This window comes from Streptomyces sp. NPDC001822, assembly GCF_042892135.1.
In the GTDB taxonomy this organism is placed as follows: Bacteria; Actinomycetota; Actinomycetes; order Streptomycetales; family Streptomycetaceae; genus Streptomyces.
In genome coordinates, this window is the sequence record NZ_JBIATW010000003.1 from 340,614 (window position 1) to 455,956 (window position 115,343).

92 protein-coding genes and 2 pseudogenes (2 of these 94 cut by a window edge) are annotated in these 115,343 nt (G+C 71.0%); 40 read left to right on the forward strand and 54 right to left on the reverse strand.

Annotated elements, in window-relative coordinates:
* Positions 1-831, reverse strand: partial view of an enoyl-CoA hydratase/isomerase family protein gene (locus tag ACFYY2_RS09545; protein ID WP_388740048.1) — the 5' portion only. It extends 18 nt beyond the left edge of the window; only the first 831 of its 849 coding nucleotides appear in the window; its start codon is at positions 829-831; the stop codon falls past the left edge of the window.
* A 276-nt stretch (positions 832-1,107) separates the two neighbouring features.
* A pseudogene (locus ACFYY2_RS09550) lies at positions 1,108-1,329 on the reverse strand (GNAT family N-acetyltransferase); the annotation flags it as partial.
* A gap of 189 nt (positions 1,330-1,518) precedes the next feature.
* Between ACFYY2_RS09550 and ACFYY2_RS09555 the strand changes: the two are divergent.
* Positions 1,519-3,519 carry an NAD-binding lipoprotein gene (locus ACFYY2_RS09555; RefSeq protein ID WP_388739385.1) on the forward strand — a complete coding sequence of 667 codons (2,001 nt, stop codon included), beginning with the start codon at positions 1,519-1,521 and terminating at the stop codon, positions 3,517-3,519.
* A gap of 117 nt (positions 3,520-3,636) precedes the next feature.
* Positions 3,637-4,875 carry a SpoIIE family protein phosphatase gene (locus ACFYY2_RS09560; RefSeq protein ID WP_388739388.1) on the forward strand — a complete coding sequence of 413 codons (1,239 nt, stop codon included), beginning with the start codon at positions 3,637-3,639 and terminating at the stop codon, positions 4,873-4,875.
* 44 nt (positions 4,876-4,919) lie between these two features.
* Here the strand turns inward: ACFYY2_RS09560 and ACFYY2_RS09565 are convergent, their stop codons facing one another.
* Positions 4,920-6,131 (reverse strand): galactosyldiacylglycerol synthase, encoded by a 1,212-nt coding sequence (locus ACFYY2_RS09565; protein ID WP_388739391.1) that lies wholly within the window; start codon positions 6,129-6,131, stop codon positions 4,920-4,922.
* A gap of 181 nt (positions 6,132-6,312) precedes the next feature.
* On the opposite strand from ACFYY2_RS09565, the gene ACFYY2_RS09570 reads away from it, so the two are divergent.
* From ACFYY2_RS09570 to ACFYY2_RS09580, 3 genes are read left to right on the forward strand one after another with little or no spacing between them, the layout of a single operon-like run.
* Positions 6,313-7,137: an SDR family NAD(P)-dependent oxidoreductase gene (locus tag ACFYY2_RS09570; RefSeq protein WP_388739393.1), complete on the forward strand. Its 825-nt coding sequence runs from the start codon at positions 6,313-6,315 to the stop codon at positions 7,135-7,137.
* A 39-nt stretch (positions 7,138-7,176) separates the two neighbouring features.
* The gene (locus tag ACFYY2_RS09575) at positions 7,177-8,043 is read left to right on the forward strand and encodes a DMT family transporter (RefSeq protein ID WP_388739396.1); all 867 of its coding nucleotides are present in this window, start codon (positions 7,177-7,179) and stop codon (positions 8,041-8,043) included.
* The gene (locus tag ACFYY2_RS09580; RefSeq protein WP_388739399.1) at positions 8,037-8,810 is read left to right on the forward strand and encodes a polysaccharide deacetylase family protein; all 774 of its coding nucleotides are present in this window, start codon (positions 8,037-8,039) and stop codon (positions 8,808-8,810) included. Before ACFYY2_RS09575 ends, ACFYY2_RS09580 begins: the two co-directional genes overlap by 7 nt.
* A gap of 224 nt (positions 8,811-9,034) precedes the next feature.
* On the opposite strand, the gene ACFYY2_RS09585 is transcribed toward ACFYY2_RS09580, so the two are convergent.
* The 3 genes from ACFYY2_RS09585 to ACFYY2_RS09595 form a co-directional block, all read right to left on the reverse strand.
* Complete coding sequence (locus ACFYY2_RS09585; RefSeq protein WP_388739402.1) at positions 9,035-10,042, reverse strand: NEW3 domain-containing protein; 1,008 nt, start codon at positions 10,040-10,042, stop codon at positions 9,035-9,037.
* Positions 10,043-10,125: 83 nt separating this feature from the next.
* Positions 10,126-11,568 carry a Gfo/Idh/MocA family protein gene (locus ACFYY2_RS09590; RefSeq protein ID WP_388739405.1) on the reverse strand — a complete coding sequence of 481 codons (1,443 nt, stop codon included), beginning with the start codon at positions 11,566-11,568 and terminating at the stop codon, positions 10,126-10,128.
* Between the two features lie 208 nt (positions 11,569-11,776).
* Positions 11,777-12,448 (reverse strand): hypothetical protein, encoded by a 672-nt coding sequence (locus ACFYY2_RS09595; protein ID WP_388739408.1) that lies wholly within the window; start codon positions 12,446-12,448, stop codon positions 11,777-11,779.
* Between the two features lie 171 nt (positions 12,449-12,619).
* Here ACFYY2_RS09595 and ACFYY2_RS09600 point away from each other — a divergent pair, with 171 nt between their 5' ends.
* From ACFYY2_RS09600 to ACFYY2_RS09625, 6 genes are all read left to right on the forward strand, one after another.
* The gene (locus ACFYY2_RS09600; RefSeq protein WP_388739410.1) at positions 12,620-13,831 is read left to right on the forward strand and encodes a HupE/UreJ family protein; all 1,212 of its coding nucleotides are present in this window, start codon (positions 12,620-12,622) and stop codon (positions 13,829-13,831) included.
* A gap of 149 nt (positions 13,832-13,980) precedes the next feature.
* Positions 13,981-15,957 (forward strand): fibronectin type III domain-containing protein, encoded by a 1,977-nt coding sequence (locus ACFYY2_RS09605; RefSeq protein ID WP_388739412.1) that lies wholly within the window; start codon positions 13,981-13,983, stop codon positions 15,955-15,957.
* A 72-nt stretch (positions 15,958-16,029) separates the two neighbouring features.
* Positions 16,030-17,109 carry a DUF916 domain-containing protein gene (locus ACFYY2_RS09610; protein WP_388739415.1) on the forward strand — a complete coding sequence of 360 codons (1,080 nt, stop codon included), beginning with the start codon at positions 16,030-16,032 and terminating at the stop codon, positions 17,107-17,109.
* A 325-nt stretch (positions 17,110-17,434) separates the two neighbouring features.
* The gene (locus tag ACFYY2_RS09615) at positions 17,435-19,210 is read left to right on the forward strand and encodes an MOSC domain-containing protein (protein ID WP_388739418.1); all 1,776 of its coding nucleotides are present in this window, start codon (positions 17,435-17,437) and stop codon (positions 19,208-19,210) included.
* A gap of 70 nt (positions 19,211-19,280) precedes the next feature.
* Entirely contained in the window at positions 19,281-19,553 is a 273-nt protein-coding gene (locus ACFYY2_RS09620) for a DUF3253 domain-containing protein (protein WP_388739421.1), read from the forward strand.
* Between the two features lie 343 nt (positions 19,554-19,896).
* On the forward strand, positions 19,897-20,721 hold the full coding sequence (locus tag ACFYY2_RS09625) for an enoyl-CoA hydratase/isomerase family protein (RefSeq protein WP_388739424.1): 825 nt from the start codon (positions 19,897-19,899) through the stop codon (positions 20,719-20,721).
* A gap of 150 nt (positions 20,722-20,871) precedes the next feature.
* On the opposite strand, the gene ACFYY2_RS09630 is transcribed toward ACFYY2_RS09625, so the two are convergent.
* A complete protein-coding gene (locus ACFYY2_RS09630) occupies positions 20,872-22,635 on the reverse strand; it encodes a ThuA domain-containing protein (protein WP_388739426.1) in 1,764 nt (587 codons plus the stop codon).
* Entirely contained in the window at positions 22,632-25,454 is a 2,823-nt protein-coding gene (locus ACFYY2_RS09635) for a PQQ-dependent sugar dehydrogenase (protein WP_388739429.1), read from the reverse strand. The genes ACFYY2_RS09630 and ACFYY2_RS09635 overlap by 4 nt, the downstream gene beginning before the upstream one ends.
* Positions 25,455-25,912: 458 nt before the next feature.
* On the opposite strand from ACFYY2_RS09635, the gene ACFYY2_RS09640 reads away from it, so the two are divergent.
* Positions 25,913-27,493, forward strand: coding sequence for a purple acid phosphatase family protein (locus ACFYY2_RS09640; protein WP_388739431.1), 1,581 nt, complete (start codon positions 25,913-25,915; stop codon positions 27,491-27,493).
* Positions 27,494-27,556: 63 nt separating this feature from the next.
* Here ACFYY2_RS09640 and ACFYY2_RS09645 read toward each other — a convergent pair whose 3' ends face one another.
* The 7 genes from ACFYY2_RS09645 to ACFYY2_RS09675 all read right to left on the reverse strand — a co-directional run bounded on the left by ACFYY2_RS09645 (position 27,557) and on the right by ACFYY2_RS09675 (position 34,517).
* Positions 27,557-28,546: an NAD(P)H-dependent flavin oxidoreductase gene (locus ACFYY2_RS09645; protein ID WP_388739434.1), complete on the reverse strand. Its 990-nt coding sequence runs from the start codon at positions 28,544-28,546 to the stop codon at positions 27,557-27,559.
* Positions 28,543-30,162, reverse strand: a complete 1,620-nt coding sequence (locus ACFYY2_RS09650) for an AMP-binding protein (RefSeq protein ID WP_388739436.1) — start codon at positions 30,160-30,162, stop codon at positions 28,543-28,545. The genes ACFYY2_RS09645 and ACFYY2_RS09650 overlap by 4 nt, the downstream gene beginning before the upstream one ends.
* A complete protein-coding gene (locus tag ACFYY2_RS09655; RefSeq protein ID WP_388739439.1) occupies positions 30,159-31,037 on the reverse strand; it encodes an enoyl-CoA hydratase/isomerase family protein in 879 nt (292 codons plus the stop codon). Before ACFYY2_RS09655 ends, ACFYY2_RS09650 begins: the two co-directional genes overlap by 4 nt.
* Position 31,038: 1 nt before the next feature.
* A complete protein-coding gene (locus ACFYY2_RS09660) occupies positions 31,039-32,244 on the reverse strand; it encodes a CaiB/BaiF CoA transferase family protein (RefSeq protein WP_388739441.1) in 1,206 nt (401 codons plus the stop codon).
* Positions 32,241-33,011, reverse strand: a complete 771-nt coding sequence (locus ACFYY2_RS09665) for an enoyl-CoA hydratase/isomerase family protein (protein WP_388739444.1) — start codon at positions 33,009-33,011, stop codon at positions 32,241-32,243. The genes ACFYY2_RS09660 and ACFYY2_RS09665 overlap by 4 nt, the downstream gene beginning before the upstream one ends.
* A gap of 28 nt (positions 33,012-33,039) precedes the next feature.
* Positions 33,040-33,969, reverse strand: coding sequence for a hydroxymethylglutaryl-CoA lyase (locus ACFYY2_RS09670; protein ID WP_388739447.1), 930 nt, complete (start codon positions 33,967-33,969; stop codon positions 33,040-33,042).
* A gap of 62 nt (positions 33,970-34,031) precedes the next feature.
* Entirely contained in the window at positions 34,032-34,517 is a 486-nt protein-coding gene (locus tag ACFYY2_RS09675) for a MarR family winged helix-turn-helix transcriptional regulator (protein ID WP_388739449.1), read from the reverse strand.
* 109 nt (positions 34,518-34,626) lie between these two features.
* Between ACFYY2_RS09675 and ACFYY2_RS09680 the strand changes: the two genes are divergently transcribed.
* The gene (locus ACFYY2_RS09680; RefSeq protein WP_388739452.1) at positions 34,627-35,982 is read left to right on the forward strand and encodes an MFS transporter; all 1,356 of its coding nucleotides are present in this window, start codon (positions 34,627-34,629) and stop codon (positions 35,980-35,982) included.
* A 247-nt stretch (positions 35,983-36,229) separates the two neighbouring features.
* A complete protein-coding gene (locus tag ACFYY2_RS09685; protein ID WP_388739455.1) occupies positions 36,230-38,182 on the forward strand; it encodes a LamG-like jellyroll fold domain-containing protein in 1,953 nt (650 codons plus the stop codon).
* Between the two features lie 83 nt (positions 38,183-38,265).
* Here the strand turns inward: ACFYY2_RS09685 and ACFYY2_RS09690 are convergent, their stop codons facing one another.
* The 7 genes from ACFYY2_RS09690 to sigJ all read right to left on the reverse strand — a co-directional run bounded on the left by ACFYY2_RS09690 (position 38,266) and on the right by sigJ (position 48,597).
* Positions 38,266-38,838 (reverse strand): hypothetical protein, encoded by a 573-nt coding sequence (locus ACFYY2_RS09690; protein ID WP_388739457.1) that lies wholly within the window; start codon positions 38,836-38,838, stop codon positions 38,266-38,268.
* A 48-nt stretch (positions 38,839-38,886) separates the two neighbouring features.
* Complete coding sequence (locus tag ACFYY2_RS09695; protein WP_388739459.1) at positions 38,887-40,299, reverse strand: S8 family serine peptidase; 1,413 nt, start codon at positions 40,297-40,299, stop codon at positions 38,887-38,889.
* A 133-nt stretch (positions 40,300-40,432) separates the two neighbouring features.
* Complete coding sequence (gene proP, locus ACFYY2_RS09700) at positions 40,433-41,938, reverse strand: glycine betaine/L-proline transporter ProP (protein ID WP_388739462.1); 1,506 nt, start codon at positions 41,936-41,938, stop codon at positions 40,433-40,435.
* Positions 41,939-42,411: 473 nt separating this feature from the next.
* A complete protein-coding gene (locus ACFYY2_RS09705; protein ID WP_388739465.1) occupies positions 42,412-45,579 on the reverse strand; it encodes a discoidin domain-containing protein in 3,168 nt (1,055 codons plus the stop codon).
* A gap of 303 nt (positions 45,580-45,882) precedes the next feature.
* Positions 45,883-46,446 carry a GNAT family N-acetyltransferase gene (locus ACFYY2_RS09710; RefSeq protein ID WP_388739468.1) on the reverse strand — a complete coding sequence of 188 codons (564 nt, stop codon included), beginning with the start codon at positions 46,444-46,446 and terminating at the stop codon, positions 45,883-45,885.
* Between the two features lie 238 nt (positions 46,447-46,684).
* Positions 46,685-47,428 carry a DUF1838 family protein gene (locus ACFYY2_RS09715; RefSeq protein WP_388739471.1) on the reverse strand — a complete coding sequence of 248 codons (744 nt, stop codon included), beginning with the start codon at positions 47,426-47,428 and terminating at the stop codon, positions 46,685-46,687.
* A 254-nt stretch (positions 47,429-47,682) separates the two neighbouring features.
* Entirely contained in the window at positions 47,683-48,597 is a 915-nt protein-coding gene (sigJ, locus tag ACFYY2_RS09720) for an RNA polymerase sigma factor SigJ (protein ID WP_388739473.1), read from the reverse strand.
* 100 nt (positions 48,598-48,697) lie between these two features.
* On the opposite strand from sigJ, the gene ACFYY2_RS09725 reads away from it, so the two are divergent.
* Entirely contained in the window at positions 48,698-49,072 is a 375-nt protein-coding gene (locus tag ACFYY2_RS09725; protein ID WP_388739476.1) for a hypothetical protein, read from the forward strand.
* 54 nt (positions 49,073-49,126) lie between these two features.
* Here ACFYY2_RS09725 and ACFYY2_RS09730 read toward each other — a convergent pair whose 3' ends face one another.
* Positions 49,127-50,500 (reverse strand): FAD-dependent oxidoreductase, encoded by a 1,374-nt coding sequence (locus ACFYY2_RS09730; protein ID WP_388739479.1) that lies wholly within the window; start codon positions 50,498-50,500, stop codon positions 49,127-49,129.
* A gap of 421 nt (positions 50,501-50,921) precedes the next feature.
* Here ACFYY2_RS09730 and ACFYY2_RS09735 point away from each other — a divergent pair, with 421 nt between their 5' ends.
* From ACFYY2_RS09735 to ACFYY2_RS09800, 14 genes are all read left to right on the forward strand, one after another.
* Complete coding sequence (locus tag ACFYY2_RS09735; RefSeq protein ID WP_388739482.1) at positions 50,922-51,320, forward strand: PGPGW domain-containing protein; 399 nt, start codon at positions 50,922-50,924, stop codon at positions 51,318-51,320.
* A gap of 93 nt (positions 51,321-51,413) precedes the next feature.
* A complete protein-coding gene (locus ACFYY2_RS09740; RefSeq protein WP_388739485.1) occupies positions 51,414-52,403 on the forward strand; it encodes a CehA/McbA family metallohydrolase in 990 nt (329 codons plus the stop codon).
* A 364-nt stretch (positions 52,404-52,767) separates the two neighbouring features.
* Positions 52,768-53,517 carry a (5-formylfuran-3-yl)methyl phosphate synthase gene (locus ACFYY2_RS09745; protein WP_388739488.1) on the forward strand — a complete coding sequence of 250 codons (750 nt, stop codon included), beginning with the start codon at positions 52,768-52,770 and terminating at the stop codon, positions 53,515-53,517.
* Between the two features lie 10 nt (positions 53,518-53,527).
* Positions 53,528-54,931 (forward strand): aldehyde dehydrogenase family protein, encoded by a 1,404-nt coding sequence (locus tag ACFYY2_RS09750; RefSeq protein WP_388739490.1) that lies wholly within the window; start codon positions 53,528-53,530, stop codon positions 54,929-54,931.
* Complete coding sequence (locus ACFYY2_RS09755; RefSeq protein WP_388739493.1) at positions 54,928-56,046, forward strand: NAD(P)-dependent alcohol dehydrogenase; 1,119 nt, start codon at positions 54,928-54,930, stop codon at positions 56,044-56,046. The genes ACFYY2_RS09750 and ACFYY2_RS09755 overlap by 4 nt, the downstream gene beginning before the upstream one ends.
* A 92-nt stretch (positions 56,047-56,138) precedes the next feature.
* Positions 56,139-57,044, forward strand: coding sequence for a class I SAM-dependent methyltransferase (locus ACFYY2_RS09760; protein ID WP_388739496.1), 906 nt, complete (start codon positions 56,139-56,141; stop codon positions 57,042-57,044).
* Positions 57,045-57,486: 442 nt separating this feature from the next.
* On the forward strand, positions 57,487-58,506 hold the full coding sequence (locus tag ACFYY2_RS09765; protein ID WP_388739499.1) for a LacI family DNA-binding transcriptional regulator: 1,020 nt from the start codon (positions 57,487-57,489) through the stop codon (positions 58,504-58,506).
* 85 nt (positions 58,507-58,591) lie between these two features.
* Positions 58,592-59,896 (forward strand): extracellular solute-binding protein, encoded by a 1,305-nt coding sequence (locus tag ACFYY2_RS09770; protein ID WP_388739502.1) that lies wholly within the window; start codon positions 58,592-58,594, stop codon positions 59,894-59,896.
* Positions 59,893-60,855 (forward strand): carbohydrate ABC transporter permease, encoded by a 963-nt coding sequence (locus ACFYY2_RS09775; RefSeq protein WP_388739505.1) that lies wholly within the window; start codon positions 59,893-59,895, stop codon positions 60,853-60,855. Before ACFYY2_RS09770 ends, ACFYY2_RS09775 begins: the two co-directional genes overlap by 4 nt.
* Positions 60,856-60,857: 2 nt before the next feature.
* Positions 60,858-61,790, forward strand: coding sequence for a carbohydrate ABC transporter permease (locus ACFYY2_RS09780; protein WP_388739507.1), 933 nt, complete (start codon positions 60,858-60,860; stop codon positions 61,788-61,790).
* A gap of 8 nt (positions 61,791-61,798) precedes the next feature.
* A complete protein-coding gene (locus ACFYY2_RS09785; RefSeq protein ID WP_388739509.1) occupies positions 61,799-62,875 on the forward strand; it encodes a glycosidase in 1,077 nt (358 codons plus the stop codon).
* On the forward strand, positions 62,872-64,116 hold the full coding sequence (locus ACFYY2_RS09790) for a Gfo/Idh/MocA family protein (RefSeq protein ID WP_388739512.1): 1,245 nt from the start codon (positions 62,872-62,874) through the stop codon (positions 64,114-64,116). The genes ACFYY2_RS09785 and ACFYY2_RS09790 overlap by 4 nt, the downstream gene beginning before the upstream one ends.
* Positions 64,113-65,735 carry a glycoside hydrolase family 13 protein gene (locus tag ACFYY2_RS09795; RefSeq protein WP_388739515.1) on the forward strand — a complete coding sequence of 541 codons (1,623 nt, stop codon included), beginning with the start codon at positions 64,113-64,115 and terminating at the stop codon, positions 65,733-65,735. Before ACFYY2_RS09790 ends, ACFYY2_RS09795 begins: the two co-directional genes overlap by 4 nt.
* A complete protein-coding gene (locus ACFYY2_RS09800) occupies positions 65,719-67,107 on the forward strand; it encodes a phosphomannomutase/phosphoglucomutase (protein WP_388739519.1) in 1,389 nt (462 codons plus the stop codon). The genes ACFYY2_RS09795 and ACFYY2_RS09800 overlap by 17 nt, the downstream gene beginning before the upstream one ends.
* A gap of 46 nt (positions 67,108-67,153) precedes the next feature.
* Here ACFYY2_RS09800 and ACFYY2_RS09805 read toward each other — a convergent pair whose 3' ends face one another.
* Entirely contained in the window at positions 67,154-68,164 is a 1,011-nt protein-coding gene (locus ACFYY2_RS09805) for a MerR family transcriptional regulator (protein ID WP_388739522.1), read from the reverse strand.
* Positions 68,164-68,844 carry a HEAT repeat domain-containing protein gene (locus ACFYY2_RS09810; RefSeq protein ID WP_388739524.1) on the reverse strand — a complete coding sequence of 227 codons (681 nt, stop codon included), beginning with the start codon at positions 68,842-68,844 and terminating at the stop codon, positions 68,164-68,166. The genes ACFYY2_RS09805 and ACFYY2_RS09810 overlap by 1 nt, the downstream gene beginning before the upstream one ends.
* A gap of 371 nt (positions 68,845-69,215) precedes the next feature.
* On the opposite strand from ACFYY2_RS09810, the gene ACFYY2_RS09815 reads away from it, so the two are divergent.
* Positions 69,216-70,241, forward strand: a complete 1,026-nt coding sequence (locus tag ACFYY2_RS09815; RefSeq protein ID WP_388739527.1) for an NlpC/P60 family protein — start codon at positions 69,216-69,218, stop codon at positions 70,239-70,241.
* 142 nt (positions 70,242-70,383) lie between these two features.
* Here the strand turns inward: ACFYY2_RS09815 and ACFYY2_RS09820 are convergent, their stop codons facing one another.
* The 3 genes from ACFYY2_RS09820 to ACFYY2_RS09830 all read right to left on the reverse strand — a co-directional run bounded on the left by ACFYY2_RS09820 (position 70,384) and on the right by ACFYY2_RS09830 (position 72,958).
* Positions 70,384-71,046: a DedA family protein gene (locus ACFYY2_RS09820; protein WP_388739530.1), complete on the reverse strand. Its 663-nt coding sequence runs from the start codon at positions 71,044-71,046 to the stop codon at positions 70,384-70,386.
* A gap of 82 nt (positions 71,047-71,128) precedes the next feature.
* Positions 71,129-71,665 carry an NUDIX hydrolase family protein gene (locus ACFYY2_RS09825; protein WP_388739533.1) on the reverse strand — a complete coding sequence of 179 codons (537 nt, stop codon included), beginning with the start codon at positions 71,663-71,665 and terminating at the stop codon, positions 71,129-71,131.
* A 45-nt stretch (positions 71,666-71,710) separates the two neighbouring features.
* Entirely contained in the window at positions 71,711-72,958 is a 1,248-nt protein-coding gene (locus ACFYY2_RS09830) for an MFS transporter (protein ID WP_388739536.1), read from the reverse strand.
* Positions 72,959-73,091: 133 nt separating this feature from the next.
* On the opposite strand from ACFYY2_RS09830, the gene ACFYY2_RS09835 reads away from it, so the two are divergent.
* Positions 73,092-74,027 carry a LysR family transcriptional regulator gene (locus tag ACFYY2_RS09835; RefSeq protein ID WP_388739539.1) on the forward strand — a complete coding sequence of 312 codons (936 nt, stop codon included), beginning with the start codon at positions 73,092-73,094 and terminating at the stop codon, positions 74,025-74,027.
* Positions 74,028-74,167: 140 nt separating this feature from the next.
* Here ACFYY2_RS09835 and ACFYY2_RS09840 read toward each other — a convergent pair whose 3' ends face one another.
* Positions 74,168-74,932 carry an SDR family NAD(P)-dependent oxidoreductase gene (locus ACFYY2_RS09840; protein ID WP_388739541.1) on the reverse strand — a complete coding sequence of 255 codons (765 nt, stop codon included), beginning with the start codon at positions 74,930-74,932 and terminating at the stop codon, positions 74,168-74,170.
* 950 nt (positions 74,933-75,882) lie between these two features.
* Between ACFYY2_RS09840 and ACFYY2_RS09845 the strand changes: the two genes are divergently transcribed.
* Entirely contained in the window at positions 75,883-76,563 is a 681-nt protein-coding gene (locus ACFYY2_RS09845) for a TetR/AcrR family transcriptional regulator (protein WP_388739544.1), read from the forward strand.
* A 27-nt stretch (positions 76,564-76,590) separates the two neighbouring features.
* On the opposite strand, the gene ACFYY2_RS09850 is transcribed toward ACFYY2_RS09845, so the two are convergent.
* The 13 genes and pseudogenes from ACFYY2_RS09850 to modA form a co-directional block, all read right to left on the reverse strand.
* Positions 76,591-77,490, reverse strand: a complete 900-nt coding sequence (locus ACFYY2_RS09850) for a sucrase ferredoxin (protein ID WP_388739547.1) — start codon at positions 77,488-77,490, stop codon at positions 76,591-76,593.
* Between the two features lie 5 nt (positions 77,491-77,495).
* Positions 77,496-78,701: a cupin domain-containing protein gene (locus tag ACFYY2_RS09855; RefSeq protein ID WP_388739549.1), complete on the reverse strand. Its 1,206-nt coding sequence runs from the start codon at positions 78,699-78,701 to the stop codon at positions 77,496-77,498.
* The gene (locus ACFYY2_RS09860) at positions 78,698-78,985 is read right to left on the reverse strand and encodes a BatC protein (protein WP_388739552.1); all 288 of its coding nucleotides are present in this window, start codon (positions 78,983-78,985) and stop codon (positions 78,698-78,700) included. The genes ACFYY2_RS09855 and ACFYY2_RS09860 overlap by 4 nt, the downstream gene beginning before the upstream one ends.
* Before the next feature lie 690 nt (positions 78,986-79,675).
* On the reverse strand, positions 79,676-81,736 hold the full coding sequence (locus tag ACFYY2_RS09865; protein WP_388739555.1) for a phosphocholine-specific phospholipase C: 2,061 nt from the start codon (positions 81,734-81,736) through the stop codon (positions 79,676-79,678).
* A gap of 318 nt (positions 81,737-82,054) precedes the next feature.
* On the reverse strand, positions 82,055-82,315 hold the full coding sequence (locus ACFYY2_RS09870) for a hypothetical protein (protein ID WP_388739558.1): 261 nt from the start codon (positions 82,313-82,315) through the stop codon (positions 82,055-82,057).
* 131 nt (positions 82,316-82,446) lie between these two features.
* Entirely contained in the window at positions 82,447-85,038 is a 2,592-nt protein-coding gene (gene rph / locus ACFYY2_RS09875; protein ID WP_388739561.1) for a rifamycin-inactivating phosphotransferase, read from the reverse strand.
* Between the two features lie 369 nt (positions 85,039-85,407).
* Positions 85,408-85,605 carry a hypothetical protein gene (locus ACFYY2_RS09880; RefSeq protein WP_388739563.1) on the reverse strand — a complete coding sequence of 66 codons (198 nt, stop codon included), beginning with the start codon at positions 85,603-85,605 and terminating at the stop codon, positions 85,408-85,410.
* The gene (locus ACFYY2_RS09885; protein ID WP_388739565.1) at positions 85,602-86,525 is read right to left on the reverse strand and encodes a hypothetical protein; all 924 of its coding nucleotides are present in this window, start codon (positions 86,523-86,525) and stop codon (positions 85,602-85,604) included. The genes ACFYY2_RS09880 and ACFYY2_RS09885 overlap by 4 nt, the downstream gene beginning before the upstream one ends.
* A gap of 129 nt (positions 86,526-86,654) precedes the next feature.
* Complete coding sequence (locus tag ACFYY2_RS09890; protein WP_388739567.1) at positions 86,655-87,482, reverse strand: siderophore-interacting protein; 828 nt, start codon at positions 87,480-87,482, stop codon at positions 86,655-86,657.
* Positions 87,483-87,570: 88 nt separating this feature from the next.
* Positions 87,571-87,866 (reverse strand): annotated as a pseudogene (locus ACFYY2_RS09895) (LysR substrate-binding domain-containing protein); the annotation flags it as partial.
* Positions 87,867-87,884: 18 nt separating this feature from the next.
* Positions 87,885-88,979 (reverse strand): ABC transporter ATP-binding protein, encoded by a 1,095-nt coding sequence (locus tag ACFYY2_RS09900; protein ID WP_388739570.1) that lies wholly within the window; start codon positions 88,977-88,979, stop codon positions 87,885-87,887.
* Between the two features lie 61 nt (positions 88,980-89,040).
* On the reverse strand, positions 89,041-89,922 hold the full coding sequence (gene modB / locus ACFYY2_RS09905; protein ID WP_388739573.1) for a molybdate ABC transporter permease subunit: 882 nt from the start codon (positions 89,920-89,922) through the stop codon (positions 89,041-89,043).
* Positions 89,919-90,731, reverse strand: a complete 813-nt coding sequence (gene modA / locus ACFYY2_RS09910) for a molybdate ABC transporter substrate-binding protein (RefSeq protein ID WP_388739576.1) — start codon at positions 90,729-90,731, stop codon at positions 89,919-89,921. The genes modB and modA overlap by 4 nt, the downstream gene beginning before the upstream one ends.
* 309 nt (positions 90,732-91,040) lie before the next feature.
* On the opposite strand from modA, the gene ACFYY2_RS09915 reads away from it, so the two are divergent.
* Entirely contained in the window at positions 91,041-91,511 is a 471-nt protein-coding gene (locus tag ACFYY2_RS09915) for a molybdopterin-dependent oxidoreductase (RefSeq protein WP_388739579.1), read from the forward strand.
* Between the two features lie 93 nt (positions 91,512-91,604).
* Here the strand turns inward: ACFYY2_RS09915 and ACFYY2_RS09920 are convergent, their stop codons facing one another.
* Positions 91,605-91,997: a molybdopterin-binding protein gene (locus ACFYY2_RS09920; RefSeq protein WP_388739581.1), complete on the reverse strand. Its 393-nt coding sequence runs from the start codon at positions 91,995-91,997 to the stop codon at positions 91,605-91,607.
* Positions 91,998-92,597: 600 nt separating this feature from the next.
* On the opposite strand from ACFYY2_RS09920, the gene ACFYY2_RS09925 reads away from it, so the two are divergent.
* Positions 92,598-94,319 carry a cytochrome c biogenesis protein CcdA gene (locus tag ACFYY2_RS09925; protein ID WP_388739584.1) on the forward strand — a complete coding sequence of 574 codons (1,722 nt, stop codon included), beginning with the start codon at positions 92,598-92,600 and terminating at the stop codon, positions 94,317-94,319.
* A 113-nt stretch (positions 94,320-94,432) separates the two neighbouring features.
* Here ACFYY2_RS09925 and ACFYY2_RS09930 read toward each other — a convergent pair whose 3' ends face one another.
* Positions 94,433-95,266 (reverse strand): SDR family oxidoreductase, encoded by an 834-nt coding sequence (locus tag ACFYY2_RS09930; protein WP_388739587.1) that lies wholly within the window; start codon positions 95,264-95,266, stop codon positions 94,433-94,435.
* Between the two features lie 305 nt (positions 95,267-95,571).
* On the opposite strand from ACFYY2_RS09930, the gene ACFYY2_RS09935 reads away from it, so the two are divergent.
* Entirely contained in the window at positions 95,572-97,809 is a 2,238-nt protein-coding gene (locus tag ACFYY2_RS09935) for a SpoIIE family protein phosphatase (RefSeq protein ID WP_388739589.1), read from the forward strand.
* A gap of 67 nt (positions 97,810-97,876) precedes the next feature.
* Here the strand turns inward: ACFYY2_RS09935 and ACFYY2_RS09940 are convergent, their stop codons facing one another.
* Together ACFYY2_RS09940 and ACFYY2_RS09945 are read right to left on the reverse strand one after the other, a co-directional pair.
* Positions 97,877-98,203, reverse strand: coding sequence for a hypothetical protein (locus ACFYY2_RS09940; protein WP_388739591.1), 327 nt, complete (start codon positions 98,201-98,203; stop codon positions 97,877-97,879).
* A 169-nt stretch (positions 98,204-98,372) separates the two neighbouring features.
* Complete coding sequence (locus ACFYY2_RS09945) at positions 98,373-102,176, reverse strand: S8 family peptidase (protein WP_388739594.1); 3,804 nt, start codon at positions 102,174-102,176, stop codon at positions 98,373-98,375.
* A 527-nt stretch (positions 102,177-102,703) separates the two neighbouring features.
* On the opposite strand from ACFYY2_RS09945, the gene ACFYY2_RS09950 reads away from it, so the two are divergent.
* Positions 102,704-103,126: an organic hydroperoxide resistance protein gene (locus ACFYY2_RS09950; protein WP_388739597.1), complete on the forward strand. Its 423-nt coding sequence runs from the start codon at positions 102,704-102,706 to the stop codon at positions 103,124-103,126.
* Between the two features lie 228 nt (positions 103,127-103,354).
* The gene (locus tag ACFYY2_RS09955; protein WP_388739600.1) at positions 103,355-104,065 is read left to right on the forward strand and encodes a hypothetical protein; all 711 of its coding nucleotides are present in this window, start codon (positions 103,355-103,357) and stop codon (positions 104,063-104,065) included.
* 152 nt (positions 104,066-104,217) lie between these two features.
* Here ACFYY2_RS09955 and ACFYY2_RS09960 read toward each other — a convergent pair whose 3' ends face one another.
* From ACFYY2_RS09960 to ACFYY2_RS09990, 7 genes are all read right to left on the reverse strand, one after another.
* Positions 104,218-105,213: a LacI family DNA-binding transcriptional regulator gene (locus ACFYY2_RS09960; RefSeq protein ID WP_388739602.1), complete on the reverse strand. Its 996-nt coding sequence runs from the start codon at positions 105,211-105,213 to the stop codon at positions 104,218-104,220.
* A gap of 32 nt (positions 105,214-105,245) precedes the next feature.
* The gene (locus ACFYY2_RS09965) at positions 105,246-107,318 is read right to left on the reverse strand and encodes a beta-galactosidase (RefSeq protein WP_388739605.1); all 2,073 of its coding nucleotides are present in this window, start codon (positions 107,316-107,318) and stop codon (positions 105,246-105,248) included.
* The gene (locus tag ACFYY2_RS09970) at positions 107,315-108,214 is read right to left on the reverse strand and encodes a carbohydrate ABC transporter permease (protein WP_388739608.1); all 900 of its coding nucleotides are present in this window, start codon (positions 108,212-108,214) and stop codon (positions 107,315-107,317) included. The genes ACFYY2_RS09965 and ACFYY2_RS09970 overlap by 4 nt, the downstream gene beginning before the upstream one ends.
* Positions 108,211-109,122 carry a carbohydrate ABC transporter permease gene (locus tag ACFYY2_RS09975; RefSeq protein ID WP_388739611.1) on the reverse strand — a complete coding sequence of 304 codons (912 nt, stop codon included), beginning with the start codon at positions 109,120-109,122 and terminating at the stop codon, positions 108,211-108,213. Before ACFYY2_RS09975 ends, ACFYY2_RS09970 begins: the two co-directional genes overlap by 4 nt.
* Before the next feature lie 78 nt (positions 109,123-109,200).
* Positions 109,201-110,553, reverse strand: a complete 1,353-nt coding sequence (locus tag ACFYY2_RS09980; protein WP_388739614.1) for an ABC transporter substrate-binding protein — start codon at positions 110,551-110,553, stop codon at positions 109,201-109,203.
* A gap of 739 nt (positions 110,554-111,292) precedes the next feature.
* Positions 111,293-111,472, reverse strand: coding sequence for a hypothetical protein (locus ACFYY2_RS09985; protein WP_388739617.1), 180 nt, complete (start codon positions 111,470-111,472; stop codon positions 111,293-111,295).
* A 226-nt stretch (positions 111,473-111,698) separates the two neighbouring features.
* On the reverse strand, positions 111,699-112,277 hold the full coding sequence (locus tag ACFYY2_RS09990) for a CGNR zinc finger domain-containing protein (protein ID WP_388739620.1): 579 nt from the start codon (positions 112,275-112,277) through the stop codon (positions 111,699-111,701).
* 236 nt (positions 112,278-112,513) lie between these two features.
* Between ACFYY2_RS09990 and ACFYY2_RS09995 the strand changes: the two genes are divergently transcribed.
* Positions 112,514-113,389, forward strand: a complete 876-nt coding sequence (locus tag ACFYY2_RS09995) for a Bax inhibitor-1/YccA family protein (protein ID WP_388740052.1) — start codon at positions 112,514-112,516, stop codon at positions 113,387-113,389.
* Between the two features lie 72 nt (positions 113,390-113,461).
* Here ACFYY2_RS09995 and ACFYY2_RS10000 read toward each other — a convergent pair whose 3' ends face one another.
* Positions 113,462-114,469, reverse strand: a complete 1,008-nt coding sequence (locus tag ACFYY2_RS10000) for a helix-turn-helix domain-containing protein (protein WP_388739623.1) — start codon at positions 114,467-114,469, stop codon at positions 113,462-113,464.
* 280 nt (positions 114,470-114,749) lie between these two features.
* Between ACFYY2_RS10000 and ACFYY2_RS10005 the strand changes: the two genes are divergently transcribed.
* Both ACFYY2_RS10005 and ACFYY2_RS10010 read left to right on the forward strand, forming a co-directional pair.
* Positions 114,750-114,992, forward strand: a complete 243-nt coding sequence (locus ACFYY2_RS10005; RefSeq protein WP_388739626.1) for a hypothetical protein — start codon at positions 114,750-114,752, stop codon at positions 114,990-114,992.
* A 65-nt stretch (positions 114,993-115,057) separates the two neighbouring features.
* On the forward strand, positions 115,058-115,343 hold the start of the coding sequence (locus ACFYY2_RS10010; protein WP_388739630.1) for a BTAD domain-containing putative transcriptional regulator. 1,619 nt of this gene lie beyond the right edge of the window; only the first 286 of its 1,905 coding nucleotides appear in the window; it begins with the start codon at positions 115,058-115,060; the stop codon falls past the right edge of the window.

Sequence of the window (115,343 nt, forward strand, 5' to 3'; positions counted from 1 at the left end):
GGCGCGGTACTGGAAGCGCGTCACCCAGTGGGGGAGGTCGCGTTCCAGTTCGCTTCGCTGCTGGAGACCTGCCTCGAACAGCTTGCCCGCGACGTGCTGCTGCGCGGGGCGGTTCACCGCGGCCCAGAACGCGTCCATCTGGTCCTTGAACTCGGCGTCCGGCCTCAGGGTGGCGACGTTCACGAAGCGCTTGATGTCCCTGATCGTCTGCAGGTCGAAGGAGGAGATGCGGGACGCCAACTCGTCCACGAAGGAGTCGAGTTCACCGTCGGGGAAGGAACGGTTCACGTATCCGTACTGCTCGGCGCGTGCTCCGTCCATATCGAGGCCGCCGTAGAGGATCTCGAAGGTCCGGCCCCGTCCGACCAGTCCGGGCAGGCGTGTGGCGGGACCGCCGCCCGCGATGGCGCTCATGCCGATCTCGAACTGACCGACGATCGCCTTCTCGCGGCTGGCGAAGCGCATGTCGGTGGCGAGCAGGAACTCACTCCCCGCGCCGCGCGCGATTCCCCTGATGGAGGAGATGGTGGCGAAGGGAAGTTTGGTGAGACGGGTCAGGAGCGCCGTGTAGGGATGGACTTCTTCCGGGTGGGCGAGGACGTGATCGAGTTCGTCCTTGGCCGACAGGTCGTAGTGCGCCATGAAGAATTCGGGGTCGGCGCTGTCGAAGACGATGACGGCGACGCGGTCGCTCTTCTCCGCACGCGTGAAAACCTCGTTGAGTTCGCTCGTCATGGTCGAGTCGACGAGATTGACCGGAGGATTGTTGAAGGTGACGCGCCACAGGGTGGGGGAGTGTTCGGTCAGGGTGAACCGGGTGGGGGAGGCCATGGAACGCGACGCTAATACCCGATGTCCGTGCCGGATCAGAGACTCGCCCAATGACATGCAGAGTCGTGTTGTCACACGAATTCCAGCCGTGTGAACCTTTTTCATGAGCACGGGAACGCCTCCCGGTGGACTTCGTACGTCAGCTGCGCGTGCCCGCTTCGGAGCGAGGGGAACGATCGGCCGGAGAAAGCTTCTTTTCCAGAACAGTTCATCGCGCCAGGTGCCGTCGGCGTGGAAATGGTCGTGGGCGATGCCCCAGGGGCTGAATCCGTGCTTGCGGAGGATCGCCTGGGACGCGAGGTTCTCCAGTTGGGTGTGCGCCTCCAGGCGATGGAGCCGCAATTCCTCCTCGGCAATGCGCAATGCGAGGGCGACGGCACGGCTCGTGCGCCCGTGTCCTTCGTGCAGGGACGAGACCCAGTAGCCGAGGCAGCCCTTCTGGAACGGCCCGCGCAGGATGCAGCTGATGCCGATCTGGCCTTCGCACCGGGTGCGCACATCAGGTCGTCAGGCCCGGCCGTGTTCCCTGCCGGACCGGGTCCGGCACCCCGTACCGACGTCGCCGACGCACTTCGTCCGCCGGTGCGCCCCCGCCGACCCGCACGTGCCCCTGGCAACGCATCCCGAAAGGATGAACCCCGGCCGGATATCCACGTGCCGGGGACACCGATTACTCACGCTGCTGCTGTGCAGAGGACAAGAGGTGGTACCGACCGGCGCCTTCACGCCGGCAGCGCCCGGGTGGGCAGGCAACGACAGCCCAAGCGCGTTCCGCCGAGCGCGGTGCGCCAGAAGCCCGAGGACCTTCACCGGCTTCCGTGGACCGATCACGCGCGGTACTGGTTCGACAACACGTTGACCGGCGGTGTGGCCGCCCTCATCGGCTGGCTCGCGGTCGCCTGCCTGGCCATCGTCGTGCCCGTGAGCTCCGTCCTGGTGTGGACGGACGACAGCGCGCCTCCCGCGCCGTGGGCGAAGGTCGCGGCGGTGTGGCGGACCGTCGGGCAGACGCTCCGACTGGGCGGCGAGGTCGGTTCACCCCTGCGCATCGCCCTGTCCGTACTGCTGGCACTGGTGGCCCTCTTCTACGTCTCCACCCTCGTCAGCCTCATCACCACGGCGATCACCGAGGAACTCATCGCGCTGCGGCTGGGACACTCCACGGTGCTGGAGCGGGGACACACCGTGGTGCTCGGCTGGTCGGCGCAGATCCACACGGTGGCGGCCGAGCTCGTCGCCGCCGACACGAGCGGGCGGCGCAGAGCGATCGCGGTGCTGGCCGACCTGGACAAGACCGAGATGGAGGAGGAACTGAGCGCCGAGGTGGGTGACACCGGGCGTACCCGGATCATCTGCCGGAACGGACGTGCCACCGACCCGGTGGCACTCGCACGGGTCAGCCCCGGCACGGCCGACGTCGTCCTGGTGCTTCCCCGGGACGAACCGGACGAGGACGCGGAAGTCGTGAAGACCCTCCTGTCGCTGCGGGCGTTGGTCGGCGACGACTGCCGTGTGAGGATCGTGGCCGTGGTGCGCGACGAGCGCTACCGGCTCGCCGCCCGGCTTGCCGCAGGAGCGAATTCGGTGGTAATCGAGGTCGACGACATCACCGCCCGCCTGGTGTCACAGTGCGTGCGGCAGCCAGGGCTCTCTCTCGTCTACCAGGAGCTGTTCGACTTCGCCGGGGACGAGTTCCACGTCGTCGACGCCCGGGCGCAGGCCGGTCGCACCTTCGGGCAGGTGGTACCGGCCTATCCCACCGCCAGTGTGGTGGGCCTGGTGGGGGCGGACGGAGCGGTGCGTCTGAACCCGGCACGCGACTCGGTCGTCCGCCCCGGTGACAGGCTCGTCGTCATCGCGCGGGACGACGGCACGGCGTCGGCGACCGGCATGCCGGTCGCCTTCGACGAGTCGGTGATCGTGTCGGGCCCGGTGACGCCGTCGCGGCCCGAGCGGCTGCTCCTGCTCGGGTGGAACCGCAGAGCGCGGCGCATCGTCGACCACCTGTCGGGGCACGCGACGGCAGGCACCGTGCTCCACGTGGTGACCGAGAACACCGAGGCGGCGCGGGAGGAGGTGCGGAGCGGGGCCGCCGAGGCCACCGGCCTGCAGGTCGCCTTCCACCGCGGAGATCCGACGCTGCCCGGCACGGTGGACGCCCTGACACCGTCCGCATATGACGGCGTCATCGTCCTGGGGGCCGACCACCCGGCCGGGACCGGATCCCCGGACGACCGGGCACTGGTCACCCTGCTGCTCCTGCGCGCCCTCGAACAGGGATCGGGCCGCCCGGTCTCCGTGGTCACCGAGATGACCGACGACCGCAACAGATCGATCGCACCGGTGGGCCCGGGCGCCGACTTCGTCGTCAGCGGCAAGCTGATCGGGCTCCTGATGGCGCAGATCTCCCAGAACTGGCTCCTCGCCGACGTGTTCGAGAGCCTGCTCGCCCCAGGCGGAAACGGGATCCACCTCAGACCGTCCGGCGACTACGTCCGGGAGGGCGGCCACGCCTCGTTCGCCTCGGTCGTGGAATCGGCTTCGCGGCGCGGGGAGTGCGCCATCGGATTCCGGACCCGTGACGGTGCGCGGGACCGTCCGGGCCATCGGGTCCACGTGAATCCCTCCAAGGCGACCGTCCGCCGGTGGAGCGCGGACGACGACGTCATCGTGATCACGGCGCGGTGACACACCACGGCGGGGCACACGCGAGGCCCGCAGGCCGTTCCCGTACCCGAGCCCGGCCGGCGGATCGCGCGTAGATTGGAGGAGAAGGCAGCCCTCCACGGCCATGGAGAGCGCGTGATGACGATCGACATTGATTTCACGGAATTCTTCGATGCCACGCCGAGCCCCTACGTGATGGTGGATACGGACCTGAGTATCTGCTACGTCAACCGGGCGTACCTGCACAGCACGGGGCGGACCCGGGACCAGCTCATCGGCAGGTACTTCTTCGACGCCCTCCCCGAACGCCCCGGTGCCGCCTCGGACGCGCAAGGGAATCTGAAGGCGTCGATGCGCATGGTCCTGGAGACGGGGAAGCCGGACACCCTGGTGCTCCAGCGCTACGACATTCCCGCTCCCGGCGAGCCGGGCGGTTTCGAGGAGCGCTGGTGGTCCGCGATTCACACGCCCCTGCGCGGTCCCGACGGAAAGGTGAAGTGGGTCGTCCAACGGGCCGAGGACGTCACGGCCTTCGTCCACTCACGCCGGGCGCGCCGGCTCACCGAGGAATTCACCGACCGGGAGAAGGGCATGGCGGCCGAGCTGTACACCCGGGCCGGCGAGCTCCAGAGGCTGAACCAGAAGCTGCGCGAGTCCAACGCCCGTGAACGCCAGATCGCCGTCACCTTGCAGGAGGCGATGCTCACCGTCCCGGACCTGGACCGGCACGACGACAACATCGCCGTGCGCTATCTGCCGGCGACGACGTCGTTGAACGTCTGCGGGGACTGGTACGACGTCGTCGACCTGCCGCCCGACCGCTTCGCGGCAGCGGTCGGTGACGTCGTCGGTCACGGGCTGCAGGCCGCGGCGGTGATGGGTATGCTCCGCAGCGCCCTGAGCGCGGTCATCCGTGCCATTCCCAGCCCGGCGCAGGCCCTGGAAGTCCTCGGGCTCTATGCCCGGTCCCTGGAGGGTGCGACGGCTGCGACCGCGGTCAAGGTGCTGGTCGACACCCGAAGCAGTCTGATCATCTACAGCAACGCGGGACACCCGCCGCCGGTCCTGCTCCACCCTGACGGCACCCACGAGTTGCTGGACAAGGCGACCGATCCACCGCTGGGGGCGCGCCTGCACCACGTCCCACGTCCCCAGGCGGGTCTGGCCTACACCCCCGGGGACACCCTCGTGCTGTACACCGACGGCCTCATCGAGCGTCGTACCGAGGACATCGACGTCAGCCTGGCGCGGCTGACCGGAGCCCTTGCCCAGGACAGCACCCTCACCCCGGCCCAGATCGCCGATTCGCTGCTGGACCGACTGGGTATCGCCGGGGGCGCCGCCGACGATGTCGCGCTCGTCGTCATCCGTCTGTAGTCGGCGTCGTCGCGCCGACATGTGGGGTCCTCGTCCCGCAGCCGTCACGCACCGGCCGTCCCGCGCCGTTCCCGTACGGCCGGCCGGTTCCCGCCCTCGTCTGCGGCGACGGCCTCCGGGCGGTTACGCGGATCGGCCCACCGGGCCAGCAGCACGGCGGGGTCTGCGGTGAAGACGGCCCGGCCGGCGATGATCCGGCGCTCCCGCTCGGGACCCGGGAGAGTGAGGCGGTTCAGCGCGCCGAGCAGCGCGTCCCGGTCGGAGGCCCGCTCGGTGATGCCCGCGGCGGCCATCTCGGCGACCCCCTCGGCGCCGTGTCCGGGAATCGGCCGGTATCCGACGACGGGGACGCCCGCGGCGAGCGACTGCACGGCCGTCTGCCCCGCCGCGTTGTCGACCAGGGCGCTCGACACCGCCATCAGGCCGGGCAGGTCGTCGACCCAGCCCAGGGCGAGGACGCCCGGGAGCCGGGCCGCGCGGGCCCGAAGGCCCTCGTCCCTGCCGCACAGCAGCACCGGCAGATGACCCGCGCCCGCGAGCAGGCGTGCCGTCTCGGTCAGCCCCCGCCCCACCCCCCAGGCCCCGGCCGACACCAGCACCACCGGCCGGCCCCCGCCCTGCCGCGCCACTTCGCGCGCCCACCGGGACGGCGGCTGTCCGCCCGGACGCGGCCGGGCGGCCGCGGTGAAGGCCGCCGGGACGACCGGACCGCACACCTCCGCAGGGCGCCCGGTCGACGCGCGGACCCGTTCCGCGGCGGTGTCCGTCAGACACAGGTGCAGGTCGTTCCCCGGATGGAGCCACTGCCGGTGCACGGCGAAGTCGGTGACCACGACCGCGCTGGGCGGGCAGCCGGTGGCGTGGGCGGTACGGAGCCGCCCGGTGATCTGGGCGGCCTGGTGGAAGGTCGGCACGAGGGCGTCCGGCCGCCACTGGCCGACGACGCGGAGGAGACGGGACGCGAGGGCGGCGGCGAGCGGCCCCGTGTCCGGCGCCCAGCCCCTCCACCCGCCCGGTACCCGAGCCCCCCGGTCACGGAAGAACGCCGAGTAGACCGCCTCGTAGGCCCACGGGCAGCGGCGTACGGCCGTGCGGTAGGCGGCGCGCATCCCGCGGCCGCCACCTGCGGGCAGCATGTCCAGGAAGTCCACGTACGCGGTTCGGTGGCCGGCGGCGCGCAACCGCCCGGCCAGTTCGTGCGCGACGGCGTCATGTCCCGCACCCATGCTGGCACTGACTAGCAGGAACCTGCTCATTCCTGAATATTCCTCGCAGAACGGCAGGTGTGCCACATCCGGACAGGTCACGTCGTTAGCCCGAAGCGGTCACGCGCGTTTGCCGGTGGGTCCGTTCCATGAAGGATGAGTCAGGACGGTCCGGTGTCGGCGGGCTCGGAGAGGAGCTCGCCTGTCGGCGGCGACGGAGGACGGAAAGCCCATGCGCGCGAGCCCCCCACCTCGCAGTAACCCCGCAGCCGGCGACGCGGCGCCCGGGGCCGGGCGGCCTGCCCGCAGCGGACGGCGGGTCGTGCTGATCACCGGTGCCTCGTCCGGGATCGGTGCGGAGGTCGCGTCACGCCTCTCGGCCGACGGCAGGTGGGAACTGCTGCTGAGCGGGCGGGACGAGGACCGGCTCGGAGCGGTCGCCGCCCGTACTGCCGGAACCGCGCTGCCGATGGACCTGGGCTCCCAGGAGGGCTGCCGGAGGCTCGCCGAGGCGGCACTGGCGCACAGCGGCAGAGTGGACGCCCTCGTCGCCGCGGCCGGGCTCGGCTGGGCAGGCGCGTACACGGACATGACACCCGCCACCATCGACCGCCTGGTGAACGTCAACGTCTGTGCCGTGCTCCACCTCGTCCGTCTCGTCCTGCCGCAGATGGTGGCCCGCGGTTCGGGCCGGCTCGTCCTGCTGGGCTCCGTCGCGGGACGGTACGGCGTGCGTGGCGAAGCGGCGTACGCGGCGACGAAGGGGGCGCTGATCCCCTTCGCGGAGAGCCTGCGCTACGAACTCCAGGGCACGGGAGTCCAGCTCTGCCTGGTGCAGCCAGGGCCCGTGGCGACACCGTTCTTCGCCCGCCGCGATGCCCCCTACACACGCTCCTGGCCGCGGCCGGTGCCAGCCGGGCGGGTCGCGGCGGCCGTCGAGGAAGCGCTGGCCGGCGGACGGGACCAGATCACCGTGCCGCGCTGGCTGGGCGCGCCCGCCCGGGTGCAGGGCATGGCGCCGAATCTCTTTCGCAGGCTGGCCATGCGCTTTGGCTGAGCCGATGCCCGGCCGCCCGGCCCGGCGCGGCGGCGGCACATGATCGTCCTCTGTGTCGTGCTGGCCCTGGTGGCCGCACTGGGGAACGCGGCGGCCTCCGTCCTCCAGCGCCGTGCCGCGGCGACCGACGGGTCCGCGTCCGTCGGGGGCCGCCCGGCCGGCCGGTTCGGCTTCGTCCGGCTCCGGGTCTGGCGCTGGGGTGCGGGGCTGCTCGCCGTCTCGGGTGTGGCACAGGCGCTCGCCCTGGCGGCCGGCCCGCTGGCGGTGGTGCAGCCCGTGATGACGACGGAACTCCTGTTCACGCTGATCCTGGCCGCGGTCGTGTTCCGGTGGCCGCCGGGAGCCGGTACCTGGGCGGCCTTCCTCGCGATGGCGCTGGGTCTGGCGGCCTTCCTCCTGCTCGCCGGTCCGGGCGGTGGCACGGAAACCGTGCCGCCGGGGAGATGGCTGGTCAGCGCCGTGCCCGCGGCGGCAGTGTCGGCCGCGTTGATCATCGTGGGCATACGGCGGAAGGGCTCCGCCCGGGCTGCGGTGCTTGGTACGGTGACCGCCATCGGGTTCTCCTTCACCGCGGCCTTGATCAAGGACACACTGGGCCTGTTGCCCGACGGGCCGGGAGACCTGTTCACCGCGTGGCAGCTCTACACGGGCGCCGCCGTCGGCCTGGCCTCCTTCCTGATGCTGCAGGCGACCCTGCGGGCCGGATCGCTCGCCGCGTCACAGCCCGCGCTCACGCTCGGCGACTCACTGCTGAGCGTCATCCTGGGCGTCTCGCTGTTCGACGAGAGCATCTCCCTCGGCTGGCGGGTGCTTCCGGAGCTGGCTTCGCTCCTGCTCATCGCGTTCGCGTGCGTACATCTGAGCCGGTCACCCCTGGTGTCGGGAAAGGAGGCACAGCGATGGTGAGACGTGGTGCCATCGGAAGTGCGGGCCGTGCGGCCGGCGTGGCGGCGTGCGCGTCCGGCCTGCTGGCGGCCTGGCACATCGGGCCTGCCGCCACCTGGCTGCCCCCTGTGCGCAGGAGGCTCAGCCCCGGGCTCGACGGCCGCGGACGCCCCGACCACGTGGCGCTGACCTTCGACGACGGGCCGGATCCGGCCAGCACCCCGTACTTCCTGCGCGCCCTGGCCGATCACGACGTGCGGGCCACCTTCTTCGTCGTCGGCGAGTCGCTGGAGCACCATCCCGCCCTCGGCCGGGCCCTGGTGGCGGCGGGGCACGAGGTCGCGGTTCACGGGTGGCATCACGACCGCCCTTGGTTCCCCGCGCCGCTGCGCGACGCCCGCGAGGTCGCCCGGACGGCCGACGCGGTGCGCAGGATCTGCGGGACGGACCCGCAGTGGTACCGGCCCCCGTACGGGATCCTCAGCGGCGGCCGCCTGGCCGCCGCCCGCCGCGCGGGGCTGCGTCCGGTGCTGTGGTCGTCGTGGGGCCGTGACTGGACGGCGGACGCCGACGCCCGGTCGGTGGAGGCCTCGGTCCTCGCGGACCTGTCCGGCGGTGGCACCGTGCTGCTGCACGACGCGGACGGGTGGAGTGCGCCGGGCGCATGGCGGGCGACGCTGGGCGCGCTCCCCGCTCTGCTGGCGGAGTGCCGCCGACGCGGTCTGAGCACGGGCCCGCTCAACGAGCACGGGATCGGGCACCGCCACGCGACTTCGGTGCGGGTCTGAGCGAACCCCCGAGTACGTCTCCGATCGGCCTCGGGGGTGGGAAGGGACGTGCATCGCCGGCCGGACCGCGTGGAGATACGAGTGCGCCCCGTGTGGCCGGCCGGATGGCCCTCCGCTGAGTGGATGGCGTGGCCGATCTCCCCGGGACGTGCGGGCCGTGCCATCCGTCCCGGGGAGCGTGCCGCCGCGGATCGACCGCTCGTCGCATCCGCGGTGTCACCCGCTCACGGAGCGATCGCCATGTCGAAGATGTGGATGTTCGCATTGGCGGGCAGGACCACGAACTCGGCCGACCTGGAGGGGTCGAGTGGAATCGAGTGGGCGAACACCCGGTATTCCACCGTGGCGTTGCCGTAGCCGTCCGGACGGTTGCGCCCGTCCGTCGACCTCACCAGCGTGGCGCCGTGCGCGTCGGCCGGGTCGAAGGACCAGTTGGGAAAGCCGAACGTCCCGCTGCTCGACGTGCCGTCGGTGTAGTACACGGTGGCGGTCCCCGTCGCGCCGCTCGTGACACCCGAGCCGAGGAAGACCAGTTTGCCGCCCTTCCCGGCGACCTTCACCGCCTGGCCCCCGCTGGACACGTTGTCCTTCGTGCCCGCGGCCACGTCCGGCCAGGTCAGCTCGGCTCCCAGTGCGTCGACCTTCGCGCCGCGCGTCAGTCCGGCCGCCGCCAGCCGCTGAGCGGAGAAGCTGTTCCCCTCGCCGTCGTAGTCGCCCGGTCCGGTCGCCGACTCGTCGGTGATGCCGACGTTGTTGTACGCCGCCGCCAGATTCGCCTGCGGGGAGCCGGAGCGCTCGGTGCGGATGCCGGTCGCCGTGCCGCGGCCGTCCCCGCCCCGGTAGGTCGCGGTCGCCGTGAACGTACGGATGACGAACCCGGGGCGCCTCTCCGGGACCTGGATCCGGAAGGACGCCTCGGCCGACGCGCCGGCCCCGAGCGTACCGTCGACGCTGCGCACGGACGGCTGGACCGCCCAGCCCTTCGGCCCGGAGAAGGCGACCTGGAGCGACCGAAGGCGCTGGGGACCGGGGTTCTTGACGGTGACCGTCACTGCGGAGACGGTCGGCCCTTCGAGGTCCACGGGTGCGATGGTCACCTCGGTGGCCGCGGCTGCCGGCGGGACGTCCTGGGCGGACGCCGTCGCCTGGGCCGGCATGAGGGCCGTCACGCCGGCCGCCGCGACCGCCGCCGCCAGTGTTCTGAGCGAAGCGAACCGTTGTGCTGGTCTCATCACGTGCTCCTTCGATTCACAGAGGGGCGTGGGGCAGTGGGGGAAGAGCGGGTGAGCGGGGGAGACGCGGCCGCGTCGGAAGCTCATGACACGGGCGGCATGTCCGTGCTGCGCGAGTCGAGGCCGGAGCGGAGGTTGACCCAGCTGCCTCGCGTGAAGTCCGGGACCGCGACCGGGCGGCCCTTCTTTTCCAGGGACATGACACTCAGTGGGACCGGTGCGCACCAGGAGGCCGAGTCGTACACGTCGATGTCCGGCACCAGTCCCGCGCGCATCAGCTGCACGGTGCGCCACTGGAGTACGTAGTCCATGCCGCCGTGGCCGCCGTTGTTCGCGGCGTCGTCGCCGATCTTCTTCCAGAGCCAGTGGTCGAACTCCTTGAGGTAGGTGTCGAAGTCCCGCCAGGAATGGCCGCCGTGATCCGGTTCGACGTAGATGCGTCCGCCGGTCGCCGACGTGCCGGCGTAGTCCTCGAAGATGCCGCGGCTGCCGGCGAGTGAGTTGATCCGGCTGTACGGGCGGGGCGAACTCACGTCGTGCTCGGCCCTGATGGTCCTGCCGTTGGCCGTCTCGATCGCGCAGCTGACCAGGTCGCCGTTGATGTACGTCTCGCGCCACGACGGGTGCGACCTGGGCACGAAGCGTTCCCGGTAGTCGGCGAGCCCCTTCGGAGCGGTCGCCGTGGCCTTGAGCGTCGTCATCCGGTCGCCCCGGTTGATGTCCATCGCGGCGGCGATCGGCGCCAGTCCGTGCATGGCGTAGAAGGAGGCGGTGCTCCGGGTGTGCCAGCGCCGCCGCCACGCGTCGGTGTAGTACGTGTCCGAGAAGAGCAGCTCACGAAGGTCGTGGAGGTAGCCGCCGTGGCCGTTCGTGACGTCCCCGAAGAGTCCTTCGTGCGCCATCTTCAGCATCGCCAGCTCGTTGCGGCCGTAGCTGCAGTTCTCCGACAACATCAGGTTTCTGCGAGTGCGCTCCGAGGTGTCCACGAGGTCCCAGAGTTCGTGGAGTTCGGTCGCGACGGGCAGTTCGACGACCGCGTGCTTCCCGGCCAGGAGAGCGGCCTTGCCCTGTTCGAAGTGGAACTCCCACGGGGTGGCGACGTAGACGAGGTCGATGTCGTCCCGCCGCAGCATCTCGGTGTACGCCTCCGCCGATCCGCCGTACTCGGCGGGGCGGGGCTTGCCCGCCGCGACCAGGGCGTCGGCCGTGCGCGCGGCGCGGTCCGCTCGGATGTCGCAGACGGCCGTGACGACACAACCGGGAACCACGGACCAGCCCGTGGTCATGCCGGAGCCCCGGTTGCCGAGCCCGATCACACCGACCCGGACCGTCCTGTGCGGCTCGAACGGCACGTTGATCATCGACTTCTGGCCCGGACGGCGTCCCGGGGTGGCGGCGGCAGCCGCTTCCGCCGGTACCGCTTCCGCGGCAGCGGCCGAGCCGGGGCGGAGGCCCGCCGCGGCGGCCCCGGTGGCCAGTGTTCCTCCGAGCAGCAAGCGGCGTGAGACGGCGGGGATTCTGGGCATGGCGGGACACTCCTCGATGCGTCGACCGGCAGCACTGGCGGGGACGACTCTGGCCGTGACGCCAGTTGCATGTCAATAGATGCTCGAAAGAACTGCGTTACGAACAAAATCAAGCATCCGGCGCCGAGTTGGCGCGTATCGAGGAGTTCGCGGGACAGCCGTGGCGACTCGGTCCGGAGCGTCGGTGGCCGTCCGGCCGGGGCGTCCGTCAGTGCGCGTCGAGCCAGACCACTATCCCGGTGAGGTCGCTGAGCACGGCCGCGACACCCGCTCTGACGGCCGCGGCGCAGCGTGCCGCGGTGAAGGAGGCGGCGTCGTACGTCGAGGACATGCCGAGGCCCTCGCCCCGGAACGACGCGCCGGACCAGTCGACCGCCGTCACGTTCTGGGTGGGCTCGGCCAGCTCCGCGCCCACCACGAGGAACGGCTGGTCCAGGTGGTTCGGGGTGACCGTCGCGAGGGGATCGATCAGGTCGTTCCCCGCTGTGACGATGAGGTCCGGATCCATGTCCATGGCCTCGACGATGCTCGCTATGTAGTCGGCCGGGGAGTCGGCGGCCACCGTCCTGAGATCGACGTCTTCGTCGTCCGCCCAGTCGTCGACGGCCTTCACGAGTGCCTTCGTCGGACGGTCGTCGCCCGCGGTGAGCAGCACCACGCGGTAGTCCTTCGAGGGGTGCACCCCACTCCAGGAGCCGGGCTGCGGCGTGACGGTCGCCTCGGGGGCGGGTGGTGAGGCGCGGTCGACGAACTCCGGGCCGAGGGTGCCGACGGCGACGGGTTCCGGATGCGGTCGTGACCACGCGTCGCCGGAGCCGCATCCGGCGGCCAGCGCGGCGGCGGCCGCCAGTGCGGCGACGAACGGAAGGTGGGGGCGCAAGGCGATCGTCCTCCGGGTGGTGTGGATGGTGCGGCTCCATCCTGCTATCCGATTCCGTGCCCGCTTCCTCCTCCGGTGCCGTTCTCGCGCATGTTGTTCCACGGTTCGCTGAGCAGCCGGTTTCCGTTCATCCGTGGCATGCAGCGTGCACAGGCGACCTGAAGGAGCACCATGTCACAGCACGTCCGCCGCACCCTCGTGGGTGTCGCCGCGGTACTGATCGCCATCCTGAGCACCGCCGCCCAGCCGGCGTCCGCCCATGGGTTCACCTCGACCGTCTACGCCGACGTGACGTCCCGGGACGACGGCCGCATACGCACGTCACTGGAGCTCGAGTACGACCTCTTCGTCGTGTCCGCCGCGGACTCCGAGAAGGACGACCCGCTGTTCCGGGCCGGCACCGCGGCATTCGAGTCGGGTGACACGGCGGGGCAGGCGGCGGCGCTGGACGCCCACGCGAAATCGGCGATGGCCTATGTCGGCACGCACTTCGCGCTGACGTCGGACGGCGTCGACTGCGCACCACGGCAGAGCGGCGGCTTCACCATGGGACGGCGCGAGGGCGTGCCGTACGCCGGGCTGGTGGTCGACTGGGCCTGTGCGGGCGGCAGCCGGGCACACGAAGTGCGCAGCGGGCTGTTCCCCGATGCCGAGGGATTCGTCAAGGGCACCAAGACGATCGTCACGTACGCGATCGACGGCCACTCGGGCAGTGCCGCGCTCGATGCCGCTCACCCGTCCTTCTCGACGGCACAGACGCGGTTCGAGCGCTTCTGGGAGTTCTTCCGCCTCGGTGCCGAGCACCTGTTGAGCGGGATCGACCACATCCTGTTCCTGCTGGCGCTCATCGTCGGGTCGCGGCGGCCGCGCGAGATCGTGCTCGCTGCCACGAGCTTCACGCTCGCACACTCGGTGACCTTCATGCTCGCCGCCCTCGGCCTGGTCGAGGTCCCCGCGCGCGCCGTGGAACCCGTGATCGCCCTGTCGATCGCCGTGGTCGCGGGCTGGTACCTCTGGCGGATCCGGAGGACGGGCGGCGACGCCACGGCTCTCGAACCGTCAGGGGACGGGCACTTCAGCCTGGACCGCGCGGGCTGGACGCGCCTCGGTGTCGTGTTCTGCTTCGGGCTCGTGCACGGCCTGGGCTTCGCGGGTGCGCTGGGCATCGACGAGGCCTGGTCGTGGACGCTGCTGTGGTCCCTGCTGGTGTTCAACGTCGGTATCGAAGTAGTGCAGTTGACCATCATCGCCGTCGTCTTCCCCCTGCTGGTGCTGCTGCGCAGACGTGCCCCGGCGGCCGGACTCCGGGTTTCGGCGGCGGTCTCGGCGGGGGTGGCGGTCATGGGGACGGTGTGGTGCGTGCAACGTCTCCTCGGCGCGTGATTCCTGACATCACCGCAGGTCGGACGGTTTGCGGCTGATCGCGAAGTTCAGCCGGAACGGAGACTGAATTCGCGATGCGTTCACCGGGGCACAGCACCTTTACGAGGTCATCACATGCACACCCCGTGCACAAAAGGAACGAAGACTCGATGAATTTGAGCACCTCGACACAGGCCTCCGGGCTTGTGCGGCGCCGCGTGGCCACCGGGGTCACCGCGGCATTCCTGGGCGTGTCCGTCGCGCTCGGCAGCGGACTGGCGTCCCCCGCCACCGCCGCCGAGCCCGCGGCACTCACCGGCATCATTCTCGGCGTCGGCGCGAACGAGACCCAGCGCACGGTGACGTGGTACTCGTCGGCCGACACGGCCCAGACGCTCCAGGTCTCCCCGACCGCGGAACTCGTCAACGGCGAACTCCCGCCCAGTGCGGCCTCCTTCGCCGCCACCGGCGCGGCGAACACCACCGCCGGCGGTGGCTTCAACCGCCACGCCACGATCACCAACCTCAAGGAGAACACGGCATACTCCTACCGTGTCGGTTCCCAGGGCAACTGGTCGCCGGTCTACTCCTTCAAGACGCAGGACTTCGAGGGCGACTACGATTTCCTGTTCCTCGGCGACCCGCAGATCGGTGCCTCCGGGAACGCGCTGAAGGACCAGGCCGGCTGGGAGGACACCCTCAGGATCGCGACCTCGGCCAACCCGGACGCCGAACTTCTGGTCTCCGGCGGTGACCACGTCGAGAGCGCCAACAACGAAGCCCAGTGGAACTCCTTCCTGGCGCCCGACCAGCTCCGTCAGTACCCGCTGGTCGCCACGATCGGCAACCACGACGTCGGCGGCAAGGCGTACGAGCAGCACCACTTCACCCCGAACACCGATCGATCGGCCCCGTACTACGACAACGGGAACCCGACCGGGAGCAAGTCGGGCGGTGACTACTGGTTCATCCACAAGGACGTCCTGTTCATCGACCTCAACAGCAACAGCTACAACCCCTCCTCGGGCGGTGGCGGCGACGAGGCCCACGTCAAGTACGTGACCGACGTCATCAACAAGCACGGCTCCGAGGCGAAGTGGAAGGTGCTCGTCTACCACCACTCCATCTACTCGGCCGCCGACCACTCCAAGGACAACGACAACAGGATCCGGCGCCAGGACTTCACGACCGCCTTCTCCGACCTCGGAGTCGACATGGTCCTCCAGGGTCATGACCACAGCTACTCCCGCAGCTACCTCATCAAGAACGGCCGGAAGGCCGACCCCGCGGAGCAGCCCGGCGCGGCCGAGGTGTACCCGGGCCCCGGCGGCGTCCTCTACGTGACGGCCAACACGGCGTCCGGCTCGAAGTACTACGACATCGAGAAGCCGAACCCCGGTGACAAGGACCCCAATGGGACCGGCCCGGACCCGCTGGACCCCGACAAGCACTGGTACAACTCCGTGGAGAACCAGGAGCACGTCCGCAGCTACGTCAAGGTCCAGGTCAGGGCCGACAAGCTGGTCCTCGAGGACGTCCGCAGCGGCACGTGCGCCGCGCCGAACCCGTCCGTCGAGAACGGCAACTGGTGCAACAACACGCCGGAGAACCAGCCGGTCGGCTCGATCGTCGACAAGGTCACGGTGCACCCGTACCACGGTGACGGCCAGTCCCTCCAGGTCAACGTGCCGAACCCGGCTCCCGGTGAGTTCGGCTGGACGATCGACGGCTACAACGGCCTGGTCGACCTCGGCACCGCCAAGGAGCGCAACGGCGACCACTTCGAGGCCACGGGCAGGATCAACCCGCTCCTCGTCTCGGACAGCCGCCGCTCGCTCTCCCCGTGGTCGGTCTCGGCCAACGTGAGCGACTTCCAGGACGCAGGCAAGACGTTCTCCGGCGCCGGCCTCGGATGGACCCCGTACGTCCTCGACGGCGGCGCGGGTGCCAGGGCCGGTGACCCCGTGGCATCCGGCTACGACGACAAGGGCAAGGGCCTGTCGGTCTCGCGCGGCCTCGGCTCGGCCGAGCAGGGCCACGCCCGCGGCTCGGCCCGCCTCGGCGCCGACCTGGATCTGAAGATTCCGGACAGCGTGCAGAAGGGTGCCTACCGCGCCACCCTCACCATCACCGCGCTGAGCAGCTGATCGAACCCGTTCCACCGGCGGGGCAGGCCCTCTCCGGGGCCTGTCCCGCCTCCCGTTCCAGGAGAACCCCACATGCACGTGCCCGTCACGCACCGATCCGCCCCCAGCCGGAGCCTCGCCCGCATCGTCGTGCCGGCGCTGCTCGCCGCCTTCGCGTTCGCCGGCCTGTCAGCGGGCGCCGCCCGCGCCGCAGACGGCGACGCCACCTGGACGGTGCGTACCGGTACGAACAGCTACGGTGACGACCGGTCCAGCTTCAGCCACGCCGTCAACCCCGGCGGGCAGATCAAGGACTCCATGGTCGTCGCCAACCACGGCAGAACGTCACTCGAACTCGCCGTCTACGCCGCCGACGGCTACACCACCGGCACGGGACAGCTCGACCTGCTCACCAGGGACAAGAAGTCCGTCGGAGTCGGCGCCTGGATCCGCTCCGGGGTCACCACCGTCAGGATCGCGCCCGGCAGGACCGCCGACATCCCGTTCACGGCGGACGTGCCCGCCGACGCCACGCCCGGAGACTACGTCGGCGGCATTCTCACCTCCCTGAAGCAGCCCGACGTCGCTCAGGGCATCAACGTGGAACGCCGTCTCGGGATCCGGATCGAACTTCGGGTCGGTGGCGCGCTCAAGCCGCACCTCGCGATCGAGGACGCCCACGTGGACTACGAGGGCTCGCTCAACCCGTTCGGCAAGGGCGACGCCACCCTCAGCTACACGATCCACAACACGGGGAACACCATCCTGTCCGGACGGCAGAAGGCCTCCGTCTCCGGCCCGTTCGGCTGGTTCCGGACCGGGGCCGCCCCCATCCCCGCGCCGCCCGGGCTGCTGCCGGGCGAGAGCCGCCACGTGACGGTGCCCGTCCACGGCGTCGTACCCGCATTCAGGCTCGCCGCGACCGTGACCCTCACGCCCTCGCTCACCGACGCGTCCGGGTCCGTCACACCGCTCGATCCGGTCGAGGTCACGGCTCACGGGTGGGCGGTCCCGTGGACGCCCGTGCTGCTGGTCCTCGTGCTGGTCGCGGGCACCGCCGTGACGGTCGTCCTCGCGCGCCGACGGCGTGCACGGCGCACCAGGCGTGAGGACGTCCTCGTACAGCAGGCGGTCGAGCGGGCACTCAGCGGCCTGACGGCGAAGGAAGGCTGACGGCGAAGGTAGGCCGACGGCGGGTGGAAGACGAACGGCGGGACGGAGGCGGGCCGCCGCCTCGCTCCGCCCGTGTGCCGTGCGGGAGGCGGCCTCCGGCCCGTCCTCGTCCGTCCGCCCGGCCGAGGCTGTTGCCGCCCACCGTGAGCGGGCTTAACGTGACAGGAGTGATCTGACCCCCTGGTCGCCACGGGGCCCCGTTCCGGCGTCCCACGCGGGGAACGGGCGGCCCCTCCGGCACGCCCGGCTCGGCCGTCCGCGCTTCAGCCGACGTCAGCCGTGACCCGCGACGGCCTCGCCTCCACCGGAGGTAAGGAGGAGCGATATGGGCAGGCTGGTCTCCATCAACGTCGGAATGCCCGCGGACGTGCCGTGGCGCGGCCGGACCGTGCACACAGGCGTCTACAAGCGGCCCGTCAGCGGTCCGCGGATGGTGCGCCGCCTCAACATCGACGGCGACGGCCAGGGCGACCTCGGCGGACACGGGGGTGAGGAACGCGCCGTGCTGGTCTACCAGGTCGCCTCCTACGACTTCTGGAAGAGACAGCTCGGGCGCGGCGACCTCGACGCCGGTGGGTTCGGGGAGAACCTCACCGTCGAGGGCCTGCCCGACGACCAGGTGTGCGTCGGGGACAGGTACCGCATCGGCGAGGCCCTCTTCGAAGTCACCCAGCCGCGCGTCACGTGCTACCGAGTGGGACTGCGCGTGGGTGAGCCCCGGATGGCCGCACTGCTGGTCGCCCACCGGCGGCCGGGCTTCTACATGCGAGTCCTGCGGGAGGGCGAGATCGAGGCCGGTCAGGAGATCGTCAAGGTCGCCCCGGGGCCCGAGCGGATGACCATCGAGGAGATCGACGGGGTGCTCTATCTCCCCGGACACACCCGCGAGCAGGTCGAGCGCGCGCTGCGCATCCCCGCCCTCAGCCCCGGCTGGCAGGGGTCGATGCGGGCGCTGCTGGAGGCGGCGGACGGCGAGGGTGCGGCGGGCTCCACAGGCGCCGTGGGGCTGAGCGAGGCCGCGGCGTCCCCCGCGCCCGGATGGCCGGGCTTCCGCCCCCTGACCGTCACGGCGGTCCGGGCGGAGAGCCGGACGGTCCGATCGCTTTACCTCTCGGCACCGGACGGCTCGGCACTGCCGGCTGCCGCGCCGGGGCAGTTCCTGACGGTGCGGCTCGCCCCCGAGGGCGGCGGCGTTCCACTGATCCGGAGTTACTCGCTGTCCGGCGAACCCGGCGCCGACGCCTACCGCATCAGCGTCAAGCGCGAACCGCACGGCTCGGCCAGCACCCGGCTCCATGACTCCGTCGGAGTCGGGGACACCCTCGACGTCGCTGCACCCCGCGGCAGCTTCCGGCTCGTGCCGGGAAGTGACCCGGTGGTGCTGATGTCCGCCGGAGTGGGGGTCACACCCGTGATGGCCATGCTGCACGCCCTCGCGCACGAACGGTCACCGCGGCCCGTCTGGTGGCTCCACGGTGCCCACGACGGCACCGAGCACCCGTTCGCCCAGGAGGCCCGCCGTCTGCTGCGGGACCTGCCCGACGCCCATACGAGGATCTTCTACAGCAAGCCGGCCGGCACGGACCGGGCAGGGACGGACTACGACGAGACCGGCAGGCTCTCCGCCGGGCGGATCCAGGACCTGGAGCTCCCCGGTGGAGCCGACGTGTACATCTGCGGACCCGCCGCCTTCATGAGCGAGGCCTCGAAAGCACTGGGCGAGGCGGGTCTCGACGCGCGCAGCGTCCACACGGAGACATTCGGGTCCGGCGCCGGCCTCACGCCCGGCGTGGCGCAGCCCGGACCGGGCCGTGCGCCGCACCGGCCGGACGGCATGCCGCAGGACGGCACACCTGTCTCCTTCGCACGCAGTGGGCTGACGGTCCGCTGGGAGAAGGACCAGGGGTCGCTCCTGGAACTCGCCGAGGCGTGCGACGTCCCCGTCCGGTGGTCGTGCCGCACGGGTGTCTGCCACACATGCGAACTGGGCCTGCTCTCCGGGGCCGTGGACTACGAGCCCGGACCGGTCGAGCCGCCGGCCGAGGGCAACGTCCTCATCTGCTGCTCCACGCCGTCCGGGCCGGTGGTCCTGGACCTGTGAGACGTGCCGAGCCGGGCGGACCTCGCCCCGGCTCCCGGCGCCGCCGGTACGACGCTGCGACACTGGCGGAGTGACGGACATCGAGGACCGGACGGCCAGACGCCTGGAGCGGACCATCCTGGAGCTGCTGGGCCGCCGTCGTCCGGGTGCCACGATCTGCCCCTCCGACGCCGCGCGGGCGGTCTACGAAGGCGACGGCGACGGCTGGCGCGCGCTCATGGAGCCGGCCCGAGCCGCGGCCCGGAGACTCGTCGCGGCCGGCGAGGTGGAGATCACCCAGGCGGGCCGCCCGGTGGAGCCGGCCGAGGCCCGGGGGCCGATCCGTATCCGACGTGTCCTCTGACGCACCGGGACGGGCGCGTCCCGCTCCCCGGGGACCGGTCGGAGGCACCCGGCGGCCAAGGAAGGCGGCCCGCGCCGCGCGGGCGCGGGAGGGCGCGGCGGCCGAGCCGGATGCGTGCCCACGAAACCAGTGAAATACTGACAACTCGGGCTTCCGGATGATCTGGCGGGACCGGGCGCCAACGCTTCGCGCACCGCCCTCCACGGTCGTACCCGGCGCGTTCCAGAGGCCGCGCGTGAACCGGAGCGGTGCGGAGACGGCCCCGCACGGAGGCACCTCCGGGACGTGGCCTCGAGCGAGGCCGTGGCCCGTGTACGTCCCCAATCCCACAAGGACCGGTCCCATGAGCACAGACGAGCAGTTCGCCGTCCAGGAAGTCAGCCCGTCCTACTGGAGGGTGACCTTCTCCAACGGAGAGATCAACCTGATGGACCCCGACTCGGTCGAGCAACTCGCCGAGTTGATCACCCGTATCGAGCAGGACCCCGAGCTGTCGGTCGTCGTGTTCAGAAGTGCCAACCCGGACTTCTTCATGGCGCACTGGGACATGCTGTCGGACCGCTCGCGCGTGGCCGCCATGAAGCCGGCGCCTTCGGGCCTGCACCCGTACGCGGACAACATGTACCGGCTCGGCAGGGTGCCGTGCGTCACCGTCAGCGAGATCAACGGCCGTGCCCGTGGCGCCGGCAGCGAGTTCGTCCTGGCGACCGACATCCGCTTCGCCGGACCGGACGCCATCCTCGGGCACTTCGAGGTGGGGATCGGGTCCGTCCCCGGCGGGAACCCCACCGGCCGGCTGCCCCGTCTGGTCGGGCGGTCGCGGGCCCTGGAGATCCTGCTGGGTTCCGACGACTTCCCCGCAGACCTCGCGGCGGCGTACGGATATGTCAACCGCGTCCTTCCGGGACCGGAACTGGAGCAGTTCGTCGACACCTTCGCCCGCCGGATCGCCGGTTTCGACACGGTGGCGCTCCGGAAGACGAAGGAGCTCGTCGACGCCGGGACCCAGCCTCCGGTCGAGGAGTTCGGTGCGGCGCTGGCAGCGTTCTTCGGCACCTCCGGCAGGCCCGAGAACATGCACCGGGTGAAGCGGCTCCTCGACGGCGGCCTGCAGCAGCCGGACGGCGTGGAGCGCGACCTCGGCAGGCAGGTGGCGGACCTTTCGTGACTCCGCCGGACGGGAGGAACGGCGGAGGGGCGCTTCGGGGAACGGCGGCGGGGCGCTTCGGCGTCACGCCCCGCCGCCGTCACCGGCCCGCAACCGAGGCCGGCATCCGTCGTCACCGCCTCCCGCGGTGACGACGGAGTCGGTGGAACGTCAGCCGGGCAGGGCCCACTTCTGGTTGGCGCCGGTGTGGCACGCCCAGAGGTGGAGTCTGGTGCCGTCCGCCGTGGAGTTGCCCGACGCGTCCAGGCACTTGCCCGACTGAGGGTTCTTCAGGGTGCCGTCGGCCTGGGGGACCCACTTCTGGGCTCCGGTGTTGTTGCAGCCGTACAGCTGGATCTTCGTGCCGTCGGCCGAGCCGCCGCCGCTGATGTCCAGGCACTTGCCGAGTGCGCGGATCGTCTCGTCCGTGCCCACCGTCCACCTCTGGGCCGCCGACTGGTTGCACGTCCACAGCTGGATCTGCGTGCCGTCGGCACTGGATCCGTTCGACACGTCCACGCACTTGGCGCCGATTCCCGTGATGGCACCCTCTCTCGGTCCCGGGGTGCTCCCGAGTTCCTTGATGCGGATGTTGCGGAAGGACACGTCGTCGTCGGTGCCGTGGTTCTGCAGTCCGATGTGACCCTGCTGGAGGCTGCGGGCGGGATCGGTGTTGGTGAAGTCGTTGATCTTCTGCCCGTTGAGGAAGAGCTGGAGGCGTTCGCCCTCGACCCGGATCTCGTAGGTGTTCCACTCACCCGGCGGGTTCAGTGCCGCGTCGCGTGCGGCGAGATCGGCCGACTTGAATCCGTAGACGGATCCCGTGGTGCGGTCCGGAGTGTCCGTCGCGTCGATCTGGATCTCGTATCCGTTGTCGACGGCCGACCACGGATCGTCGGAGGCCGGAAAGCCCACGAAGACACCGGAGTTGTCGTCACCGGCCTGCCGCCAGTCCAGCTTCAGGGAGTACGCCTTGTACTCCTTGGCCTGGTACCAGAACAGACCGAGGCCGCCGCGGGAGGTGAGCGTGGCGTCGCTCTCGCCGAAGGAACCGGGGCCGGCCTGCTTCCATCCGGTGGTGCCGGAGCCGCCGTACAGCGTCGTGTAGCCCGTCTCGGGGCGGCAGTCGGCCTCCGTGAGGCGCGCGGCCCAGCGGATTCCGCCGAGGAGATGGCGGCGGAAGACCGGGTCGGCGTACGAGTCCTCGGTGTGACCGCCGCCGGTGTAGAAGGCGCGCCCGCCCTGGTAGTCCTTGCACCATGCGATCGGATGGTCGGCGCCCATGCCTCCACCGCTGTAGGTGGACTCGTCGAGTGAGGCCAGGACGTGTGCGGTGGTGCGCGGGTTGGTGCGGTAGTCGTACCACTCGTCGGTGCGCTGCCAGGTCCTGCCGAGGTGGGCGGTGGCGTCGTGCGCCCGGTCCTCGACCGTGACGGTGGCGGGCTGGATCTGCGGGTGCGACCGGAAGAGCGCGCCCGCCAGGCCGCCGTACCAGGTCCAGTCGTACTCGGTGTCGGCCGCGGCGTGGATGCCGACGTATCCGCCACCGGCCTGGATGTAGCCCTCGAAGGCGGTCTGCTGCGAGGCGTTGAGCACGTCGCCCGTGGTGGAGAGGAAGACGACGGCCTCGTAGCCGGCCAGGCCGGCGGGGGTGAAGACCGCCGCGTCCTCGGTCGCGGTCACGGTGAAGTTGTTGGCCGTGCCCAGCTGGCGCAGGGCGGTGACACCCTCGTCGATGGAGGAGTGGCGGAAGCCGGCGGTCTTCGAGAAGACCAGTACGTCGTACGCGGGGTCGGCCGCGGCGGCCACCACGGGGGACGCGGCCAGTCGTGCGTCCGTCCCGGCAGCGGCGGCGGTGGCCGCCGCGGGCAGCATGGCGGTGCTCAGCAAGGCGCAGGTGCCCCAGGAGGCAAGGCGCCGGAGTCGTCGGCTCATGGCAGGATCCACTTCTGGTTGGCGGAAGCGGTGCAGGTCCACAGGTGGAGCTTCGTGCCGTCCGCGGAGGCCCCTCCCGCCGCGTCCAGGCACTTGCCCGTCGCGGGGTTCCTCAGGGTGCCGTCGGACTGCGGTGCCCATTTCTGGGCTCCGGTGTTGTTGCAGCCGTACAGCTGGATCTTCGTGCCGTCGGCCGTGCCGGCGCCGCTGATGTCCAGGCACTTGCCGAGTGCGCGCAGTGTGCTGTCGGCGGCGACGGTCCATGTCTGCGCGGCGGTGTTGTTGCAGCCGTACAGCTGGATCTGTGTGCCGTCGGCACTGGCTCCCGACGCGACGTCGACGCACTTGCCGGCGATCCCGGTGATCGCGCCGGTCCGCACAGTGGATCCACCGGTCGTGAAGGTGAAGTCGTCGACGTCGAAGAGGGATCCGCCGCCCCCCTTGAAGACGAGGTGGAGGGTGGTGGTTCCGGCGGGACGGTTGGTGAGGTCCACGGACACGTTCTGGAAGGCCTCCCAGCCCCCGGTGACCGGGACCTGCACCGATCCGAGGAGGGTGCCGGTGGGCGTGCCCGCCCGCACCTCCAGGGTTCCTCCCACGCCGCCCGAGGCGATGCGGGCCGTCATCCGGGTGGCGTTGGCCAGGACGTACGGCTTGAAGGAGATCCAGTCGCCGTTCTCTATGTGGCCGACCGCCTTGCCTCCGTGTGCCGCCGTCTTGTCGACGATCTGGACCCCGGCGGAGTCCCCGAAGTGCTCGGCCTGGCGCTGGCTGCCCTGGCTGATGTTCTGGTCGTGCGTGGTGAGGGCGGGCTGACCGTTCGCGCCCTTGTCGGTGTACTCGGCGTCCCAGACCCCGAAGATGTTGGCGTTGGGGTCGTGTTCGCCGTCGGCGATGGTCTGCACGGTGCCCGAGCATCCGGTCGCGGAGGTCTGCGGGTGTCCGTGGCTGTCATGGCCGACGATGAAGGTCACCTTGACCTTGGAGCAGTCGATCGCGCCGTCCTCGGGGTCGGTGACGGTGACCTTGAAGGGGACCGCGGCGCCCGGGTCGATGATGGAACCGTCGGTGGGCAGGTCGAGGGTGACCGTCGGTGCCGTGTTGCCGACGGTGACGAGCACCGAGGCGGTCGCCGTGTTGCCCGTCCCGTCGGAGACGGTCAGCTCGGCCGTGTAGCGGCCGTTCGCCGTGTAGGTGTGTGCGGGCTGGGCGGCGGTCGAGGTGCCGCCGTCGCCGAACTTCCAGGCGTAGGTGAGCGGATCCCCGTCCGGGTCGGAGCTGCCGGCGGAGGAGAACTTCACGGCGAGGGGAGCGGTGCCCGAAGTGCGGTCGGCGGTCGCCTTGGCGAGCGGGGCGCGCCCTCCGGTGACGTACTCGATGCGGTAGACCGCGCTGTTCGCGTCCCCGTTGAAGTAGCCGGTGCCGTAGTCGAGCACGTACAGGGCGCCGTCCGGCCCGAAGGCCGAGTCCATGACCTGGGTCCCTTGCCACGGGAACGCGTTGATCGACTGGACGGTTCCGTCGGAGCCCTGCTCGATCCGCTTGATCCACCTGCGGCCGAACTCGCCCGCGAAGAAGTCGCCGTCGTAGCTCTGGGGGAACTTGACCGCCGAGGACGACGCCGCGTCGTAGCGGTAGACGGGGCCTGCCATGGGCGATTCGGAACCACTGCCGAACTCGGGGACGGATCCGCCGTCATAGGGGACCCAGGCGGCCTGGGCCGGGGGGAGGTCGGTCAGGCCGGTGTTGTTCGGCGAGGTGTTCTTCGGGGCGGCGCAGGAGAAAGCCGAGCCCGACGTCGACGTGGCGAAGTTGTAGTCGACGTAGGCGTTGTTGTTGCCGGTGCAGTAGGGCCAGCCGTAGTTGCCGGCCTTGGTGATCCGGTTGAACTCGACCTGGCCGGCCGGCCCGCGGCCCGCGTTCGCGGTACCGGCGTCGGGGCCGTAGTCACCGAGGTAGACGATGCCGGTGGGCTTGTCGACAGACATCCGGAACGGGTTGCGGAAGCCCATCGCGTAGATCTCGGGCCTGGTCTTCGCGGTGCCCGGCGCGAACAGGTTGCCCGACGGGATGGAGTACCCGCCGGCGGCGTTGACCTTGATGCGCAGCACCTTGCCGCGGAGGTCGTTCGTGTTGCCCGCCGAACGCTGGGCGTCGTAGGCGGGGTTGCGGTTCGCCCGCTCGTCGATGGGGGTGTAGCCGTCGGACGCGAAGGGATTGCTGTCGTCGCCCGTGGAGAGGTACAGGTTGCCCTGGGCGTCGAAGTCGATGTCTCCGCCGACGTGGCAGCACAGACCGCGGCTGGCGGGGACGTCGATGACCTTCGTCTCCGAACCGAGGTCCAGGGTGCCGTCGGTCCTGAGCACGAAGCGCGAGAGGCGGTTGACGCCGTCGTACGGTGCGAAGTCGGCCGCCGAGCCGTTCGCGGGGGCGTCCCCCGCGGGGGTCGACAGCTTCGGTGCGTAATAGAGATAGACGAAGCGGTTGCTGGTGAAGCCCGGGTCCACGCCGACGCCCTGGAGTCCCTCCTCGTCGTGGGAGTAGACGTCGAGCTTGCCGGTGACCTTGGTGGTGCCCGCGGCGTCGGTCAGCCGCAGGGTGCCGTCGCGCGAGGTGTGCAGGACTGATCGGTCGGGCAGGACGGCGAGGGTCATGGGCTCACCGGTCTCGGCCACCCCCTTGGCCAGGGTGACCTGCTGGAACTCGTCGGCCGCGGCGGGTGCGGCCTCGGCGGGTCTCTGCTGAGCGGTGAGGGCGCCCGCGGCGGCGAGCAGGGTGCAGGCGAGCGCCGCGAGAGGCCGGGTGAATCTCCTGTGCACGCGATACCTCCGTGTGGTGACGGGGCGGGGTGAAGCACAGGCGCGCGCCGTCGCGCCAGCGGGCCGGGTGCCCGGGGGAGGGGTGGGCACCCGGCCGTTGTTGTCCGGTTCAGATCAGGAAGGTAATGGCTTTTGCACCGGCCAGAAACCCCTTTGACGCACCGGAACGCAACTTCCTCTAGTGGGGAGACAAAGCGGCCGTCCGGGAATCCGCCCGCCGGGGACCGGGGTGAGCCCCGCGCGGGAAGGTGCGGGACGCCCTGCGCCCGCCCGCGGGCAGGCCGTGCTCGTGAGGAAGGCCCAGGTGGGGGGAGTCGGTGACCCCCGCCGCGCGCACCGGCCGACAGTGTGTCCGCCGCCTCACTCCGTGTCCGCTATAGGAACTCATGGAGGGTTGTACGTGCAGTGTTCACGTACCTGACGGAATCCGGTCAGTATTCCGGTGGATGTTTTCGGCCATGGACATCCCCCGTTTCGGAATCCCCGAGAAGCTCGCCGACCGCATGAGCATGGCCGAGCAGCACGAATACCTGCGCACCAAGCTGACCCGCCGCCGTGTCCTCCGCACCGGCGTGGCCACCGCGGCCGTCGCGGGCACCGGACTGGCGGCGTCGGGCCTGGTCTCCCCGTCCGCGTACGCCGCCGGGCCGGACGTGATCACGTCGCACCACAGCACGACGCAGGTGGACGGTTCGCTGGTCGCCCCCTTCGGCAGGCACCTCGCGTACGGGGCGGACCCCAAGACCCAGATGGCGGTGTCCTGGCAGGTCCCCTTCGCGGTGAAGCGGCCCTACATCCGCATCGGAAGCAAGCCATGGGCCCTCAGCCGCAAGATCGAGGCCGAGGTGCGGCACCTGACGACGCCGATGCTCAACGGCGGCAAGATCGCGGCCGCCGAGCAGTACTACGTGCACGCCGCCCTGGAGCGGCTGAAGCCCGGCACGACGTACTACTACGGCGTCGGTCACGACGGATTCGACCCCGCCGACACCCGTAACCTCGGCACACTCGGCACCTTCACCACCGCGCCGGAGCGCGCCGGGGCGTTCACCTTCACGGCCTTCGGAGACCAGGGCGTCAGCTACCACGCGCTCGGCAACGACCAGCTGATCCTGGGGCAGAACCCCGCCTTCCACCTGCACGCGGGTGACATCTGCTATGCCGACCCGTCCGGCTCCGGGCAGACCTCCGACACCTACGACGCCCGGACCTGGGACCAGTTCCTGGCCCAGACCGAGACGGTGTCCAAGACCGTGCCGTGGATGGTGACGACCGGCAACCACGACATGGAGGCCTGGTACTCGCCGAACGGCTACGGCGGCCAGAACGCCCGCTGGACCCTGCCCGACAACGGCCCGGACCCCGTCCACCAGCCCGGCGCCTACTCCTTCACACACGGCAACGTCGGCGTGATCGCGCTCGACGCCAACGACGTCTCGTACGAGATCCCGGCCAACTTCGGTATCAGCGACGGCAAGCAGACGCGCTGGCTCGACCGGCGCCTGGGAGAGCTGCGGGCCCGCCACGACATCGACTTCGTCGTGGTCTTCTTCCACCACTGCGCGTTCTCCACGACCAACGCACACGCCTCGGACGGCGGCGTCCGTGACGCCTGGGTGCCGCTCTTCGAGAAGCACCAGGTGGACCTGGTCATCAACGGCCACAACCACGTCTACGAGCGCACCGACGCGATCCTGAAGAACGCCGTCAAGCGCCCGGTCCCGATCGGGGAGCGCACCGACCCCACGCGGGACGGCATCGTGTACGTCACGGCGGGCGGTGCCGGCAAGGCGCTGTACGACTTCCCGGCACCGGACAGCTACGAGGGCCACGTCGCGGACCTGGAGAGCGTGAACACCTACCACGTGGTCAAGGGCGGCGGAAAGGCCACCGAGACCGTGGAATGGTCCCGGGTGCGCTACACCGGCTTCTCCTTCCTCGCGGTCGAGGTGGAGGCCGGACGGCACCCCCGCATGAAGGTCACCGCGCTCGCCGAGTCGGGAGAGCGCATCGACCACTTCGAGATCAGCCGGGGCTGACGGCGGCGTGGCCGGTACCTCCGCGGAGATACCGGCCACGGGCCCGGGGCCCCGTCCCGACCGTCACCCGGTCACGACGTGCTGCGCGCCGGTGATCTGCGGCAGGGGCAGACGGCCGAGCGCGGTCAGGTATTCGGCGACGATGCGCTCGATCACCTCCGCCGCGGGCAGGATCGCGTCGACGAGGCCGGCCGACTGGCCCGCCTCGACCTTCCCGTCGCCGATCCGGCCGTGCAGCGCGGCGTCCTTGAGGCTGGAGGACCCGAACGCCTCACGCCGTGCGTCGAGTTCGGCACCGGACTCCTCAAGGTGCCGCATACGGGCGGTGAAGTCGTTGTCCAGGGCGCGTATGAGACCGAGACCACGGCCGACCGTACGGGTGTCCTCCACGCCCGCGGCGAGGACCGCGGCCTTGTACTCCGCGTGCACGGTGGCCTCCTCCGTGGCGAGGAACCGCGTCCCGAACTGGGCGGCGCCCGCTCCCAGGGCGAGCATCGCGGCGAGCCCCGCGCCGTCCGCCACACCGCCGGAGGCGATCACGGGCAGGTCCGGCACGGCCGAGACGACGGCGCGGACGAGCACCTGGGTGGTCACCATCGCGGGCGGCGGATGCCCGCCGGCCTCGGCTCCGACGACGACCAGGCCGTCCACGCCCGCATCGGCCGCCTTGCGGGCGTGCTCGACACCCGCCACGACGTGCAGGCACACGGTGCCCACGTCGTGGAAACGCCGCAGATAGCGGCGCGGTCCGCCCTGCGAGGCGATGAGCACCGGGGGCCGCCGGGCGAGGAGCAGGTCGATGACGTCGTCCGCCCCCGCGCGGTACAGGGGCAGGTTGACCCCCCAGGGCAGGTCGGTCCCCGCGGCCGTCTCGTCGAGCACACGCGCGAGGTCGTCCAGGCGCATGGGCCCGGCGGCCACGACCCCCAGCCCTCCGGCGCGGCTGACCGCGAGGGGCAGAGCCGAGCTCGACGAGGCCCACGACATGCCCGCCTGGACCACCGGGAGGCGCGTGCCGAGCAGGCGCGTGACCGGGGTGGGGATGCTGATCATGCGGACACCTCGTGTTCCGGCCCGTCGAGGAGCCCGCGGGCGTGCGCGGCCAGCCGGTTGCGCTGGATCTTGGAACTGGCGGTCATGCCGATACTCTCGAAGCCCTCGACGATGCGCAGATGACGGGGAACCTTGAAGCCTGCCATGCGGGTTCGCGCCCACGCGATCAGCTCGTCCTCGGTGGTCCCGGGTCCGGTCAGCACGACGAACGCGAAGGGCACCTCGACCAGCCGTTCGTCCGGGACGCCGACCACGACGGCCTGCCGGACCTGCGGGTGGCGGTGGAGCGTGTTCTCCAGATCGGCGGGTGCGACGTTCTCCCCGCCCACCCGGATGATGTCCTTGGTCCGCCCCACGAAGTGCAGGCGCCCCGTGGCGTCGAGAGCTCCGACGTCGCCGGTGGCCAGCCAGCCGTCGGAGTCGATGACGGCCGCGGTGGCCTCGGGGGCGTCGAGGTAACCCCGCATCACGTTCCATCCGCGCACCAGGATCGAACCGGGCTCTCCGGGGGCGCAGTCCCGGGTGTCGTCCGCGGCGCGGACGCGTACCTCGACGCCTGGTTGCACCAGCATCGCACCGGACGCCCTCACCTCCTCGTCCTCCCACCAGCAGGACTGGGCGACGTTCGGGGACGCCTCCGACAGCCCGTATCCCGCGACGCACTCGGCGGCTCCCAGCTCGTCGATCACCCTGCGGATCACCGTCGGGGAGGCCGCGACCCACGCGCCCCTGAGGCGGAGGGCCCGGTGCGCCCGGTCGGGGTGGTTGAGCAGCATCAGTGCGATGGTGTCGTTGCCGGAGAAGTGGGTGCAGCGTTCCCGCTCCATCAGCCGCAGCGCCTCGGCCGGCTCGAACTTCGGCATCGTCACCAGGGTCGTGACGTGCTGAATCGACGCCAGCACGGACAGCGTGCTGCCGGCGACGTGGAAGAAGGGCCGGGCACTGTGGAAGCGGTCCCCGGGGCGCAGGCCGAGGCGCGCACCGGAGAAGAACGCGTCGGCGCACATGCTGCGCTGGGTGAGGAGTACGCCCTTGGGCCGGGAGGTCGTCCCGGAGGTGTACTGGACGAGCAGGACGTCGTCCGGGGTTCCGGTCGCCGGGGCCTCTCCGGCGCCCTCGGACAGGAACCGCGGCCAGGACGTGGCCCAGCCGGGCACCTCGTCCCCGCACACGACGACCCGGCGCAGGCCGGGCAGCCGGGCGCTGGTGGCGGTGCCGTCCGCGCCGATGCCGAGTGCGTGGAGGATGCCGAGGAAGTCGACGCGCAGCACCCGGTCGGCGACGAACAGCGTGGTGACCCCGGCGTGGACGAGGGTGTGTTCGACCTCGTCGGCGGTGTACCGGGTGTTGACCGGCACGGTCACCGCGCCGACCGATCCCAGAGCGACGAACAGCGCCACCCAGGTGGGGCCGTTGCCGAGGCACAGACCGACACGGTCGCCCCTGCCGATGCCGGCGGCGACGAGTGCGGACCGGATACGGGTGACCTCGGCGGCGAGCGCGCCGTAGGTGAGGCGTTCTCCGGCGGTGACCACCGCCTCCACGTCCGGGGCGAGCAGCGCCGCGCGTTCCAGCGCCTCGTGGGCGGTCAGGGGACAGGCCTGCCTGAGGTTCATCGCTGCTCCTCGTCGGTGGTCACGGGGCTGTCGGTCACCGGATCCCCGGTCAAAGGCCGGTCGGTCGCGGAACCGCCGGAGCCTCGCCGTGAGAAGCGGTCCACGCCGTCGCGCCAGCCACCGTCGGACAGGCACTGTTCGATGGCGGACATCTCGATCCGTATGCCCCGGTCGAGGTCGGTCTCACTGCCGAGGTCGACGGCCCGCTTGGTCAGGGAGATGGCGAGGGCGGGTGCACCTGCGATGGCTGTGGCGACGTCCGCTCCCGCCTGTGCCAGCAGGTCGTCGGACACGACGCGGGATACGACGCCCAGGTCCAGAGCCTCGGCGGCGGACATGGAGCGCCCCGTGAAGAGGAGTTCCTTGGCGCGGCGCTTGCCGATGGCCCGTTGCAGGCGCTGGGTGGCGCCGACCGTGCCCCAGTGCGGTTCGGGGAAGCGGAACGTCGTGCTCTCGGCGGCGACGGCGAAGTCAGCGGCGAGCGTGATCTCACCGCCGGATCCCACGACCGCGCCGTGCACGAGGGCGACGACGGGGCGGCGGCACTCCTGGACGGCCTGGTAGGCGGCGAAGGAGGCGAGCCGCCGGCGGCGGACCCAGGCAGCGTCCCGGCCGGCCCGTTCCTTGAGGTCGGCCCCGGCACAGAAGGCGGGCCCGCGCGCGGAGAGGAGCACCACGCGGACGTCGTCGGCGGCGTCGAGTTCCTCGAACACGGACCGCAGTTCCCGGCACATGCGGAGGTCGACGGCGTTGCGGGCTTCGGGCCTGGCCAGTTCGACACGGGCGATGCCGTCGGTGACCGCACACGTCACGCGGGGTGCGTCCGGGCGGGACGGTCCGTCTGCGGTGGTCGTCCCGGAGTCGGTGGTGGTCATCTCAGATCACTCCCGCGGCCCGCAGGCCCTCGATCTCGTGGTCGTCCAGGCCCGCGAACCGGGCGAGCACGGCCTCGGTGTCGGCACCCAGCAGCGGTGGGGTCCCCGCGGGCACCGGTTGCCCGCCGGTCTCGCGCAGCGGTGTGCGCAGGGCCCTGAAGGTGCCCTCGGTGGGGTGCTCGAACTCGGTGACGACTTCCCGCGCCCGTGCCTGCGGGGCGGCCAGGGCCTCGCGGACGTCCCGGACCTCCCCTGCCGGTACGTCGGAGGCCCGCAGGTCCTTCAGGAGCTGTTCGCGGTCCCGGCCGCCGATGGCGGTGCGCAGGGCGGTCATCACGCGGTCCCGCTGGGAGACGCGTCCCGCGTTGTGCCGCAGGGCCGGATCGGCACCGAGCTCCGCGAGGCCGAGCACCGAGCACAGCGGCGCCCAGTGCTGGTCGCTCCCGCTGATGTGCAGCCAGCCCCCGTCCGCGGTCCGGAACGCCGCGGACGGCACGCGCCCGGGGTGCTGGGTGCCGGTGCGCACCGGGTCCTCGTCCAGCGCGAACAGCCGGGCGGCGTTGAGGGCCTGCAGACTGAGCTGCACGTCCATCATGGAGACGTCGAAGTGGCGGCCGCGCCCGGTGACACCGCGGCCGGCCAGCCCGGTGAGGGCGGCTATCGCGATCCAGAGGCCGGACGTCATGTCCGCCACCGGTATGCCCGCCTTGCTGGGCGGGCCCTCGGGCTCACCGGTCATGGCCATCACCCCGGACAGGGCCTGGAAGACGGTGTCGTAGCCCTTGCGCAGGCGGTCGGGGCCGCTCTGCCCGAAACCGGTGGCCGAGATGTACACGAGTCCCGGATTGTCGGTGCGGAGATCGTCGTACCCCAGGCCCAGCCGGTCCATGGCGCCGGGGAGGAAGTTCTCCACGAGGATGTCGGCCCGGCCGGCGAGTCTGCGGGCGACGTCCTGCCCGCGGGGGTCCTTGAGGTCCAGGGTGACCGAGTGCTTTCCGCGGTTGAAGGCGAAGAAGTAGGCGCTCTCACCGTGCGGGAGACGGGGTTCGAAGGCGCGCGTCTCGTCGCCACCGCCCGGCCGTTCGACCTTGATGACGGTGGCTCCCTGCTCGGCCAGGATCTGGGTGGCCATCGGGGCGGCGAGCACCCGGGAGAAGTCGAGGACCGTGATGCCGTCGAGCGGCCCCGGCGTGGTGCTGCCGGTCACCTGCGGAACCCCCGCATCAGTGCGTTGACGTCCTGGCCCGCCCGCATCGCGGCCTCGGTGGGCAGGTCCCCGACACGGTAGAACAGGTCCTTCGCCGCCCGGAGCGCGCGGGGTTCGACCGCCGCCCACCGCTGCGCGATCTCCAGCGCCGAGTCGACCACCCGGTCCGGTTCCACGACGCGGTTGGCCAGGCCGTGTTCCAGGGCCTCGTCGGCGGTCAGCAGTCTGCCCGTGCTGATCAGTTCGAAGGCGAGCTTGCGGTTCAGGTGCCGCTGGAGTCCCGTCATGACCAGGGCCGGGACGATGGAGTGCCGGAGTTCGGGGTAGCCGAACTTCAGGTCCGTCGCCACGACCGTCATGTCGGCGCCGATGGCGAGCCCTGCCCCGCCGCCCACGGCCGCACCGCGGACGGCGGCCACGACGGGCGTGCCCATCCGCTGCATCTGGGTCTGTACGCGTGCGGTCAGTTCCGCCCGTTCCAGGACGGCCTCCGGCCGGTCCGGGGTGAGGCCGGAGAATTCCGACAGGTCGGCGCCGGCGCAGAAGGCGCGGCCCGCGCCGGTGAGGACGACCGCGCGGACCCGCTCGTCGTCCTCGGCCGCGGTGAGCGCGGCGCTCAGGGCGCGGGTGAGCGTGGTGTCCAGGGCGTTGAGCTTGTCGGGGCGGTTGAGGGTGAGGACGCGGACGGACTCGCGGTCCTCGACGAGCAGTGTGCCGGAGGCGGCGGCGGCCGTGTCGGCGGGCTGCCCGCTGGTCGTGACGGTCACAGAAGGTTCTCCTCGGTGGGGCGGGGGGTCAGGCGGCGGTGGAGGGCTGGAATCCGGCGCGGGCCACCATGCTGTGCAAGGGGCGGCCCAAAGCCGCCTCGCAGGCCCGGGACGCGGCGGCGAGTGCCTCCAGGTCGATGCCGGTGTCCACGCCCATGCTTTCGAACAGGGACACCAGGTCCTCCGTGCACACGTTCCCCGTGAGGCCGGCTCCATAGCCGATCTTCGACGGGTGGCCGCCGACTCCTCCCAGGGCGCTGTCGAAGTGCCGGCAGCCCGCCTCCAGGGCGGCGACCGCGTTGGCGACGGCCGTCCCGCGGGTGTTGTGGAAGTGGGAGATGAGCGCGAGTCCGGGGTGGGCGCGGCCCAGGCGTTCGAAGAGGGCGGTGACCGTCCTGGGAGTGGCGACGCCTGTCGTGTCCCCCAGGGTGACGGCGTCCGCGCCGAGTTCGACGAAACGGGCGACGTCGTCGGCCACGCGCCCCGGGTCCACCCGCCCTTCGAAGGGACAGCCGAACGCGACGGACACGACACCCACGAGCCGGAAGCGCCCGTCCGCGAGGGCGGCCATCTCCTCGACGCGCCCCCACTGCTGCGCGCGTGTGCTGCGCAGGTTCCTCTGCGTGTGGCTCTCACTGGCGGACACCAGCAGGCTCAGTTCCTCGGCGCCCGCGCCGCGTTCGAGATCGGCCAACGCCCGCTCGACGGCACGTGGGTTCGGGCATGTCGCCTTGAACGCCACTCCGGGCCGTCGGGTGACGCCCGCCAGGACCTCACCGGCGTCCGCGAAGGCGGGCACCCACTTCGGATGGCTGTAACTCGTCGCCTCGATGCGGCGGAAGCCCGCCTCGGCGAAGGCGTCCAGCAGTGCGATCTTGTCCGCGGTCGGCACGAACGTGGGTTCGTGCTGCAGCCCGTCCCGGGCGAAACACTCGCAGATGGTGACCATGTCGGTCATCGAGCCACCTCCTCAGGATGACGCGACCACTTCTACGCCCCACGTGTTGATAATGTCAACACCTAGCTCTCGTCGAGGTGCTCCCGCTCCCGCTTCTCCAAGGACAGTGCCAGGTCCGCCAGCTTCTCCAGTGCGCGCCCCAGGATCTCCGCCTCGTCGTCGGAGAGCAGCGCCGTGAAAGCCGCGTCCCGCTCGTTGGCGGCCGCGATGAGGCCCCGGTACGCATCGACCCCGGCATCGGTCAGTGCCAGTTGCCGACTGCGGCCGGCGCCTTCCGTGCGGCGGACGAGATCGCGTTCGACCAGGCCGCGCACGACGCGGCTCATCTGGGCCTTGTCCAGACCCGCCCGTCGGGCGAGGCGGTTGAGCGTCAGGGTCGGATCGGCCGCGATGAGCGCGATGGTGCGCCATTCGCCGAGGCTCACGTCGAACTCCCGGCGGTATCTGAGCGCGGCGCTGCGCGACAGGGCCGACGACGTCCGCGAGAGCCGGTAGGACAGCAGTTCGGAGATCGGCGCCAGGTCCCGGCCGTCATCAGGTTTCACCATGGGCCGCATGGTATCTCCGTTGAAGGTGTTGACTTTATCAACTTGGGCATCGGAAACTCGCCATGCCCGCCGCTCTCGGCGACATACCTCGACAAAGGAGTCGTACGTCGTGGCCGACCCCTCGACCTCCATCGCACCGCAGGACGCAGTCGACACCTCCGAAGTCGACCGCGCGGCGACCTATCGCACCATCGCCTGGCGCGTCATGCCGCTCCTGGTCATCTGTTACGTCGTCAGCTTCATCGACCGCACCAACATCGGGATAGCCCAGCAGGGTCTCGAGAGGGACCTCGGCTTCGGCTCCGCCGTCTACGGCCTCGGCGTCACCCTGTTCTTCGTCGGCTTCATCCTCTTCGAAGTGCCGAGCAGCGCCCTGCTGGCCCGGCTCGGCGCACGCAGGACGATGGTCCGCATCATGGTGTCCTGGGGTGTCGTCACCCTGGGCACCTCCCTGGTCCACGACGAGATCACCTTCTACGTCGCGAGGTTCCTGCTCGGAGTGGCCGAGGCCGGCTTCTTCCCCGGTGCCCTGTACTTCCTGTCCCGCTGGTTCCCCTCCGCGCGGCGCACGCGCATGACCGCGGTGTTCTTCGCGGGCGTCCCCGTCTCCGGCGTGCTGGGCTCCCTCATGTCCGGCAGCATCATGAAGGCCTTCGACGGCAGCACGGGGCTCGCCGACTGGCAGTGGCTGTTCATCATCGAGGGGATTCCCCCCATCCTCCTCGCCGGTGCGGTGATGCTGTGGCTCGTCGACGAGCCGGAGCAGGCGCGCTGGCTGAGCCCCGCCCAACGGGCCGCCGTCCGCGAAGACCTCGACGCGGACCAGCGGCGCAAGGCCGGGAAGACGTCCGGCCGGGGACACGGCGGACTCCTCCTCGCCCTCAAGGACCCCAAGGTGTGGACCATCGGCCTCTGCGCCTGCGGCGCCTACACGCTCGCCAACGCCGTGTCGTTCTGGACACCGCGGATCATCGCCGACGCCGGCGTGGGCGACGTCCTGGACCTGGGCCTGTTCTCCGCGCTGCCGCCGCTGCTCGGCATCGTCGTCATGCTGATCGTGGGACGGCACTCCGACCGCACCCTGGAACGCCGCTGGCACGCGGCCCTCAGCTGGACCGTGGCGGCCCTGGCCATGATCGCGATCTCGCTGTCCGGGGACGATGTCGCCCTGGTCGTCGCCCTCCTGGCCGTCCTGGCCGCCGCGCACTACTCCGGCCTCACCGTCTTCTACTCCATCCCGTCCATCTACCTGGGCGAACGCGCGGCGGCGACCGGTATCGCCCTGGTGACCTCCATGGGCTCCTTCGCCGCCGCCGCATCGCCGTCCCTGCTCGGATTCATCCAGAGCAGCACGGGGAGCCTGTCGCTCGGCCTGCAGATCAGCGCCGGCATCGTGCTGCTCGCCGTCGTCCTCCTGCTCGTCGGGGTCAAGGCGAAGGACCTGCGGGAGGAGCGCCCCACCTGACGACGCCGGTGCGAGCGCGAGCCCGGGGAGTGTGGCCCCTCGGCCCCCCGCCCGGTCGGCCGGGCGGGGGCCCAAGCCGTCCTCCTTCCTCACCTTCCGGCTGTTTTCGGGGCCATGGTGATCGATGCGCACTTCTCGACGTATACAGACGCCCGACCCCCGATGGTCATCTCGCGTACGCCCGGTTCGAGGAGCTTTTGACTCACGTCATTGCTTTGCGAACCATCGACCCGAGAAGGACCCTCACATGCCCCACACCGGTGACACCGAGTCACACGAGCCGAGCGGACAGAACAGGCGGGGCTTCCTGCGGAACGCGGCTCTGGCCGGGGCGGGCGCGGCCGCCGCGAGCGTCGGCGTGACCACGGTAGGCGCCACGTCCGCGTCCGCCGCGGATTCCGCCCGGCATGGCGGGACCGGCACGTGGAGCCCGGATCCGGCCTCCCTGCAGTTCACCCTCGCGGTCATGCCCGACACCCAGTTCCTCTACTGGGGCAGTCAGGACAGCGTCAACAGGACCCCGCAGGAGGAGTCCTTCCGCTACATCATCGAGAACAGCGGCAACCCCGAGGCCAACATCGTCTTCATGGCGCATCTCGGTGACCTCACGCAGGACGCCGATCCGCTGTCGTTCGAGCAGGTCGACAAGGCCTTCGGGGTGCTGGACAAGCACGGTGCCGCGTACAGCGTGCTGGCCGGCAACCACGACGTCACCGGCGACGACAGCCGCGGCGACACGCCCTACCTGCGCACCATGGGCCCGCAGCGCTTCAAGCGGGCCAAGACGTTCGCCGGCGCGGACCGGACCGGCTACAACACCGCGCACGTCTTCGAGGCGGCCGGCCGCTCGTGGCTGCTCCTCGCCCTGGACTGGCGGACCACCGACCAGGGCTTCGCGTGGGCCAACGAGGTCATCAAGGCACACCCGAAGATGCCGGTGATCCTCACCTCGCACGACATCGTCGCCTCGCCGTACGATGACAACGTTTTCCCCTACGAGTCCGGCGACCCGGAGGACAACGCCGTGCTGTCCGGCTACGGGCAGACCGTCTGGGACAAGCTGATCAACGACAACGACCAGATCTTCCTGACCCTCAACGGTCACTACTGGCCGCCCGGGCGCACGACCAAGAAGAACGGCGCCGGCAACGACGTCGACATGCACATCACGAACTACCAGAACCGCTACTTCGGTGGCGGCGGCATGATCCGGCTGTACCACTTCGACCTGGCCCGGGACACGATCGACGTCGAGACGATCAACCCCTGGATCCTCGCCCAGGACCCCGACTCCCGTAACGACCTGGCCGCCGAGCACGCCAGGATCACGGGCCCGGTCGACAACTTCTCGATCCCGATCGACTTCGAGAAGCGGTTCTCCGGCTTCATCCCGATCCCGGTCCGCCCGTCCCGCCCGGCCCACCGCCAGCTGGTGAAGGGCACAGTGGCGTACTGGCGCTTCGACGGACAGGGCACCCCCGGCGCCTCACTCGGCGCGGGCCAGAAGATCCGTGACCTGTCGGGCAAGGGCAACGACCTGACCGTGATGACCGTGCCGGGCACGGCTGACGGCGCGCTGTCCTGGTCCGCCGAACACCACCCCGACCAGCCCGGCCACGCCAGCCTGAAGTTCGCCGGCGGCAGGAACCCGGTCAACGGCTCGTATCTGACCACCGGGGCGAAGGCACCTCTGAACACCGAGACGTTCAAGGGCGGGTACACGATCGAGACCTTCGTCATGATGCCGCTGGACTGGGACGGGGGCAGGAACGGCAACGCCTCGATCCTCAGCCGCCGGGGCGCCGCCGGGGACGCGGGCAAGCACGGCAAGAACACGGACCCGAAGGAGCCGCTGGCCCAGCTCGCCATCACGAACAACGGCCGCGAGGCGCAGTTCAACCACTACCCGACGAACACCACCTACCCCACGACCAACTGGGGCCACGGCATGCCGGAACTCAAGTGGTTCCACCTCGCAGTCGTCAACGACGGCAGCCACACCAAGCTGTACGTCGACGGCGCTCCGGTACTCGACAACCCGAGCAGGGTGTCCGCGGGCCTGACCTCGCTCGGACTGCCCTGGCTCGTGGGCGGCCACGAGTACGCGGGCGCGGTCGACGTCGTCTTCCACGGCAACGTCGGCGACATCCGCATCGTCGGCCGGCCGCTGCCCCACAGTGAGTTCCTGACGGCCGAGTAGGCCGTTCGCCCCGCGTCCGCGATGTCGTCCTCCCGATCCGCCACGGAGACACGTGCCGGATCGGGAGACAGGTCAGGGGTACCTCAGAAGGCCTCCTCGCCCTGTCCCAGTCCGAGGCCGGTGGTCCAGGAAGTGAACGACACACCCGCTTGGTAGATCTCGCTGTCGCCCGGCGCGTAGAAGTACGTGCTGCGGCTGGAGGCGTCGGGCATGGCCAGCTTCAAGGCACTGACCTTGATGGTGTGTTCGGGAGCGTCGGAGATGTTGTAGATCGCGGTGGTGTGCAGGGGTGAGTCGGGCCTCAGCACGAGCGTGCCGCCCCGGCCGTTCACAGTGACCGGGGCGGGCGTGCCGTCGTCGGACTTCCTGACGGTGATCAGCGGGGTGTCCGGCAGGGTGCAGACGACGCCGTCGTGGGCGAGCAGGGTCAGGTCGAACCTGCGCTTGCTGAGACCGGCCGTGTATCCGCCGAAGTGGAACGAGACGTCGTCGATGGTGCACGGACGGGGCTTCGTCGGCTCGGCCTGTCGGCGGCTCGCGGCGGGGGCGCCCGCCGTCGGACGGTCACCGATGGTGGCGCTCGCCACCGCCGCACCACTCAGCAGAAGGGTGGCGGCCGCCGCCGCGACAGCGGCGGCACGGGAGTTGAGACGCATGAGGTATCTCCACGAACAGTAGGGAATGCGGATGGGCGACGCGTGCGGTCAGAACGCGCCGAGTCCGCGCGGAACACCCAGACCGGTCGGCCCGTCCCAGCCGGGGCCGGCGTTGCACAGCGCGGGACCGACCCCGGGATACGAGGCGCACTGGTGGTAGGTCTCGTTGTTGCCGCTCGTGACGTCCGTGAAGGCGGCCTTCGGCGCCCGGTAGAGGCTCCTGGGCCCGTCGACGGCCGAGAGGTGCCCGGTGCGGGTGAACAGCCCGGCGACGTAGGGCGCCGACGCGCTGGTCCCTCCGGCCACGACCCAGTTGTTGGGTTCGCCGCTCTGCGGTGCGTAGGTGTCGTACACGGCCACACCGGTGGCGGGGTCCGCGACCGCCGAGATGTCGGAGGCAGCCCGGTGCCCCCCGCAGGCGGCGGTGACCGAGGACGGCTGGCCCTCGGCGGCCGGGAGGGCCAGTTCGCACCCGCTGCCCGCGGCGTACCAGGCGGCCGGCTTCTCGCCGTCGGCGGGCAGGGTGACGCCGCCGACGCTGATCACGGACGGCAGGGCGGACGGCCAGAGCTGGTGCACACCCCCGTTGAAGCCCGCGTCGCCGGTCGACGCGGTGATGGCCACGCCCTTGTGGTCGAGAGCGGTGCGGCGGAAGCCGTGCGTGTTCTGGACGTCCGCGCTGAAGCCGTAGCTGATGCTGACCGCCGAGGCGCCCGCGGCCACGGCTGTGTTCACCGCCTGCGCGAAGTCAGCGGTCGACACGTCGTTGTCGTCCTGGGCGTCCTGCCAGGGTACGGAGATCTCCAGCAGACGGCAGGAGGGGCAGGCCGCGGAAGCCATGTCGAGGTCGAGGGCCGTCTCCAGCGCCGCGCCCTCCTCCATGAGCCGGCCCTGGGCCCCCGTCTGCGGGGCGGGCCGCTTGCCGCCGTCGTAGTTCATCAGGGAGAGGCAGCCGGAGGCGACGGTGCACGGCGGAAGGCCGAACGTCTTGCGGTAGACGGCGAGGTCGTTCTCCAGCGTCGGATAGACACCCGCGTCGATGATGGCGATGGTGCCGGTGCCGCGCGAGGCGGCGGGCAGCCCGTAGGCGGTCTGCAGATCGGCGGGACCGTAACCGGCGGGCGCCTGAGCCCGCAGCGGTGTGTCACTCCCGGCGTCCTCGGTGACGACCTCGGCGTGGCACAGGGGGCAGACCGAGCGCGAGCCGTGGTGCTTCAGAAGTGTGCCTTCCCGCACCTGCTGGTGCAGACGGGCGACACCCTCGCCCGAATTCGCCTCACCCGTCAGCCGTGTGACGGGTAGTGGGGAGATGACGGCCGCGTCCGCGGTGGGCGCAGCCGAAGACGGCGCCGTGTTCGCCGTGAGCGCGGAGCACACCAGCCCGGTGACCGCTGCCGTGGCCAGCGCCCACTGGCGCGTCCCTCTCGCTGATCCTGCCCATGCCCGTATCCGTCGCCTCACGCGCCCTCACTTCACTCGGTGGTTCGGGGCTCTTCGCATCTCGACATGGAGAACCCCTGACACTCTTGCAACGGAGCTGCTGACGCCTTGAGTTGTGTGTTTGTGATCACACCAGGGTGGGGCGCGGATCAGGTCACTTCGTGTCGCTGTCCCTCCTCAACGGATGCCGCATCCGGATCCACATGTCACGTGCCTGTCTGCCCGCGCGTGTCCTGCTCCGCGCGACGAGGACGCGCGCCTGTTCCGCCGTCTCCACCATGGGACCGGAGCCGCGCAGCGGCTTGCCCGCGGTCTCGTGCAGGAAGAAGGTGGCGACGAGACCGACGACGCCCGCGACCATCAGGTAGTACGCCGGGACCATGTCGTCGCCGGTCGCCTCCACGAGGGCGGAGGCGAACAGCGGTGTGGTCCCGCCGAACACGGACACGGAGATGTTGAAGGCGATCGACAGGGCGCCGTAGCGGATACGTGTCGGGAACAGTGCCGGGAGCGTCGAGGCCGAGGCTCCCGCGAAACAGACCAGCAGCAGCCCGAGAACGCCGCAGCCGATCGCCGGCAGCAGGATGCCGCCCTCCTGGATGAGCAGGAAGGCGGGAATCGCCAGGGCGACGAGTGCCACGCTCCCCGCCATGAAGACGGGCCGGCGGCCCCAGCGGTCCGACGACCTGCCGACCATCGTGATGGTCAGCACCACGAGCAGCATCGTGCCCAGCACGAGCAGTTGGGACGTCGTCTCCGGCTCACCGAGCGTCCCCGACATGTAGGTCGGCAGGTAGGAGGTCACCATGTAGTTCGTGACGTTGTAGACCAGCACCAGGCCCATGCAGATGAGCACTGCCTGCCAGTGACCGGTGAAGATCTCCTTGAGCCGGCCCTTGCCGGACTGACGCGCCTGCTCGACGGGGTCGCCCTCGGCCAGGGCCTCGGCCTGCGCTTCCTCCTCACGCTGGAAGACGGGGGTCTCCTCCAGCTTCAGCCGCATGTACAGGCCGATCAGGCCGAGCGGCCCGGCGACGAAGAAGGGAATGCGCCAGCCCCAGTCCGTCAGCCCGTCCGTACCGAGCACCGCGGTCAGCACGGTGACCAGTCCGGAGCCCAGCGAGTATCCGACGAAGGTTCCGAAGTCCAGCCAACTGCCGAGGAGTCCGCGGCGTTTGTCCGGTGCGTACTCCGCGATGTACGTCGTGGCGCCCGCGTACTCGCCCCCGGTGGAGAAGCCCTGGACCAGACGGCACAGCAGCAGGAGCAACGGAGCGGCGAAGCCGATCGTGGAGTAGGAGGGGAGGAAGCCGACGGCGAAGGTGCTCGCCGCCATCATGATCATGGTGATCGCCAGCACCTTCTGGCGCCCCACACGGTCGCCCAGCGGGCCGAACACCAGGCCGCCGAGCGGACGCACGAGGAAGGCGGCGGCGAAGGTGGCGAAGGTGGACACCACCTGCGCACCGGGCGAACTCGACGGAAAGAAGACCTTGCCGAGGGTGCCGGCCAGATAGGCGTACACACCGAAGTCGAACCACTCCATGGTGTTCCCGAGTGCCGCCGCCGTCACGGCGCGACGCACCTTCGGGGGGTCGGTGACCGTCACGTCCTCGGCGGCCAACGCCTTCTTGCGGCGCCGCAGGAGCGTCCGCAGCATCCGGTCGGTCGCCCCCCGGTCACCTCGGCGGCGGGGAGCACCCGGCTGTCGTCTCGGTCCCGGCATGACTGTCCTGCCCTCTGCTGTAGCGCTGCACAAGTCGCCGCACCGCGCGGCGCCGCCATCTGGTCCTTCGTAGGGGCCCACCTTGTCCGCAGGTTCCCCGGAACGTCGCGTGACTGTGCCGAGGGAGTGAGTCAGGGGACCCGTACGGACGAGGCCGGACAGGTGAACGCGTACGCACGTCGCGGCGCTGCGGGCCGCCACGGGCGTGGCCGGTGGATCAGGCGCCGCCGCAGGCGGTTCCGCGCCCTCGGCCGCCGCTGCACCGTGGTGGTCATGCGCTCCTGTTCAGCACGGGAGGCGTACATGAAGGCGCCCCGCCGAGGACCGTGGGCACTCGGCGGGGCGCCACACCCGCGCGTGCGCGAAGTCTCCGACGGGGCATCACCCCGGCCGGACCGAAACGTGTCCTATCGAGGCATCACCGACAGCGACCTGAGCCGGGCGTGTCCCTTGCGCCACCCCGACACGTCGAGTGCCACATAGCGAGCGGTGGCCTGGGTCGTCAGGCCCCGTACGGCGGTGAGGCCCTGAAGGGTTCCCTTCTGCCCGTACGTGACGCCGTCGTCGCTGAACTCGACCGTCGCGCCCGGAACGCGCCCCGGCGTCCACTCCGTCAGGACCCGCCCGATGGGCAGGGAGGCACCGAGATCCACCACCAGCCGGGCTGCGTCCGAGCCGGGCGTCCACGAGGTCCCGGAGTCCCCGTCCACCGCGGCCGCGGGGTCGGACATACCGTCGGGGAGCGGGCCGGTCGGGAACGTCTCACAGCCGAGGGCCGCGTCGTCGAGCGGATAGGCGGTCGTGCCCCGCACGGACACCTTGCGGGGCCTGCCCCGCCGCAGCCGGACCCGCATCCGCCGGCCGTCGTCGGTGGTCACGACCAGATCGCAGGCCGGCCCGGTCAGCAACAGGGTGGACGCGTCGACGACATCCGCCCGGACGCCCGCCGGGACCGCCGCTCCGGTCGCCGAACGCAGGGTGAACCGCGCTGCGGCTATCTCGGCCGTCGCCGCGGCGAGCTCGGCGGTGAAGTCGGTGCCCGCCGGCGTCACGATCTGCGAGCCGGCGTACAGGCGGAGGCCGTCGTCCTGCCGGGGCACGGAGACCACGGTGGTCACCGGCGCGGACGAGAGGTTGAACAGACTCAGATGGCCGCCGACGGTGCTGGCGTGGACGACGGGGTCCTGAGCCAGCGGTGCCTTCCGGGACGCGGCGGCCTTCACCTCGGCGGGCTCCCCGGACGGGTGGCCCTCCACGGTCAGTGCTTCCGCCGGGCCGTCGGAAAGGATCACGACGTCGCCGTAGACGGCGAGAGGATTCCCGCCACCGCGTACGACCAGTCCGGCCCGTCCGTCCACCGACAGCCAGCCGCCGCGGCTCGTCAGGTCCGCCTCGGGGAACCGGGCAAGATCTGTCCAGGTCTTCCCGTCGTCGGAACCCTGCACCCGGTACGCGGTCGCGGCCGCGGTCTCCCATGCCAGGGTGAGGCGGTCGAACTCCGTGGTGCTGCCGAGGTCCACGCTCAACCAGCTGTCCTGACGACTCCGTTCGCCGACGGCCACGGCCCAGCGCGTGCCCGCGTCTCCGTCGAGCACGCGCTCCGCCCCGTAGCCCGTCGCCGCCGACGAGGCCGTGGCCGTGCGGCCGCGGGCGAGGTCGGGACCGCCTTCGCCGTTCGTGACACTGAAGGTGTAGAGGGAGTACCCGTACTGCGGGTGACCGGAGACACCCTGCATGCGTACGTGGCGGCAGGAACTCCCTGGAAGCGCCAGCGTGTCGACGCGCGGCCCGGGCTTGACCTTGACGTCGCCGCTGTCCGCGGAGCCCACCTCGGCCGAGCCGTCCGCCGCCGTGTACGTGCGCCTGCCGTCCAGTCCGGCGAGTCCCGGCATGGTGAGGTTGTGCACCCGCAGGCGCCCCTCACCGGGGGCCGTACCGCTGGTCGCGTAGACGACGGCTCCGGAGGGCAGTGTGGTGAAACCGGCCAGTCCGGAGTCGAGTTCGAGCAGGGTGGCAGTGGCGTCGAGGCCGTCGCGCACCTTCGTGTACGTGGTGACCGAGCGGTGCAGTACCTTCGCCCCGGTGGAGGGCAGGAACACCGGGCTGTTGCCGCTCAGCGCGAACAGCCAGTCGTCATGAGCGGGCTGCCACGCGAACTTGACGAAGCCCGGTTTCGTCACCGACGCCGCCCAGGCCGCGGGGGACTGCTGGACCACCAGCCCGGGACCGGGCCCGAAGTCCCGCACACCCGACGCCTTCTCGAAGAACTCCGCGCCGGACAGCGGGCGTACGATCCCACCGTGCGACGCCCGCCACGTGTGCAGCAGGTAGCTGATGGCGATCTCGGCCCGGGCCTCGGGCTCGTACTTCGCCTCACCCGAGAACTTGGCCAGCCGGTGGACCGGAGCATAACCCTGGTAGGGGATCAGCCGTTCCGCCATCGCGGCCTCGGCCCAGGCGGCGGCCCGGTCGCCCGTCACCTGCGCGAGGAAGGCCAGCGGAATCACATCACGGCCGTAGAGGTGCTCGCGGTCGGCCACCATGGGCATCAGCGGTTCCCCCGCGTCGCTCATGACCATCAGGAGGGTCCGCCACAGCGGCCCCGCGTTCGGCTGCGCCGTCAGGACCTGTGGCATGGGGCGTCCCGCGGTGATGAAATGAGCCGCGTTCCGGCCGGAGGTGCGCCACAGCTCCTCCTGGTAATGAGGGCCGAAGGACTCGTGGTTCTCGACGATGAACGTGTCGTAGAGGTTCGTCGCGGTGTTCGCGTTGACGGGCACGCCGTCGACCCGAGCGGGGTTGGCCAGGTCCGCGGCGGGCAGGCCCGCTTCGTTCCTGGTCCAGCGGCCGAAGGCGGCCTCCCAGTCGCCGTGACGGGGATCGGAGGAGGACCAGGCGAGGCCGGGTGCCAGCGACTGGGCGTAGACGCCCATCTCCTCCAGCTTCGTGTCGCCGACGAAGCCGCCCTTGAGCCCATTGGCCGTCCAGCCTCCGGAGGCGGGGTCGGCCGCGGTCCCCAGCGCCGTCGTGTACTGCGCCTGTTCCGCGGCGATCGTCTCGACGTTCTGCCGGGTGGCGGCGTCCAGTTGGTCCCAGAGCAACCTGGCCGCGAGTACGAAGTACAGCTGGAAGGTGGTGTCGAAGAACAGTTTCCGGCCCCATTCCGTCCCGCCCGTGAGGCGGTTGGAAGCGGCGAAGTGCTTGATGGTGGCCAGTGTGCGGCTGAGGAGCACGTCCTTGGCGATGCCGGCGCGCTCGGCGTCGTAGGTCCCTTGGGTGAGGAGTACCGCATGGCCGAGTACGACGGCGAAACCGAAATCCTTGGCCGTGTAGTGGCCGAGTGCATCGTCCCACTGGGTCTCCGCCCAGCGGGTGTGGGTGAGCAGGACCTGGTAGTAGGTGGCCGCGACGCCGTCCTGGTCCGCCACGTCGGCGGGACGGACACCGGGGCGGGCGGGCCCTGCCGCTGCCGCCGCTCCGGTGGTGAGGGGCAGGGGGCTCGCGGCCAGAAGGCCTGCCAGTCCTGCGAGTTGCACGAAGCGGCGCCTGTCGTAGTGAGCCGGGTCGCTTGCCATGGGTCCTCCGAAGAGTGCTGACAACGTTGTCAAAGTGGTGGCTCATTTTTTACCCCGTCCGAGCGGCCGTCAAGGGCCCTGACCGTCTGATGTGCGATGGAGACCCGAACCCCCGGCACCCGGCACCGGACCGCACACCGCACACGCGCTCCGTCTGCGTACGGTGAGGCCCTGCTGGCCAGTGGCCGAGTGGCCCTCAGTGCGACTGCGACTGCGACTGCGACTGCGCTGCGCCCGTGACCGCGACTGTGGCCACGTCCGCGCCCGTGACCCCGACTGAAGGCCCCTTGCCGGCAGGCTCGTTCACTGCCGGCTCGGTGCCGGGCCCTCCGCTCGGCGCGGTGTCCAGTCCTGGGCGAGGAGCCCGAGCACCACCTCGTCCAGGAACTCGCCCATCACCCAGGCCGAGGAGCGCAGCACACCCTCGCGGACGAAGCCGTTGCGCCCGGCGGAGCGCAGCATGGCGGTGTTGTCCGACAGGGCCTCGATCTGCAGTCGCTGCAGGCCGCGCACGACGAAACCGTAGTGACACAGGACCGCGACCACGTCCGTTCCGAAGCCACGTCCGCGGGCGTGCGGGAGCAGGCCCAGCCCGATGTGCGCGGTCCGGTTGTGGGTGTCGATGCCCCACAGCGCCGCGGAACCGGCGAGCGTGCCGTCGGCCAGATCCACCACCGAGAACTGGACATGCCACTCCTCGTCGTCGTCCACCACGAAGTGCGAGCCCTTCGACCCGGGCGTGACCGGACGCCACGGACGGCCCTGGGATCGCGCGTGGTTGACGACGTCGTCGTGGAGTTCCGTCTGGAGGACCGGAATGTCGTCGTCGTGCCGGGCCCTCAGCCCGACCTTGTCGCCCTTCAGCATTCGGACTTCCTATCCGACCTGGTGTGCCGACGGCAATCGGATAAGCGCCGCCCACCGCCGTGCGCCGCCTGACGGTGAGGGCGTCCCCGGTGATCCGGGCCTCCCCTGTGCGGAGGCGGCCCCGGCGAAGGGAGTGCCGCCCGCACCCCGGCCGGGGATCGCCACTCTGTGGCGACGCCCACGAGGGGCCGCGTACCCGTCCAGTGGGCCGGGCGACGATGTCGTCGGCCGGATCCGGTCAGCTGGGCGGGTTGAGCTTGCGGTAGTACGTCCAGCTGGTCTCGTTGGGCTCGGTCCACTTCTCCGGGGCATGGGCGAACGCAGGGTTGCGGTCTGCGATGTACGCGCGCGTGCGCTCGGGGACCTCGGCGTACGAGCCCAGCTTCCGTCCACGGCAGTGAAAGGTGAGCCCTCCGGGCCGCTGCCCGCGCGCCATCCACGGAAGCCACGGGGACATCCGCGTCCACGACATGGTCGCGGGGACACTCGGTGCGGAACCGGCCAGATCGGCGCGGTCGGCGAAGAACTGGAACAGCTCCAGGGCCTTGTAGGTGTCACCGGCCGAGTGGACGGGGTAATCGGCCACCGGCAGCGGCGAGGGGTAGGAGAGCGGGATCTCCAGACTGAAACAGACCTGCGCGCCGAGATCGGTCGTCGGGACCGGGAAGGGACGCCACTTCTGGTTCGCCGGGTCGTTCCAGACGTGTACCACCGGCAGGTCCTGCCAGGTCTCCAGGATCTCGCGCGTGACGGGGTCCAGATAGAACGCGGCCTCGCGGGTCAACAGTTGATACGCGCCCGGGTCGGTGCCGTCCTGGACGAGGCGGGCGACATTGAGCCCCTCGAAGCCGAAGACACGCTGGTAGGGCTCGTCGGGTGCCCAGGAGTAGACATCTCCCGACCACCAGTACGTGACCTCCTCGCCGTCGAGTGAGGCCCTGGTGCGGGCGAGGGAGCGGAGCGCCTCTGCGGGGTTCGTCATACGCCGTACTGTGCGCGACGGCCACCCAGACCGGCAAGTTCCGCCTGGAGCACGCGAGGTGGTGGTGCGGCTCCACCACCCGGACGCGCACCGCGGGGACGGCGTCTCCTGAATTCCGTGGCCTGCACCACCACTCCGCGGGGGCACCTACCGGCCCGGGCCCCGGCCCAGGCATGTGTTTCAGCCCGGACACCTGCTGCCCGTCCTCGAACGCCTCAGCGGTGTCACGTCCGGTGGTCCCGAACCTGCTGTCATCAGCTTGCAGACGCCCACGGCCGCAGTTTCTCCGGATTGCGGACCGCCCAGATGCGCGTGACTCGTCCGTCCTCCACGTCGAACGACGCCACGGTCATCACGACCCCCGCGTGCACGGCCACCAGCCCGGGCGCACCGTTGACCGACCGCTCCAGGAGTTCGAGCCCCGGAGCCCTGTCCGCGAAGACCGCCATGTACTGGGCGATGCGAGGGCCGCCCTCGACCGGGCGGAGAGCGGCGCCGGCCGCGCCGCCGCCGTCGGCGGTCATCACGGCGGCCGGATCGAGCAGGCCCACGAGGGCGGCGATGTCCTTGGCCTCCCAGGCCGTCTTGACCCTTCTCACCACCTCGGCCCGACCGGTCGCCGCTACCCGCGTGTACGGGACGCTCACCCGCCTTCGGGCGGAAGCCGCCAGCTGCTTGCACGCCGGAGGCGTCCGCCCGAGAACCAGCGCTATCTCGGCGAACGGATACCTGAACACGTCGTGCAGGACGAAGGCCACCCGCTCGGCGGGTGTCATCGACTCGAGGACGACGAGGAAGGCCATGGTCACCGAGTCGTCGAGGACGATCTGGTCGGCGGGGTCCGCGTGCCCTGCGGGACCCGCGCTGCTCCTGCCCCCCTCCGCGCGGTCGGGCACCGGCTCGGGCAGCCACATGCCCACGTAACGCTCACGGCGGGCCCGGGCGGAGCCGAGCACGTCGAGGCAGATGCGGCTGGTCACCGTCGTCAGCCAGGCGCCGGGGGACAGGATCTCCTCCCGCCGGCTTCGTGACAGCCCGTACCAGCGAGCGTAGGCGTCCTGCACAGCGTCCTCGGCCTCGGTGATCGAACCGAGCAACCGATAGGCGACATTGAGCAGTTGACGGCGCTCACCGGCTACCTCGTCCGGTCCGGTTCCGACAGTCCCCATGTGCCGGCCGCTCCCTCGCCTTACCTTTCGCGTACCCGCGTCGTCGAGTTGTCGAGACTCTATCGATCTGCTGCCCGAGGGCGGAAAAGGGGACCGTGACATGACCACTCAGGAGTCGGCGAGCACGGGGGAACGGCGCAGCTCGTCGTTCGTGCGGACCGCGATCGCCCTGCAGACCCTGACCATCTTCCTCCAGGCGGTGTCCGCAGGGCTGCTGCTCAGCACGTCGTACGGGGAAACGCTGCACAGCGCCGGGGCCCGCGTGATGTACGGGGCGTCGATGCTGTACGTACTCGCGGCGCTGCTGGTGTGGAAGCCGGGTGGCGGACCCGTCCGGCCGGTACTCCACGCATCCGGCTTCCTGGTGCTCGCCTCGGTCCAGGTCGTGCTCGGCATCGCGCACGTCACTTCGGTGCATCTGCCCCTGGGTGTGCTGATGTTCGGCTTGAGCGTGCTGGCCCTGACCCGGCGGTGAGGCAGGTGCCGGGACGGCTCATGCCCGGTGACGGGGCGGATGCCGGGCCGGCTCTCATCCCGCTACGAGCGCATCCCACTGTCCCCGGGTCGGGCCGTCGTGCTCCGGGGCGAAGTCCGGACGGGCGGCCAGCCAGGCGGTGAGGTGCCGGTCCACCTCGTCGGTGCCGTAGGCGTCCTGGGACGTGCGCACGAGGTGGCGCACCTGGGCCCGTGCCCTCATCACGACGGGGTCGTCGAAGGCGCAGAGCGCCAGCGCCGCAGCCCGCCGGTCCGAGGGCGAAGCGCCCTCGGCGAGGCGTTGCCCGTGGGTGCGGTCGGCCGTCACCTGCGCGTCGAACCAGGGGCGGAGGGCCTGTGTCGCCCAGGCGTGGTAAGCGGCGGGGTCCACTGCTGTCCGCTCGACGTGGGTGGCGAGATGCCGCGCGGCGAGCAGGCCGAGGGCCACGCCGTGACCGAAGGTGGGATTGGTGTGGATGAGGCTGTCGCCGGCGTTGACCAGGCCGGTGACCACTGGTCCGTGGTCGTCGGAGAGAGCTGTCCAGCGGTTGTCCAGGCCGGCCATGGCCAGGACCGCCGACTGCGGTTCGGGGGCCAGATCGAGCCAGGCTGCGGTGGCGGGGAAGCGGCGGGCCACGGCCTCGAACACGGCGGGGTCGGTGAGCGCGCCGCGCGTCGGATCAGTTGTGGACAGCACCAGGCTCACCGCGAAAGTGCCGTTGTCGGACGGGAAGACGCCCGCGAGTGCGAACGCTGAGGCCGAGCCGGTCTTCACCCGCCCCGGGTCCCGGGGGCCCGTGGGACGCAGGCGGTACCAGCGGCACAGATAGGCGATCCCGGTGCGGTGGCTCTCGACCACGGGAGGCCGGCAGCCGGCCGCGACCAGCCAGGCGGGCACAGGCGAGCGACGACCGGACGTATCGACGACGAGGTCCGCCGGGTGCGCTTCCGCGCCCACCCGCAGGCCGGTGACCCGGGTGGGGCTGTCCTCCGCGAAGGTGAGGGCGTGCACGCGCCTGCCTCGGCGTACCTCGACCGTGGGTTCCCGCCGTACGGCCGCGCTCAGGGCGGTCTCCAGCACGATGCGACGGGTGCGCAGGGTCACCAGGTCCTCGTCGCCGGGCCTGTGTGGCGGATGCCCGTCGAACCAGTCGAACTCGTGGTATTCGCGGGCTCCGCGCGCCAGCATGTCCGCGTAGACGTCGGGAGCCTCGGCGAGCAGCACCGTGCGTACCGGCGCGAGGAGTGAGTGCGGCTGGACGGCCTGCGGTACACGGGGCCTGCTCCAGTGGAAGAAACCCTGGTCCGGATCGTCCGCCGCTTCATGGGGGTCCTGCTCGAAGACCGTGACCGAATGGCCCCGTCGGCCGAGCATGAGTGCCGTCCCCAGCCCGCTGATACCCCCGCCGATCACCACAACCCGCGCCACCGCGTTCCCCTTCGCGTCGTGTTGCGGAACGAGCCTACCGCTACATGATCTTCAGCCGGGCACCGCCCTGCCGTTGCCGTTGCCGTTGTCGTAGGCCGACGGCGGGGCCTCTGGTGGTCCTGGGCCGCCACTCGACCGTGGCACACGGGTCGCAGACGCGGCGGCCCGATCGCCGTGACCCGGTCCCGTTGGGCCGGGTCACCGCCCGGCCGGCGGAACCGTGCGACGCTGCCTGCCCGCATGCGCAGCGGAAAGGGTCGGGCGTGTCCGCTCGACCACACTGCGTGGTCGATTGCGCGCGCGGCGGTCCAGCCGCAGCATGGAGGTGAAACCGCGACGGACGGGAGCGATCCCACCGATCAGCGGGGCGAGAGCCGGAGCGGTCCACGGATTCGTCCGGCGTGACCAGGAGGGAAGTGAGGTGCGGAGCCGTAACCCCCTGCGCCGGGGCGCTGCCCTCGTGGCAGGTGCCGCCCTGCTCATCCTGGGCGTCGCGCTGCTGGTCCTGCCCGGTCCGGGACTGCTGCTGATCCTCGCCGGCCTGCTGGTCCTCGCCGACCAGTTCCCCGCCGTGGCCCGCTACGTCGACCCGGTGCGCGACCAGGCCATGCGTGCCGCCAGGGAGAGTGTGGCCTCACCGGTCCGCATCGCCGGTTCGTCCCTCACGGCGGCGGTCCTTCTGACGGCGGGCCTGATCTGGGGGCTGATGCCCGAGCTTCCCTTCGGCGGCTGGCCCACCGGCGTCGGTCTGATTCTCTCCGGTCTCATCCTCGTGGCTCTGCTGGTGTACAGCTACCGCACGACGCGTACCGACGGATGAGAGCCTGACGGCCGCTCCCGTCGGGCTCGGAGGGGGAACGCTGCGCGCGCCGCGTTCGTTCGGTCTGCGTGCCGTCCTGCGACGAGGAGCGCCATGCCGAACCCGGGATTCCCACCTGTGCGGGCACGTGGCCGAGGGGCCGGCTGGTATCGCGGAGACTGCCACGTCCACTCGGTGTACTCGGACGGTGAGCTCAGCCCCGAGGAGCTGACGGCAGGTGCCCGCGCGGCAGGACTCGACTTCATCGCCACGACGGAGCACAACTCCGCCGCCTCGATGGGGGCTTGGGAACCTCATGCCGCAGACGACTTCCTGGTCGTGCTCGGTCAGGAGGTGACCACCAGGGCCGGGCACTGGCTTGCCGTCGGCATCGCGCCGGGGCAGGTGATCGACTGGGACTACGGCGCGGGTGACGCGCTCATCGGCCGAAGCCTGGACCGGGTCCACGCGTCCGGTGGTCTGTGTGTGGTCGCGCACCCGTACGCTCCCTATCCCTCGGGCAGCTTCATGTACTCCCACCAGGATCTCGACGCGATCGAGGTGTGGAACGGGCTGTGGGCGTCGGACCGTCCCTGGAACGCCGACAACGAGACAGCTCTCGCGGAATGGGGACGGGGGCTCGCGGATGGAGTGCGGGCAGGGCTGTGGCGGCCCGCCATGGGGAACAGCGACACACATCTCATCGGTCAGATCGGCATCCCGCACACCGTCGTACTGGCTGAGGGTCTGAACACCCCTGCGCTCCTTGCCGGGCTCCGCGCCGGCCGAAGCTGGATCGCCGAGTCCTCCGGCGTCGAGTTGTCGCTCGCGGTCGTGGCGGCCGGCCGGACCGCGGGGATCGGTGAACACCTGGCCACCTGCGGAGCACCTGTCACGGTGCGTGCACACATACGTGGTGTTCCCTCGGCCGGCGTCAGCTTCCACACGCAGCGGGGCGAGGTGCACCGTGTCATGCTGCCGGAGTCCGGCGCGGGTACCGCCGTATGGCGTACGACCGCCCAGAACACGTCGTTCGTGCGGATCGAGGTGCGACATCCGTACGGTCACATGGCCGCTCTGACCAACCCGGTCGTGCTTGTGTGAGCCGTGAGCCGTGAGTCCTGGACCGGCCCGGGAGGTCCTGCCAAGGCGCGGCGCACGCGGCCGGTTCCTTCGTGCAGGTGTGTTCCTCCCCGCGTCGTTCCTCCGGCAGGTCGTCACCGGCGCCGGTACGGGTGTTCACACCTGCGCGGCCGTCACATGTCGGTGTGTCGCCACCGAGGCTGGTTCCCGACCGGCGTGTACGGCGCACCTGCAGGGGCGCGGACTCCGGGTGGCAGTGATCCGTTCGGTACTCCGCGCGCCCTGCCTGCGGCCACCGCCGGTGGAGATGATGAGCGGACCGCACGTGATCCCGACGACTCCGCACACCTGTCTCCGACAGGCCCATCCGGTGGAAGGAAACACGTTGTTGCTGCTCATCTCTCCCGACGGTGTCCAAGAAGCCCTCGAATGCGCCAAGGCGGCGGAACACCTCGACATCGTCGACGTCAAGAAGCCCGACGAAGGCTCGCTCGGCGCGAACTTCCCCTGGGTCATCAGGGAGATCCGCGCCGCGGTTCCCGCGGACAAGCCGGTCTCGGCCACGGTGGGAGACGTGCCGTACAAGCCCGGGACGGTCGCCCAGGCCGCGCTCGGCGCCGCCGTCTCCGGCGCCACCTACATCAAGGTCGGCCTCTACGGATGCACGACGCCCGACCAGGCCGTCGACGTCATGAGAGGAGTCGTCCGGGCGGTGAAGGACTACCGGCCCGACGCCTTCGTCGTCGCCTCCGGCTACGCCGACGCCCACCGGATCGGCTGCGTCAACCCGCTCGCGCTGCCCGACATCGCCCGCCGCTCGGGCTCTGACGCGGCGATGCTCGACACGGCGGTCAAGGACGGGACACGGCTCTTCGACCACGTGCCGCCCGCCGCCTGTGCGGAGTTCGTCCGCACCGCGCACGACAACGGCCTGCTCGCCGCCCTCGCCGGCAGCATCAAGGCGGCCGACCTCGGGGAACTGACCCGTATCGGCACGGACATCGTGGGAGTGCGCGGAGCGGTCTGCCAGGGTGGCGACCGCAACACCGGCAGGATCCAGCCGCACTTGGTGGCCGCATTCCGGGCCGAGATGGACCGGCATGCCCGGGAACACGCAGCGGCCGCGGCGAGCTGACGCGCCACGCATGCCGACCAACCACTCAGGCCCCTCGACCGGCGCCGGAGCCGGGCGCATCCCGGTGCTCGACCCGGCGACGGGCGAGACCTTCGACGAGGCTCCCGACCAGCATCCTGACGAACTGGACGCAGTCGTCGACCGGGCCCGCGCGGCCTGGCTCGGCTGGCGTGCCGACCCCTCCGCCCGCAGGCACGCACTCATAGCGGCGGCCGACGCCGTCGAGGCGGCCGCGCCGGACCTCGCGCCCCTGCTCACCCGCGAGCAGGGCAAGCCACTGCGCGAGTCGTACGCGGAAGTGGGCCGCACGGCAGCCCGCCTGCGCTACTTCGCCGGGCTGTGCCCCGGCCGTGAGGCGATCACGGACGGGCGGCCGGTGCGCAGCGAGCTGCGGTGGCGGCCACTCGGACCCGTCGCGGCGATCACTCCGTGGAACTTCCCACTGCAGCTCGCCTCGGCGAAGTTCGCGCCCGCTCTCGCCGCCGGCAACACGATGGTGCTCAAGCCGTCCCCCTACACACCTCTCGCCACGAGGTTGCTGGGATCCATCATGTCCACCGCGCTGCCCGAGCACGTACTGACGATCGTCACAGGCCGTGAGCCCCTCGGCGCGCGCCTCGCGTCCCACCCGGGTATCCGGCACGTGACCTTCACCGGCTCCGTGCCCACCGGACGAGCGGTCGCCGGGGGAGCGGCCGCCACACTCGCCCGCGTCACCCTGGAACTCGGTGGCAACGACGCCGCGGTCCTGCTGGACGACGTCGATGTGGACCGTATCGCCGACCGGCTGTTCTGGGCGGCCTTCCGCAACTGCGGACAGGTCTGCATGGCCGTCAAACGCGTCTACGCCCCGGCCCGCCTCTATCCCCAGGTCGTCGAGGCCCTTGCGCAGCGGGCCAAGTCCGCGGTCGTCGGAGCCGGACTCGATCCGGGCTCGGAGCTCGGGCCCGTCAACAACGCCGCCCAACTCGCGCGCGTCGAGCGGTACACGGCGCAGGCCCTCGCCGACGGTGCGCAGGCCGTGACCGGAGGCCACAGGCTCGACCGGCCCGGATACTTCTTCGCCCCCACCGTCCTCGCCGACGTGCCCACCCGGAGCGCGGTGGTGACGGAGGAACAGTTCGGCCCCGTGCTGCCCGTGTTGCCCTACAGAGACATCGACGAAGCCGTTGAGGCCGCTAACGACACCGGCTTCGGCCTGGGCGGCTCGGTGTGGGGAACCGACCTGGACCGTGCCGAGACCGTCGCGGGACGGCTGGAATGCGGGACGGCCTGGATCAACCACCACGCGGAACTCTCCCTCGCCCAGCCCTTCGCGGGCATCAAGGAGAGCGGGGTCGGCGTCGCGGGCGGCCCGTGGGGGCTCTACGGGAACCTCAGACCGTTCGTGGTGCACCGCCCGGAGGACACGTGACCCGCAGGTTCGACGCGGCGGTGCTGCGTACGTACGGAGGGCGGTTCTCGATCGAGGAGGTGCGTCTCGACGAGGGGCCGGCCGACGGTGAGGTCCTGGTCGAGATCGCGGGCTGCGGAATGTGCCGGACCGACCTCGCCGTCCGGCACTCCGCGGGCCGCACGCCGTTGCCGGCGGTGCTCGGTCACGAGGGCGCCGGAGTCGTGACGGAGGTGGGCGGGCCGCACACCGGCCTGAGCGCCGGGGACCACGTCGTGCTGAGCTTCGACTCGTGCGGACACTGCCGGAACTGCATGCGGGCGGCTCCCGCCTACTGCGACTCCTTCGCCTCGCTGAACCTCTTCGGGGGGCGCGAGGAGAACCCGCCTCGGTTCACCGGCGCCGATGGAGGTGCACTGGCCCCGCGCTGGTTCGGCCAGTCCTCCTTCGCGGAGTACGCGGTGGTCCGCGCCCGCAATGCAGTGAGGGTCGATCCCGCACTGCCGGTCGAACTGCTGGGACCGCTCGGCTGCGGCTTCCTCACCGGCGCGGGAGCGGTCCTCAACAGCTTCGGGGCCGGTCCCGGGGACACGGTCGTCGTCTTCGGCACGGGTGCGGTGGGTCTGGCCGCCGTCATGGCGGCCGCAGCCGCCGGGGCGGTCGTGGTGGCCGTCGACCGGCACCCCGGGAGACTGGCCCTCGCCGAGCGGTTCCACGCCGTGCCGCTGCACTCCGCGTCGGCCGGCCTGGACGACCGAATCCGCCATCTGACCGATGGGGGAGCACAGTTCGCGCTGGACACCACCGGCTCCGCCAAGCTGATCAACGACGCGCTGCGTGCCCTGCGTCCCACCGGGCACCTCGGTCTGGTGGCGCGCCTCCACAGCCCGCTCGCGCTCCAGCCGGGGACGCTGGACCGAGGCCGCAGGATCTCGCACATCTGTGAGGGTGACGCGGTGCCCGCCCTGCTGATTCCGCGTCTGACCGCCCTGTGGCAGGCGGGGCGTTTTCCCTTCGACCAGTTGATCCGGACCTATCCCCTCGCCGACATCGACGAGGCCGAGCGCGACTGCGATGCCGGACGTGTGGTCAAACCCGTCCTGATTCCGGATGGGACCCGCCGGCCCGTCCTTTGACCGCGGTGCCCGCCGCGCAGCCCAGGTGCGAGGAAGCACCCGCACCGTCCGAACCCGCACCGTCCGCACCCGCATCCGGAGGAGTAGCACGCATGGCAGAGACCGCACAGCAGAGCACCGAAGTGGAGGGCGTGGACGGGGGAGTCGGTGTGACCGCCCTCCTGGTTGCCGCGGCCCGGGCGATCGAGACCCATCGGCACGACAGCCTGGCACGGGACATCCACGCCGAGCACTTCGTGCGCGCCGCACCCGCGTCGGTGGACTGGCCGGTCCGCATCCAGCAGGTCCCGGACGGCGATGCGAATCCGCTGTGGGGGCGCTTCGCACGCTACTTCGGTCTGCGGACCCGGGTCCTCGACGACTTCGTGCTGCGCTCGGTGCACGGCAAGGGAATTCGCCAAGTCGTCCTGTTCGGAGCGGGACTCGACACTCGGGCGTACCGGCTCGACCTGCCCTCGGGCAGTGTGGTCTACGAGATCGACAGGGCAGGTGTACTGGCCTTCAAGCGAGAGGTGCTGGACGGCACGTCCGCCAGACCGAAGGCGGCGCGCGTGGCGATTCCGCTGGACCTGCGGGCCGACTGGGCCGCAGCGCTGGTCCAGTCGGGCTTCGACCCGGCCGCACCGAGTGTCTGGCTGGCCGAGGGGCTGTTGTTCTACCTGCCGGCCGCCGCCGAGACCTACCTCATCGACACCGTGGACACGCTGAGCGCGGGCGGCAGCTCCCTGGCCTACGAGGTGAAGCTCGAGAAGGACCTGCTGGCGTACCGGCACAGCCCGCTCTACGTGGCGACGAAGGAGCAGCTGGGCATCGATCTCCTCGACCTGTTCGACGCGGAACCGCGACCCGACTCCTCGGGCAGTCTCGCGGGGATGGGCTGGTTCACCTCGGTGCACACCCCCTTCGAGTTCACTCGCCGGCACGGACGCGGCCCGCTTCCCGAGCAGAACGACGCGCTGGAGGGAAATCGCTGGGTGTTCGCCGAGAAACAGCCGTGACGCGTGCGCTGCGGGCCGCTTGGCCCGCAGCGCGGCCTTCGTCGTACGCCGGCACGCTTCCCGCGTGCCGGCGTTCCCGCGTGACGGACGGATCCGCGGCACCCCGGCCGGCGGCCTCACACGTGTGCGCGGGACTGGGCGCGACGACTCCCCTGCGGCGTGTCGACAAGGGCTGTTCGAGAAACCTTCATCCGTAGCGGGAACGCCCCGTGACGGGCGTGGCGGCGCTGAGCTGCGGTGATGACCAGCGGTACAGACGGCCGGCCTCCGCACACATGTGGTCCGGGTCACAGGGGTCCCACTATTGACGCGTGTGTTCCAAACCGGTTTAGTGAACGCCGGTTGAACGTTCAAACCGGTTTAGCATCCGGTGAGGGCGTCACCCGGCAACGTGTCCGTCTTCCCGGGCACACAGACAGCGGAACAGACAGCGGAAGGCGCCATGGCTCGGAAGCCCACCATCGACGACGTCGCACAGCGTGCGGGTGTCTCGCGCAGTTCCGTATCGTTCGCACTGAACAACCGGCCCGGGGTCGCCGAGGAGACCAAGGAACGCATCCTCGCTGCCGCGGCCGAACTCGGGTGGACGCCGAGCCGTCCGGCCCGGGCGCTGTCGCTGGGCAAGGCCGGAGCATTCGGCCTCGTGCTCGCGAGGGAACCCGACCAGATCGGCGCCGACCTGTTCTTCCCGGCATTCATCGCGGGCGTCGAGATCGCCTTGGGCGAGCGCGGCGACGGGCTCATGGTGCACCTCACCACCCCCGAGCGGGAGCAGTCCGTGTACCAGCGGCTGGCCGCCGACCGCCGGGTGGACGGAGTGCTCCTTACCGACCTCCGCCACGACGACCCGCGGCCCGCCCTGATCCACCGGCTCGGGCTGCCCGCGGTCGTGGTGGGACAGAGCGACTGGAGCGACGGGCTCAGCTCCGTCGGTCTCGACGACCGGCCCGCTTACGTCGACGCCGTGCGGCGCCTCGCCGAGCTGGGACACCGGCGTATCGCCCATGTCGAAGGGCCCCAGGAGTTCCGCCACGCGCACCGCCGCCGGGTGGCCTGGGAGCAGACACTGCACGCCCTGGGACTGCCGGAGGGGCCCGTACGGCCCGGCGGCTTCACGGCCGAGGGCGGCGCCCGCGCCACCCGCGAGCTGCTGTCGCTGGCCGAGCCGCCCACCGCGATCGTCTACGGGAACGACCTCGCCGCCACGGCAGGACTGTCCGTGGCCCAGGAACTCGGCGTTTCGGTTCCGGACCGCCTCTCGGTCGTCGGCTACGACGACACCAGTCTCACCCGCTACACCCACCCGCCGCTCTCCTCCGCCCGCGCCGACGCGCGCGGCTGGGGCGAGGCCGCGGCCCGTGCCCTGGACGGGGTGCTGGCCGGCGAGGAGGTGGCACACGTCGTGCTGCCGCCCGCCGAGTTCATCCCCCGGGCTTCGATCGGCCCGGCCCCTCGCGTCTGACGCGCGAGGCACCGGGCCGACGAGGCACGGCAAGGAATTTCCCGTCCGGCGACGAGGCCGGGCGTGAACAGTTCGGAGAGTTTGCATGCTGAGGAGAACGGCGTACTCGCTGGTCGCGCTCGCGCTCGCGGGTGCCGCGACCGCGACCGCCTGTGGGCGGTCGGCACCGGACCAGGCGACCGCGGCGACCGCACGCGGTCCCATCACGGTCTGGCTGTCGAACAACGCCCAGGAAGTGGCCTGGGGCAAGAGCATGGTCGGCGCCTGGAACAAGAGCCATCCGGACCAGCACGTCACGGTCCAGCAGATTCCGGCGGGCAAGACCTCCGAGGAGGCCATCAGCGCCTCGATCATCGCGGGCACCAGCGCGTGCCTGGTCTTCAACACCGCGCCCGCTTCGGTGCCCACCTTCCAGAAGCAGAACGGTCTCGTGCCGCTCAGCGACTTCCCCGACGGTGACGCCTACATCCAGAAGCGGGGCGGCGCGCTCACCGACCAGTACAAGTCGCAGGACGGCAAGTTCTACCAGCTGCCCTGGAAGAGCAACCCGGTCATGATCCTCTACAACAAGAAGATCTTCAAGAAGGCCGGTCTCGACCCCGAGCACCCTCAGCTCGCGACCTACGACCAGTTCCTGAAGACCTCCCGCACCCTGGTGCACAGCGGCGCCGCCAAGGCGGCGATCTGGCCGGCGCCCAGCAGCGAGTTCTTCCAGTCCTGGCTCGACTTCTACCCCGCCTTCGCCGCCCAGACCGGCGGCAAGCAGCTCATCGAGGACGGCAAGCCGCAGTTCGACTCGCCGGCCGGCCGCCAGGTCGCCGCGTTCTGGCGCACGATGTACTCCGAGAAGCTCGCACCGCAGGAGCTGTACCCCGGCGACGCGGTGAACGACGGCAAGTCCGCCATGGCGACCGTCGGAGCCTGGGCCGTCTCCGCCTACAAGGACAGCGTCGACATCGGGGTCGCCCCCGTGCCGACCGCCGACGGGAAGTCGGCGGACAAGACGTACTCCTTCAGCGACGAGAAGTCCGCCGCCATGTTCAGCGCCTGCCGCAACCGCGGCACCGCCTGGGACCTCCTGAAGTTCGCGAGCTCCGCGAAGCAGGACGGAGCGTTCCTGGAGGCGACCGGCCAGATGCCGATGCGTGAGGACCTCACCGAGCGCTACGCGGACTTCTTCGCGAAGAAGCCGCTCTACAAGGCGTTCGCACGACAGGCCCAGCACGTGGTCGAGGTCCCCAATGTGCCGGGGTCCATCGACATCTGGCAGGCCTTCCGTGACGAGTGGACCAAGTCCGTCATCTTCGGCGGCGAGCCCACCGACACCGGTCTGCGTAAGGCCTCGGAGAAGATAACCAAGCTGCTCGACGAGTACGGGGACCAGTCATGACGAACCTCCGAACCGCCGTCACCGCCCCCCGCGCGGGCAGCGCCGCCGTCGGCGGCCCCGCGCCGGCGGAAGGCGCCGCGTCCCGCCACCGGCGGCTCACCTCCTGGACCGGCTCACTGTTCGTGACGCCGTACGTGCTGTTCCTGCTCGTCGTGTTCGCGGTCCCCATGGTCTACACACTGTGGATCTCGTTCCACCGCTTCTACTTCACGGCTCCCGGCACGCACGTGGACTCGCCCTGGGTCGGGTTCTCCAACTACCGGGACGTCTTCACCGACCCCGTCGTGGGCCGGGCCTTCCTCAACATCGCCGTCTTCCTCGTCATCAACGTGCCGCTCACGGTGCTTCTGGCGCTGGTCCTGGCCGCGGCACTCAACGCGAAGATCCGCTTCCGCGCCTTCTTCCGCGCCGCCTACTACCTGCCGTACATCACGGCGAGCGTCGCGCTCGTCGGGGTGTGGCAGTTCCTGTTCGGCTCGGACGGTTTCGTCAACCACCTCCTCGGCTCGCACGCGCCGGACCCCTCGTGGCTGGTCAACTCGCACCTCGCGATGCCGATGATCGCCGTCTTCGTCACCTGGAAGCAGCTCGGCTTCTTCGTGATGCTGTACCTCGCCGCGCTCCAGAACGTCGGCAAGGAGCTCTACGAGGCGGCCTCCGTCGACGGGGCCGGCCGCGTGCGGCAGTTCTTCTCGGTGACCGTGCCGGGAGTGCGGCCCGCGACGACCCTCGTCGTGATCTACGCGGTCATCACCGGAGCCAACCTCTTCAGCGAGCCCTACCTGCTCACCGGCGGCGGCGGTCCCGACCACGCCTCCACCTCGCCCGTCCTGCTGATGTACCAGAAGGGCATCGAGCAGGGTCACCCCGACTTCGCCGCCGCCCTGGGCGTGGTCCTGGTGGGCTTCGTCCTCGTCATCTCGCTGGCCGCCCGCAAGCTCACCGAGAGGGGCAACTGAACATGAGCGTCTCCACCCCCGCCCCGGGATCCCGCACTCCGGTGAGCCCGGCCGCAGAAGCACCGTCCTTCGGCACCCGGAGGACCGGCACGCGGTCCGCCAACGCCCGCCGCACCCGCGGAACGGTCGTCAAGTACGCCGTCCTCTCGCTGGGCGCGCTCGCGTTCCTCTTCCCCTTCTACTACATGATCGTCGGCTCGCTGCGGAAGACGACGACGGGCGACCTGTCCTCCGCCGTGCCCAGCGGGCTCACCGGCAGCAGCTACTCGGCCGTCAACGGCGCGATCTCGCTGGGGCGGTCCCTGCTCAACTCCGGCATCATGACGATCGGTGTCCTCCTGTGCACCCTCGTCTTCGGCGTGCTCGCCGGCTACGCGCTGGCCCAGCTGCAGTTCCGCGGCCGGGGGACCGTCTTCGCCTCCCTGCTGCTCGTGCAGATGGTCCCCTTCCAGCTGCTGACCCTGCCGCTGTACGTCCTCGTGGTCCGCGACTACGGGCTGGGTGACAACTACATCGGGATGATCCTTCCGTTCGCGATCAACTCGACGGCCGTCTTCCTGTTCCGCCAGTTCTTCCTCCAGATGCCGCAGTCCCTCTTCGAAGCGGCCCGCCTCGACGGCGCGCGAGAACTGCGCATCCTGTGGAGCGTCGCGCTGCCGATGGCACGCCCCGCCGTACTGACCGCGATGCTGCTGACCTTCATCGGACCGTGGAACGAGTTCCTGTGGCCGTTCCTGGTCACCAAGGACGTGCACAAGCAGCCGCTGGCCGTTTCCCTGGCCAGCTTCCTGTCCAACCTCCAGGGCACGGTCGCCAACCCGACCGGCGCCCTCCTGGCCGGCGCCTGTGTGCTGGCCGCCCCCGCAGTGGTGCTGTTCGTCCTGTTCCAGCGCCACTTCACCTCGACCGACATCGACTCCGGAGTAAAGGGCTGATTTCCCGAATGAGCACCACCAGCGCCACCTCGCGCATCCCCTACCGCCTGGTACGCAAGGGCCTGATCATGTCCCCGCTGCCCGGCGAGGCGAACGAGGCCGAGGGAGTCCTCAACCCCGCGTCCGGCCGCACCCCCGACGGCCGCCTGCACCTGCTGCCGCGCCTGGTCGCCGAGGGCAACGTGTCCCGCGTCGGCCTGGCCGAGGTCACCTTCACCGACGGCGTCCCCAGCGGCGTCGAGCGGCGCGGAGTCGTCCTGTCGCCCGACGAGGGCTGGGAGCGCGGCAAGAACAACGCCGGTGTCGAGGACCCCCGCATCACCTGGGTGCCCTCGCTCGGCAAGCACGTCATGTCCTACGTCGCCTACGGTCCGCTCGGCCCCAAGCCGGCCCTCGCCGTGTCCGAGGACCTGACCGAATGGACGCGCCTCGGCCCGATCCAGTTCGCCTACCAGCCGGACCTCGACACCGACCTCAACCTCTTCCCGAACAAGGACGTCGTCCACTTCCCGGAGCCCGTACCGGGCCCCGACGGCGAACCCGCGTACGCGATGCTCCACCGCCCGATGTGGGACCTCGGCTGGTTCCGTCCCGGTGAGGGCGTCCACCTGCCGGCCGGGATCACCGACGAGCGCCCCGGCATCTGGATCTCGTACGTGCCCGTCGCCGAGGTCGAGGCGGACATCCGCGCCCTGACCCGTCCCCGCGACCACCGCCTCGTCGCCCTGTCCGAGCACCCGTGGGAGTCCCTCAAGATCGGCGGCGGCCCCGCCCCGATCCGTGTGCCCGAGGGCTGGCTCCTCATCCACCACGGCGTCTCCGGTCACATCGAGGACCCGTTCGCGCAGAACCAGAGCGTGTCCTACGCGGCCGGCGCCATGATCCTGGACCCGGCCGACCCCGCGAAGGTCCTCGCCCGTTCCGAGGAGCCGCTGATGGCACCCGAGACCGAGGAGGAGCGCGCGGGCACCGTCCCGAACGTCGTCTTCCCGACGGCCATCGAGGAGATCGACGGGCAGCTGTACGTGTTCTACGGCATGGCCGACGCGCACATCGGCGTCGCCCTCCTGGAGCGCACGGCATGACATCCGCGCCGGCCCCCCTCGGCCTCGGACTGGTCGGCTGCGGCGGCTTCGGGGCGTATGTCCTGGACGCCGTGGCGGGCCTGCCCGGGCTGCGCCTGACCGCTGTCGCCGACCCCGACCCCGTACGGGCGAAGGCCCTCGGCGAGCGCCACGGCGTCCCCGCGCTCGGCTCCCTGGAGGAACTGCTGGAGCGCGAGGACGTGGAGGCCGTCGCCATCGCCACACCGCCGGCCGCGCACGCGGCGATGGCCACGGCCGCCCTGCGCGCCGGCCGGCACGTCTTCTGCGAGAAGCCGCTCGCGACCACCACCGAGGACGCCCGCCAGGTGGCCCGCGAGGCCGAGCGCGCCGGGCGTGCCCTCGTCGTCGACCACGTCCTGCGCTACAACCCGCTCCTCAGGGCCCTGCAGGGACTCATGGGGGAAGGGCTGCTCGCGCCCCCGCGCCGGTTCCTCTTCGAGAACGACGCCTCCGACGAGGACCTCGGCGCCGGCCACTGGTTCTGGGACCCGGGGCACAGCGGAGGCATCTTCATCGAGCACGGCGTGCACTTCTTCGACGCGGCGCGCGCCCTGCTGGGCTCCGATCCGCTCAGCGTGCGCGCGACGGCGGTACGCCGGCCGGGCGGGCCCGTCGACATGGTCAGCGCCGACGTCCTCCACCCCGGCGGGGTTCTCGCCTCGCACCTGCACTCCTTCACCCACGCGCACCGCTGCGAACGTCAGCTGATGCGCCTGGACCACGGTTTCGCCGAGACGAGGATCGACGGCTGGATACCCGTCCGCGCCGAGATCTCGGCGTGGACCGGCGACGCCGGCGCCGAGGCGTGGGAACGCCTCCCGGCGCGTGCGGAGGCGCTGCTCCACGTCGACGGCTTCCGGCCGCACGGCGGCGAACGCGTCACCGTCACGGTCGAACGCGGCGCCGGAGGGGCCGACCTCACGCGCGGACGCGACGAGGCACGCTTCGCACCGCACCACGTGCGAGCCGTCCTCGACCTCGGCGGTGAGCCCCGCAAGCCGTACGTCTACACCGAGAGCGTCCGCGCCGCCGTGGCCGATCTGGTCCGTGTCGCGCGTGACGGAGGCACCCCCGTCGCTGACGCGATCTCCGGTCTCACGGCCGTCGCCGTCGCGGAGGCCGCCACCGTGGCCGCCGACACCGGCACGGAACAACGTGTCCCCGGCCCCGACGGCCTCGCGGACACCTTCGCACCACCGCACCTCCAGGAGTCCTCATGAGCTGGTGGCAGGACACCGTCTGCTACGAGTTGTACCCGCGCGCCTTCGCCGACTGGGACGGCGACGGGACCGGCGACCTCGCCGGAGCCACGGCCCGCCTCGGTCACATCGCGGAACTCGGCGCGGACGCCGTGTGGATCACACCGTTCTACCCCTCACCGCTCGCGGACGGCGGATACGACATCGCCGACTACACGGCCGTCGCGCCCGACCTCGGCACCTCCGAGGACTTCGACCGGCTCACCGACCGCGCCCACGACCTGGGCCTCAAGCTCATCGTCGACCTCGTGCCCAACCACACCTCCGACCAGCACCCCTGGTTCCGGGAGGCGCTCGCCGCGGGCCCCGGCTCCACCGCCCGCGGCCGGTACCTCTTCCGTCCGGGCCGCGGCCTCGCCGGCGAACTCCCGCCCAACGACTGGCAGTCCGCCTTCGGTGGCCCCGCGTGGACCCGCGTGGCCGACGGCGAGTGGTACTGCCACCTCCACGCACCCGAGCAACCCGACCTCAACTGGCGTGAGGAGGAGGTGCGTTCCGCGTTCTCCGACGTCCTGCGGTACTGGCTGGACCGCGGTGTGGACGGCTTCCGTGTCGACGTGGCGCACGCTCTCTTCAAGGCCGAGGGCATGCCCGACGCCGGTCCCGGCCAGCACCAGGACCCGCTGCGCAACCACCTCATGCCCTACTACGACCAGGAGGAGCTGCACCCGCTGTACCGCGAATGGCGCAAACTCCTGGACACCCACCCCGCGCCGCCGGGCGCCGTGGCTCCGCACGACCGGGTCATGGTGGCCGAGTCCGCCGTGTTCGACCCGGCCAGGCTCGCCCGCTACATCCGGCCCGACGAGATGCACCAGGCCTTCAACTTCGCCTTCCTGGAAGCCGCCTGGGACCCGGCAGAGCTGCGCCGGGTCATCGACGCCTCGCTGTCCGCGCCCGGTGGCGGAGCTGTCACCTGGCTGCTGTCCAGCCATGACGCGGTACGGCCGGTGACCCGTCTCGGATCCGCCCGCCGCGCGCGGGCCGCCGCCCTGCTCATGCTCGCACTGCCCGGCTCCGCCTACCTGTACCAGGGTGAGGAGCTGGGCCTGCCGCAGGCGACCGTCCCCGACGACCGCATCCGCGACCCGCTGTGGGAACGCTCCGGTCACACCGAGCGGGGACGTGACGGCTCCCGCGTGCCGCTGCCCTGGTCCGGTGATCTCCCTCCGTACGGATTCACCACCGCCCGTGCCGAGCGCACCTGGCTGCCGCAACCGGACGACTGGGCCCCCTACACCGTGGCCGCCCAGGAACGGGACCCCGCCTCCACACTCACCCTGTACCGCGAAGCCCTCCGGCTGCGCCGCGCACACCCCGCGCACGACCCGACGGCCGCACCCCGCTGGTACTCGGCCCCGGCCGACCCGTACCTCGCGTTCCGCCGCTCCGGGCTGACCTGCGTCGTCAACCTCGGCACGCAGCCGCTGCCGTGGGCCGCGCTCGGCGTGACGGGAAGCCCCGTACTGGCGAGCGGCCCCCTCGACGGCGGCACGATCCCGCCCGACACAGCTCTGTGGCTCGTCGACGACACCGAACCGCAGCACAACGAAGGAGACGGCCATGGCCGCGTCCACTGAACCCTCTCCGCGCACCGACCTCTCCTCGCTGGTCAAGGCGTACGACGTGCGCGGCGTCGTCCCCGACCAGTGGGACGAGTCGACCGCCGAGCTGTTCGGCGCCGCCTTCGTACGCGTCACGGGAGCGCGCGCACTCGTGACCGGACACGACATGCGCGGCACCTCACCCGGCCTCGCGCGCGCCTTCGCACGCGGCGCCGCCGCGCAGGGAGCCGACGTCACCGAGACCGGTCTGTGCTCCACGGACCAGCTCTACTACGCCTCCGGCGCACTCGACCTGCCCGGTGCCATGTTCACCGCCTCGCACAACCCCGCCCGCTACAACGGCATCAAGATGTGCCGCGCCGGCGCCGCGCCGATCGGCCAGGACAGCGGCCTGGCGGAGATCCGCGCGCTCGTCGAGCAGTGGTCCGACAACGGCGCACCCGCGCCGTCCACCGAACGCACCGGCACCGTCACGCACCACGACACCCTGGAGGATTACGCACGCCACCTGCGCACCCTCGTGGACCTGACGGCGATCCGTCCGCTCAAGGTCGTCGTGGACGCGGGCAACGGCATGGGCGGCCACACCGTGCCGACCGTTCTCGCCGGGCTCCCCCTCGACGTCGTACCCCTGTACTTCGAGCTCGACGGCAGCTTCCCCAACCACGAGGCCAACCCGCTCGACCCGGCCAACATCGTCGACCTCCAGGCCCGTGTGCGTGCCGAGCACGCCGACCTCGGCCTCGCCTTCGACGGTGACGCCGACCGCTGCTTCGTCGTCGACGAACGGGGGGAGCCGGTCTCACCCTCCGCCATCACGGCGCTCGTCGCGTCCCGTGAACTGGCACGCAGGCCCGGTGCCACCGTTCTGCACAACCTGATCACCTCCCGCGCCGTGCCCGAGGTGATCCGTGAGGCCGGCGGCACACCCGTGCGCACCCGCGTCGGCCACTCCTTCATCAAGGCCGAGATGGCCCGCACCGGTGCGGTGTTCGGCGGCGAGCACTCCGCGCACTACTACTTCGCCGACTTCTGGAACGCCGACACGGGAATGCTCGCCGCGCTGCACGTCCTCGCCGCGCTCGGCGGACAGGACGGCACGCTCTCGGCCCTGACACGCAGCTTCGAGCGGTACGCCGCGTCCGGAGAGATCAACTCCACCGTGGTGGACCCGGCCGACCGCCTCGCCGCCGTCCGCAGCGCCTGGCGCGACCGGAGCGGTGTGACCCTCGACGAACTCGACGGTCTCACCGTCGACGGCGACAGCTGGTGGTTCAACCTCCGGCCGTCCAACACGGAGCCCCTGCTGCGGCTCAACGTCGAGGCGCGCGACCAGCAGACCATGCGGAGCCTGCGCGACGAGGTCCTGGCTCTCGTCCGCGCGTGAGCCCGCGGCGGCCGTGAGAGCGGCGCGGCCCCCGCGCGCGCCGCTCTCACGGTGCGGGGAGATCACCCTCGCGAATCCGCAGGACGTACGCCGCGGTCAGGGCGACGGCGCGGTCGTCATCGTGTGACAGACGTTCGAGGGCGGCCGACGCGGCGGCCCCGGGGATGTCCGCGAGCGCCTGCGCCAGACGCCGGCGTGCGGGCGCCTCCGGGAACCCGCGGTCGAGGCGTTCGAGGAGGAGCGCGGCGATCCGGTCCGACAGGGCGGGACTCCGCGCCAGGGTGCCCAGGACGTCGGCCGCGTCGACGTCGTTCGCCTCGCCGACGACCATGTCGACCAGCGTCGGGACCGCGTCTGCCACCCCCCGCGCTCCGAGCGCCAGAGCCGCGTACCCGCGGACCACGCCGTCCGTATGTCCGAGGGCGTCCCGCAGCAGTGCCGTCGCCTCGTCACCCGGTATCTCGACGAGCGACCGGACGGCACGCCTGCGGACCTCGGCGTCCGTCGCGCCGAGTCCCTCGGCGAGCAGCGCCGGCCCGTCACCGCCCGACCGGGCCAGTGCCCATCGAAGGGCACCGGCCACGTGCGGGTCCGCCTCCCGCAGCGCGGCTTCGGCCAGTGCCTCCACCGGCACCCCTCCCACCGCGGACAGGGCCGCACGCTGGCGTGTCCCCGCGCTCTTCGACCCCAGCGACTGCAGGAGTGCGACGATCTGTAGGACGTCCTCCCAGTCGGTGGGTTCCGCGGCATCGATCCGGCGCAGCCGGGTCAGCAGCGCCGTCTCGTCGGCGATGCGTTCCCTGGTCTGCCGGATGAGGTCGTCGACGAGCTCCGAGGGTTCGAAACCGGAGTCGTCCAGTGCGCGTCCGACATCGCGCAGCGACAGGCCCAGCGACCGCAGGCTCTCGATGTGGAAGATCCGCCGGATGTCGTCACCGGAGTACTCGCGGTAGCCGGATCCGGTACGGCCCGTCGGCCGCACCAGGCCGAGGGAGTCGTAGTGCCTGAGCATGCGCGCGCTGACTCCGGACCGTCGCGCGACCTCACCGATCAGCACTACCCTCCACCCTCCTGTTCCGGCCGGCCGAGGACCATGATGCGCTTCGCCTCCTCGATCGCGAACGTGAATCCGGCCTCGGGGTCGCGGTACAGCCGTTCGGTGGCGATCGCGTGTTCGCGTGCGCCGGGCTCGGCGTCCGTGGCCTCCGTCGCCGCGCGCAACGCCGGAACGGCCACCTCGCCGAGTGCGACGAGCGCCCGGCTGAGACTCCGGCGCGTCTCGTGTCCGCCACGGCCGAGCTGCGTCGACAGTATCTCCGCCAACCCCTCCTCCTGCCCCTCGGGCACGAGCACGACCGCCGCCCGCCAGGCGCTCCGGGCCACTTCGTCGTCGGGATCGGCCAGGAGGGCGCGGGTGATCGCCGGCCACGCCCGGCGATCACCGATCTTCGACAGTGTGTGCAGCGCCTGGCTCCGTGCCTGCGGCCGCTCCGAGCGCAGCTCCGCGATGAGCCGCGGGACCGTCGTCGACGGCGAGTGACGGGTGAGCGCCCACGTGAGCATGTCGCGCACCAGGAATTCGGGCTCGACCGCGCAGCGCTCGACGAGCGCGCCGACGGACCGCGGGTCCGGGGCCGTGCCCACCGCCAGCGCGGCACGCAGCCGCGTCGAGGAACTGTCGCTGTCGAGCCCCCCGAGGGCACGGCTCGTGTCGGAATCCTCTTCCGGCAAGGTCATCGGGACCACCTCCTGTGCGCCAGCGAAGACCTTGTCACCGTGTCAAGGTCAAGCGGGCCGCGATGACGACGCATGACGCCCGGACCTCGGAGGCGTCGAGGCCGTGGTAGGCGCGGATGCTCGACGGGCCGTCAAGTCATGGTCACAGGCTGTGTGTTGTGGGTAAAGAAGTACCCGGAGTGTCGACATTCTTCACTCGAACATTGAACTGATTACAAGATGGTCACTAAAGTCGGGCCTCGAACCTTCGTGTGATCGCCACCCATCCGGGGTGGCGGCGAAGGAACCGCCGATTCCGTGACATGCACGGAGCCGGGACCCTGTCCCCCCACAGCCCGGTAGGCGGCTCGAGGAAGAAGGAGCTCGCCTTCGTGGCGTCCCACCGTCGTCCCAAGCAGCCGAGCCGCACCCGCGTGACCGTGCTCACCGCGACCGCCGCAGCCGCCGTGGCCCTGTCCTCCCAGGCCGCCCACGCCGACCCCAAGCCGACCAAGAACGAGGTCAAGGCGAAGGTCGACAAGCTCTACCACGAGGCCGAGGAGGCCACGGAGAAGTACAACGGCGCAAAGGAGCAGCAGGACAAGCTCAAGAAGCAGGCCGAGGCCCTCCAGGACAAGGTCGCCCGCGGCCAGGACGAGCTGAACACCCTGCGCGGTGAACTCGGTTCGCTGGCCACGGCCCAGTACCGCTCCGGCGGCCTCGACCCGTCGGTCCAGCTGCTGCTCTCCTCGGACCCGGACAGCTTCCTCGACCAGGCCTCCGCGCTCGACCAGCTGACGGCCAAGCAGGCCGAGGCCCTGCAGAAGATCCAGGCGAAGCAGCGCACCCTCGCGCAGCAGCGCAAGGAGGCGCAGGCCAAGCTCGCCGACCTCGAAGACGTCCGAGAGACGCTGGGCAGGAGCAAGCAGAAATTCCAGGGCAAGCTCGCCGACGCCCAGAAGCTGCTCAACACCCTCACCGCCGCCGAGCGCGCCAAGATGGCCGCCGACGACCAGCGCGCCAGCCGTGCGGCCGGTGACCGGGTCGCCCTCGGCAACGAGGTCCCCGCGTCCGCTCTCGGCGCCGCCGCTCTCGCGGCCGCCGACACGCGGGTGGGCAAGCCGTACGTGCGCGCCGCCACGGGCCCCGACTCCTTCGACTGCTCGGGCCTGACCATGTGGGCCTACGCCCAGGCCGGCGCCGACATCACCCGCACCACCTTCACCCAGATCAACGAAGGCACTCGCATCGCGCGCAGCCAGCTCAAGCCCGGTGACCTGGTCTTCTTCAGCAACACCTCGCACGTGGGCCTCTACGCCGGAGGCAACAGCGTGCTGCACGCCCCCTACCCGGGCGCCTACGTGCGCTACGAGTCGATGAACACCGTCGGCAGCTTCCAGGCCGCGGTGCGCATCTGACCGTTCCCGAACGGGCTGTCCGACATCGCCGGCCCCGGATGTGCTGCTCCTCCTGCCCAGGGCCGGACGGCAGCACATCCGGGGCCGGCGACGTCCGGCCGCGGGTACCCGGACTCGTGGTCCCAGCCGTCAGCCGGACGCTTCAGGAGCGGTCCGGCCGCGCTTCCTCCGGAGCCCGGCCGCCCGGCCCCGAGGTTCCCGACGAGCGGAACACCCGGATCCCGACCAGGACGAGCAGCGCGAGGCCGGCTGCCGCGAGCACCACCTTCGAGTAGGTGGAGACGTACCCCGAGACCACGTCCCATTGCTCACCCAGGAAGAACCCGGCCAGCACGAACGCCGTGTTCCACAGGGCGCTGCCGAGGGCGGTCAGCGTGAGGAAGACCGGCAGGCGCATGCGCTCCACGCCCGCCGGTACGGAGATCAGGCTCCGGAACACCGGGATCATCCGGCCGAAGAAGACCGCCTTGGCGCCGTGGCGTTCGAACCACGCCTCCGTCTTCTCGATGTCCGCGACCTTCACCAGCGGGACCTTGGCCGCCACGGCGGTCACGCGCTCGCGGCCCAGCGCGGCGCCGATGCCGTACAGCGCGAGTGCGCCCACGACCGATCCGAGGGTCGTCCACAGCAGAGCGGCGTAGAGGTTCATCCCGCCGGTGCTCGCCGTGAATCCGGCCAGCGGGAGGATCACCTCGCTGGGCAGCGGCGGGAAGATGTTCTCCAGTGCGACGGCCAGTCCGGCCCCTGGTGCCCCGAGGGTGCCCATCAGGCCGGTGACCCATTGCGTCGTGCCGCTGTCGATCATGCGAGCCACGGTAGTGACCCCAACCTGAAGTCACCCTGAAGAAGCCGGCGGGCAGGGGGACCTGCCCGCCGCTCCGGCACCCTCAGTACATGTGTCCCGTATGGGCGAGGGCCTGCTTCAGCAGCACGCCCTGGCCGCCGGGCATCTCGCTCTGGACGGCGGGCGACGCCGCTTCCTGCGGGCTGAGCCACACCAGGTCCAGTGCGTCCTGCCGGGGGCGGCAGTCGCCGGTGACCGGGACGACGTAGGCCAGGGACACCGCGTGCTGGCGGGGATCGTGAAACGGGGTGATGCCCGCCGTGGGGAAGTACTCGGCGACGGTGAAGGGCTGAAGAGAGGCGGGGACGCGGGGGAGGGCCACCGGTCCCAGGTCCTTCTCCAGGTGGCGCAGGAGCGCGTCGCGGACCCGCTCGTGGTGCATGACGCGGCCGGAGACGAGATTACGGCTGATCGTGCCGTCGGCACCGATCCGGAGGAGCACGCCGATACTGGTGACCTCTCCGCTCTCGTCCACCCGCACGGGCACGGCCTCGACGTACAGGACGGGCATGCGAGCGCGGGCCATGTGCAGTTCGTCCGTGCTGAGCCAGCCGGGCGTGGTCTCGGTCAAGTCAGACATCGCCCGATCATACTTACCGGGCCGCGTCCTGGTGGCCCGTCCTGCTCAGGAGCGCTCGGAAGGGGTCTCGGCCAGAGGTCTCGACGCCGCCGCACGGTGGGGGAGGAGCAGCGGGGTCGCCAGCAGGAGCACCCCCGCCAGGCCGACGGCCGTGCGGGGGCCGAGCAGACCGCCCAGCACGCCCCAGAGCGCCGTCAGGACCGCGGTCGCGGCCTTGGACGTCGCCGCCCAGGCGGACAGGGTGCGCGCGACCCGGTCGGCCGCGGTGCGTTCCAGCCGATTCGTGGTGCAGACGGGGTTGAAGACCCCGCAGCAGAAAATGAGTGCGAACTCGACACCGATGACGAGGAGGAGACCTCCGGTGCCGGGCCCGATGAAGGCGAGACCGACGGGCCAGACCGCGCGTGAGGCGCCGGAGACGACGAGGACCCGGTACTGCCCGAATCGCGTGACGAGAGGTCCGGCCAGCCGCGAACCGAGCAGCCCGCCGACCGACGGCACGGCGAACGCGAGGCCGTACTGCCAGGGTGCGAAGCCCAGCGGGCCGAGCATCAGGACGGCGAGCAAGGGCTGGGTGGCCATCACCAGACCGTTGAACAGGGCGGTGTTGAAGAACAGCGGACGGAGCGTCACGTCGGCGAGGATGTGGCGCCAGCCGTCGAAGAGGTCCCCGGCCCGCATCCGTCCGGGCTCACGCCGTCCTCGCTCCGGCTCGTGATCGCCGCCCGTCCCGCGGATGAGGAGAGCGGAGATCAGGTGACTGACCGCGTCGGCCACCACCGTCGCCACCGGGCCGAGGAGGCCCACGGCGACGCCGCCCAGCGGCGGCCCGATCATCGTGGTCGTCCAGGCGGTCGACTCGAACCGGGAGTTGGCGACGAGCAGGTCCTCCGCCGGCAGCAGCGTCTTCAGATACGCGCCGGAGGCGGCCCGGAAGGCGATGTCGGCCGCCGCGACGGTGACCGAGACCAGCAGCAGCTGCACGAGGGTGAGCACGCCGAGCGCGAAAGCGGCGGGGACCGTCAGCAGCGCCCCGAAGCGCACGAGGTCCATCGCCATCAGTACCGGCCGCTTGGGGCGGAACTCCACCCACGGGCCGAGCGGCACCGCTGCGGCGGCGCCCACCAGGGACCCCACGGAGGCGAGTGCGGCGACCCCCGCCGGTCCCGCGTGCAGGACCTGGACGGCGATCAGCGGAAACGCACCGAAGGCCAGCCAGGTGCCGAGCGCGCTGGTCGCGTACGCGCCCCAGAGCCGTCCGAACCGCCGCCCCAGCCGGTGCCCGCTCCTCATTCCCATGCCCCTCGCCACTCACCCGCACAACCGAATCGCGGTCGGAGGTATCAAAGCGAGCGCTGCACCTGCGAATCAAACAACCGCAGAGCCGCCGGCCACAACCAGTGGTTGTAGCCCTTAGGCTGGCGGCATGGACCTCGACACCGTACGGACCTTCGTGGCCGCCGCCGACGCGGGTCGGTTCCAGGACGCCGCCGTCGAGCTGGCGGTCACCCAGCAGGCCGTCTCCAAACGCGTCGCCGCGCTGGAGCGCACGCTCGGTGTGCGGCTGTTCACCCGCACGGCGCGCGGCGCCGAGCTCACCATCGACGGCCAGGCGTTCCTGACCCACGCGCGTGAGCTGACGCGTGTCGCCGAGCGTGCGGTCGGGTCCGTGCGCAGCGGCCGCCGTCCGCTGCGCGTCGACGTGATCGCCTCACGTGGTGCGGCGACCGGTCTGATGCGAGGCTTCCACCGCGCGCACCCGGAGACAGAGCTCGACGTGGTCATGCTGTTCGACATCGAGACGGCCGTCGCCGCGATCCGGTCCGGCGCGATCGACGCGTCCTTCCGCGCCGTGTCCGTGCCCGGCCGGCCCCTGCCCGAGGACATCGCGTCCGTCCGGGTGCTCGACGAACCGCTCCAACTGCTCACCGGCCCCGCCCACGCGCTGGCCGGAGCCCGGTCCGTCACCGTCGCCCAGCTCGCCGGGCACCGCATCTGGATGCCCGGCATCGTCCCGGGTACCGAGTGGGCCGCCTACTACGACGATCTCGTCGCCGAGTTCGGCCTCTCCATCGAGGCGACCGGTCCCAACTTCGGTTCCGACGCGCTTCTGGACACCATCGCCGACACCCCGGCCCTGGCCACCTTCATGGGCGGGCAGACCCGCCTCGTCTGGCCGTCCGGCCACGGCCTGCGCCGGATCCCGGTGACCACCCCGACCCCCGTCTACCCGCACTCGCTCCTCTGGCACCGGGACAGTCCGCACCCGGCGCTCGGTTCGCTGCGTGCCTACCTCGCCGACTCCACCGCGGGCCACAGTGCGGCCGGGACCTGGACGCCGGACTGGGTTCTCCCGCGCTGACCGACTGACGGCCGTTCGCCTGTGATCGCGGTTCGCGGATCCCGCTCGGGGCGCGGCTCCGGCCCGGGCGGGGAGAGCAGGCGCCCTGCGGGCACGCTCGTGTGAGTGCGCGGCGTGCCCGTGCGACCGGCCGTGAGGCCTTACCAGGCGCTCGCTCCGCCGTCGACCGGGTAGTTGGCGCCCGTGATGAAGGACGCCCGGTCGGAGGCGAGGAAGGCGGCGAGTTCTACGATTTCCTCGGGCTGCGCGAAGCGCTTGAGGAGGACTTTGCTGGTGACGGCGTCCCTCAGGGCCTGGTTGTCGCCGAGGTCGCGGTCGCTTGCGGGAGTCAGCACAGGGCCCGGGCTGATGGCCACGGCGCGGATTCCGTGGGGTGCGCCTTCGAGTGCGAGCTGTCGCGTCATTCCGATGACGCCCGCGTTCGCCGCGGTGTGGGCGACCATCGGGGGAGTGGAGCCCGCGATCAGCCCTGCCTCGGACGCGACGTTGATGATCACGCCACCACCACGCTGCACGAGGTGCGACCAGGTGAACTTGGACACGAAGAAGGGGATGTCGAGTTCCCCGGCTTCCGTCGCACGCCAGTCCTCGACGGAGAAGTCGGGCATGGGGCCGAAGCGCTGCATGGCCGCGTTGTTGTAGACGACGTCGAGGCCGCCGTAGGCGCGGACCGCGTCGTCGGCCATGACGCGCACCTGCTCCGGGTCGGTGAGGTCGACCGGCGCGAGGCTCGTCATCTCGCCGCCGGCGCGACGCACGAGGTCGGCCGTCTCCTCGTTGGCCTCGGCCTGGATGTCGACGCCGACGATCTTGGCGCCCTCCCTGGCGAAGATCAGCGCCGCGACGCGGCCCATTCCTCCGCTGGTGCCGGTGATGAGCACGATCTTTCCGTCAAGTGTTCCCATGGTCCTGCTCCTGTTTCGTGAATCGTTCGGGGGTTTCGAGCCCCGCAATGCTCGTGTGCGTCTGGAAGGCGCGAGGTGGTCCGGCGCGGGATCGTGCCTTCGTCGAGGCTGGGCCGGTCTTCGCTCGGTCCTGCTCCGTGCCGGGGTGACGGTTCGGGGAGACGACTCGTCGTCGACTTCGTCCGGGAACCGGTCGTGGGTGCCGCCGGATCGGTGCTCGACGGGGACCGGCCGTGGATCACGCGGTCGATGGGGGTGCCGCTGGATTCGGCCGTGCGGCCGTTGGCGGTCATCCCGAGCACCGTCCCCGTGCGTAACACCGGAGCGCTCGACCGGGCGACGGTCCTGCCGCGCTTCGTGCCCGGGTCCGGGGCGTCCGGCCCGGCGCCCCGGAGTCCCGTCCCGGCGTCCGGGGCGTTCCTGATCCAGCGCTCGCGCTGTTCGGATCCGTCGAATCCAAGGGACATCACACCCTGCGAGGGGCAGCCGTGGCGGTCATTGCCGTGATCTCCGTTGTAACCGGCATGAAAGGCCGGCGCGACCGGCAGCCCGATCGCGTTCCCGCGTCTTCCGGCTTCCCGGGTGCGCGGTTCCGTGGCTCTGCGGTTCCTGCTGCTGGACATGGGCACCTCCGACGAATGGGCCGGGATCTCTCGAAACCGACATTTACTTGACTCGGCAAGCATGCATCTCGGCTTGACAGTCGTCAAGCGATTCCGGCCGTCCTCGGAGAGGTCCCCGCTCGCGGGCGGAAGCGGCATGGAAGACTTGTCACGCGCGGGAGGAATCCGCAGGTCTCCGGCCGGTGCCCCCGCCGGCCGGTCGGGCGCCGGAGAAAGGGCCCGCCGCGGCAGACCGCGAGGAGGTTGCATGGGCTGGAAGAGCGGGCGACGGGCGCACATGAATGACCGACATCACAGCGAGCGGTCGGCGCACGAGGCGGTGACCGGGTGACCGACGCGGCCCCGAAGACCGGGAGACGGCCGAAGCGGGGCAAGTACGCCCCGGCTCCACTGGACGAGAGCGAGATCCTTCGACGCGGCCTCGACACCTTCGCCGAACTCGGCTATGCCGCGACCACGGTGCGAGAGCTGGCGCGCCGTCTCGAAGTCAGCCACAACTTCGTCAACGACCGGTACGGATCGAAGGGTGACTTCTGGCGCGCTGTGGTGGACTACGCCCTGCTGGACGTCCAGGCGGGGTTCGACCAGCGGCTGGCGGAGTGCCGGGACGACGACGCCCGCCTGCGGAGCGTGATCGTCGAGCTCTACCGGCAGTCCGCGAACGCCTCGGCCATGAACCGGCTGCTGACGGACGAGTCCACGCGGGACTCCGACCGTCTGGACTATCTGCATCAGCGCTTCATCAAGCCGTTCTGGGACAGCGTCGAGCCGACCGTCACCAGCCTCATGGCCGCCGGGCGCATTCCACGGGTCCCGCCGCACGTCCTGTACACCGCCATCACCGGTCCCGCACTGGCCCTGGCCCAGGACCCGATCGCCGACCGGCTGAACCCCGCTGCCGCGCCCGTGGCGGGACAGGACAGGAACAGCCTGGCCGACGCGCTCTCCAGCCTCGTCCTGCACGGCCTGCTCGCCACGGGCGACGGATCCACGCGACCTGATCCGTGAGCAGGTGACATCGGGCCGCCGGCCTCCTCAGCGGGCGCGGATCGACGTCACCTCGTAGGCGACGGCGCGGCTCATGGACGGCCCGTGGCACGTCAACTGCCGGGGTGGTGTCCGGTGGGCGTGCACCTCCACATGCAGGACGGCCGGGTGAGGCGGGCGGCCGTCGACGCGGATCCGCCAGTGGTCGGCAGCGACGCGGGAGGTCGCGGCGACGGAGTAGGCGTGACGTCCCGCGGGACCGAAGCGCTCGAGCACAGCGGCCACGGCCGCCTGCTGTGGTGGGAAGAGGTCCGTGTACCCGCGCAGGTGCTCCGCGTGAACGAAGCCGGCCAGGTGCTGCCGGACGGCCGTGACCGCGGAGACGGCGTCCAGACCGCCGTAGTAGACGCCGTCGGGCGCGACGACGACGTTGGCCGCGAACCTGTCACCGCCCACGTGTGTGCACTCCCACACCAGGTCCGGCCAGCACTCGCTGAGGGCACGGCTCACGGGCCGTCCCCGCACCGCGCAACACGTGTCGTGCCTCCCATGGGTGCAGACCAGGACCACGGGAGGGCACGCCAGCCTGCCCGGGGCACCGAGGGCTCCCGCGATCTGCGCCAGATCCTCGTCGCGGCTCCACGTACCCCAGTGCTGGCGATACGCGCCAAGAGCCTCGAAGTTCAGTACGGCCCAGACCGGCGGTTGCTCCCTGCCGCGCCGACCGTGGCGTCTGACCAGCAGCACGCGGGCCCTGACCGCCTGCGCGGCGGCGAACACGAGCGCTTTGGTGTCCGGTTCGAGATCGAGACCGTCGAAGCCGTTGGCCGGCCAGCCGCCGCGGTACTCGATGAGGATCCAGACCGAACCGTGCGGTGCCGTGCCCACGATCGAGTCACCTCGCGTCCGGGCCGCGTCGGCGCAGAAGAAGCGCCCGGACGCCGACACCTCCTTCACCCCCCAGCGGGCACGAGCACGCCCGCGTGCAGCAGTCTCCCGACGAGATCGACGCCGAGGTCACCGGCGAGGTGGGTCTCACCGTCCAGCAGCCGTTCGACAGCGGGCAGGTCCGCCGGGGGGAAGTCGAGCCATCCCACGCGAGTGAGCAGACGCACGCACTCCAGCCGCGCTTCGAGGGCCTCACGGAGCCGGACCCGTGACGCGGGGCCGAGACGGTCGATGGCCGCCCGCTGGGCCAGCGGCCCCAGCGGTGCCGGGCGTGCCTGCCGCCGCTGGGCACGATGGAACCGGGGCGCGGAGTCGGCAGCGGCGACCGCGGCCATCAGCTTCTTCCTGACGATGCCGATCTCGCGCTCCGGGCCGTCCGTACCCAGAGGCAGGGACGTGCGCATCTCGGGATCGTCCCGCAGCGCCTCCAGTGCGACCTGGGCCAGCTGTTCGGCCAACGCGTGACGCGTCCAGGTGTGGACTCCGAGCGTCAGGTGGACCGAGATCTCACCCTGCGCCTCTGCCGCGTGCAGCCAGCCTCGCGGCAGATAGAGAACGTCGCCCGGTTCGAGCACCGTGTCGGTGTGGGCCTCGGCGCACGCGGCCTCGGCCACCGCGGACCGGTACGCCGTCCAGGGCTGATCACGGAGAGGGTCGGGATGCACGGGCCGGTGGACGACCCAGCGCTTGGTTCCCACCACCTGCACCACGAAGACGTCGTGTACGTCGTAGTGGTCGTCGAACCCACGACTCCGCGGCGGAGTGACGTAGGCGTTGGCCTGCACCGGATGTCCCAGTTCCGAGCCGAGCCCGGCACAGAAGTCCGCGACCGGCGCCCATGTGCGCTGCAGTGCCTGCAACACCAGGGTGGCGCCGTCGTCGAACGCACGCCACAGAGCGGTGTCGTCCACCTGATCACCGATTCCGGCCCCGACGCCCGCCGACGAGGTGTACGAGGACTCGGGAAGTGTGGCCCCGTTCTTGGCGACACGGAGAAAGGGGGTGCGCAGACCACGGCGTGACACCAGTTCATCCACCGCGGCCGCGGAGAACAGGTCGGAGAAGTCACCGGCGCCGTGGGCCAGAAACGCCGCACGCCCCCAGACGTCCCGTGCGAACTCCTGCGGGCCGAGGCCGGTCAGGCGTGACACCGACACCGCGGTGTCCGCCGGACCGTCCAAGCCTCCGGCACTCGTCGGGGGCGTACTCAAGAGCGACTGCCGGGCTCCTCGGCGCCTCCGTCGGCCCCACCGTCGGCCCCGCCGTCGGCTCCGCCGTCGTGGACGCCGGGTGTGCCTGCGGCTCCGCCGTCCGCGGGGCCTTCGGCGCCTCCATCGGCGCCTCCGTCGTGAACGCCGGGTGTGCCTGCGGCTCCGCCGTCCGCGGGGCCTTCGGCGCCGCCGTCGGCTCCACCGTCGTGGACGCCGGGTGTGCCCGCCGCTCCGCCGTCCGCGGGGCCCTCCTGCTGGTTCGGATCCTGTTCTGGGCTGGTCATGCTTCCTCCGGTGAGTGGAAGGGTTGCAGCCGAATTCCCTTGGTGACAGAAGCGTGTGGGAGAGCGCCCCCGTCATCAGGGCGTCGTCGTGATGAGCGTACTGCCGGTCGGAGAATGCATCGATTCGAGGGTGAGGAGGCCGTGCGACGTGTCGAGCGGTTCGGGCGGCCCGGGTGGTCCACCCGGGCCGCATGCCGCCCCATGGTTCGTTTAGGCCATTGGGGTGATGCGGGGCGACGGACGGACGGGTGCACCGAGGGTGGATCGGCCCGCACGAAGTGCGGGCCCCGCGAAGATCGTGTGAACCCTGATGGGTGCTTGACACGTGTCATGATCAGAGGCGCCCCGCACTTCGCACATCGGCGGAAGTCGAGGCGTCCGGCGGTCGCACCCCACTCAGTCCGGTACTGCGGGGTGCGGCGGTCATGGCGGCCCTGTCCCTCTTACCCCCCGTTGCGGCGGCAGGGCCGCCGACCGAGGTTCCAGGGGTTCGCCCCGACCCGCCGGGGTCGCGGTGGCGTCGAAACGCCGGCACACCCGACCGGGGGCGGGTCGTTTCAAGGCTCCCCGGCCGGTCCGGCCCGTGGGGGGACGGTCCGGCCGGGGTGCGGAGTCCGGTACCTGTCCTGGGGCAGGTACCGGACTCCGCCTTCGAATCCCCGCAGGAGGACGGCACGCCGCAGGATCGCGTCAGACCGTCCTGATCGCCGGGTCGGACACGCCGGGGGCCCCGGTCTCCACATGGCCTGCGAAGCGGCGCAGGAAGGTGCTGTCGGCGTCGGAGACGACCTCGACGTCGTACCAGCGAGCCGTCGTGCGAAGGTCGACCGTGTGGGAGACGGTCGCACCGGGGTTGACCTTGAAGGTCTGTGCCCCGCCGCCGTAGGCGTTGGTGACTGTCAGGTTGACCGCTGTCGGGGCGGAGTTGGTCATGCTGAGCGTCAGGTTGCCCGCGCCCGGCACGTGGCGTGCGGTGACCTCCGGGCCCGCCTTCTTCGCCGGGCCCTTCCAGGTGCGCAGGAAGCCGTTGGGGCCCCAGACGGTGAGGTCTATCCGGTTTCCGGTGGACGCGCTGGTGCTCCAGGTGTCCGAGAGGGTCTTGCCCGCCTCGACGGTGTAGGGCCAGGGGCCGTCCGCGCGGTTTCCCGAGGTGCTGTGGAAGTGTGCGCCGAGGCTCGGGCCGCCGGCGAAGGTCAGGGTGAACTTGCCAGTGGAGACGGTGGCCCGGCCGTCCACGTACGGGTTGTAGCCGAGCGCGCGGGTCGGCTTGGATCCCGCCTCCTGCTTCGGCAGGGTGCCCGTTCCCGGCGGGGTCGGGTGGTAGGACGGGTGGCGGTTCCTGTCCGGCGGGACGTAACCCGCCGTGGAGGGCAGCGCCGCGGGAGCCGTGTCCGGACGGGCGAAGTCGAAGGCCGACGTCAGGTCCCCGCAGACCGCCCTGCGCCACGGCGAGATGTTGGGCTCGTGCACCCCGAAGCGCTTCTCCATGAAACGGATCACAGAGGTGTGGTCGAAGGTCTCGGAGCAGACGTAACCGCCCTTGCTGTAGGGCGAGACCACGATCATGGGCACCCGGGGACCGAGCCCGTAGGGGCCCGCCTCGTACTCCCCGCCGCCCGGGTAGAGGTCCTTCGACACGTCCGCCGTGGACAGGCCCCACGCGGAGGATGCCGGCGGATAGGGCGGGACGACGTGATCGAAGAAGCCGTCGTTCTCGTCGTAGGTGATGAACAGCGCGGTCTTCGCCCACACCGCCGGGTTGGCCGTCAGGGCGTCCAGGACCTGTGAGATGTACCAGGCACCGAAGTTCGTGGGCCAGTTGGCGTGTTCGCTGAACGCTTCGGGGGCGGCGATCCAGGAGACCTTCGGGAGCGTGCCGTTGACGACGTCCGCCCGCAGCCGGTCGAAGTAGGTGCCGCCCGCCTTGACGTCGGTGCCGGTGCGGGCCTTCTCGTACAGGGCGCTGCCGGGCTTGGCGTTGCGGTAGTTGTTGAAGTACAGCAGGGAGTTGTCGCCGTAGTTGCCGCGGAAGGCGTCGTTGATCCAGCCCCAGGACCCGGCGGCATCCAGGCCGTCGCCTATGTCCTGGTAGACCTTCCAGGAGACCCCGGCCGATTCGAGCCGCTCGGGGTAGGTCTTCCAGCTGTAGCCCGCCTCCTGGTTGCCCAGGACGGGGCCGCCGCCCGTGCCGTCGTTGCCGGTGTGACCGGACCAGAGGTAGTACCGGTTGGGGTCGGTCGCTCCGATCATGGAGCAGTGGTAGGCGTCGCACACGGTGAAGGCATCGGCGAGGGCGTAGTGGAACGGTATGTCGTTCCGCGTCATGTACGACATGGTCGTGGCCGTCTTGGCCGGAACCCACTTGTCGTACTTGCCGTTGTTGTACGCCTGGTGACCACCGGCCCAGTCGTGGTTCAGGCCTTCCAGGAACTGCATCCCGAGGTCGGCCACCTTCGGGTTGAAGGGGAGGACCTCCTTCGTCCCGTCGGACTGGTGGAAGACCGACGCACCGTTGTCCTGGAGCACGGGCCGGGGGTCCCCGAAGCCTCGTACGCCCTTCATCGCACCGAAGTAGTGGTCGAAGGAACGGTTCTCCTGCATCAGGACGACGACGTGCTCGATGTCCTGGATCGTGCCGGTGCCTCCCTGCGCCGGAATGGCCGCGGCCTTGGCGATGCTCTCGTTCAGCATCGCGAAGGCCGCCGTGCCTCCCGCGATCTGCAGGAACCTGCGGCGGTCGAGCTCTGTCATGGGTGACGACCTCTGGTGTGGTGGGGAGTGTCAGGGGCGCCCCAAGGACAGCGGTCCCGGGGTACCGCACGGGGGCGGGTCCGTGACACTCCGCCGTACACCTGGAGAACGTAGCCCCCTGCTGTACGGACCTGCCCGTGAACGGCACGTACCCTCCCACGCCTGCGGCTCGTGGGAGGGTACGTGCTGACGTGACCGTGCAACAGGTGCCGGCGACGGGAGTGGTGAGCGGCGGCCTGATTCCGCCACCCCTGCGGTCCGCGAGGAGCACCGGTCCTGCCGCCGGTCTCCCGTGACCGCTGCGGGGGAGTCCCGCGGTCACTCGTGGACGGACCGGTCGCGCGCGCTCACCGCCTCGACCCCCGCCTCCACGAGCCCCGTGGCGGCCGAGGCCTTGTCCGTCACTCCGGTCCGCTCAGCCACTCCGTGGGCGGCCGTGCCGGTCCGTTCCCCGATGCTGCTCGTGGTCAGCGCGGTATCGGTCAGTGCCGGCGCGAGACCGTCGGCCTGGGCAACGGGGGCGGCCACCAGCAGGAAGGAACCGGCTGCGGCGATGGTGAGGGCTCGGCATACGTTCATGATCGGTACAACGCGCCCCGCTCCCGCAGGACACGCGTCTGTGCCGGGTTCCACCCCGTGGCCGCCTGTCCCCCCGACGGGCCGCAGGCGGCCGGAGGCTGTCGGGCGGCGGCGCGGCGGCCGGTGTCACGTCACCGCAGGAACTCGATGTGTCCATCGGTTCCGTCCACCCGGATGCGCTGGCCGTCCCGGATCAGACGGGTGGCCCCCTCCACTCCCACGACGGCCGGCAGACCGTACTCCCGGGCGATGACGGCGCCATGGGTCATCAGGCCGCCCACCTCCGTGACCAGGCCGGCGATTCCGACGAACAACGGTGACCAACTCGGATCCGTGAAGGTCGTCACGAGGATGTCGCCCGCTTCCAGATCGGCATCCGCCATGTCGAGGACGACGCGGGCCCGCCCCTCGACGATCCCCGTGGAGACCGGCAGGCCGATCAGGGCTCCGGCCGGCACGTCGTCGCGCCGGTATGCTCCGTTGACGGCCACGCCGTCCGAAGTGAGCACCCGCGGCGGGGTGAGCGCCAGGTACGACCGGTAGGCGTCCTTGCGCTGCCGGATGAGCCGCTCGTCCGCCCGTCCCGACCGCACGACCTCGTGGAACTCCTGGAAGGTGAGGTGGAATACGTCCTCCCGCTCCCGGAGCACACCGGCCCGCACCAGACGTCCGGCCTCCTCCATCAGGGCCCGTTTGTAGACGAAGTAGCGGCTGATGATGTTGTACTTGGGATACTCCCGGTACCCGATGAACGTCCGGACGCGGTCGATCATCCGCTTGGTCTCGTCGGCCATGCGCGCACCGTCCGGCAGTTCCCGAAGGCGTGACAGCACGTCACGTTCCTTCCGCAGAGCCGCCTCCCGTCCCTTTTCGAAGCGTCGCTCGGCAGCTCCCGGCCCGAAGTTCCTGACGTTGTCGAGGATCGCGGGCACGAGCGTGCCGGGGCGTTCGGTCCAGCGCGGCCGCGTGATGTCGATCTCGCCGGCGCAGCGCATGCCGTACCGGTCGAGATAGCCCTCGATGGCCTCGCGCGACTCCCTCCCACCCGCGAGTCCGTCCAGCCCGTCCAGCAGGTCCGCGTCGTCGGCGCCCTGCAGGAACGCCACCACCTCCGGGTGCGGACGGATCGCGTCCGCGACGTCGAGAAGTGCCAGACCCATCTCCGACGTGACGTTGCCGGGCGCGGACAGCGTGAGCGTGTCAGCGGCGTTCTTCTCGCCCAGCCATTCCCGCAGCTTGTCGTTGAGCCACCACGTGGCCTCCATGCCCGCCATGATCACTTGGAGGTTCAGCGGATCACCGAGGACCCGCTTGTGCTCGTCGAAGGCATCGAGAAGGAAGTCGAACAGCGCCGGGCCCGTCTTCTCCCGGATGTCCTGCTCCAACGCCGCGGTGGACGCCCGGCTGCGCTCGATCAGTTCGGTGACGACGGCCGGGTCGGTCTCGATCGGCGGGCCGCCGGCCGGAGCCCCGCCGGGGGCCGCGTCCGGCAGCGAAGGGATGAAGGCGTCGTGTTCGAGGACCGTCTCCAGAGCGTCCCTGATCAGGGGGTCGCCCTTCCCCATGACCTCCAGGAGACCGGCGCGGCTCGCCGGCGAGACCAGGCGGGGGGTGATGTCGACAAACAGCCTCCCGCCGGCCTCGTGCATCGGCACCATGGCCGTCAACGCCCACATCGACGACCCGAGCCGCTTCATGGGGTCGGTCATCATCTGCTGATGACCCACGCTGACGTAGACGTGATTGCCCTGGTCATCCGCTCGCGGGACGGGGAACAGCGTGGTGATCGGGCGGCTTTGCACGATCTGGAAATCGTCGTCGGTCAGGCACCACTCGATGTCCTGGGGGCCGGAGAAGAGCCGTTCGATCCGCCGCCCGAGACGCACCAGGCGTACGACCTGCTCATTCGTCAGCGCCGGGTGTTCCCGGTGTTCCGGGGCGATCGGCACATCCTTCGTGCCGCCCCCGGGCACGGGGACCACGGCCCGCTCCTTCGCGGCGATCGCCTTGGCGACGACCTCTCCCTCCCGGACCCTGAAGACGTCCGGATTCACCAGGCCGGAGACCAGGGCTTCGCCGAGGCCGAAGCCCGCATCCACGGTGGTCACCTTGCGGTCGCCCGTCACCGGGTCGGCCGTGAACATGATGCCGGCCGCCTGCGGGAACACCATCCGCTGCACGACCACGGCCATCCGCACCGCACGGTGGTCGATGCCGTGGCGCCGTCGGTAGACCACGGCCCGCTCGGTGAAGAGCGATGCCCAGCACCGGCTGATATGGCGCAGGATCGCCGAACGGCCCACGACGTTGAGGTAGGTGTCCTGCTGGCCGGCGAAGGAGGCCGTCGGCAGGTCCTCAGCCGTCGCGCTGGACCGCACGGCGAAGGCGGCGTCCTCACCGAGCGGGGCGAGCGCGCCGGCGATCGCGTCCGCGATCTCGCCCGGGACGGCGATCCCTTCGATGGTCCGGCGGATCTCCGCACTGAGTGCGCGGACGGCCTCACCGTCCGCCGGGTCCACGCGCGACAGTTCGTCGAGCCGGTCGTCGATCGACGGTGCTTCCGCCATGATCCGGCGGAAGGCGTACGTCGTCACACAGAAACCGTCCGGTACACGGACGCCGTCGACCGACGACAGCTCGCCCAGATGCGCCGCCTTCCCGCCGACCGCGGCGACCTGCGTCGCGTCGGCCTTGTGCAGGTCCATCACGTACTGCCCGGTCATTCCGACACCTCCGAGGCAGCCGTCGTGCTCGGTCGCGGCGCGCAGGCCGATCGGATCACCAGCGCGTCCCCTTCCCCCGGACCCGCTGCCGGGCGCGTCCCGGTTTCCGACGGTCGTCCCACTCGTCCGACGGCATCGTGCTTTCCGGACCCCGACAACAACACACGCACTCCGTGCTCCCATTTCCGCAGGTGGTGGCTTCGGCCAAGCATTCTGCGCCGCCACCGGGGCCTTGCCGCAAGCCCCCCTGTGCGCTATAACTTGGAAAAGGCAAGGAGTGCGCACTCCTTGCCTTTGTGTTGTGCCCCTGCCGGTGCGCGTTGCTGCGGCCCCCCGAGTCATGGCCGGCCTGCCGCGGCCGTGACCTTGTCAGGCGGACGCCCTGCGGCGGCGCACACGGCCGCGGAGCCCGAGGAGGAGTCCGCCGAGAGCGAGAGCCGCCACCAACGGGACGAAACCCTCCCCGCCCGTCCTCCGGACGATGTCGTCCTTGAGGCCGCTCCAGAAACCCACCCCGGCGAGGACGGTCGTACCCCCCAGCCAGACCGAACCGTCGGCGGTGGTCACCTGCCGTTCGACGGAAGCCCGCGCGGACTCGGTGAACCGCGGGTAGCGCTCGCGCATCTCGGCTTCCCCGACAGCGGTGAGCCCGACCCGGGTGAGGTCCACGCCGGTTCGGCGGGATTGAGATTGACCCAGAACTTCTTCGGGTCCAGGGCCAGCCAGGTCCGCAGATCCGCGCCGAAATCCTGGACCACCCTCGCGCCGAGTCCGGGGTCCTGCTGGTACTCCTCGGGGAGTGCCGTGCCGGAGTAGGCGTAGCTGAGGCCGTCGGACCCGTCGGAGACGTACCGCATCTCCAGGGTGGAGAACTCCACACCGCCGTAGGCGTCGGCACCGGTGGGGGTTTCGAGAGCGCGCCCGAGCGCCCCCGTAGCGACCTTGTTCCCGCCCTCGGCGCAGGAGCCCCTGGCGGCGAGGGGCGGAGCCATCGCCATCAGGGGCCGAGTGTCGCCGCCCGCCTTCTTCGAGACGCAGTCGGCGGCGGAGCCGCCGCTCAGCGGCATGGCCTGTTCCGCCCTGGCCTCCTGCTCGCCCTTGTACTCCCTGACGATCTTCGTTCCGCTGGCGATGATGGCACCGACCCGGTTCGTCCGCTCCGGCTTCTCCTTGGGGTGGTAGGACACGATCGACGCGAATCTGTCCGCGGGGATCCTGATCGTGAGCCTGTGGCACGCGGGACAACGCGCACGGTCGGAGAACCCCCCGACTGCCTTGCCCAGGAGCGCGTCGGTCTCTTCGGCGGACAGGCCGAGTTCCCGCAGGAACGGCGCCAGGATCTTCTCGTAGATCAGGGCCTCCGCATGCACTCCGTCCGCGTCGTACGCCCCCTCGGCACAGGTCACCGGGACGTAGACCGCGGTGAGTTCCAGGACGGTCCGGTCCGGTGGCATCTCCAGCGCTTCCCTGCCCGCGTGACGCAGCACTCTCCCGCGCCCTTCGTAGCGACGCCGGTCGGCCTTCCTCCGGCTGCCGGGGAGCCCGATGCTGAAGTCGAGGTTGTCGAAGGGCCCCGGCCTCGTATGCGACCGGCGCGGACGACGTGCGCCCGCCCGTCATACGCGTACGAGCTTCTCCTTCTTCTCGCTCTTCCAGAAACCCGAGAAAGTGATGCGGTCCTTGGGAAGGCCCGCGCGGACGAGGTGGCGCCGCCCCTCGGTGGCGAGCGTCGACTCACCGACGACGAAGGCGTAGCCCGCCGTGTCGACGGCGTCGTGGCGGCGGAGTTCCGCAAGGGCTGCCGCGCCGGGCACGGCGCTCGCGTCGTCCCGGACGACCCAGGTCACCGAGACACCGGCCGGGGCGGCGAGCGGCCGCCGGTCGCCCGCGAGCGGGATCTCCTGGATGACCCGTCCCACGGTGTCCCGCGGCAGGGAGCGCAGGATGCCTGCCGTCGAGGGCAGGCCGCTCTCGTCGGCGACCACGATGACTTCGGTGGCGTCCTCGGGACGGTCGAATATGAGCCCCTGGTCCAGAAGGGCGACCGGGTCACCCGCGCGTGTGGCGCAGGCCCAGATCGCTGCCGCGCCCTCCGGTTCACCGTCCGTGCCGCAGTGGACCACGAAGTCGATGTCCATCTCGGCCTCCCGGGGGCGGAAGCCGGCGACGGTGTAGTTGGCGCAGTGCGGCCGCACGGCCTCCGGGATGGCGAAGTAGGGATCCCACCACCGCTGTCCGGACAGTTCCGGAAGTGCGAACTCGACTTGATGCGGAAGTCGCAGGAACAGGCGGAACCAGTGGTCGTACCCCAGCCACGGGAAGTCGCCGAGCTGGTCACCGGTGATCGTCACGCGCTGCATGGACGGCGAGTAGCGCTCGGTGCGGACCACTTCGCCGCGGAACAGACCGGGTTGCTTGGGCATGAGCCTGGGGGTCTTCGACACAAGTGAAGGTTAGCCTAAGCTAACTCTCGCCCCAACCCCCGGGTGAGGTCCGCGTCGCCTCCGCCCCCTCATCCCGCGGGCCGGTCTCCTACCGGTAGAGCTCGGCGGCGAGCGCGATGACGGTGTGCGTGGCCGGATGGGCGTCGCGGGCGCGCCAGATGAGGTGCACCGGCACGGGCTCGGCGTCGCGCAGGGGCCGGTAGGTGATGTCGTCGCGACGGTACTGGGCGGCGGTCGACTCGGGCGTGAGGCCGACGCATCTGCCGGTGGCGACGGCGCGGAGCCAGTCGTCGATGTCCTGGGTGTATTCGACGCTGAGCCGCTCGGGTTCGGCCACAGACCGAGCATGGTGGTCCCGGTACGGCGGTCGATCGCCAGGGTGCGGCCGAAGTGGCGGCCGGGTCAGGCGGGATAGGCGTGCGTCTGTGCGGCCTTGACCGCGGCCCACACCGAAGCGCCCGGGTGGAGGTCGAGTTCGGCGGCGGCGACGGTCGTCAGATCCGCGGCGAGGGGCAGGTCGCCCGTGAGGTCCGCACGGATCTGATCGCCGTGCGTCTCGAGTCCCGCGACCTCGCAGCGCCACAGGTTGCGGGCGCTCGAACCGGTGGGCCGCTCCCGGTACAACGTGACGGCGCCCGGGGGGAAGGCGACGAACGCGGGTCCGGCGAGATCCTCGGTGGTGGTGATCACGGGCCCCGCGTCGAGGCGCACCCGGTGACCGGTGGCGTTGCCTCTGTAGAGGTTCAGCCCGACGAGCTGGGCGATGTAGTCCGTACGCGGATGGCGGGCGATGTCCGAAGGGGCTCCCTCCTGGACGACGTGCCCCTGTTCGATCACGACGAGCCGGTCGGCCAGCACCATGGCGTCCAGGGGATCGTGCGTGACCAGGACGGCGACAGCCTCGAAGTCCGCCAGGTGCCGCCGCAACTGGGAACGCACACCCAGGCGTGTACGGGCGTCGAGCGCGGCCAGCGGTTCGTCCAGGAGGAGCAGCCGGGGACGCGTCGCCAGGGCACGGGCGAGTGCGACGCGCTGGGCCTGGCCACCGGAGAGCACCCGCGGCTTGGAACCGGCGTACTCGGTGAGCCTCATCCGCTCCAGCCAGGGGGCGGCCTGCGCGCGGGCCTCGGACTTGGACGCGCCCCGGCAGCGGGGCCCGAAAGCGACGTTGTCCAGGGCCGTCAGATGAGGGAAGAGCAGGTAGTCCTGGAAGACCACGCCCACCGGACGCCGCTCGGGCGGTGCCCCGTCCAGGGCGACGCCGTCCAGGCGCAGGTGGCCGCCGGTGAGCGGGGTGAGTCCGGCCAGGGCGCGAAGGGCGGTGGTCTTTCCGGCGCCGTTCGGCCCGAGGAGCGCGACGACTTCTCCGGGGGCGACGGCGAGTGCCACGTCGAGACGGAACGTGCCGCGGTCCAGGACGAGGTGGGCGTCCAGCCCCTCCGAACTGCTGTGGCCGGTGCCGCGGAAGCGGCCGGACTCCTGGCCCGTGTGCGTCATGAGGTGGCCGTCCAGGGGTAGGGCGGCCCGGAGCGGACCGTGGGGGAGCGGGTGGGGCCGGTCATGTCGTGCTCATCCACCGGTCGCGCAGCCCGGCCAGGACCGCGACGGAGACGGCGAGCAGCACCAGGCTCAGCGCGATGGCCGCCGCGGGATCGCTCTGCAGCGCGAGATAGACCGCCAGCGGCATGGTCTGCGTACGCCCCGGAAAGTTGCCGGCGAAGGTGATGGTCGCACCGAACTCGCCGAGCGCGCGAGCCCACGCCAGGACGGAACCGGCCGCGATGCCGGGCATGATCAGCGGGAGCGTGACCCTCCTGAACGCGGTGAAGCGGGAAGCGCCGAGCGTCATGGCGGCCTCTTCGAAGCGGGGATTCGCCGCCCGCAGCGTGCCCTCGACGCTGATGACGAGGAACGGCAGGGCCACGAACGACTCCGCGACCACGACCCCCGCGGTGGTGAAGGGAAGGGTGATCCCGAACCACGAGTCCAGCCACTGCCCCACGATCCCGTTACGGCCGAGGGCCAGCAGCAGCGCGACACCGCCCACCACCGGCGGCAGGACCAGGGGCAGCGTCACCAGGGCGCGTACGAATCCCCGCCCCGGGAACTCCGTCCGCGCGAGCAGCCACGCCAGCGGCACCCCGAGCACCACGCTCACGGCCGTCGCCGCGCTCGCGCAGATCAGCGACAAGCGGAGGGCGTCCCAGACCTCCGGGCTGGTCAGCTGCTCCGGAAGGCTGCGCCAGGGTGCCCTTACGAGGAGGGCGGCCAGCGGGAGCAGGAGGAACGCGAGGCCGACGAGGGCGGGCAGCAGCAGCGGAAGGGGAACCCCGCGGCGGCCGCCGGCCGGCCGGTCACGCCGCCGTCGCGACCCGCCGCCGCAGGTGTCCCCACCGGCGGCGGCCCCAGTCACGGCACCCGGCCCGTCCAGCTCGGTCACGGTGCGAGGAATCCTGCCGAGGTCAGGACCTTCTGGGCTTCGGCGGACTGCACGTACCCGATGAACGCCTTGGCGGCCGCGGCGTTGGGCGCGTCCTTGAGCAGGGCGATGGGGTAGTCGTTGACGGCGTCGGCGGACTCGGGGAACTCCACGCCCTCCACCTTGTCACCCGCGGCCCTCACGTCGGTCTTGTACACGACGGCGGCGTCGGCCTCCTTCAGCTCGACCTTCGTCAGGGCGCTCTTGACGTCCTGCTCGTAGGAGACCGGGGTGACCTTCAGCCCGGCACCGTCGAGTGCCTTCTGCGCGGCGGCTCCGCACGGCACCGTCCGGTCGCAGAGGACGACCTTGAGGTCCGGATCGGTGAGGTCCTTCAGGGACTCGATCCCGTCCGGGTTGCCGGGGCGGGTGGCGATCTCCAGCTGGTTGCGCACGAAGGTCGCGGGCGTGCCGGACACATCACCCGCATCGGTGACGATGGCCATCGTCTTGGGGCTGGCGGCGGCGAAGACGTCCGTCGGGGCGCCGCCCGTGATGCTCGCCGCGAGACTGTCGCTGCCGCCGAAGCTGAAGGTGACCTTCGTGCCGGGGTGTGCCTTCTCGAAGTCCTCGCCCAGGGCCGTGAAACTCTCCTTGAGGGAGGCCGCGGCGAACACGGTCACTGTGCCCGACACCTTCTCCGACGCGCTCGACGCCGACGGGTCCGGCGTCGGTGACGCGTCGCCGGAGGAGGAACACGCACTCAGGGCCAGCAGCGCGGCCACGCCTGCTCCGGCCGTCCGAAGGGTTCGCTGCGCGGAACGGGTCATCACGGGTCGACTCCCTCTGACTCTTCGGAAGAGTCCGTCGGCATCCTGCGGGAAGAGCCCGGCGGGGGCCGGCCTCCTGGCCGGCGAGCTGCCTGCCACCGGAACCCCGAGGTGCGTCGACGTCGTACACGGTCACGTCCCACCTCACCTCCCGATCCGGTCCGTCTGCATGCGCTGATCATACTGCTGCAGATTCAAGGCGTAAGTCACTTGTGGCATTGCATGAGCTGGACTTGATGAGGAAGCGGTGGGCATGTGCGTTTATACGGTCCTGCCGTCCGGGTACGTCATTCCCGGAGGTGGTCTCTCGTGAACCAGTCCGCTGCGGCGGCCGATCCCCTGGCTGAACTCGCTCTGGGCGGTGACGTCGCACGCCCTGCGCGGCTCACGGTGTCGGACCTGCTCGCCTGGCCGCAGCACCAGGCGCAGGTCAGTTTCGAATGCGCCACCAGTGGCGCCCGGCGTCACCGGTTCACGGGGCCTCTGCTGCACGACGTCCTGGCCGACGCCGGTCCCGGGTTCGACCCTGCCCGCCGCAAGGACCGGCTGCGGTTCCTGATCGCGTTGTCAGGGGCGGACGGCCACCACGTCCTCCTCTCCTGGGCCGAGATCGATCCGGATTTCGGACAGGCGCCCGTGCTGCTCGCGGTGAGGATCGACGGCACGCCCCTGGACCGGATCGGGCCGCAGCTCGTGCTGCCCCAGGACCGCTGCGGCGCCAGGCACATCAGCGGGATCAACGGCATCCGGGTGGACGGCGGGTATCCGTCGAGCGTCTGAGGCGGGCGCGGGGCCCGGGCGCGCGTCGGCGGCCGACGGGTGCGGACGGATCGGGACGGGCGCCGGTCGGGGGTGCGCCGGCGCCGTGTTCGCTCAGGAGCGGTCGATGTGCACGTTGGTCGACTTCACGCGGGCGGTCGCCTCCACCCCGACCTCCAGCGCGAGCTCCTCCACGGCCTCGCGCGTGAGCAGCGACACCAGGCGATGGGGCCCCGCCTGGATCTCCACCTGGGCCGCTACGTCACCCAGCTTCACGGCGGTGACGATGCCGGGAAAGGCGTTGCGCACCGAGGTGTACGAGGCGTCGTCGGCCTCACCCGTGCCGGCGATCTCCACCGAGAAGGCCGCGAGGTCCTTCCCGTCGATGAGCCGGCGCCCGCTCTCGTCGCGACGGGTCGCCACCCTGCCGGCGTCCGCCCAGCGGCGGGCCGTGTCCGGACTCACGCCCAGGAGTCGAGCGGCCTGGCCAATCGTGTAGAGCTGCATGCTCCGAAAATAGGGTCTTGATCCATGCATGTGCAAGCCGAAAGGTGCGTATATGCATGCACGTGCGAGCTTGTGGAGGGGGGAGTACCTCGCGCCGGTGCGAAGCGGCGGCTCCCGTCGTCCGACAGGGACTCGTCGCCGCGCGCCCGGGCTACGCCGCCCTGCGTGATCGAGCCGCCGGACGCCGCTCACGATACGCCCGGTCGCCGGCCCGGCACGCCCCGCGCGGTCGACCGCGCGGGGCGTGCTCCCTCGGCTGCTCTTCGTCACCTTCTTGACAGGTGACGAAGAGTAGGTCAGAGTCGTCACTGTTCAAGGAGGTGTCGGACGGGCGTCCAGCGTGGCGTACCCGGCCGGCACCTCGTCGACTCACACGGCCGACACGGGGCACGGAGCCCCCGTCGCCCGAAACCGAGACCGCGTACGTCGCCGGGCAGGCGACCGCCGCACTTCGGTGGCCCATGCCCGGACGGAGCCGCGCCGGTTCGACTCGCGCGTCCCGGAGTCGGAGTCCGACGCGCCGAATCGTGCGTCACGGGCCGCCACAGCAGTCCGAGAAGCCGCGACCGCCGCGGCTCTCCGCTCACGAACCTCGCCGGGGTGAACAAGACCCGGCGGTCCCGCCCGGAGGTAGTTTTGATCACGCTGGTCCTCATCGGGCTGACAGGCGGCTTCATCACCGCCATTTCTCCGTGCATCCTCCCCGTACTCCCGCTGGTCTTCCTCTCCGGCGGCGTCCAGGGCGGTAAGCCGGAACAGACCACGACCCGCAGCCGGCGTCCGTACGCGGTGATAGCCGGACTCGTCGTCAGCTTCACGCTGATCACGCTCTTCGGCACCCTGGTGCTCAGCGCCCTGCCGCTTCCCCAGGACATCATCCGGTGGGCAGGCCTCGTCGTCCTGCTCGTACTCGGCATCGCCATGATGTTCCCGAAGGTGCAGGACCTGCTGGAACGCCCCTTCGCCCGTATCGGGCAGCGGCAGGTCGGCGGTACGCGCGGCGGCTTCTTCCTCGGCCTGGCCCTCGGCGCCGTCTACGTCCCCTGCGCCGGGCCCGTGCTCGCCGCCATCACCGTCGCGGGCGCGACGCACCGGATCGGCCTCGACACGGTCGCCCTCGCCGTCGCGTTCGCCATCGGCACGGCGGTCCCGCTGACCTTCTTCGCGCTGGCCGGTCAGCGCATGGGGGAGCGCGTGCGCGCGTTCCGCAGCCGGCAGCGCCGCGTCCAGTTCGTGGCGGGGCTTACCTTCGTCGCCCTGGCCATCGGTCTCACCTTCAACGTCACCGACGCCCTGCAGCGTGCGGTCCCCGACTACACGGCGAGCGTCAACAAGGCGATCTCCGGGTCCGCCGTCACCGGCGCGCTCGGTTCGGGCGGAAGCGAGAAGCTGAGCCAGTGCGTGCAGCAGCCGTCCTCCGGTCTGCACGACTGCGGCGAGGCACCCGAGTTCGCCGGGATCCAGTCGTGGCTGAACACACCCAAGGACGCACCGCTGACCCGTAGCTCCCTCAAGGGCAAGGTCGTCCTGGTCGACTTCTGGGCCTACTCCTGCATCAACTGCCACCGCGCGGGCGAGCACATCAACGCCTGGTACGACACGTACAAGCGGAGCGGCCTGGAGGTCGTCGGTGTGCACACCCCCGAGTACGCCTTCGAGCACGACCGCGGAAACGTCAAGGCCGGAGCCGCGCGCCTGGGTATCAAGTACCCGGTGGCACTGGACAACGACTTCGCGACCTGGCAGAACTACAGCAACGTCGCCTGGCCTGCCCAGTACCTGATCGACGCACACGGGCGGGTGCGGAACGTCGCCGTCGGCGAGGGCGGCTACGCGGACAGGGAGAAGCTGATCCGGGAACTGCTGACCGAGGCGCACCCCGGGGCGACCCTGCCGGCGCCCACGGGCGTGCCGGACCACACCCCGACCGACCGCACGCAGACCCCGGAGATCGGCCTGGGCGTGGGGCGCAGTGACGCCGTCGCCAACGGGCCGCTCGAAGGGGGACGCGAAGACTTCAGCTACGCGGACACGCCCGCACTCGGCCAGTACGCCCTCACGGGAGGCTGGGACGTGGGCAAGGAGTCGGTGACCAGTGGCCACGACGCCGCGATCAAGCTGAACTACTCCGCCCGTGAGGTCTACCTGGACGTGGGCGGGACCGGCACCGTCACCGCGACCGTCGACGGCAGGAAGACCACGTACAAGGTTTCGGGTGCGCCCAACATCCGCCGTGTGGTGAGTGGCCACGGCTCCCGGGACGGAGTGGTGACGCTCACGCTCTCACCCGGCCTCAAGGCGTACTCCTTCACCTTCGGGTGAGCCGCCGTCCGGCTGCCTGATCGGGGGACGGCCTTGCGGGTCGTTCCCCGATCGGGCGCATCCGCCCGTGCCCGGTCCGGCGTCCGCCGGGCCGGGCCGTTCCCCGTCCTCGGTCAGACCGGGGGCGGGCTCGCCGTGAGGATCCGGGCCGCCGCGAGCTCCTCGCGGGACGCCTGTTCGGCAAGCTCCAGATACCCGTACGCGTCGTCGCCGACCGGGATGCGCAGGGGGGTGGGAGCGTCCGCGGCGACGATGCCGAGGACGCGGGCCGCGAAGTCCTCGGGCCGGCCCGTCCCCGGGCCGGTCGCCAGGCCGCGGGAGCCTTCCAGCATGGCGCGGTTCGTCCCGTCGTATGCGGGGATCCTCCGGACGGCTTCGGTCATGGAGACGCCGTAGCGCGTGGCGAACATCCCCGGTTCGAGCACGGTGACGCGGATGCCGTGCGGGGCGGCCTCGACCGCGAGGGTCTGGCTCATGCCCTCCAGGGCGTGCTTCCCGGCGGTGTAGGCGCCTAGGCCGGGGAAGGCCGTCCGGCCGACCACGGAGGAGACGTTGAGGATGTGGCCGTGCCCCTGGGCCCGCATGAGGGGCAGGACGAGGCGGACGAGTCTCCAGGGGCCGACGACCAGGGTCTCCAGCTGGTCCCGCACTTCCGCGTCCGAGACCTCCTCGACGGCGCCGAACAGACCGGCACCGGCGTTGTTGACGAGGACGTCGACACCGCCGAGGCGGTCGACCGCGGTGTGCACGGCCTGCTCGCAGGAGGCAGCGTCACGCAGTTCGAGGGGGACCGGGATGATGCGGCCCGGTCGGGCGGCGGCGAGGTCCTCCAGGTCCGCCGTCTTGCGGGCGGTGACCGCCACCAGGTCCCCGGCGGCGGCCGCGGCGCGGGCCAGGGCATGCCCGAGGCCCGAGGAGCAGCCCGTGATCAACCAGCGTCGTCCCATGGTTCCCCCGTGATGTCTGATGCGGTTCCGGATGGCGGTGGCGTCGTTGGACGGTCCTGCGGGGTGTGCGTCGTCCGTGGCGGTCACGGCCGATGGCGGCAGTTCATGGTCGTGGGATTCCGGGGCGGGGTCATCCCTTCGGCGGGGGCGCGCGGAGGCACCGGGGCGCGCGTGCCGGCGCTTTCACACGTCCGCTCGTCCCGCGCCGGACCTGGCGTTCGTCATCACGTAACAGGGCCGGCATCCGGGGCGGCCGTGCGGTGCACAGGTCGCCCGGGAGCGTGGAGCCGCCTAGAATTTCCCGCATGGGCAGCCGGTCCGTCGATGGCAGCAGCGCGGGGGGCGAGACTGACCGCCGCGACCCCCTTCCGCAGACCGGAAAGAGTGGTCTGGCGGCTGTTCTCCACCGCGCGCTGCAGGGTGCGGTGCACCGGCTGGACGGCGCCTCGGCCGTCGTGTACCTCCTGGAGGAGGACGGCAACCACCTCCGTACGGCGATGATCGGCGGCAGTCCTCCGTCGGCGTTCACCCTTCCCGGGCGGATGCCCCTCGACGCCTCCTACGCCTCCGCGCGTGCGCTGGCCTCAGGGAACGTCGAGGTTCTGACCGACCCCGATGTGATCGAAGGAGAGCCCGGCGACGGGGCGCCCTACCCGTACCTCGCCGTCGCTGCCCCGGTCACCGCCCCCGGCCACCGCTTCGGGGCCGTCACCGTGCTCCGGGTCGAGACGAACGGCCCCTGCACGGCGGCCGATGCCGAGGCGATGCGGGACATCGGAGACGGACTCGCCCTCGACCTCGCGGCGCTCGCGGAGGAGGGGGTCGCCGTCGTACCGGGGCACATGCCCGTGCTCGTGCCCGTGTTCAGCGCACACGCGGAGAACCGCACTCCCGGCTGGGGCATCCCCGACGTCCCGGGATCCGCGGGGATGAGCCTCGTCTACCCGATGCGGCGGCTCGCCGACATGCTGAACCGGGCCACGACCATGGACCACATCGTCCGGGCGGCCAGATTCTGCGTCATGACCCCTTTCCATGCGCAGGCCCTGGCCCTCGTCTCGGCCAGGGAGGGGCGTCTCTGGGTCCTCGGACACACCGGAGACTCGTCGGACATCGCCAGGAACCTGCACGGCGCGGTCCTCGACGACTCGACGCCGGCGGCGAAGTGCGTCCGCGACCGCCCCGTGTTCATCTCGCAGCCTTCGTCGGACGAGTCACGGACGGAGGTCTACCTCCCCCTGCTGAGCAGCAGGCACACCATGGACGTACCTCCGGCGCAGGGCACGGGCGTCGTGGGCCTCTGCTGCCTGACGTTCGAGAGCACCCGCGACTTCCCACCCGAGGAGAGAGCGATCCTGAGCATGATGGCCGGCTCGCTGGGCGCGGCGGTGGAACGGGTCGAGCTGAGCAGGCAGCAGCGCGCCGCGGCCGAGACCCTGCAGAGGCAGCTGCTGCCGCCCACCCTCTCCGAACTCCCCAGGCTGACCACCACCGCTCGCTACCGGCCAGCCGTCGTCACCTCCGAGGCAGGAGGAGACTGGTACGACGTGATCACGCTTCCGGACGACCGGGTGGTACTGGTCGTCGGAGACGTGGAGGGCCACTCCATGGAGAGCGCCGCCGTCATGGGGCAGGTGCGCAGCGCACTGGTCGCCTATGTGACCGAAGGCCACCGGCCGGCCGCGGTGATCGACAGGACCAGCAGGTGGCTCACCGCCATGGGCGCGGGCCTGCTGGTCACCTGTTGTGTCGTCGCCCTGGACACCGTCGGGGGCATGGCCGACGTGGCGCTGGCCGGGCATCCGGAACCGCTGGTGCTGCTGCCCGACGGAAGCACCGACGTCCTGGACGCACCCGCCAACGTGCCTCTCGGCGTCACCGCGGAGGCCGGTTACCTCGGGCGTGAACACTCCCTCGTGCCCAGGTCGGTCATCATGCTGTACTCCGACGGACTGCTCGACTGGAGCACGGCCGACCCCACGGCCGGCGCGCGAGCACTGCTCGGCTCCGGCGACCCGGCCGCGCCGTCCGACCTCGAGGAACTGGCCGACCAGCTCATCGCCGACACGTCGGGACCCCAGCACCGGCGCGACGACGCTGTCGTCCTCCTCGCCCGGTGCGAACCCGTCCACGGGGAGGTGGTGCCGCGGACAGACAGCCTGCGCATCCAGCGCCGCGACCTGCGCGGGGTCAGGACGGCGCGGGACTTCGTGGACGACCGGATGCGAGCCTGGGGACTCACCGACATGGCGGACAGCCTCCAGCTCGTCGTCTCCGAGATCGTGACCAACGCTCTCGTCCACGCGGGCAGCGACGTCGAACTGCGCCTGCGGGTCTTCGCGGAGCGCATCAGGGTCGAGGTACGGGACTCGGCCAGCAATCCGCCCGTCCCCTCGCCCCTCTCGCTCTCCGAGGAAGGGCTCTCGCAGGCCGAGCACGGCCGTGGCCTCTTCATCGTCGATGCCCTGACCGAGGGCTGGAAGAGCTACCCGAACGGCCGGGGCAAGACGGTCTCCCTGGATGTGCTGATCCCCGACACCTGAGGCGGTGACGCGCCTTCGAGCTGCCGGGTCCGTCGCCGGGCCGGGGCACAGCCGGGGCCGTACGTCGTCAGGCGGGGCGGGCCGGACCCGCCCCGGGCAGGCCGAGGAGCCGGCGTGCCACGACCTCGACGGGCTCGTCGCGTTCCCTGGCGAGGGCGGTCACCGCCCGGCAGGCGAGTTCGCTGATCCCGAAGGCCAGCGCGTCCGGCGCGACCCACCCCGCCGCCTCGTCGAGACGGTCCGGGTTCTCCTCGACGCTCGCGGCCACGTAGGTCGCGGCGGCCTCGAAGACGTTGTGCCGGGGCCGGGCCGGGTCCCTCGGTGGCACGGGGACGGGGGGATGGGCGGTGAAGACTCTTCGCAAGGGCGCGAACGCACGGCGGGCGGAGATCACGTGATGCCACCTTCCCCGGACGGTGCGGTCGTGTTCGACCGCGCTCACATCAAGTCTTCCACCCGCCAACGGAGTTCGAACACGAGTGCCGGGTGGATGCCGGTGCTCCACAGCACCGGCATCCACCCGCTCCGGTCCATCCCTCAGCCGGTCCGCCGTCCGTCCGGCGTCACCGTCCCGGGTGGAGATAGGCGCGCCGGACCGTCTGACGGATCTCCGCACCCGTGGCGTCGGTCGCCGTCACCCGCAGCGAGACGAAGGCGTCGCCGCGCACCCGCGCGGGGCGTTCGACCTCCGCGGTCCAGCCGCTGGCGGTACGCCTCACGGAGGACTTCGTCCACGTCCGGCCGTCGTCGTACGACGTCTCGAACCGCGGGGTCACTCCGGCCGGTGCGGCCAGTCCCTCCTGCAGCCGGACGTGCAGGCCGACCTTGTGCCGGCGTCCGGGGGCGACGGCGTTCCGCTCGTCGACGGGGACGCCGTAGTCGACCTGGAGCAGGTGCAGCGGCGTCTTGTCGGTGGTGGTGTCGGAACGGAACGTCCACGCCGTCTCGGTGCCGGTGCCGTAGTCCCACGCGTCGGAGATCCGCGAGGTGGTCATCTCCAGGCGGTATTCGGCCCGGCCCGCGGGAACCGGCACGTTCGCCCAGGCGCTGTCCGCCCCGGAGACCCGCTTGCCGTCGCGGTAGAGCGCCGCCGACGCGCTGTCGCCCGCGCCGGCCCTGGTTCCGACGCCGCCCGACTCCTCGAAGAGCCGGGACCAGTGGCCGTCGCCGGAGTCGGTGAACTCCGGAATCCGCAGTTCGAGCATGTTGCCGTCGCGCACCGACGGGCTCTCGGTTCCGCGCGGGATCGAAGGGCGGGCCACTGCTCCGAACCACCGTTCGGCTGCGTGCTGCCCGGCACGGTAGGTGCGCCTCTGGTCCTGCATGCCCGAACCCAGCGGCAGGTCGACGTTCCCCGGAGTGGTGTGGGAGACCCTGTGCTGCCACAGGGTGTCGCCGGCCGTCACGTACTCGACGCGCTCGCGCCCGGTGGACACGAAGCGGCTGTACTGGTTCCAGGCCGAATCCTGGTACGGCCGCCACCCGAAGCGCTGCTCGCTGCCCCACTCCGACTTCCCGGTGCGGCTGTACGTGGCGCGGACCACTGCGCTGTTCCGCTCGGAGACGGTCATGACGACCTTGTCGGGCACCCGGCCCTGGGACAGCTGCATCACGTCGTAGAGGTACGGACTGTGCACCGTGCCGGAGAACTCGACCTGCGTGCGCCGCGTGGCCACCCGCTTCAGCAGGGCAGCGCCCTGTGCGGCACTGACGCGCACGACGGGCAGGGCGACCCTCTCGGTGTCCGGGCGCCAGCGCGTCCAGGGATACATGTCGGCGGGCACGGCCAGGATGACCGCGACGGCTCCCGCGTCGGCGGCCGCCTGCACGAGCGCCTGCTCGTCCATGGCCGCGTCGCGGATGACCGCCACCTTCCCGCGGACCTTGCCCCTGCCGAAGTCCGGGGCCGTGAAGGTCCCCGCGTCGACCGCCGTCAGCTTGGCTCCCTTGTCCCCGAACACGGGCGACCGCGGCATGTAGTACGGGTCGAGCGCGAGGGAGGATCCGGTGACCTCGGCACGCAGCTGCGGGGCGACGAGCTGCCAGCGCGAGGCGAACTCGAAGGTGCCGTCGGTAACGCGTGCGGTGGGACTGACGTAGATCCGCTTGGCGATGTCGAAGAACATGACGCCCTGGGTCAGGCTGCGACCGTCCATCTGACGGTACGTCTGATAGCTGACGACGCCCTGCTGTTCGGACGGCCGGGGGGTGCGGATGTGCACCTGGGTGGTCTTGCGGGAATCGAGGGTGACCGTCATGTCCTTGGTCACCTTCACCTCCGGGTCGACCGTCTGGCGCAGTTCCACTCCGTCGGCGGCGTCGTCCACGCTGGTGTACGACAGCTGGTACGTACCCTCCTGCACCTCGGCCACCACCGGGTTCAGGCTCGTGTAGCCCACGAAGCCGTCCTGCCCCCAGAGTGCGGGCAGGGTGTCCGCCGGCTTGCCGTTGATGTCAAGTGTTCTGACGGTGAGACGGCGGGTGGGTGCGGCGATGACGAGGCCGACGGTGGTGTGGGCGAGTACCGTGCCCGCGGCGGACTTCGCGGTGACGTAGCCGTAGTAGTCGCCGCGGACGGCCTTGGTGCCGTCGGTGCGCAAGGGGACCTCCACCGTGGTGCCGGGGGCCACCGTCACCCGCTTCTGGCCGAGGGTGATCGAGCCCGCCACGGGGGCGCGTCCGCCGGCTGTGTCGAGAGCGAGGTCCAGATCCAGCGTGAGTGCCTTGCCCGAGGTGTTGGTGTAGCGCAGGGTCGCGGTCGGGTGCTGGCCTCCGGGCTTTCCGGCCTCCACCGGGCCGAGCAGTACCGTGCCGGTGGCCGTCAGGCTTCCCGTCACCGCTGCGGCGAGGTCGATCCGGCCACCGCCCTGCTCGGGCTCCCTGGTGCCGGGCACCGTACGGGCGGTGCTGATCAGGGTGTCCTTGAGCTGCTGGGCACTCCAGTCGGGATGCTGCTGGAGGAGAAGCGCGGCGGCACCCGCGACATGCGGGGTGGCCATCGAAGTACCCGACGCGGTGGTGTAGTTCGCGTCGACCGGGGTGCCCATGGCGGTACCGGACGCGCGGGCGGCGACGATGTCCACACCGGGTGCGGTGACATCGGGCTTCACCGCGCCGTCGCCCCACCGGGGGCCGCGGCTGGAGAACGGGGCGAGCGAGTCGTCGCGGTCGACGGCGCCGACGGTGAGCGCGCCGTCGGCGGCGCCGGGCGCACCGACCGTGTTGTCCCCCTGCTCGCCCGTGTTCCCCGCAGCCACCACGAAGAGGGTCTCGCCGGACGCGGACAGCTGGTCCACCGCCTGGCTCAGCGGATCGGTGCCGTCGGTCGCCACGTCGGCGCCGAGGCTCATGTTGACGACCTTCGCGTGCTCGGCGACCGCCCACTCCATGCCGCTGACGACCGACGACATGTCGCCGTTGCCCTGGTCGTCCAGGACCTTGCCGATCAGCAGGTCCGCCCGGGGGGCGACGCCGCGATGCGTCCCCGACGACGCGGCCCCGCTTCCGGCGACGGTGGACGCCACGTGGGTGCCGTGACCGAAGGCGTCACCGGTGCCCGAACTGCCGGAGAAGTCCTTGGCGTTCACGATGCGACCGGCCAGGTCCGGGTGGTTCGCGTCGGCGCCTGTGTCCAGGACGGCCACCTTGACACCCTGGCCCTCGTAGCCCGCCTGCCAGGCGGTGGGTGCGTTGATCTGCGCGGTGCTCCGGTCGAGGACCGGGGTCACCTTCGCGTCCAGCCACACGCGCGGAGTGGAGACGACGCGGGCCCCCGGGGCGACCCCGGCCGGGGCCAACGCCGCCCAGAAGCGGCTCAGATCCTTGTCCGCGACGTGCAGCGCGCTGGCGCCGATGCTCGCCAGACGTCGTGAGGGCGCCGTCGGGTCGTCCATGCCCGTCAGTCGCCTCGCGAGCGTGGCCGCCGACTTGCGGGAGTCGGGGGTCGCCTTCGCCACATCGGTACGCGCGGTGTCGGACACGATCAGCGGCAGGGCGTCCGTGTGCGCCTCGTCGTAGCCCTGGGCGATCAGGGCCGTCACGTCGAACAGGCCCCGGTCCAGGGTTCCGGTGGTCACCAGATCCATGGCGTCGGACGGCAGCACCGACAGCGAACCGCCCGTCTCCTGGGTGTGGAAGACGATTCCGTCGCGCCCGGGTCCGGGTTCCACCGCGGCGGTGCGCCGTCCGTCGGGCCCCGGGGTCAGGATCACCCGGTCACCGGTCAGCAGCCGTACAGCCACTGCGGCACCGCGGCCGCTGGTCTGCGCGTCATCGGTCCCGGACGTGCCGGCCGAGGCCTGAGGTATGGCCCCGATCGTCATCATCAGTCCTGCCGAGATCGCCGCCGTCAGACGGTTCCATGACATCTGTTCGGTACCTCTCGTCCAACCCGTGCTCGTGTGGTGTCCACACCTTGGGCGGGTGGGCTGCGCATGTCACCGGTTTCCCGAGGTCACAACGGTGACATGTCGCAAGAGCGACAGCCGGTGCCGGCGGCGGACCTGGGACGGCGCGACGCGACAGGAGTGCGGAACGGGACGGCCGGAGCGTGCGCCTGGCGGAGCGGGTAGGGCGGACAACTGGCAGCTGGGAAAAGGGAGTTCCACACGATAGGTCGGACGGTGACGGGCCGTCGGTCCGGCGGCGGACGCGGGGGTTCCGGCGGGATCCGGCCTGAGGTGGGGCGGCTCGGTCCGTCCGCCGGCCCTGGTGGATGCGTCGGCCGGGCGAAAGGGGCGGACCGGACGAACAGTCGCGTCACCGGTTTGACAGGTGACGACATTGCTGTGAAGATCGAGTCACCGCTTGAGCGGGTGACGCACGATCCGTGTCCCTCGCCGAACGGTCCGCGACACACGGGATCCGTGTGTCTCCACTCCGAGAGGGACATCTCATGCCGCACACGTACACCGCAGCCGTGAAGGTCACCGGCGAGGGCCGCAACGGCGGCCACGCCCGATCCGACGACGGACTGCTGGACACGGGCCTGTCGCTTCCGAAGGAGCTCGGCGGGGCCGGCACGGCCACCAACCCCGAGCAGCTCTTCGCCGCGGGCTGGTCGGCCTGCTTCCTCGGCGCCGTCCGTCTCGCGGCCTCGGAGCGGAAGCTCCGGCTGACCAGCACCGAGATCGACACCGAGGTGTCGCTCAACAGCGGCGACGACGGCTTCTCGCTCTCGGCCGTCCTCAACCTCTGGGTCGGGGGCATCACACAGGCCGAAGCCGAGGATCTCGCCCACGCCGCTCACGAGATCTGCCCCTACTCCAAGGCGACCCGCGGGAACATCCCCGTCACGATCAACGCCTCCGCCGTCTGATCCGTCGGGTGTCGGCCTGCGTCCGCACCTCTGGTCCCGCGCCCGGCGCCACATCCCGGCGCGGGACCCGAGGGGGCGCGCGACCCGGCTGGAACGCCGTCACCAGTACGCCGCGCCCTGCGTCGTCGAGGCCCGGCGCGGAACGGAACTCCCGCCCCCCTCGCGCGAGCCGGAGCGCCCCCGCCGGAACGGGCGTGCCGGGCCGCGGGCGTGAGAGAAGGGGAAGCCGTGGCCACCTCGCCATCCCTCCGCGGCCGGGCCTCGGTCCGGCGAAGGGCGTTGGGCCTGACCCACTCGGAGGTCCGCAGCGCGCTCGAGGACGCGCGTGTCGATTACTTCGGTGCCCAGGGCGACGAGCCGGTCCGCGACGGTGGGCACGGTGCGGCAGCGCTGGCCGAATGGGAACGCATCGAGCGGTTACTCGCCGGCACCACAGCCGTCTACACGCCCGATTCCGACCCGCTCGTCCGGGAGGAGCGTGCGGCGGGGCACCGACACGAGGAGGCCGCGCGGCCGGGGCGTGCCGTGGGGCACCCGGCCGTGAGCCGTAAAGACATGATGGACCGTCAACTCGGTTTACACGAAGCCATGGTGGCGAGCGTGACCGGCGTCGAGGACCCCCGTCCCCCCGACGCGCCCGGCAGGACACGCCGGCGGGACAGGATCGATGCCTGGCTCGCGCTGGCGCTCTCCGACCACGGCGGCTTCCCCGTCCCAGCGGGCCCGCCCTCACCCGCGAGTGCCCGCGCGGCACTGCTCGCGGCACTCGCCCGTGCCGGCGCTCCGGCAGACGCACACGCACTGCCCTTCGTCGGGCGTCTCGCAGATGCCGATGCTGCCGCGGTCGTCGCTCTGGCCGCCTGGTTCGACGGCGTTCTCCCTTCCGTCTCCACCGGGGGCGAGACTGCGGAACGAGAAGACCCAGGGGCGCAACCCTGAGGCCCCGGCCCCGCCGGATCACTGCCGGCATTGCGGCGCGCCGCCCGTGCCCGCGTCGGCGGCTCAACATGACGTCGGACAGGTGGAGTTCGACGGAACGCGGTTCCGTCCCCGGCGACGCGCCCTCCGCGCCCTCCGGCCCGCGGGGCGGGTCACACGGTGGCGCGTGCGACGAACTCGGCCCTGATGTGCACCGTCCTGTGTACGTCGCGCCCGCCGTGCAGGCGCTCGGTCAGCAACCGGGCAGCCGCGCGGCCCACATCTGCCGCCGGATACCGGATCGTTGTCAGCCGGGGCCGCACCAGCGATGCAAAGGACGCGTCGTCGTGGCCGACGAGTGCCACGTCGCCCGGGATGTCGATGCCCATCTCGTGCGCCTTGTCCATCGCGCCGACGGCGATGACGTCGTTGCTGCAGAAGACGGCGTCGGGGCGATGCTGCCTCCTCATGAGCTCCTCGAACCCGGTGGCTCCGGCCTGACGGGTGTGCTCGCCCCGTACGACCAGCTCGTGCGGCAGCGGCATACCGTACTGAAGGGCCAGGGAACGCAGGAGCTCCAGCCGCGGATCCCCGCCCGTGGCGTCCCGGGGCCCCGCGATCACGGCTATGCGCCGGCGTTGCGCCGCGGCGACCTGCTCCAGGGCGCGCCGGGTGGCCGCTCGCGCGTCGGGCGTCACGAGGTCGAGGGGACCGAACGAGACGTCCGCGCTGACCACGACGGGTATTCCGGCGTCCGCGATCGGCTGGAAGTCCTGTGCCCTGAGCCGGAACGGTGTGATCACGACCCCGGCGAACCTCTGCTGCACCGCTTCGGCCAGCAGCGCCCGCTCCTCGTCCCGCCGTGCCCCGGTGTTGCACACGACCACGTGCAGTCCGAGGCCTCGCAACTCCTCCTGGAGGGTGGCCGCGAGTTGCGCGAAGAACGGGTTCGCGATGTCCGACACGATCAGGGCGACCAGGCTCGACCTGCCGGTCCGCAGGCTGCGTGCCGTGGCGTTCACGGAGAACCCCAGATCGGAGATGGCGCTCTCGACCGCGGCTCGGGTCTCGGGTGCGACCGGGCGCTTGCCGGACAGCACGTACGAGACGGTGGCGGAGGACACCCCGGCCACACGAGCGACATCGGCCATGGTGACCCGCTCTGGCACGCTACCCCTTCCTTTCGGAAGGTCACCCTACTTCACCAGGCCGAACGCGGTGAAAGCGCTCTCGCGGCACGGTTTATGTAGCCCGGCGGGGCGGACTCGCGCACCACGACCACACCGCCCGGGGGCAGCACCGCCATCCCCTCCCGTATCTCCGCTTCCGCCAGGCCCACCCCGTCGACCGCGACGGACACGCTGTCCTCCGTGTGATTGACCAGGAAGAGGTACGACTCCTGGTCGCCCCGGCGTCGCACCGCTTCCACTCCCGGCGGTGTGCACGCCACGGGAGCGATTCCGGCCTCGTCGCACAGCGCACGCACCACGGTGCGCAGGGCGTCCGCCGACAGCCTGGCCGCCGTGTACCAGCCGGCGCCCCGCCCGAAGTCGTGGCGCGTCACCGCCGGACCGCCGCGGGCCGGACCGCCCCGGGGGCCGTCGGCGAAGCTGAGAACGGTGCGGCAGCCGCGGGGTTCAACGCGTTCCGCCCACTGGCGCACGCGGGTGCCGTCCTCCAGCCGGACCTCGTCGTCCGGCCTCAGGGGCAGGTACTCGTCGACGATGAGGCCGAGCGTCTCCCGCAGCGCGCCCGGGTGGGCGCCGGGATGCACGCGGTCGTACGCGTCGACGACGCCACCGAAGCAGCCGACCGCGAGGTGCCCGCCCTGCTCGACGTAGCGGGTGAGGTTGTCGGCATCCCGCCCTGACAGGAGGTAGAGGCCGGGCGCGACGACGGCCCGGTACGACGTGAGGTCGGCGCCCGGAGCGACGATGTCGCACGTGACGTTGAGCCTCCAGAGCGCCTCGTACCAGTCGCGCACCGCGTCCAGGTACCGGAACTCGCCGGAGGGGCGGGCCTGGAGCTCCAGGGCCCACCAGCTGTGCCAGTCGAACAGCACGGCCACGTCAGCGGCCACGAGTGTGCCGGTCACCTCGCGGAGGGACCGCAGTTCGGCGCCGAGCGCGGTGGCCTCCTTGAAGACGCGGCCCTCGGTTCCGGCGTGGGGCAGCATTGCGGAGTGCCACTTCTCCGCCCCCGCGCGGGACTGCCGCCATTGGAAGAACAAAACCCCGTCCGCACCCCGCGCGAGGTGGGTCAGGCTGTTGCGCCGGGTCTCACCGGGCCGCTTCGCCACGTTGACCGGCTGCCAGTTGACGGCGGAGGTGGAGTGTTCCATGAGCAGCCAGGGTCGGCCGTCGGCCATGCCGCGGGCGAGATCGGCGTTGAGTGCCAGGTCGATGTGCCCTTCGGGATCGGCGGCGGGCAGGTAGTGGTCGATCGAGACGGCGTCGCACTCGGCGGCGAAGGCGTATCCGTCGACCTTCTTCTCCAGCGTTCCCATCAGATTGGTGGTGACCGGGACGTGCGGGGCGGCCCGGCGCAGCAGGGCCGTCTCGGCGCGATGCCGTTCGAGCAGGGCGTCCGACGAGAAGCGGCGGTAGTCGAGTTCCTGTCCCGGGTTGCGGAACGCGGTGGTGTCGCGAGGAGCGTCGATCTCCTCCCACTCGCCGTAGCGCTGACTCCAGAAGTCGCTGCCCCACGCCTCGTTGAGCGCGTCGAGGGTCTTGTACCGGCCCCGCAGCCAGGTCCGGAACGCCGCGGCGCTGGTGTCGCAGTAGCAGAGTGCGTTGTGGTTGCCCCACTCGTTGTGGACGTGCCACAGGGCGAGCGCCGGGTGGCCGGCGTAGCGGGACGCCAGTGCCGCGACGACGGCGTCGGCCGCTTCGGCATAGGCGGGGCTGCTGGGGCAGAAGACCTGCCTGCTGCCGTGCGCCAGCCGGGTCCCGGAGGAGGTCACCGGCCTGGCGTCCGGATGCAGACGCGTGAACCAGGGGGGCGGCGCGGCGGTGGGAGTGGCGAGGTCCACGGCGACGCCGTGACGGTGCAGCAGGTCCATGACCTCGTCGAGCAGGCCCCATTCGAAGGCCCCGGGGCGTGGCTGGATCCTGGACCAGGAGAACACGCCGAGGGTGACGAGGTTGACGCCTGCCCGGTGCATCAGACGGGCGTCCTCGAGCCAGGTCTCGTGGGGCCACTGCTCGGGGTTGTAGTCGCCGCCGTAGGCGATGCCGCCCAGGCGGCGGGTGATGTCGGCCAGCGAGGGGTTCATGACTTGACGGCTCCGGCGGCGAGTCCGGCGCGCCAGTAGCGCTGCAGGAGCAGGAAGGTGAGCACGATGGGCACGACGGACACCAGGGCGCCGACGATCGTGAGCGTCTGCAGTTCCGGCAGGCGACTGGTCTGCGACTGCCAGGTGAACAGGCCGAGGGTGACCGGGTAGAGGCGTTCGTCCTGCAGCATCACCAGGGGGAGCAGGAAGTTGTTCCAGATGACGACGAACTGGAACAGGAAGATCGTGACGAGTGCCGGCGACATCAGGCGCATCGCGATCGTGCGGAAGATGCGGAACTCGCTCGCGCCGTCCATGCGCGCGGCCTCCACCACTTCGTCCGGGACGGACGCGGCGGCGAAGACGCGCGAGAGGTAGACGCCGAAGGGGCTGACGACGCTGGGCAGGAACACGGACCAGAACGTGTTGGTGGCGTCGAACTCGGCGAACAGCAGGAACAGGGGCAGCGCGAGTGCCGTCGCCGGGACGAGGACCCCGCCGAGGATGACGGAGAAGACCGCTTCACGGCCCCGGAACGCGTACATGGCCAGGGCGTAGCCTGCCGCGGCCGCGAGCACCGTCGCGACGGCCGATCCGGCCCCCGCGTACAGCAGGCTGTTGAGCAGCCAGCGGGAGTACACGCCGTCCTGGTGGTCGAAGAGGGCGTCGAGGTTGTCACCGAAGTGCCAACGGGCCGGCAGCAGCCCGGGCGTGGTGACGAGATCTCCCTGGCTCTTGGTGGACGACACCAGCAGCCAGTACACGGGGAGCAGCATGTAGCCGGCCACCAGGGCCATGAAGACCGTCGTGATCACGGTCGACGCGCTCGCACGGGGCCTGCGCCCGGCGGGCGCCGAGGTCGCGTGTGCTCCGTCGGTGCGGGTGAGGATGCTCATGCCTGACTCCGGGAGGTGAAGCGCAGGAACGCGAAGGACAGCGCGAACGTCACCACGGCGAGCAGCACCGACAGAGCGGCGGCTTCGCTGTAGTTGTCACCGGAGGCGAGCGAGTAGGCGGCGAGGTTGGGCGTGTAGGTGCTGGTGACGCTCGTGGCGATCGACCGGAAGACCTGTGGTTCGGTGAACAGCTGGAAGGTGCCGATGATGGAGAACACCCCGGTGAGTATGAGGGCGGGACGGATGACCGGAATCTTGATGCGCAGGGCGACGGTCCATCCGCTCGCGCCGTCCACCCGCGCGGCCTCCCCGATGTCGGCCGGCACGGCTTGCAGTGCGGCGTAGAGGATCAGCATGTTGTAGCCGGTGTACGTCCAGGTCACGACGTTGCCGATGGACCACAGGATCGTGCCGGGTCCGAGAAGGTCCACGTGTGTGCCCACCGAGTGCAGGAGGCCGACGACGGGCGACAGTCGCGGGTCGTACAGGAAGGCCCACATCAGTGCGGCCACGACACCCGGGATGCCGTACGGGACGAAGTAGACCAGCCGGAAGAAGCGCTTGGCGCGTGCGACGGCCGAGTCCAGGAGCAGGGCGAGGACCAGGGCCAGCAGGAGCATGACCGGGATCTGGACGAGGGCGAAGCCGACGACGCGGAGCACGCTGTCGGCGAAGAAGGGTTCCTTGACGACGGCCGCGTACTGATCGAAACCGGCGAAGACGGAGTGGGTCCGGCCGAAGGTCCCACCGGTGCGCTCGGTCCTGTGCAGGCTCTGCCAGAAGGCGTATCCGACCGGCACGAGGGTGAACAGCACGAAGGGGATGGCGAACGGGGCGAGGAAGGCGTAGGGAGCGAGGGTGCGGCGCGGGCGGCGACGCGCCTCGGCCGGTGTTCTGGTGGGTATCACTGGCGGCAGCCTTTACGGGTGCTGTTCCTCGCCGGCCGTGCGGCCGGCGAGGAGTCACGAGGAGGGTGACGGGTCCGGTCAGCCGGTCACGTCGAGCGACTGCTTGCGCAGGGAGTCCACGCTCTGCGCACCGGTCCGCTCGAGCACGTCGCCGAGGGTGCCCTTGCCGCCGATGGCGTCGGCGGTCCCGTCGCTGAGGTAGCGGTAGGTGTCGGTCATCGTGGGGCCCCACGTGAAGCCGGTGTCCACGTCGGCCGAGGCCTGGGCGAAGACGTCGAAGATCTTCTGCTTGCCGTAGAAGTCGACCGGCTGCTTGAGGGCCGGCAGGTCGAGGCCGGCCTTCAGGGCGGGGTAGAGACCGCCCTCCCGGTTGAGGATCTCCAGGGCCTCGGGGTCGGAGTTCAGCCAGAGTGCGAACTCGGCTGCCTCCGCCGGGTGTTCGCTGCCACCGAGCACCGCCGTGGTGGAACCTCCCCAGTTGCCCGCCTGCCGGTCGCCGGCTCGCCATTGCGGCATCGGGGCGACCGCCCACTTGCCGCCGGTGGCCTTCGCGTTGTCCCTGATGGTGCTGTAGCCCCACGCCGCGCTGATCCAGGTGACGACCTCGCCGTCGCTCCACGCCTTGTAGAGGGCAGGGGAGAAGCCCTGGAGATCGGTGGCGACGAGCTTGTCGTCGATCATCTTCTGCCAGTAGTCGGCGACTTGACGGCTCTCGGGCCGGTCGACGGTGACCTTCCACGCGTCGCCCTCACGCTCGAACATGGTGGCCTTGTTCTGCCACAGCAGTCCGGTGAACCAGTTCGGGTCGGTCTGCGAGTAGTGGGTGATGTACTTGCCCGCCGCCTTGAGGGTGCGGGCGTCCGCCGCGTACTCCTCCCACGTGGTGGGTGCCTTGAGGCCGAGCTTGTCGAATACGTCCTTGCGGTAGAACAGGGCCATCGGGCCGGTGTCCTGGGGAACGGCCCAGACGCCGTCCTTGCCGTCGGCACCGAACTCGACCTGCGACCACGTCCAGTCCACGAACTTCCGCCCCGCGTCGCTCACGCCGGGACAGGCGGCGATGTCCCGCAGGCCGCTCTTCATCCGGAAACTGGCGAGAGAGTCGTACTCGATCTGGCCGAGGTCCGGGGCCTTGTCCGCCTTCAGGGCGTTGGAGAGGTTCTGATAGGTGCCGGCGTTGCCGGAGGGGGTCGTCTTCAACTTGACCTGAACATCCGGGTTCTGCTGGTTCCACACGTCGACGGCCTTCTGCATGCCCGGGACCCAGGACCAGTAGTCCAGCGTGACCTTGCCGGAGGACGGCTCGCACGAGGCGGAGTCCGCAGCGCCCTGCTCACTGCCACCGCCGCAGCCCGTCGCGGCCGTGAGGGCCAGCACCGCCACGCCGAGCGTGCAGCGCCGGGCCAGGGAAGTGCGATCACGCATCGCCATGAGGTTGCTCCTTACACCGGGATGCCGCTCCGACGAAGCGGTGGGCGCAACCATCACAACAGGAATCGACAGAAGTCAACGGGTGCGGAGCAACTCGTAGGTTCCGAGTCTCCTTCGTGATCTGTCGAAGACGCTGCTGACGGGCACTCAACAGGCTCTGACCTGCTGCTTTCATGAGGACGCGGCTCAATGTTCCGCAGCGGGTCGTCATGCGGAATCGATTACGTTACGGTGTGCCGACATCGATCCTGGGTCGTGAGAGGTGACGTCGTGCGGCGATGCCGGCAAGGAGGGGTCTCCGGGAGCTGACGGGGCGTCTGCCGGTGTGCCCCCGAGCACGATGCCGCCCCGGATCCGTGTGCCCTGGGCGGCATTTGCCCGTGGGGCACGGATTCCGGGGCGGAGGTGGTGGTGACCCGCTACGGCGGCGGTGACGGGAGTCCTTCGTCCCGCCCGGTCACGGCATCAGAAGACGTGCAGGAAGCATCCGAGCGCCACGGCGCCTGCGGCTGCGATCGAGGTCAACCTGAGGATGAACATGCGGATCATCGAGAGGGTCTCTTTCGGGAGAGCGTGATGTCTTGTTCCGCGCGCCCGGTCCCGTGCGGCTGTGCGGCGTGGAACGGGCTCGGGGTGGAGGCCGCACCGCCCGGTGTCCAGGGGGCGTCGGCCGGTCGCGTTCCTGCGTCTCCCGGCGTGCGGGGAGATGGCACAGGTGACCGCCTGTGAGCGCCCCGGGTCACAGACCGCCCATGCGTATGAGCCACCAGTCCGAGTTGTAGGCGCCGCTCTCCGCGTCGTGCGGCGCCGCGGGCCGCTCCTCCACGGTGTCCTTGAGGCGGATGGGATCCGGCAGCTTCGAGAACCGAAGGGTGCGCCGCAGCTGCGCCGCGTCGACGACCTCGTGTTCCTGCTCCATGGCGACACCTCTCTGTAGGGCTCCCGCGCCGGTTCGACGGCAGGGGCTGTCCGTCCGCGGCGACCCGGCCGGTCCGTGTGCGGCGCGAATCGTCACCTGCGGAGGTGTGAGCGCGATGTGCGTCACCTGTTCAGCAGGTGACGTAATCCTGCACCACCTGCCGTCACCGGTCAAGCGGGTAGCGGTGTCGGGATGCGGGTGCGGGGGCCTCGGGTGTGGCCGCCGGCTATCGCGACCGTGTGGAGGCCGCCTTCAGTGCACTCACTCGCTTGCGTGCGCGGTACGCGGCGGCTTTGATCTTGTTGCCGCACGGGTCCATCGCGCACCACTCCCGCCGCGATCCCCGGGAGCGGTCGATGTAGACCTGCGAGCACTCGGGATTGCCGCACTCCTTGAGCAGCGCCACTTCCGGCCCGCCGAGGACCGACACGGTGTCCTGTGCGATGGCGGCGAAGGCCTGCGCGGCGGACGGATCGACGACGTGCCGCCGCCCGTCCGGGGTGAGCTGCGGTACGGGCGCGGGCCCGCGGGCGTAGTCGTTCACGAGCGCCAGCGCGTCATGGTCGGGGGCCCTGTCGGCCATCTTCGCCACGATCAGGTGGTAGACGGCCTCCCGGAGCACCAAGGCCTCGCGGAGGTCCGCGGTCCCGCACGGGATGTCGCGGTCCAGGATGCCGCTCTCGCGGAACCACACGCTGAGGGCCTCGGGGGAGTGCATGTCCTCGCGGGGCTCGGCGCGGTGCCTGTAGCGCAGTGTTCCCGCGAAGTCGAGCGCCTGGGCTCCTCCTGCGAACGCGTGCATCATGTCACCACTCTAAACGGTGACATTTATGGACGCAAGGACCCGGCTGCGGGGTCGGGGGGCCGCCGCGCGGAGCGCCGGGTCGCTGCTCCCGTCCGGTCCGACGCCCCAGAGGAGCTTCTCGCGTCACCGCCTTGACGGGTGACGTTCTGCGTGTGACTGTACAGGAGCGACGCATGGCGCGACCGCGACGAATGAGCAGATAAGGCAGTCGGATGGTGGACACAGGCAGACGGTCACTGGAGAGCAGTAATCCCCTCCTTCGCCAGTGGAAGACCCGCGACGACAGCGCCGGCGCAGCTGGGCGTACGGCGGCGGCGCAAGGCCCGATGCGCATGGCTTCGCCGTCACCGGTCATGATCGACCTTCGCAAGGGCGCCGGAGCGGCCTACTCGGGGTCCGGCTCTCCCGCCCGGGACACCGGCGGAGTGATGACGATGGACGACGTGGTCGTCCGTTCGGCCATGACGCTCGGGGCGGTCGTCCTCGCGGCGGTCCTGTCGTGGGTCCTGCTGCCGGTGGACCCGATGCGGATCGGCACGTCGTACGAAATCGCCGGCGTCGCCGCCCTGACCGCGTTCACGCTCTCCGTGGTGCAGTCCTTCAAGCGCCGGCCCAGCCCGCCGCTGATCCTCGCGTACGCGGCGTCCGAGGGCGTGTTCCTCGGTGTCATCTCCGCCACGGTCTCCACCTACATCGCCCCCGGCGTGGTCGTCCAGGCCGTCCTCGGCACGATGGCGGTCTTCGCCGGAGTGCTGATCGCGTACCGGCTCGGCTGGATTCGCGTCACCCGCCGCTTCTACGGCTTCGTGGCCGCCGCGGGCCTGGGATACGCGCTGCTCACGGTGACGAACCTGCTGTTCTCCGCCTTCGGGGACCACGACGGACTCGGGTTTCGCAGTGGCGGCCCCGGCATCGTCTTCGGCGTCCTCGGGGTCGTGCTGGCGGCGGCGTTCCTGGCCCTGAACTTCAGGCAGGTCGAGGACGAGGTCGAGCACGGCGCTCCCCGGGCGGATGCCTGGCTCGCGGCGTTCGGGCTCACCCTCACCCTGGTGTGGCTCTACGTGGAGCTCCTCAACCTGCTCACCCTGATACGGGAAGAGGACGTCTTCTGACCGCCTGCCGCCGCCCGGACGGGCGCGCCGGAGCTGCGCACGGCCGGGCGGCGGCACCTCGATGAGCCCGCCCTACGGCTTGGGGCCGCCCGCGCGCAGGTAGCCCTGCTGCGCCGCGTGCACGCCCGCCTGGAAGCGGCTGCGCGCCTCCAGGTGCCCGAGCAGACCCGTGGCGATACGGCGGGCGGTGCGGGGGGAGACGCCCAGCCGCTTGGCTATGGCCTCGTCCGTATACCCCCGGGCGAGCAGCCGCAGCGTCTCCTGCTGCTGGCGGGTCAGCGCGTCGTCCTCCCGCTTCTCCTCGCGACCCAGCGCTTCCGCCCGGTCCCAGACGCTGTCGAACAACGCCTCCAGGGAGGCGATGAGCCCTCGCCCGGTCACCACCAGCGCTCCCAGTGAGGAGTCCTGGTCGTCCAGGGCCACCAGGGCCAGACGGTGGTCGGCGATGATCATGCGCGTACTGAGCGACGGTGCGGTACGGACCTCGGCGCCCAGCGAGGCGAGCCAGGTCACGTGGGCCACCGTGGGGGCGTGGTTGTGGATGCTGTCCAGGTAGACCGTGCGCATCCGCACGCCGCGCCCGAGCAGCCGCTGGTTGAGCGGACGGGAGGCGTTCATGTTCTCCTCGGTCTGCGCACCACCCGTGGCGAAGGTCTGGATCTCCTCCTCCACCTCTTCGTGCAGCCGTGCCAGGTAGTCCCGCACGTGGTCCACGCCGTCCAGGTGCACCACGGGCGGCCCGCCCGTGACGGGGTCCGAGGCCGGCAGCCGGCTGAGCAGGTCGGCCACCGCCGCCTCGCCCGCCCGTACCTGCTGCTCGCGCGAGGCGAGTTCCGCACGCTGCCGGGCCAGAAGCGTCTCCAGCGCGAGCCGCGGATTGACCACATGGACGCGGCGGGTGCCGTCCCCGGCCGCCGGCCGGACGAGCGACAGATCCGCCAACTCCTTGAGCACGCAATCGAACTGTTGGGAAGTCAGGTCCAGCCGCTCGCAGTGCTCCGGGGCCGTCGCGTGCGGATGGCAGAGCAGCGCGCGGTACACGGCCTCCGCCGTGGCGTCCAGACCCAAGGGGCCGAGCATCGTCTCTCCTTGCCGGGAGACAGGCGCCACCGGGGGGTGTCTCCGCAGGTCACGATGGATTCTCTTCGACTCTCCGATGGTGCTTCGGCAGAGATCATGACACGCGCGTGCCGCTTCGGGCAGGGGGCCTTTCGCGCCAATGCGTCCGGGGCCGCGAGGGCTGGACGGAAGGGGCCATGGCCTCATCGGTCCACTGACCTCACCTTCACCGTTGCATCACTTCATACAAAACTCGCCATGCTGCAGACCGCTTCCCACAGACAGTCGGAAGGCTCCTCATATGACTCGCCTCCACCGCGCTTCCTGTCCGGGACTCAGAACCCTCGTCCTCGCCGGGTTCGCCGTCGTCGCCCTCGCCGTCCCGGCCCGCGCCGCGACCGGCGCCCCGGTCGCCGACACCGGGTCCGCCCCCGCTGCCGCCGCACGGTCCCTGCCCGGCGGGCCCTCCGGCCACGTCCGGCCTCCGCTCCCTCCCGGTCCGCCCGCGCACGGACGGGACCGGCACGACTTCGGCTGGCAGTAGACGGGGGTTGCCGCACCGTGCGCACCGGTGCGGCCGAGGCGAGGTACGAAGGGAAGGCGTCGAGAGTGCGATTCCAACTGCTCGGGCCATTGAGCATCACCGACGGGCGGGACGTCGTCGTCCTGCCGCCCTCCAAGCCGACCGCGCTGCTGGCCGCGCTGCTCATCCGCCCTGGCTCCGTGGTGTCCACCGAGCACCTGCGCGGGGTCGTCTGGGGTGAGGAACAACCGGCAACCGCCAAGGCCGCGCTGCAGAGTTGCGTCCTCAGGCTCCGCCGGATCTTCGCCAAGTACGGCATCGAGGACCAGGCGGTCGTGGCGGTGGCCGGCGGCTACCGCATGAGTGCCGACG

Excerpts from the sequence above, each read along its gene's own strand:
- ACFYY2_RS09560 (WP_388739388.1), top strand. The coding sequence starts at position 3,637 with ATGACGATCGACATTGATTTCACGGAATTCTTCGATGCCACGCCGAGC.
- ACFYY2_RS09565 (WP_388739391.1), bottom strand. The coding sequence starts at position 6,131 with ATGAGCAGGTTCCTGCTAGTCAGTGCCAGCATGGGTGCGGGACATGAC.
- ACFYY2_RS09570 (WP_388739393.1), top strand. The coding sequence starts at position 6,313 with ATGCGCGCGAGCCCCCCACCTCGCAGTAACCCCGCAGCCGGCGACGCG.
- ACFYY2_RS09575 (WP_388739396.1), top strand. The coding sequence starts at position 7,177 with ATGATCGTCCTCTGTGTCGTGCTGGCCCTGGTGGCCGCACTGGGGAAC.
- ACFYY2_RS09580 (WP_388739399.1), top strand. The coding sequence starts at position 8,037 with ATGGTGAGACGTGGTGCCATCGGAAGTGCGGGCCGTGCGGCCGGCGTG.
- ACFYY2_RS09585 (WP_388739402.1), bottom strand. The coding sequence starts at position 10,042 with ATGAGACCAGCACAACGGTTCGCTTCGCTCAGAACACTGGCGGCGGCG.
- ACFYY2_RS09590 (WP_388739405.1), bottom strand. The coding sequence starts at position 11,568 with ATGCCCAGAATCCCCGCCGTCTCACGCCGCTTGCTGCTCGGAGGAACA.
- ACFYY2_RS09600 (WP_388739410.1), top strand. The coding sequence starts at position 12,620 with ATGTCACAGCACGTCCGCCGCACCCTCGTGGGTGTCGCCGCGGTACTG.
- ACFYY2_RS09605 (WP_388739412.1), top strand. The coding sequence starts at position 13,981 with ATGAATTTGAGCACCTCGACACAGGCCTCCGGGCTTGTGCGGCGCCGC.
- ACFYY2_RS09610 (WP_388739415.1), top strand. The coding sequence starts at position 16,030 with ATGCACGTGCCCGTCACGCACCGATCCGCCCCCAGCCGGAGCCTCGCC.
- ACFYY2_RS09615 (WP_388739418.1), top strand. The coding sequence starts at position 17,435 with ATGGGCAGGCTGGTCTCCATCAACGTCGGAATGCCCGCGGACGTGCCG.
- ACFYY2_RS09625 (WP_388739424.1), top strand. The coding sequence starts at position 19,897 with ATGAGCACAGACGAGCAGTTCGCCGTCCAGGAAGTCAGCCCGTCCTAC.
- ACFYY2_RS09630 (WP_388739426.1), bottom strand. The coding sequence starts at position 22,635 with ATGAGCCGACGACTCCGGCGCCTTGCCTCCTGGGGCACCTGCGCCTTG.
- ACFYY2_RS09640 (WP_388739431.1), top strand. The coding sequence starts at position 25,913 with ATGGACATCCCCCGTTTCGGAATCCCCGAGAAGCTCGCCGACCGCATG.
- ACFYY2_RS09645 (WP_388739434.1), bottom strand. The coding sequence starts at position 28,546 with ATGATCAGCATCCCCACCCCGGTCACGCGCCTGCTCGGCACGCGCCTC.
- ACFYY2_RS09650 (WP_388739436.1), bottom strand. The coding sequence starts at position 30,162 with ATGAACCTCAGGCAGGCCTGTCCCCTGACCGCCCACGAGGCGCTGGAA.
- ACFYY2_RS09655 (WP_388739439.1), bottom strand. The coding sequence starts at position 31,037 with ATGACCACCACCGACTCCGGGACGACCACCGCAGACGGACCGTCCCGC.
- ACFYY2_RS09670 (WP_388739447.1), bottom strand. The coding sequence starts at position 33,969 with ATGACCGACATGGTCACCATCTGCGAGTGTTTCGCCCGGGACGGGCTG.
- ACFYY2_RS09675 (WP_388739449.1), bottom strand. The coding sequence starts at position 34,517 with ATGGTGAAACCTGATGACGGCCGGGACCTGGCGCCGATCTCCGAACTG.
- ACFYY2_RS09685 (WP_388739455.1), top strand. The coding sequence starts at position 36,230 with ATGCCCCACACCGGTGACACCGAGTCACACGAGCCGAGCGGACAGAAC.
- ACFYY2_RS09690 (WP_388739457.1), bottom strand. The coding sequence starts at position 38,838 with ATGCGTCTCAACTCCCGTGCCGCCGCTGTCGCGGCGGCGGCCGCCACC.
- proP (WP_388739462.1), bottom strand. The coding sequence starts at position 41,938 with ATGCTGCGGACGCTCCTGCGGCGCCGCAAGAAGGCGTTGGCCGCCGAG.
- ACFYY2_RS09705 (WP_388739465.1), bottom strand. The coding sequence starts at position 45,579 with ATGGCAAGCGACCCGGCTCACTACGACAGGCGCCGCTTCGTGCAACTC.
- ACFYY2_RS09710 (WP_388739468.1), bottom strand. The coding sequence starts at position 46,446 with ATGCTGAAGGGCGACAAGGTCGGGCTGAGGGCCCGGCACGACGACGAC.
- ACFYY2_RS09715 (WP_388739471.1), bottom strand. The coding sequence starts at position 47,428 with ATGACGAACCCCGCAGAGGCGCTCCGCTCCCTCGCCCGCACCAGGGCC.
- sigJ (WP_388739473.1), bottom strand. The coding sequence starts at position 48,597 with ATGGGGACTGTCGGAACCGGACCGGACGAGGTAGCCGGTGAGCGCCGT.
- ACFYY2_RS09725 (WP_388739476.1), top strand. The coding sequence starts at position 48,698 with ATGACCACTCAGGAGTCGGCGAGCACGGGGGAACGGCGCAGCTCGTCG.
- ACFYY2_RS09740 (WP_388739485.1), top strand. The coding sequence starts at position 51,414 with ATGCCGAACCCGGGATTCCCACCTGTGCGGGCACGTGGCCGAGGGGCC.
- ACFYY2_RS09750 (WP_388739490.1), top strand. The coding sequence starts at position 53,528 with ATGCCGACCAACCACTCAGGCCCCTCGACCGGCGCCGGAGCCGGGCGC.
- ACFYY2_RS09760 (WP_388739496.1), top strand. The coding sequence starts at position 56,139 with ATGGCAGAGACCGCACAGCAGAGCACCGAAGTGGAGGGCGTGGACGGG.
- ACFYY2_RS09765 (WP_388739499.1), top strand. The coding sequence starts at position 57,487 with ATGGCTCGGAAGCCCACCATCGACGACGTCGCACAGCGTGCGGGTGTC.
- ACFYY2_RS09770 (WP_388739502.1), top strand. The coding sequence starts at position 58,592 with ATGCTGAGGAGAACGGCGTACTCGCTGGTCGCGCTCGCGCTCGCGGGT.
- ACFYY2_RS09775 (WP_388739505.1), top strand. The coding sequence starts at position 59,893 with ATGACGAACCTCCGAACCGCCGTCACCGCCCCCCGCGCGGGCAGCGCC.
- ACFYY2_RS09780 (WP_388739507.1), top strand. The coding sequence starts at position 60,858 with ATGAGCGTCTCCACCCCCGCCCCGGGATCCCGCACTCCGGTGAGCCCG.
- ACFYY2_RS09785 (WP_388739509.1), top strand. The coding sequence starts at position 61,799 with ATGAGCACCACCAGCGCCACCTCGCGCATCCCCTACCGCCTGGTACGC.
- ACFYY2_RS09790 (WP_388739512.1), top strand. The coding sequence starts at position 62,872 with ATGACATCCGCGCCGGCCCCCCTCGGCCTCGGACTGGTCGGCTGCGGC.
- ACFYY2_RS09795 (WP_388739515.1), top strand. The coding sequence starts at position 64,113 with ATGAGCTGGTGGCAGGACACCGTCTGCTACGAGTTGTACCCGCGCGCC.
- ACFYY2_RS09800 (WP_388739519.1), top strand. The coding sequence starts at position 65,719 with ATGGCCGCGTCCACTGAACCCTCTCCGCGCACCGACCTCTCCTCGCTG.
- ACFYY2_RS09810 (WP_388739524.1), bottom strand. The coding sequence starts at position 68,844 with ATGACCTTGCCGGAAGAGGATTCCGACACGAGCCGTGCCCTCGGGGGG.
- ACFYY2_RS09820 (WP_388739530.1), bottom strand. The coding sequence starts at position 71,046 with ATGATCGACAGCGGCACGACGCAATGGGTCACCGGCCTGATGGGCACC.
- ACFYY2_RS09825 (WP_388739533.1), bottom strand. The coding sequence starts at position 71,665 with ATGTCTGACTTGACCGAGACCACGCCCGGCTGGCTCAGCACGGACGAA.
- ACFYY2_RS09830 (WP_388739536.1), bottom strand. The coding sequence starts at position 72,958 with ATGAGGAGCGGGCACCGGCTGGGGCGGCGGTTCGGACGGCTCTGGGGC.
- ACFYY2_RS09835 (WP_388739539.1), top strand. The coding sequence starts at position 73,092 with ATGGACCTCGACACCGTACGGACCTTCGTGGCCGCCGCCGACGCGGGT.
- ACFYY2_RS09840 (WP_388739541.1), bottom strand. The coding sequence starts at position 74,932 with ATGGGAACACTTGACGGAAAGATCGTGCTCATCACCGGCACCAGCGGA.
- ACFYY2_RS09860 (WP_388739552.1), bottom strand. The coding sequence starts at position 78,985 with ATGACCAGCCCAGAACAGGATCCGAACCAGCAGGAGGGCCCCGCGGAC.
- ACFYY2_RS09865 (WP_388739555.1), bottom strand. The coding sequence starts at position 81,736 with ATGACAGAGCTCGACCGCCGCAGGTTCCTGCAGATCGCGGGAGGCACG.
- ACFYY2_RS09870 (WP_388739558.1), bottom strand. The coding sequence starts at position 82,315 with ATGAACGTATGCCGAGCCCTCACCATCGCCGCAGCCGGTTCCTTCCTG.
- rph (WP_388739561.1), bottom strand. The coding sequence starts at position 85,038 with ATGACCGGGCAGTACGTGATGGACCTGCACAAGGCCGACGCGACGCAG.
- ACFYY2_RS09900 (WP_388739570.1), bottom strand. The coding sequence starts at position 88,979 with ATGACGCACACGGGCCAGGAGTCCGGCCGCTTCCGCGGCACCGGCCAC.
- modA (WP_388739576.1), bottom strand. The coding sequence starts at position 90,731 with ATGACCCGTTCCGCGCAGCGAACCCTTCGGACGGCCGGAGCAGGCGTG.
- ACFYY2_RS09920 (WP_388739581.1), bottom strand. The coding sequence starts at position 91,997 with ATGCAGCTCTACACGATTGGCCAGGCCGCTCGACTCCTGGGCGTGAGT.
- ACFYY2_RS09930 (WP_388739587.1), bottom strand. The coding sequence starts at position 95,266 with ATGGGACGACGCTGGTTGATCACGGGCTGCTCCTCGGGCCTCGGGCAT.
- ACFYY2_RS09935 (WP_388739589.1), top strand. The coding sequence starts at position 95,572 with ATGGGCAGCCGGTCCGTCGATGGCAGCAGCGCGGGGGGCGAGACTGAC.
- ACFYY2_RS09945 (WP_388739594.1), bottom strand. The coding sequence starts at position 102,176 with ATGTCATGGAACCGTCTGACGGCGGCGATCTCGGCAGGACTGATGATG.
- ACFYY2_RS09950 (WP_388739597.1), top strand. The coding sequence starts at position 102,704 with ATGCCGCACACGTACACCGCAGCCGTGAAGGTCACCGGCGAGGGCCGC.
- ACFYY2_RS09965 (WP_388739605.1), bottom strand. The coding sequence starts at position 107,318 with ATGAACCCCTCGCTGGCCGACATCACCCGCCGCCTGGGCGGCATCGCC.
- ACFYY2_RS09970 (WP_388739608.1), bottom strand. The coding sequence starts at position 108,214 with ATGAGCATCCTCACCCGCACCGACGGAGCACACGCGACCTCGGCGCCC.
- ACFYY2_RS09980 (WP_388739614.1), bottom strand. The coding sequence starts at position 110,553 with ATGGCGATGCGTGATCGCACTTCCCTGGCCCGGCGCTGCACGCTCGGC.
- ACFYY2_RS09985 (WP_388739617.1), bottom strand. The coding sequence starts at position 111,472 with ATGGAGCAGGAACACGAGGTCGTCGACGCGGCGCAGCTGCGGCGCACC.
- ACFYY2_RS09990 (WP_388739620.1), bottom strand. The coding sequence starts at position 112,277 with ATGATGCACGCGTTCGCAGGAGGAGCCCAGGCGCTCGACTTCGCGGGA.
- ACFYY2_RS10000 (WP_388739623.1), bottom strand. The coding sequence starts at position 114,469 with ATGCTCGGCCCCTTGGGTCTGGACGCCACGGCGGAGGCCGTGTACCGC.
- ACFYY2_RS10005 (WP_388739626.1), top strand. The coding sequence starts at position 114,750 with ATGACTCGCCTCCACCGCGCTTCCTGTCCGGGACTCAGAACCCTCGTC.